115 protein-coding genes (2 of these 115 only partly in view) are annotated in these 108,579 nt (G+C 70.2%); 65 read left to right on the top strand and 50 right to left on the bottom strand.

Annotation, left to right across the window (positions count from 1 at the left end):
- Positions 1–240, top strand: partial view of a S41 family peptidase gene (locus AC0IZJ_RS19370; protein WP_471852948.1) — the 3' end only. It extends 1,401 nt beyond the left edge of the window; the window shows 240 of its 1,641 coding nt (coding positions 1,402–1,641); its start codon lies beyond the left edge, outside the window; it ends in the stop codon at positions 238–240.
- 61 nt (positions 241–301) lie between these two features.
- On the opposite strand, the gene AC0IZJ_RS19365 is transcribed toward AC0IZJ_RS19370, so the two are convergent.
- The 4 genes from AC0IZJ_RS19365 to AC0IZJ_RS19350 all read right to left on the bottom strand — a co-directional run bounded on the left by AC0IZJ_RS19365 (position 302) and on the right by AC0IZJ_RS19350 (position 4,271).
- The gene (locus AC0IZJ_RS19365) at positions 302–1,330 is read right to left on the bottom strand and encodes a Gfo/Idh/MocA family protein (protein WP_471852947.1); all 1,029 of its coding nucleotides are present in this window, start codon (positions 1,328–1,330) and stop codon (positions 302–304) included.
- A complete protein-coding gene (locus tag AC0IZJ_RS19360) occupies positions 1,320–2,471 on the bottom strand; it encodes an HPP family protein (RefSeq protein WP_471852945.1) in 1,152 nt (383 codons plus the stop codon). The genes AC0IZJ_RS19365 and AC0IZJ_RS19360 overlap by 11 nt, the downstream gene beginning before the upstream one ends.
- A gap of 104 nt (positions 2,472–2,575) precedes the next feature.
- Positions 2,576–3,124, bottom strand: a complete 549-nt coding sequence (locus tag AC0IZJ_RS19355; protein ID WP_457417941.1) for a hypothetical protein — start codon at positions 3,122–3,124, stop codon at positions 2,576–2,578.
- A 220-nt stretch (positions 3,125–3,344) separates the two neighbouring features.
- Positions 3,345–4,271, bottom strand: a complete 927-nt coding sequence (locus tag AC0IZJ_RS19350; RefSeq protein ID WP_471852944.1) for an AraC family transcriptional regulator — start codon at positions 4,269–4,271, stop codon at positions 3,345–3,347.
- Positions 4,272–4,366: 95 nt separating this feature from the next.
- Here AC0IZJ_RS19350 and AC0IZJ_RS19345 point away from each other — a divergent pair, with 95 nt between their 5' ends.
- Complete coding sequence (locus tag AC0IZJ_RS19345) at positions 4,367–5,428, top strand: phosphotriesterase family protein (RefSeq protein WP_471852942.1); 1,062 nt, start codon at positions 4,367–4,369, stop codon at positions 5,426–5,428.
- A gap of 9 nt (positions 5,429–5,437) precedes the next feature.
- Here the strand turns inward: AC0IZJ_RS19345 and AC0IZJ_RS19340 are convergent, their stop codons facing one another.
- Together AC0IZJ_RS19340 and proC are read right to left on the bottom strand one after the other, a co-directional pair.
- Positions 5,438–5,992, bottom strand: a complete 555-nt coding sequence (locus tag AC0IZJ_RS19340; RefSeq protein ID WP_471852940.1) for a chorismate--pyruvate lyase family protein — start codon at positions 5,990–5,992, stop codon at positions 5,438–5,440.
- A gap of 2 nt (positions 5,993–5,994) precedes the next feature.
- On the bottom strand, positions 5,995–6,807 hold the full coding sequence (gene proC / locus AC0IZJ_RS19335) for a pyrroline-5-carboxylate reductase (RefSeq protein WP_471852939.1): 813 nt from the start codon (positions 6,805–6,807) through the stop codon (positions 5,995–5,997).
- A 57-nt stretch (positions 6,808–6,864) separates the two neighbouring features.
- On the opposite strand from proC, the gene AC0IZJ_RS19330 reads away from it, so the two are divergent.
- The 4 genes from AC0IZJ_RS19330 to AC0IZJ_RS19315 all read left to right on the top strand — a co-directional run bounded on the left by AC0IZJ_RS19330 (position 6,865) and on the right by AC0IZJ_RS19315 (position 15,192).
- A complete protein-coding gene (locus AC0IZJ_RS19330; RefSeq protein WP_471852937.1) occupies positions 6,865–9,756 on the top strand; it encodes an AAA family ATPase in 2,892 nt (963 codons plus the stop codon).
- Between the two features lie 130 nt (positions 9,757–9,886).
- Positions 9,887–10,624: a hypothetical protein gene (locus AC0IZJ_RS19325; RefSeq protein WP_471852936.1), complete on the top strand. Its 738-nt coding sequence runs from the start codon at positions 9,887–9,889 to the stop codon at positions 10,622–10,624.
- A 2-nt stretch (positions 10,625–10,626) separates the two neighbouring features.
- A complete protein-coding gene (locus AC0IZJ_RS19320; protein WP_471852934.1) occupies positions 10,627–14,136 on the top strand; it encodes a beta strand repeat-containing protein in 3,510 nt (1,169 codons plus the stop codon).
- Between the two features lie 54 nt (positions 14,137–14,190).
- Positions 14,191–15,192, top strand: coding sequence for an alpha/beta hydrolase (locus AC0IZJ_RS19315; protein ID WP_471852933.1), 1,002 nt, complete (start codon positions 14,191–14,193; stop codon positions 15,190–15,192).
- A 263-nt stretch (positions 15,193–15,455) separates the two neighbouring features.
- Here the strand turns inward: AC0IZJ_RS19315 and AC0IZJ_RS19310 are convergent, their stop codons facing one another.
- Positions 15,456–17,309 carry an ABC transporter ATP-binding protein gene (locus AC0IZJ_RS19310; RefSeq protein ID WP_471852931.1) on the bottom strand — a complete coding sequence of 618 codons (1,854 nt, stop codon included), beginning with the start codon at positions 17,307–17,309 and terminating at the stop codon, positions 15,456–15,458.
- Positions 17,310–17,388: 79 nt separating this feature from the next.
- Here AC0IZJ_RS19310 and AC0IZJ_RS19305 point away from each other — a divergent pair, with 79 nt between their 5' ends.
- Positions 17,389–18,654 (top strand): amidohydrolase family protein, encoded by a 1,266-nt coding sequence (locus tag AC0IZJ_RS19305; RefSeq protein WP_471852929.1) that lies wholly within the window; start codon positions 17,389–17,391, stop codon positions 18,652–18,654.
- Positions 18,655–18,663: 9 nt separating this feature from the next.
- Here the strand turns inward: AC0IZJ_RS19305 and AC0IZJ_RS19300 are convergent, their stop codons facing one another.
- The 5 genes from AC0IZJ_RS19300 to AC0IZJ_RS19280 are packed head-to-tail and all read right to left on the bottom strand — an operon-like array spanning position 18,664 to position 22,616.
- Entirely contained in the window at positions 18,664–19,098 is a 435-nt protein-coding gene (locus AC0IZJ_RS19300; protein WP_471852927.1) for a hypothetical protein, read from the bottom strand.
- Positions 19,099–19,149: 51 nt separating this feature from the next.
- Positions 19,150–19,545, bottom strand: coding sequence for an MAPEG family protein (locus tag AC0IZJ_RS19295; RefSeq protein ID WP_471852926.1), 396 nt, complete (start codon positions 19,543–19,545; stop codon positions 19,150–19,152).
- Positions 19,546–19,591: 46 nt separating this feature from the next.
- Positions 19,592–19,867: a DUF2277 domain-containing protein gene (locus tag AC0IZJ_RS19290; protein WP_471853018.1), complete on the bottom strand. Its 276-nt coding sequence runs from the start codon at positions 19,865–19,867 to the stop codon at positions 19,592–19,594.
- 47 nt (positions 19,868–19,914) lie between these two features.
- A complete protein-coding gene (locus AC0IZJ_RS19285) occupies positions 19,915–22,392 on the bottom strand; it encodes an FG-GAP-like repeat-containing protein (protein WP_471852924.1) in 2,478 nt (825 codons plus the stop codon).
- 41 nt (positions 22,393–22,433) lie between these two features.
- On the bottom strand, positions 22,434–22,616 hold the full coding sequence (locus AC0IZJ_RS19280; protein WP_471852923.1) for an oxidoreductase-like domain-containing protein: 183 nt from the start codon (positions 22,614–22,616) through the stop codon (positions 22,434–22,436).
- Between the two features lie 25 nt (positions 22,617–22,641).
- On the opposite strand from AC0IZJ_RS19280, the gene AC0IZJ_RS19275 reads away from it, so the two are divergent.
- Positions 22,642–23,079: a hypothetical protein gene (locus AC0IZJ_RS19275; protein WP_471852922.1), complete on the top strand. Its 438-nt coding sequence runs from the start codon at positions 22,642–22,644 to the stop codon at positions 23,077–23,079.
- 6 nt (positions 23,080–23,085) lie between these two features.
- Here the strand turns inward: AC0IZJ_RS19275 and AC0IZJ_RS19270 are convergent, their stop codons facing one another.
- Positions 23,086–26,103: a glycoside hydrolase family 2 protein gene (locus AC0IZJ_RS19270; RefSeq protein ID WP_471852921.1), complete on the bottom strand. Its 3,018-nt coding sequence runs from the start codon at positions 26,101–26,103 to the stop codon at positions 23,086–23,088.
- Between the two features lie 153 nt (positions 26,104–26,256).
- Between AC0IZJ_RS19270 and AC0IZJ_RS19265 the strand changes: the two genes are divergently transcribed.
- Complete coding sequence (locus tag AC0IZJ_RS19265) at positions 26,257–27,951, top strand: GH39 family glycosyl hydrolase (protein ID WP_471852920.1); 1,695 nt, start codon at positions 26,257–26,259, stop codon at positions 27,949–27,951.
- Here the strand turns inward: AC0IZJ_RS19265 and AC0IZJ_RS19260 are convergent.
- Positions 27,941–28,315 (bottom strand): hypothetical protein, encoded by a 375-nt coding sequence (locus AC0IZJ_RS19260; protein WP_471852919.1) that lies wholly within the window; start codon positions 28,313–28,315, stop codon positions 27,941–27,943. The genes AC0IZJ_RS19265 and AC0IZJ_RS19260 overlap by 11 nt on opposite strands.
- Before the next feature lie 85 nt (positions 28,316–28,400).
- Here AC0IZJ_RS19260 and AC0IZJ_RS19255 point away from each other — a divergent pair, with 85 nt between their 5' ends.
- From AC0IZJ_RS19255 to AC0IZJ_RS19235, 5 genes are all read left to right on the top strand, one after another.
- The gene (locus AC0IZJ_RS19255) at positions 28,401–29,630 is read left to right on the top strand and encodes a helix-turn-helix domain-containing protein (RefSeq protein ID WP_471852918.1); all 1,230 of its coding nucleotides are present in this window, start codon (positions 28,401–28,403) and stop codon (positions 29,628–29,630) included.
- Between the two features lie 45 nt (positions 29,631–29,675).
- A complete protein-coding gene (locus tag AC0IZJ_RS19250) occupies positions 29,676–30,326 on the top strand; it encodes an NHL repeat-containing protein (protein WP_471852917.1) in 651 nt (216 codons plus the stop codon).
- A gap of 74 nt (positions 30,327–30,400) precedes the next feature.
- The gene (locus AC0IZJ_RS19245) at positions 30,401–31,147 is read left to right on the top strand and encodes a DUF899 domain-containing protein (protein WP_471852916.1); all 747 of its coding nucleotides are present in this window, start codon (positions 30,401–30,403) and stop codon (positions 31,145–31,147) included.
- A gap of 4 nt (positions 31,148–31,151) precedes the next feature.
- Entirely contained in the window at positions 31,152–31,688 is a 537-nt protein-coding gene (locus AC0IZJ_RS19240; RefSeq protein WP_471852914.1) for a hypothetical protein, read from the top strand.
- 43 nt (positions 31,689–31,731) lie between these two features.
- A complete protein-coding gene (locus AC0IZJ_RS19235; protein WP_471852913.1) occupies positions 31,732–32,382 on the top strand; it encodes a pyridoxamine 5'-phosphate oxidase family protein in 651 nt (216 codons plus the stop codon).
- A 15-nt stretch (positions 32,383–32,397) separates the two neighbouring features.
- On the opposite strand, the gene AC0IZJ_RS19230 is transcribed toward AC0IZJ_RS19235, so the two are convergent.
- A complete protein-coding gene (locus AC0IZJ_RS19230) occupies positions 32,398–35,952 on the bottom strand; it encodes an L-glutamate gamma-semialdehyde dehydrogenase (RefSeq protein WP_471852912.1) in 3,555 nt (1,184 codons plus the stop codon).
- Positions 35,953–36,039: 87 nt separating this feature from the next.
- On the opposite strand from AC0IZJ_RS19230, the gene AC0IZJ_RS19225 reads away from it, so the two are divergent.
- Both AC0IZJ_RS19225 and AC0IZJ_RS19220 read left to right on the top strand, forming a co-directional pair.
- Entirely contained in the window at positions 36,040–36,510 is a 471-nt protein-coding gene (locus AC0IZJ_RS19225) for an Lrp/AsnC ligand binding domain-containing protein (RefSeq protein ID WP_471852911.1), read from the top strand.
- 75 nt (positions 36,511–36,585) lie between these two features.
- Positions 36,586–37,263, top strand: coding sequence for a hypothetical protein (locus tag AC0IZJ_RS19220; RefSeq protein ID WP_471852909.1), 678 nt, complete (start codon positions 36,586–36,588; stop codon positions 37,261–37,263).
- A 3-nt stretch (positions 37,264–37,266) separates the two neighbouring features.
- On the opposite strand, the gene AC0IZJ_RS19215 is transcribed toward AC0IZJ_RS19220, so the two are convergent.
- Together AC0IZJ_RS19215 and AC0IZJ_RS19210 are read right to left on the bottom strand one after the other, a co-directional pair.
- A complete protein-coding gene (locus tag AC0IZJ_RS19215) occupies positions 37,267–37,860 on the bottom strand; it encodes a uracil-DNA glycosylase family protein (RefSeq protein ID WP_471852908.1) in 594 nt (197 codons plus the stop codon).
- A 5-nt stretch (positions 37,861–37,865) separates the two neighbouring features.
- Positions 37,866–38,561 (bottom strand): dienelactone hydrolase family protein, encoded by a 696-nt coding sequence (locus AC0IZJ_RS19210; protein ID WP_471852907.1) that lies wholly within the window; start codon positions 38,559–38,561, stop codon positions 37,866–37,868.
- A gap of 86 nt (positions 38,562–38,647) precedes the next feature.
- On the opposite strand from AC0IZJ_RS19210, the gene ribA reads away from it, so the two are divergent.
- A complete protein-coding gene (ribA, locus tag AC0IZJ_RS19205) occupies positions 38,648–39,256 on the top strand; it encodes a GTP cyclohydrolase II (protein ID WP_471852906.1) in 609 nt (202 codons plus the stop codon).
- A gap of 107 nt (positions 39,257–39,363) precedes the next feature.
- Here ribA and AC0IZJ_RS19200 read toward each other — a convergent pair whose 3' ends face one another.
- From AC0IZJ_RS19200 to AC0IZJ_RS19190, 3 genes are all read right to left on the bottom strand, one after another.
- Complete coding sequence (locus AC0IZJ_RS19200) at positions 39,364–39,564, bottom strand: hypothetical protein (protein ID WP_471852905.1); 201 nt, start codon at positions 39,562–39,564, stop codon at positions 39,364–39,366.
- A 196-nt stretch (positions 39,565–39,760) separates the two neighbouring features.
- On the bottom strand, positions 39,761–40,168 hold the full coding sequence (locus AC0IZJ_RS19195) for a VOC family protein (RefSeq protein ID WP_471852904.1): 408 nt from the start codon (positions 40,166–40,168) through the stop codon (positions 39,761–39,763).
- Positions 40,169–40,176: 8 nt separating this feature from the next.
- Positions 40,177–40,698, bottom strand: coding sequence for a DUF1697 domain-containing protein (locus AC0IZJ_RS19190; protein ID WP_471852903.1), 522 nt, complete (start codon positions 40,696–40,698; stop codon positions 40,177–40,179).
- A 238-nt stretch (positions 40,699–40,936) separates the two neighbouring features.
- On the opposite strand from AC0IZJ_RS19190, the gene AC0IZJ_RS19185 reads away from it, so the two are divergent.
- The 3 genes from AC0IZJ_RS19185 (at position 40,937) to AC0IZJ_RS19175 (ending at position 44,259) form a co-directional block, all read left to right on the top strand.
- On the top strand, positions 40,937–41,707 hold the full coding sequence (locus AC0IZJ_RS19185; protein ID WP_471852902.1) for a DUF1521 domain-containing protein: 771 nt from the start codon (positions 40,937–40,939) through the stop codon (positions 41,705–41,707).
- 330 nt (positions 41,708–42,037) lie between these two features.
- The gene (locus AC0IZJ_RS19180; protein ID WP_471852901.1) at positions 42,038–43,708 is read left to right on the top strand and encodes a LysM peptidoglycan-binding domain-containing protein; all 1,671 of its coding nucleotides are present in this window, start codon (positions 42,038–42,040) and stop codon (positions 43,706–43,708) included.
- 11 nt (positions 43,709–43,719) lie between these two features.
- Positions 43,720–44,259, top strand: a complete 540-nt coding sequence (locus AC0IZJ_RS19175; protein ID WP_471852900.1) for a hypothetical protein — start codon at positions 43,720–43,722, stop codon at positions 44,257–44,259.
- Between the two features lie 69 nt (positions 44,260–44,328).
- Here the strand turns inward: AC0IZJ_RS19175 and AC0IZJ_RS19170 are convergent, their stop codons facing one another.
- The 7 genes from AC0IZJ_RS19170 to AC0IZJ_RS19140 form a co-directional block, all read right to left on the bottom strand.
- Positions 44,329–45,027 carry a DUF6683 family protein gene (locus AC0IZJ_RS19170; RefSeq protein WP_471852899.1) on the bottom strand — a complete coding sequence of 233 codons (699 nt, stop codon included), beginning with the start codon at positions 45,025–45,027 and terminating at the stop codon, positions 44,329–44,331.
- A 113-nt stretch (positions 45,028–45,140) separates the two neighbouring features.
- Positions 45,141–46,226, bottom strand: a complete 1,086-nt coding sequence (locus AC0IZJ_RS19165) for a hypothetical protein (RefSeq protein WP_471852897.1) — start codon at positions 46,224–46,226, stop codon at positions 45,141–45,143.
- A 187-nt stretch (positions 46,227–46,413) separates the two neighbouring features.
- On the bottom strand, positions 46,414–47,112 hold the full coding sequence (locus AC0IZJ_RS19160; RefSeq protein ID WP_471852896.1) for a hypothetical protein: 699 nt from the start codon (positions 47,110–47,112) through the stop codon (positions 46,414–46,416).
- Positions 47,113–47,269: 157 nt separating this feature from the next.
- Entirely contained in the window at positions 47,270–47,962 is a 693-nt protein-coding gene (locus AC0IZJ_RS19155) for a DUF6683 family protein (protein WP_471852895.1), read from the bottom strand.
- Positions 47,959–48,597: a GNAT family N-acetyltransferase gene (locus tag AC0IZJ_RS19150; RefSeq protein ID WP_471852894.1), complete on the bottom strand. Its 639-nt coding sequence runs from the start codon at positions 48,595–48,597 to the stop codon at positions 47,959–47,961. Before AC0IZJ_RS19150 ends, AC0IZJ_RS19155 begins: the two co-directional genes overlap by 4 nt.
- Positions 48,594–48,902, bottom strand: a complete 309-nt coding sequence (locus tag AC0IZJ_RS19145; RefSeq protein ID WP_471852893.1) for a flagellar biosynthetic protein FliO — start codon at positions 48,900–48,902, stop codon at positions 48,594–48,596. Before AC0IZJ_RS19145 ends, AC0IZJ_RS19150 begins: the two co-directional genes overlap by 4 nt.
- Positions 48,903–48,904: 2 nt before the next feature.
- Positions 48,905–50,113 (bottom strand): EscU/YscU/HrcU family type III secretion system export apparatus switch protein, encoded by a 1,209-nt coding sequence (locus AC0IZJ_RS19140; RefSeq protein WP_471852892.1) that lies wholly within the window; start codon positions 50,111–50,113, stop codon positions 48,905–48,907.
- A gap of 314 nt (positions 50,114–50,427) precedes the next feature.
- On the opposite strand from AC0IZJ_RS19140, the gene AC0IZJ_RS19135 reads away from it, so the two are divergent.
- The 24 genes from AC0IZJ_RS19135 (at position 50,428) to AC0IZJ_RS19020 (ending at position 70,384) form a co-directional block, all read left to right on the top strand.
- On the top strand, positions 50,428–51,186 hold the full coding sequence (locus tag AC0IZJ_RS19135; protein WP_471852891.1) for a lytic transglycosylase domain-containing protein: 759 nt from the start codon (positions 50,428–50,430) through the stop codon (positions 51,184–51,186).
- A complete protein-coding gene (locus AC0IZJ_RS19130) occupies positions 51,183–53,177 on the top strand; it encodes an FHIPEP family type III secretion protein (RefSeq protein ID WP_471852889.1) in 1,995 nt (664 codons plus the stop codon). The genes AC0IZJ_RS19135 and AC0IZJ_RS19130 overlap by 4 nt, the downstream gene beginning before the upstream one ends.
- Positions 53,174–55,000 (top strand): type III secretion system outer membrane ring subunit SctC, encoded by a 1,827-nt coding sequence (sctC, locus tag AC0IZJ_RS19125; protein ID WP_471852888.1) that lies wholly within the window; start codon positions 53,174–53,176, stop codon positions 54,998–55,000. The genes AC0IZJ_RS19130 and sctC overlap by 4 nt, the downstream gene beginning before the upstream one ends.
- Positions 55,001–55,005: 5 nt before the next feature.
- Entirely contained in the window at positions 55,006–56,004 is a 999-nt protein-coding gene (locus AC0IZJ_RS19120; protein ID WP_471852887.1) for a SctD/MshK family protein, read from the top strand.
- 35 nt (positions 56,005–56,039) lie between these two features.
- The gene (locus AC0IZJ_RS19115; protein WP_471852886.1) at positions 56,040–56,333 is read left to right on the top strand and encodes a hypothetical protein; all 294 of its coding nucleotides are present in this window, start codon (positions 56,040–56,042) and stop codon (positions 56,331–56,333) included.
- Positions 56,333–56,734: a hypothetical protein gene (locus tag AC0IZJ_RS19110; protein ID WP_471852885.1), complete on the top strand. Its 402-nt coding sequence runs from the start codon at positions 56,333–56,335 to the stop codon at positions 56,732–56,734. The genes AC0IZJ_RS19115 and AC0IZJ_RS19110 overlap by 1 nt, the downstream gene beginning before the upstream one ends.
- On the top strand, positions 56,734–57,471 hold the full coding sequence (gene sctJ / locus AC0IZJ_RS19105) for a type III secretion system inner membrane ring lipoprotein SctJ (RefSeq protein WP_471852883.1): 738 nt from the start codon (positions 56,734–56,736) through the stop codon (positions 57,469–57,471). Before AC0IZJ_RS19110 ends, sctJ begins: the two co-directional genes overlap by 1 nt.
- On the top strand, positions 57,464–57,979 hold the full coding sequence (locus tag AC0IZJ_RS19100) for a hypothetical protein (RefSeq protein ID WP_471852882.1): 516 nt from the start codon (positions 57,464–57,466) through the stop codon (positions 57,977–57,979). Before sctJ ends, AC0IZJ_RS19100 begins: the two co-directional genes overlap by 8 nt.
- Complete coding sequence (locus AC0IZJ_RS19095; protein ID WP_471852881.1) at positions 57,976–58,614, top strand: FliH/SctL family protein; 639 nt, start codon at positions 57,976–57,978, stop codon at positions 58,612–58,614. The genes AC0IZJ_RS19100 and AC0IZJ_RS19095 overlap by 4 nt, the downstream gene beginning before the upstream one ends.
- On the top strand, positions 58,611–59,936 hold the full coding sequence (locus AC0IZJ_RS19090; RefSeq protein WP_471852880.1) for a FliI/YscN family ATPase: 1,326 nt from the start codon (positions 58,611–58,613) through the stop codon (positions 59,934–59,936). Before AC0IZJ_RS19095 ends, AC0IZJ_RS19090 begins: the two co-directional genes overlap by 4 nt.
- Positions 59,937–59,958: 22 nt before the next feature.
- Positions 59,959–60,435, top strand: a complete 477-nt coding sequence (locus tag AC0IZJ_RS19085) for a hypothetical protein (RefSeq protein ID WP_471852878.1) — start codon at positions 59,959–59,961, stop codon at positions 60,433–60,435.
- A 7-nt stretch (positions 60,436–60,442) separates the two neighbouring features.
- On the top strand, positions 60,443–60,991 hold the full coding sequence (locus tag AC0IZJ_RS19080; protein ID WP_471852877.1) for a hypothetical protein: 549 nt from the start codon (positions 60,443–60,445) through the stop codon (positions 60,989–60,991).
- Positions 60,988–61,893 carry a hypothetical protein gene (locus tag AC0IZJ_RS19075; protein ID WP_471852876.1) on the top strand — a complete coding sequence of 302 codons (906 nt, stop codon included), beginning with the start codon at positions 60,988–60,990 and terminating at the stop codon, positions 61,891–61,893. Before AC0IZJ_RS19080 ends, AC0IZJ_RS19075 begins: the two co-directional genes overlap by 4 nt.
- Positions 61,890–62,951, top strand: a complete 1,062-nt coding sequence (locus AC0IZJ_RS19070; RefSeq protein WP_471852875.1) for a sensor histidine kinase — start codon at positions 61,890–61,892, stop codon at positions 62,949–62,951. Before AC0IZJ_RS19075 ends, AC0IZJ_RS19070 begins: the two co-directional genes overlap by 4 nt.
- Positions 62,948–63,589, top strand: coding sequence for a response regulator transcription factor (locus AC0IZJ_RS19065; RefSeq protein ID WP_471852873.1), 642 nt, complete (start codon positions 62,948–62,950; stop codon positions 63,587–63,589). Before AC0IZJ_RS19070 ends, AC0IZJ_RS19065 begins: the two co-directional genes overlap by 4 nt.
- Positions 63,586–64,269 carry a hypothetical protein gene (locus AC0IZJ_RS19060; protein ID WP_471852872.1) on the top strand — a complete coding sequence of 228 codons (684 nt, stop codon included), beginning with the start codon at positions 63,586–63,588 and terminating at the stop codon, positions 64,267–64,269. Before AC0IZJ_RS19065 ends, AC0IZJ_RS19060 begins: the two co-directional genes overlap by 4 nt.
- A complete protein-coding gene (gene sctR / locus AC0IZJ_RS19055; RefSeq protein ID WP_471852871.1) occupies positions 64,269–64,928 on the top strand; it encodes a type III secretion system export apparatus subunit SctR in 660 nt (219 codons plus the stop codon). Before AC0IZJ_RS19060 ends, sctR begins: the two co-directional genes overlap by 1 nt.
- Complete coding sequence (gene sctS / locus AC0IZJ_RS19050) at positions 64,925–65,200, top strand: type III secretion system export apparatus subunit SctS (protein ID WP_471852870.1); 276 nt, start codon at positions 64,925–64,927, stop codon at positions 65,198–65,200. The genes sctR and sctS overlap by 4 nt, the downstream gene beginning before the upstream one ends.
- On the top strand, positions 65,200–65,985 hold the full coding sequence (sctT, locus tag AC0IZJ_RS19045; protein WP_471852869.1) for a type III secretion system export apparatus subunit SctT: 786 nt from the start codon (positions 65,200–65,202) through the stop codon (positions 65,983–65,985). Before sctS ends, sctT begins: the two co-directional genes overlap by 1 nt.
- Before the next feature lie 114 nt (positions 65,986–66,099).
- On the top strand, positions 66,100–67,824 hold the full coding sequence (locus AC0IZJ_RS19040; RefSeq protein WP_471852868.1) for a TIGR02594 family protein: 1,725 nt from the start codon (positions 66,100–66,102) through the stop codon (positions 67,822–67,824).
- Positions 67,825–67,910: 86 nt separating this feature from the next.
- Positions 67,911–68,684: a hypothetical protein gene (locus AC0IZJ_RS19035; protein ID WP_471852867.1), complete on the top strand. Its 774-nt coding sequence runs from the start codon at positions 67,911–67,913 to the stop codon at positions 68,682–68,684.
- 93 nt (positions 68,685–68,777) lie between these two features.
- The gene (locus AC0IZJ_RS19030; protein ID WP_471852865.1) at positions 68,778–69,002 is read left to right on the top strand and encodes a hypothetical protein; all 225 of its coding nucleotides are present in this window, start codon (positions 68,778–68,780) and stop codon (positions 69,000–69,002) included.
- A complete protein-coding gene (locus tag AC0IZJ_RS19025; RefSeq protein WP_471852863.1) occupies positions 68,995–69,600 on the top strand; it encodes a hypothetical protein in 606 nt (201 codons plus the stop codon). Before AC0IZJ_RS19030 ends, AC0IZJ_RS19025 begins: the two co-directional genes overlap by 8 nt.
- A gap of 220 nt (positions 69,601–69,820) precedes the next feature.
- On the top strand, positions 69,821–70,384 hold the full coding sequence (locus AC0IZJ_RS19020; RefSeq protein ID WP_471852862.1) for a hypothetical protein: 564 nt from the start codon (positions 69,821–69,823) through the stop codon (positions 70,382–70,384).
- 113 nt (positions 70,385–70,497) lie between these two features.
- Here AC0IZJ_RS19020 and AC0IZJ_RS19015 read toward each other — a convergent pair whose 3' ends face one another.
- The 5 genes from AC0IZJ_RS19015 to AC0IZJ_RS18995 form a co-directional block, all read right to left on the bottom strand.
- Positions 70,498–70,851 (bottom strand): cupin domain-containing protein, encoded by a 354-nt coding sequence (locus AC0IZJ_RS19015; RefSeq protein WP_471852860.1) that lies wholly within the window; start codon positions 70,849–70,851, stop codon positions 70,498–70,500.
- Complete coding sequence (locus tag AC0IZJ_RS19010; RefSeq protein WP_471852859.1) at positions 70,841–71,131, bottom strand: ASCH domain-containing protein; 291 nt, start codon at positions 71,129–71,131, stop codon at positions 70,841–70,843. The genes AC0IZJ_RS19015 and AC0IZJ_RS19010 overlap by 11 nt, the downstream gene beginning before the upstream one ends.
- 4 nt (positions 71,132–71,135) lie before the next feature.
- The gene (locus tag AC0IZJ_RS19005; RefSeq protein ID WP_471852857.1) at positions 71,136–71,504 is read right to left on the bottom strand and encodes a VOC family protein; all 369 of its coding nucleotides are present in this window, start codon (positions 71,502–71,504) and stop codon (positions 71,136–71,138) included.
- A 274-nt stretch (positions 71,505–71,778) separates the two neighbouring features.
- Positions 71,779–72,543 (bottom strand): helix-turn-helix domain-containing protein, encoded by a 765-nt coding sequence (locus AC0IZJ_RS19000; RefSeq protein ID WP_471852856.1) that lies wholly within the window; start codon positions 72,541–72,543, stop codon positions 71,779–71,781.
- Positions 72,540–72,920, bottom strand: a complete 381-nt coding sequence (locus AC0IZJ_RS18995; protein WP_471852855.1) for a phosphopantetheine adenylyltransferase — start codon at positions 72,918–72,920, stop codon at positions 72,540–72,542. The genes AC0IZJ_RS19000 and AC0IZJ_RS18995 overlap by 4 nt, the downstream gene beginning before the upstream one ends.
- A gap of 108 nt (positions 72,921–73,028) precedes the next feature.
- On the opposite strand from AC0IZJ_RS18995, the gene AC0IZJ_RS18990 reads away from it, so the two are divergent.
- Complete coding sequence (locus AC0IZJ_RS18990) at positions 73,029–73,343, top strand: DUF2834 domain-containing protein (protein WP_471852854.1); 315 nt, start codon at positions 73,029–73,031, stop codon at positions 73,341–73,343.
- Here the strand turns inward: AC0IZJ_RS18990 and AC0IZJ_RS18985 are convergent.
- The 7 genes from AC0IZJ_RS18985 to AC0IZJ_RS18955 all read right to left on the bottom strand — a co-directional run bounded on the left by AC0IZJ_RS18985 (position 73,335) and on the right by AC0IZJ_RS18955 (position 80,291).
- Complete coding sequence (locus tag AC0IZJ_RS18985; RefSeq protein WP_471852853.1) at positions 73,335–73,952, bottom strand: HD domain-containing protein; 618 nt, start codon at positions 73,950–73,952, stop codon at positions 73,335–73,337. The genes AC0IZJ_RS18990 and AC0IZJ_RS18985 overlap by 9 nt on opposite strands.
- Positions 73,949–74,314, bottom strand: coding sequence for a VOC family protein (locus tag AC0IZJ_RS18980; protein WP_471852852.1), 366 nt, complete (start codon positions 74,312–74,314; stop codon positions 73,949–73,951). The genes AC0IZJ_RS18985 and AC0IZJ_RS18980 overlap by 4 nt, the downstream gene beginning before the upstream one ends.
- A gap of 207 nt (positions 74,315–74,521) precedes the next feature.
- Entirely contained in the window at positions 74,522–76,126 is a 1,605-nt protein-coding gene (locus AC0IZJ_RS18975) for a hypothetical protein (RefSeq protein WP_471852851.1), read from the bottom strand.
- Positions 76,127–76,363: 237 nt separating this feature from the next.
- Positions 76,364–76,930 carry a nucleotidyltransferase family protein gene (locus AC0IZJ_RS18970; RefSeq protein ID WP_471852850.1) on the bottom strand — a complete coding sequence of 189 codons (567 nt, stop codon included), beginning with the start codon at positions 76,928–76,930 and terminating at the stop codon, positions 76,364–76,366.
- Positions 76,927–78,588 (bottom strand): long-chain-fatty-acid--CoA ligase, encoded by a 1,662-nt coding sequence (locus tag AC0IZJ_RS18965; protein ID WP_471852849.1) that lies wholly within the window; start codon positions 78,586–78,588, stop codon positions 76,927–76,929. The genes AC0IZJ_RS18970 and AC0IZJ_RS18965 overlap by 4 nt, the downstream gene beginning before the upstream one ends.
- 70 nt (positions 78,589–78,658) lie before the next feature.
- On the bottom strand, positions 78,659–79,531 hold the full coding sequence (locus tag AC0IZJ_RS18960; RefSeq protein WP_471852847.1) for a DMT family transporter: 873 nt from the start codon (positions 79,529–79,531) through the stop codon (positions 78,659–78,661).
- A gap of 7 nt (positions 79,532–79,538) precedes the next feature.
- Positions 79,539–80,291: a TetR/AcrR family transcriptional regulator gene (locus AC0IZJ_RS18955; protein WP_471852845.1), complete on the bottom strand. Its 753-nt coding sequence runs from the start codon at positions 80,289–80,291 to the stop codon at positions 79,539–79,541.
- Between the two features lie 126 nt (positions 80,292–80,417).
- On the opposite strand from AC0IZJ_RS18955, the gene AC0IZJ_RS18950 reads away from it, so the two are divergent.
- Positions 80,418–80,870: a nuclear transport factor 2 family protein gene (locus tag AC0IZJ_RS18950; RefSeq protein ID WP_471852843.1), complete on the top strand. Its 453-nt coding sequence runs from the start codon at positions 80,418–80,420 to the stop codon at positions 80,868–80,870.
- Here AC0IZJ_RS18950 and AC0IZJ_RS18945 read toward each other — a convergent pair.
- The 4 genes from AC0IZJ_RS18945 to AC0IZJ_RS18930 form a co-directional block, all read right to left on the bottom strand.
- Positions 80,834–81,064 carry a cysteine-rich CWC family protein gene (locus tag AC0IZJ_RS18945; protein ID WP_471852841.1) on the bottom strand — a complete coding sequence of 77 codons (231 nt, stop codon included), beginning with the start codon at positions 81,062–81,064 and terminating at the stop codon, positions 80,834–80,836. The two genes, AC0IZJ_RS18950 and AC0IZJ_RS18945, sit on opposite strands and share 37 nt — an antisense overlap.
- Positions 81,061–81,474 (bottom strand): DUF1801 domain-containing protein, encoded by a 414-nt coding sequence (locus AC0IZJ_RS18940; RefSeq protein WP_471852839.1) that lies wholly within the window; start codon positions 81,472–81,474, stop codon positions 81,061–81,063. Before AC0IZJ_RS18940 ends, AC0IZJ_RS18945 begins: the two co-directional genes overlap by 4 nt.
- 16 nt (positions 81,475–81,490) lie before the next feature.
- Positions 81,491–82,180 carry a hypothetical protein gene (locus tag AC0IZJ_RS18935; RefSeq protein WP_471852838.1) on the bottom strand — a complete coding sequence of 230 codons (690 nt, stop codon included), beginning with the start codon at positions 82,178–82,180 and terminating at the stop codon, positions 81,491–81,493.
- A 73-nt stretch (positions 82,181–82,253) separates the two neighbouring features.
- Complete coding sequence (locus AC0IZJ_RS18930) at positions 82,254–83,585, bottom strand: DUF4397 domain-containing protein (protein WP_471852837.1); 1,332 nt, start codon at positions 83,583–83,585, stop codon at positions 82,254–82,256.
- Positions 83,586–83,801: 216 nt separating this feature from the next.
- Between AC0IZJ_RS18930 and AC0IZJ_RS18925 the strand changes: the two genes are divergently transcribed.
- On the top strand, positions 83,802–85,865 hold the full coding sequence (locus AC0IZJ_RS18925) for an oxidoreductase (RefSeq protein ID WP_471852835.1): 2,064 nt from the start codon (positions 83,802–83,804) through the stop codon (positions 85,863–85,865).
- Between the two features lies 1 nt (position 85,866).
- Here AC0IZJ_RS18925 and AC0IZJ_RS18920 read toward each other — a convergent pair whose 3' ends face one another.
- The gene (locus tag AC0IZJ_RS18920) at positions 85,867–86,082 is read right to left on the bottom strand and encodes a hypothetical protein (protein ID WP_471852833.1); all 216 of its coding nucleotides are present in this window, start codon (positions 86,080–86,082) and stop codon (positions 85,867–85,869) included.
- A 409-nt stretch (positions 86,083–86,491) separates the two neighbouring features.
- Positions 86,492–87,172, bottom strand: a complete 681-nt coding sequence (locus AC0IZJ_RS18915) for a DNA alkylation repair protein (RefSeq protein WP_471852831.1) — start codon at positions 87,170–87,172, stop codon at positions 86,492–86,494.
- Positions 87,173–87,407: 235 nt separating this feature from the next.
- Between AC0IZJ_RS18915 and AC0IZJ_RS18910 the strand changes: the two genes are divergently transcribed.
- Positions 87,408–88,964: a thioredoxin family protein gene (locus tag AC0IZJ_RS18910; protein ID WP_471852829.1), complete on the top strand. Its 1,557-nt coding sequence runs from the start codon at positions 87,408–87,410 to the stop codon at positions 88,962–88,964.
- Between the two features lies 1 nt (position 88,965).
- Here AC0IZJ_RS18910 and AC0IZJ_RS18905 read toward each other — a convergent pair whose 3' ends face one another.
- Positions 88,966–89,172 carry a hypothetical protein gene (locus tag AC0IZJ_RS18905; protein WP_056269021.1) on the bottom strand — a complete coding sequence of 69 codons (207 nt, stop codon included), beginning with the start codon at positions 89,170–89,172 and terminating at the stop codon, positions 88,966–88,968.
- Between the two features lie 189 nt (positions 89,173–89,361).
- On the opposite strand from AC0IZJ_RS18905, the gene AC0IZJ_RS18900 reads away from it, so the two are divergent.
- From AC0IZJ_RS18900 to AC0IZJ_RS18885, 4 genes are read left to right on the top strand one after another with little or no spacing between them, the layout of a single operon-like run.
- Positions 89,362–90,813, top strand: a complete 1,452-nt coding sequence (locus AC0IZJ_RS18900; RefSeq protein WP_471852827.1) for an alpha/beta fold hydrolase — start codon at positions 89,362–89,364, stop codon at positions 90,811–90,813.
- Positions 90,810–91,592 carry an ABC transporter ATP-binding protein gene (locus AC0IZJ_RS18895; protein WP_471852825.1) on the top strand — a complete coding sequence of 261 codons (783 nt, stop codon included), beginning with the start codon at positions 90,810–90,812 and terminating at the stop codon, positions 91,590–91,592. The genes AC0IZJ_RS18900 and AC0IZJ_RS18895 overlap by 4 nt, the downstream gene beginning before the upstream one ends.
- Positions 91,589–92,767 (top strand): ABC transporter permease, encoded by a 1,179-nt coding sequence (locus AC0IZJ_RS18890; protein WP_471852823.1) that lies wholly within the window; start codon positions 91,589–91,591, stop codon positions 92,765–92,767. Before AC0IZJ_RS18895 ends, AC0IZJ_RS18890 begins: the two co-directional genes overlap by 4 nt.
- Positions 92,768–92,777: 10 nt before the next feature.
- A complete protein-coding gene (locus AC0IZJ_RS18885; protein ID WP_471852821.1) occupies positions 92,778–93,296 on the top strand; it encodes a hypothetical protein in 519 nt (172 codons plus the stop codon).
- Between the two features lie 8 nt (positions 93,297–93,304).
- On the opposite strand, the gene AC0IZJ_RS18880 is transcribed toward AC0IZJ_RS18885, so the two are convergent.
- Complete coding sequence (locus AC0IZJ_RS18880; RefSeq protein WP_471852819.1) at positions 93,305–93,802, bottom strand: hypothetical protein; 498 nt, start codon at positions 93,800–93,802, stop codon at positions 93,305–93,307.
- A 107-nt stretch (positions 93,803–93,909) separates the two neighbouring features.
- On the opposite strand from AC0IZJ_RS18880, the gene AC0IZJ_RS18875 reads away from it, so the two are divergent.
- Positions 93,910–94,128, top strand: a complete 219-nt coding sequence (locus AC0IZJ_RS18875) for a DUF2061 domain-containing protein (protein WP_471852817.1) — start codon at positions 93,910–93,912, stop codon at positions 94,126–94,128.
- Between the two features lie 15 nt (positions 94,129–94,143).
- Here the strand turns inward: AC0IZJ_RS18875 and AC0IZJ_RS18870 are convergent, their stop codons facing one another.
- From AC0IZJ_RS18870 to AC0IZJ_RS18860, 3 genes are all read right to left on the bottom strand, one after another.
- Positions 94,144–95,157, bottom strand: coding sequence for a thioredoxin family protein (locus AC0IZJ_RS18870; protein WP_471852815.1), 1,014 nt, complete (start codon positions 95,155–95,157; stop codon positions 94,144–94,146).
- Between the two features lie 184 nt (positions 95,158–95,341).
- Entirely contained in the window at positions 95,342–95,614 is a 273-nt protein-coding gene (locus AC0IZJ_RS18865; protein ID WP_471852813.1) for a YkgJ family cysteine cluster protein, read from the bottom strand.
- Positions 95,615–95,646: 32 nt separating this feature from the next.
- Positions 95,647–96,816, bottom strand: a complete 1,170-nt coding sequence (locus AC0IZJ_RS18860; RefSeq protein ID WP_471852811.1) for a M23 family metallopeptidase — start codon at positions 96,814–96,816, stop codon at positions 95,647–95,649.
- A gap of 225 nt (positions 96,817–97,041) precedes the next feature.
- Here AC0IZJ_RS18860 and mnmG point away from each other — a divergent pair, with 225 nt between their 5' ends.
- From mnmG to AC0IZJ_RS18800, 12 genes are all read left to right on the top strand, one after another.
- Positions 97,042–99,024, top strand: a complete 1,983-nt coding sequence (mnmG, locus tag AC0IZJ_RS18855) for a tRNA uridine-5-carboxymethylaminomethyl(34) synthesis enzyme MnmG (RefSeq protein ID WP_471852809.1) — start codon at positions 97,042–97,044, stop codon at positions 99,022–99,024.
- A complete protein-coding gene (rsmG, locus tag AC0IZJ_RS18850) occupies positions 99,021–99,647 on the top strand; it encodes a 16S rRNA (guanine(527)-N(7))-methyltransferase RsmG (protein WP_471852807.1) in 627 nt (208 codons plus the stop codon). The genes mnmG and rsmG overlap by 4 nt, the downstream gene beginning before the upstream one ends.
- Positions 99,648–99,723: 76 nt before the next feature.
- The gene (locus AC0IZJ_RS18845; protein ID WP_471852804.1) at positions 99,724–100,497 is read left to right on the top strand and encodes a ParA family protein; all 774 of its coding nucleotides are present in this window, start codon (positions 99,724–99,726) and stop codon (positions 100,495–100,497) included.
- Between the two features lie 18 nt (positions 100,498–100,515).
- On the top strand, positions 100,516–100,965 hold the full coding sequence (locus AC0IZJ_RS18840; RefSeq protein ID WP_471852802.1) for a hypothetical protein: 450 nt from the start codon (positions 100,516–100,518) through the stop codon (positions 100,963–100,965).
- Positions 100,958–101,506: a GNAT family N-acetyltransferase gene (locus AC0IZJ_RS18835; RefSeq protein WP_471852800.1), complete on the top strand. Its 549-nt coding sequence runs from the start codon at positions 100,958–100,960 to the stop codon at positions 101,504–101,506. The genes AC0IZJ_RS18840 and AC0IZJ_RS18835 overlap by 8 nt, the downstream gene beginning before the upstream one ends.
- A complete protein-coding gene (locus AC0IZJ_RS18830; protein WP_471852798.1) occupies positions 101,503–102,153 on the top strand; it encodes a hypothetical protein in 651 nt (216 codons plus the stop codon). The genes AC0IZJ_RS18835 and AC0IZJ_RS18830 overlap by 4 nt, the downstream gene beginning before the upstream one ends.
- The gene (locus AC0IZJ_RS18825; protein WP_471852796.1) at positions 102,150–102,905 is read left to right on the top strand and encodes a GNAT family N-acetyltransferase; all 756 of its coding nucleotides are present in this window, start codon (positions 102,150–102,152) and stop codon (positions 102,903–102,905) included. The genes AC0IZJ_RS18830 and AC0IZJ_RS18825 overlap by 4 nt, the downstream gene beginning before the upstream one ends.
- Positions 102,902–103,396 (top strand): GNAT family N-acetyltransferase, encoded by a 495-nt coding sequence (locus AC0IZJ_RS18820; RefSeq protein ID WP_471852794.1) that lies wholly within the window; start codon positions 102,902–102,904, stop codon positions 103,394–103,396. The genes AC0IZJ_RS18825 and AC0IZJ_RS18820 overlap by 4 nt, the downstream gene beginning before the upstream one ends.
- Before the next feature lie 42 nt (positions 103,397–103,438).
- Positions 103,439–104,131 (top strand): extensin-like domain-containing protein, encoded by a 693-nt coding sequence (locus tag AC0IZJ_RS18815; RefSeq protein WP_471852792.1) that lies wholly within the window; start codon positions 103,439–103,441, stop codon positions 104,129–104,131.
- A gap of 115 nt (positions 104,132–104,246) precedes the next feature.
- On the top strand, positions 104,247–105,269 hold the full coding sequence (locus AC0IZJ_RS18810; protein WP_471852790.1) for an OmpA family protein: 1,023 nt from the start codon (positions 104,247–104,249) through the stop codon (positions 105,267–105,269).
- Between the two features lie 50 nt (positions 105,270–105,319).
- Positions 105,320–106,387 carry a pirin family protein gene (locus AC0IZJ_RS18805; protein ID WP_471852788.1) on the top strand — a complete coding sequence of 356 codons (1,068 nt, stop codon included), beginning with the start codon at positions 105,320–105,322 and terminating at the stop codon, positions 106,385–106,387.
- A 64-nt stretch (positions 106,388–106,451) separates the two neighbouring features.
- Positions 106,452–108,579 carry the 5' portion of a beta-glucosidase gene (locus AC0IZJ_RS18800; protein WP_471852786.1) on the top strand. 110 nt of this gene lie beyond the right edge of the window, so the window shows 2,128 of its 2,238 coding nt (coding positions 1–2,128); the start codon lies at positions 106,452–106,454; the stop codon falls past the right edge of the window.

Here is a 108,579-nt window from a genome sequence, read left to right as displayed (position 1 = left end):
GCGGGCACACGCTTCGTCAAGGGCTGCAGCGTGGCCGACGACACCGGGCACGCCCTCGGCGACCCGGCCGAAGCCATGCTGGCGTCGGCCCTGGGCTACATCGATGGCGGCAGCTGCCCGGTGCTGCCGGGCGCCACGTCGAGCGTGCGCACGCAGCGTTCAGCCAGCGGCGAAGGCGCCGCCGCCCTGGTGCTCAAGCGCCACCCGGGCCGCAGCAACGCCATCTGGCTGCCGCGTTAACGAGCCCCTCGCCCAAGGCGGGCCGGCTTGGGAGCGGCCCGGCGCTCGGCCCGAAGAGGGCTCACTTCTTGTTCACGCCGCCCGGGAACTTCGCCCGGATGGCGTCGGTCCAGGCCAGCAGCCCCAGCGTCTCGCTGTGCGGCATGCGCGGGCTCTCCAGCAGGCCGGCGCGGATGCAGGTCTGCGCCTCGGCAATCTCGCCCTCGAAGCCGTTGATGACGTAGGGCGCCTCGATGCGCTGGGCCGGTTCCTTGCGCGTGACCAGCTCGACGGCCTCGGAGCCCCAGAAGTCCATCGGGAAGCGCAACCCCGCCTTCGTGCCGATGGCCTCGAAGGCATTGACCGACGAGGCGTCGAAGCCGCAGCGGAACTGCGATGTCACGCCGCCTGGGAAGTGGAACGTGGCCGTGACCGAGGCGTCGACGCCGGTGGCCGCGAGCGTGGCGGCCACGTCGATGGACAGCGGCTCGGGGCAGACGCCGTCGTTCATCTGCTGCAGCACCCAGCGCGTCACGGCCAGGTTGTAGATGCCGATGTCCCACAGCGAGCCGCCGGCCAGCGCCGGGTTCCAGCAGCGATGCGTCAGGTCGGCGGGGCCGGTGAAGCAGAAGCTCGACACCATGGCGCGCAGCTCGCCGATGGCGCCCTCGCGCAGCATGCGGCCGGCCACGTCGTAGGCCGGAAGGAAGCGCGTCCACATCGCCTCCATCAGGAACACGCCCCGCTCGTGCGCCAGATCGATCAGCTCCTGGCCTTCTTCCAGCGACGTGACCAGCGGCTTCTCGCACAGCACGGCCTTGCCCGCCAGCAGCGCGGCGCGGATGTATTCGCCGTGGTTGGAGTGGGGCGTGGCGATGTAGACGGCGTTCACGGTCGGGTCGGCCAGCAGGTCGGCCAGGTCGGTCGTCACGCGCGCCGGCTCGCCGCCCGCGCGCCACTGCTCGGCATAGGCCTGGCCCTTGGCCGCGTCGCGCGCGAATACGGCGCCCAGGCGCGCGCCCGGCACGGCGGCGAGGGCACCGGCAAAGCGGTTGGCGATGCCACCAGGGCCGATCACGCCCCAGTTGAATGTTTGATGGTCATGGGCCATGGCTGAGTGCCTTTACGAGGTCGGATTGCGTGAGGATGCCGACGAGCCTTGCCTGCTCGCCGACGATGGGAAGGTGGTGGTGGCCGGTGGCCGAGAACAGCGGCACCAGCTCGGCAATGGCCCGCTCGGCGCTGGCCACGCGCACTTGCCGCGTCATGATCTGGCCGACGACTTCGGGCTTGGTCGAGTGCGTGCTGGGCGAGGGCTTGAGCAGCGTCTGCAGCCGGCCGGCCAGGCCCTCGCGCTGCTCGCCTTCAGCCGCGCGCATGAAGTCGGCGCGCGTGACGATGCCGACGATGCGCTGCACGCGGTCCACCACCGGCAGCGCCTTGATGCGGTGCTGCTGCAGCAGCGACCACGCCTCGGCCAGCGGCGTGCCGAACTCGACGGTGATGACGGGTGTGGACATGATGTCCGCGCAGCGCAGGCCGCCGAGCCGTTTGCGGTAGCTCAGCAGCTCGGCTTCGTGCAGCAGGCCGGCGAGGTCGTCCCGCGGTACGTCCAGCACCTGGTTGTAGCGGGCCAGTACGGCGTCCAGTTCGGCATCGCCAAAGCGCGGCGGCGCCACCTGCGCGCCGGGCGCTGCCGCAGGCGCCGTCACGTTCTGCGCGTGCGGGTAGCGGCGGCCGGTCAGCGTGTTGTAGGCCATGCCGGCCAGCACCAGCAGCAGCGAGTTCAGCGCCACGGGCACGAAGGCGAATTGCCAGTCATGCGTGGCGGTCAGCACCATCAGCAGGCCGGCCGCGCCGCCCGGCGGGTGCAGGCAGCGCAGCAGGAACATCAGGGCGATGGACAGTGCCACGGCAATGGCCGCCGTCGGCAGCGCCGGCAGTGGCAACCAGTTCATGCAGGCGATGCCGACAAGCGCCGACACCGTGTTGCCGCCGACAACGGCCCAGGGCTGGGCCAGCGGGCTGGCCGGCACGCCGAAGACGAGCACCGCGCTGGCACCGATGGGTGCCACCAGCCAGGGCAGGCCGGCCGGCATCGCCGCCCGGCTCAACAGACCGGCGCACAGCAGGCCGAGGCATGCGCCGAGCACGACGCGCAGGCGCTCCTGCGCATTGACGGCCTGCGGCGCGGGCCGCAGCGCGTTCAGCAGGCTCAGCGCCCGAGCGGAAAAGGTGGCAGCAGGAAGCATGTTCGGCAGCGTCGCCCCGGGTGTTGGACCCGGGACGGGCGCCGATTGTGCGACCCGCAGCGGTACGCGGGGTTACGGCTGGTCGACAGCCGATCAGCAGGCTCTCAGGCCTTGCCGAGCAGCGCGCTCATCTCCACCTTCAGCACCAGGGCCTGGGCGCGGCGCTCCTTGGTCGCGGCGCGCTGGTAGGCGGTCTCGGCTTTCTCGCGCAGCGCGACGGCGCGTTCCAGCGCCTCCTGGTAGCGCTCGATGGTGTAGGTGTTCTCGGTGCCGATGTAGACGCTGCGCGCGAGCGGCGTTTCGCCGAAGCGGGGCAGGGTTACCGCGAAGCTGCAATCACGGACACGACTCCCCGCTCGCTGGCGAACGATGGGGCCGGAGATGCCCGACGGCAGGTCGCTCTGTTTCTTGCGGCTGGGCGTGCGACGCAGGCGCGAAGGCGCCGGCATCGTCGCGATGCGTTTGAGCAACTCCTTCGTGGCCAGGGCCAGTGCGCGCCGTGCGCCGCTGCCGTCCTGGCTATGGTCGGAATAGAGCTTGGTGCCGCCGTAGCGCAGCTGCCAGCCATGGGTGGAAAGATGGTCGATGCGTTGAATGCACTGCGGCACCAGAAAACGCTCGCCGGTAAAGATCGCCACGTCACGGGTCTTCATGTTTTTAGCCCCACAAGTTCTGCCCGCCTGCATGTCTGCGGCCGGTCGTCTAACGCCCCTCTGCTACGGCAGAGTTTATGAGCCTTGTCCGAGGCGCCGCTAATTTATGACTCCATGAAAACATTTCCATCGCCACAAAGTCAGCTGGCGGACAGCTAAACCCTCAACCCGGGGGGCGGGTGTCTATCTAGAGACAGTCGGCCCGCGATGCCCACAACGATCACGCGCCGTGCCGCATCGCCTGCTGTTCGCGATAACGCCTGGGCGAGCAGGACATGACACGTTTGAAAGCACTGCTGAAGGCGCTGTCGGAGTCGTAGCCCAGGCGTTCGGCGATGGAGGAGATGGTGGCATCCGCCTGGCGCAGTTCGCGGGCGGCGAGCAGCATGCGCCAGCGCAGCACGTACTCCAGCGGCCCTATGCCCATGGCCTGCTTGAAACGTTGGGCAAAGGTGGAACGCGACACCGAGGCGAAACCAGCCAGCGACTCGACGGTCCAGCGCCGCTGCGGATGGGCATGGATGGCCTGCACGGCCGGCCGGACCGTGGCATCCGCCTGTGCGCTCAGCCAGCCCGGCGACATCGGCGCCTCGGCGGCGAGATAGAGCCTGAGGAACTGCACCAGCATCATGTGGGCCAGGTTCTGGATCACCAGGGCCGTTCCGGCGCCGGGTTGCGACAACTCCTGACCCAGCAATTGCAGTGACCACTGCAGCACCTCGGCCTGCGGGGTGCTGCGCTCCAGCAAAGCCAGTGGTGGCAGGCCGGCCAGCAGCAGGCCCACGTCGTCGCTGAAATCGAAGCGCCCGCCGACCAGGAAGAACTCTTCGCCCGCGCCCAGCGTCAGCACGCCGTTGGCCGCCGTCGCGAACACGGCTGGCCCGTCGAGCGGGGTCACGTCGGGGTGGCTGGCCAGCGTGTAGGCATGCGGCCGGGTGATGAGATAGCTGTCTCCGGCCTGCACTTCGCGCCAGCCCTGCACGCCGTCGATGGACAGCCAGCATGAGCCCTGCAGCACCGCGTGGAACTTGAGGCCCGCGGGCGGCGGGAAGCGGACCGCCCATGCACCGCCCGCCCGCACCCCGGCAAAGAAGGAGTGCCGCGTGCTCAGCAACGAAAGCACTTGCGAGAGAGGGTCCAAGGGCACTCCGGACGATCGCGACAGGAAGCCGGACTCTAGGGTATTCAACCGATCGGGCTCGCTCCACAGAATCGAATCCATCACCTGATGGAGCCCGCTTGATGGACAGAAGACAAGCCTTGCAGACCCTGTTGGCCTCGTGCGGTATCGCGTCGGCGGGGTGCGCGCCAACCCGCGGCTCGTCGGCGGCCGACGGCCTGCGGGTCATGACCGTGAACGGCTGGATCAACGCCAGCGACCTGGGCGTGACCCTCACCCATGAACACCTGTTTGCCGACCTTCGGCCCGCCGCGGAGCAGGCCGCACAGCCGCTCACGGTCGACCTCGACGAAGCCGTGCAGCTGCTGCTGCCCCATCTCCAGCAGGTTGCGCGCCAGGGCTGCCGCAGCCTGGTGGAGTGCACCGCCACCAACCTCGGGCGCCATCCGCGCCTGATCCAGCGGCTGTCGCAGGCCAGCGGGTTGCACATGCTCACCGTCACCGGCGGCTACGCGGCGGCCGGCCGTCGTTTCGTGCCGCGGTACCTGGCCGAGCAGTCGGCCGGGCAGCTCGCCGCGCGTTGGACGCGTGAATGGACCACCGGCATCGACGGCACCGAGATCCGCCCCGGCCTGATCAAGATCGGCGTGGATGAAGGCCCGCTCGAAGGCCTGGAGCTGAAGCTGCTGCAGGCCGCGCTGCAGACGCACCGGGACACCGGCCTCACCATCGCCTGCCACATCGGCGCATGGACCGAGAAGCACACGGAAGCCGGCCGCTCGGCCATGCAGCAGCTCGGCGCGATCCGCCAGGCCGGCGTGAGCCCGTCGGCATGGATCTGGGTCCATGCGCAGCATGAAGGCGACCTGCAGCACCACGTGTCCATCGCGCGGCAGGGTGGCTGGATCTCGTTCGACGATTTCCGCGTCGAGCGGCTGGCGCGTTATGTGGAACTGCTGCAGACGATGCGCCGCGAAGGCCTGCTGCACCGCGTGCTGGTGTCGCAGGACGCCGGCTGGTACACCGCCGGGCAGCCGCGCGGCGGCACGATCGCGCCTTACGACCCGCTGTTCACCGTGCTGCTGCCGGCCTTGCGCGCGGCGGGCTTCGGCCAGGCCGACATCGACACCCTGCTGGTGAGCAACCCGGCGCAGGCCTTTGCCGTGCGCGTGCGCACCGCCTGACGCGCCCGCTCAACGGCCGCGTTTGCCCGTGCGCTTGCCGGGGTGCTTGCCCGCCAGCCCCGGCACGAACAGCTCCATCACCCGCAGCTGCGCGCCGCAGCGGCTGAACACCGAGTTGCGCGACCACAGCATCTGCGCCGGCATGGCCTGGCCCGTGGCGGCCTGCCACTGGCGCGCGGCATGGCGGCGCGTGTGACCGTTGCGCGAAAGGCGGCGCGGCTGCAGCTCGCTGCGGTGAATGCGGTCATCGTCGTAAAGCAGATGCGCCAGCGGCCGGGTGCCCAGGCCCTTGAGCGCCCGCCAGGGCCCGATGGTGGCGCGCTGGTGCACGGCCGAGCGGGCCCAGACCAGGGGCTCGCCGTCCACGCGCAGGATGACCTCGCGCACCACCGTCAGCCCGCGCGGCGGCAGGCCCAGCGCGGCGCGCTCCGGCGCGCGGAACGGCGCCACGCGCTGGCGCAGCAGCTGCACGCTGAAGCGCTCGCCGAGCCGGGCCAGGCGGCGGCTCAGCGAGCCCGGCGCCCGCAGCCAGTCGCGCAGGCTGTCGCGGGTGGCGATGCCCATGTTCAGCCGAACTCTTTGCCCAGTTCTGCCGCGCGCCGTTGCGCCGCCAGCACCGCACGGCGGATGGCGGCGTCGACGGCGTCGGCCTGCAGGGACGTGACGGCCGCGTAGGTTGTGCCGCCCTTGCTCGTCACGCGCTCGCGCAGCGTCGTCGGCGACTCGTCGGACGCCAAGCCAAGCGCAGCGGCACCGGCGCAGGTGGCCAGGGCCAGGCGCTGGCCCTGCTCGGCGGTCAGGCCCATGTCGACGGCGGCGGCCATCATGGCCTCGACGAAGAAAAAGAAATAGGCCGGGCCCGAGCCCGACAGCGCGGTCACGGCATCGAGGTCATCCTCGCGGTCCACCCACAGTGTCTGACCGGTCGGGGCGAGCAGTCGGTCGACGGCGGCGCGCTCATCGGCGGACACGGCCGGGCGCGCGTACAGGCCGGCGATGCCCTGGCCGATCAGGGCGGGCGTGTTGGGCATGGACCGCACGACGCGCTCGCTGCCCGAAGCGGCCACCAGCGAATCGGTGCGGATGCCGGCCATGACCGACAGCTGCAGCGCGCCACTCACCCAGGCCTTCAGAGGCGCGGCAGCCTCGGCGAAGAGCTGGGGCTTGACGGCCCAGACGACAGTGGCGGCGGACGCCAGGCTGGCGTCACCCGCTGCCAGCGGCTGCAGGCCGAAGTCGGCCGCGAGCTTGTCGCGCTGCGGAGCGTGGGGTTCGACGACCAGGATCTGCGCGGCGCTCATGCCGGCGCGCAACAGCCCGCCGATGACGGCGCTGGCCATGTTGCCGCCGCCGATGAAGGCAATCACTTCTGAACTCATGGGGCGCGAGTCTAGAGCCGCTCCCGGGCGGCGGCACTCGGCGACACTGCCGCCCCAATGCTCTGCCTGCTGAAGACCCCTGCCTGGGCGCCCGACGGCGAGCCGCCGCGCCTGCTGCCGCCGACCGTGCCCGGCGCGCTGATCGTCGTGCTCGGCGTGAGCGAGGCCGGGCTGCCGCGCGAGCGACTGGCCGCCCTCTTCTGGCCCGACGCCGCGCCCACCGACGCGCTTCATCACCTGCGCGTGAACCTGCACCGCGCCCGCACGCTGCTGCGCGGCTGGGGCGTCGACGACGGCTTGCAGGCCCAGGGCCAGAGCGTGCGGCTGACGCTGCCGACCGACCTGGCCCGGTGGCGGCCCAGCGCCGTCGATGGCCCGCCGCTGGACCCGGCCGACTGGCCGCAGGGCTGGCGCCTGGCCGGCTACGACGGCTTTGCGCAGTGGTGCGGCGACACCGCCCAGGCCCTGCACCGGCGCTGGCTGCGCGACAGCCGCGCGGCCGCCCCTGAGCCCTCGATTGCCCCGGCGCCCCCAGCACGCGATGCCGAACACCAGCGCCTGCGCCACAGCGCCGCATCCGCCCTGCTGCTGCTGGGCGAGGCCGGTGCCGGCAAGAGCACGCTGCTGGCCGCCGCCTTCCCGCATGCGCCCTGCCTGCGCGGGCTGGAGGGCCTGCACGGCATGCCCTATCGCCCGGTGCTTGAGGCTCTGCGGGCGCGCACGCCGGCGCTCCAGGCCGCGCTGGCCGACGCCGCCAGCCCGCTGCGCCCCTACCGGCTGGACCTGGCCCGCCTGCTGCCCGAGCTGGCGCCCGACGAGCCGCTGCCGCCGCTGGACGCGCTGACCGCTCAGGCCCGCCTGGTGGAGGCGCTGACGCGCGCCTTCGAGGCCCTCACGCCGGTGCTGCTGGTGGACGACCTGCAGTGGTGCGACACCGCCACCGTCGAGTGGCTGCTGCTGCTGGCCCACGGCGACCGCCTGCGCTGGCGGGCCGCCGCACGCGGCCACGAGATGGGTGCCGACATGCAGCAGATGCTGCAGCCGCTGCGCACCGGCGGCCGGCTGGAGACGCTGGACCTGGCCGCCCTGACGCGCGCCGACCTGCCCACCGTCTGCCGCGCCCGCTGGCCGGGTAACGACTTCGGCGACGAACAGCTGGACCGCCTGCACGCCCTCAGTGCCGGCAACCCGTTCGCCCTGGGCGAGCTGGTGGCGGCTGGCGCACCGGTCGCGCAGGGCAGCGACGCGCTGCCGCAGCGCGTGCGCCAGATGGTGCAACGCCGGCTGCAGGCGCTCGGCAGCCCCGCGCGCCAGGCCGTGGAGGCGGCGGCGGTGTTCGTGCAGGCCGTGCCCGAGGACGGGCTGCGCAGCCTGGTGGGCCTGCCCGAAGGCGACGCCACCTGGACGCAGTGCCGCGACGAGGCCCTGGCTGCGGGCATGCTGCGCGCGCAGGCGCCGGGCCTGGCCTGCTCGCACGACCTGATCCGCGAGGCCACGCTGGCCGGCCTGCCCGCCGCCCGCCGTGCGGCGCTGCACCGCCACGCCGCGCTGTGGCTGGCCCAGCAACCGGGGGCGGACGCAATGACCATCGCCGAGCACTGGCGCGCGGCCGGCGAGCCGCAGACCGCGCTGGCCTGGCGCCACCAGGGCGCCGAGCAGCTCAAGGCGCGCGGCCGCTTCGACGACGCGCGCAGCGTCTGGCAGGAGGTGGCCGACGAGTCGCTGGACGTGGCGCAAAGCCTGCGCGCGCGGCTGGAGCTGGCCGCCTGCGACCTGCTCGAAGACCTGGCTCGTGGCGAGGCCGCGCTGCTGGCCATCCAGGCCCAGCTGGACGGCGTGGCCGACCCCGACCAGCACCGCCTGATCGAAGGCCGGCTGCGCGCCGCGCTGGTGGACAACCGCGTCTTCGCCGGTGACCTGGGCCAGGCCATGCGCCATGCGACGCGGCTGCGCGAGCTGCTGCCCGCCCTGCCCGAGGGCGAGCGCATCCACGCCTACGAGGTGCTCATCGAGCTGGCCATGCGCGAGCCCGACATCCCCGCCGCCTGGGCGCTGCTGGCGCGGCTGCGCGAGGCCGCGCCCCGGCTGCCGACGCTGCTCAGCTTCGAGGGCCAGATCCACTGGTTCGGCGGCCAGGTGCGCGCGGCCTACGAGGCGCTGGCGCGGCTGCTGGAGCGCCACCCCGACTTCTGCCGCGGCATCACCATCGAGAACGACCTCGCCGTCATGCTGTACGCGCTGGGCGAGCTGGCACCCGCCGAGGACATGGCCCGGCGCAGCCTGCAGAGCTGGGCCGGCGTGGCCCACACCGAGACGCTGTCGCTGCTGGTGCTGGGCAGCGTGCTCACGTCGGCCGGCCGCCACGCCGAGGCCGAGGCCGCGCTTCAGCAGGCACTCGGGCTGGCTCAGGCCCAGTCCAGCGCCGGCTTCGAGGCCGAGGCCCGGCTGCGCCATGCGCGGCTGCTGCTGCAATGCGGCCAGGCCACCGAGGCGGCGCAGATGCTGGCCGCCGCCGCGCCGCTGCTGCGCGGCAGCCGCGAGCCGTTGCGGGTGTCGAACTGGGTGCTGGCCGTCGTGCTGACGGCTACTGCGCAGAAGCAGCAGCCGGCCGAGGGTGAACTGGACCGCCTGCGCGAGGTGGCCACGCGCAGCACGCACCCGCTGGTGCACGCGCGGCTGGCGCGTGTCGACGTGGCGCTGGCGCTGGCCGCCGGTGATGCAACGGGCGCCCTCGCGGCGGCCGAGCGCCAGGCCGAGGTGGCCCGCGCCGCCGGCCTGCAGGAATGGCTGGCCGAGGCCCGGCTGCTGGCCGTGGAGGCGCGCACGCTGGCCGGCGACGCACCCGCCGCGCTGCGCCCGCTGGTGTGCGAGGCCGAGGCGCTTGCGGCCCGCCTGGGCCTGGCCGTGCTGCACGGGCGCGCTGCCGCCTGGCTGGCCGCTCACGCATAGCCGCGCTGACCCCCGTCTGCGGGGGTGGCCGGGTGCCCGCAGGCCCCGCTTTGAGACGCCGCTGAGACGGCTGTGAGACGGGCGCCGGGCAGCATGGCCCTCCGTGTCGATACCCGCCAGCGAGCCCACCATGCCCATCCCGTTCCTTCGCCGAAGCCTAGCCGCCCTGGCTCTGCTGCTGGCCGCCCCGCTGGCATCGGCCGCGCTGGTCACCTACACCGTGCAGGGCAGCTTCACCGGCGCCGCCAGCGACGACGCCGCGCTGATCGCCGCCCTCAACCCGCTGTTGACCGGCCAGCCGCTGACGCTGACCGTGACGCTGGACACCGCCGTCGCCGGCAGCCCCCTGCCGGGCGGCGCGACGCTGTACCGCGCAGTCACCGCCTCGACGGCCCAATTCGCCGGCTTCGACAGCACGAGCGGCAGTTGCCCCAGCGTGTCGGAACTCATCTGCACGGTGCAGGTGCAGGACGGCCAGACGGCCCTGGTAGACCCGGACCGCTTCAGCATCTTCCCGGCCATTGCGCACTCCGACGCGCTTGACGCTGCGGCCGGGCTGGGCCGGCACCTGGACCTGCAGTTCATGCTGTTCTTCACCGACTTCTCGGCGCTCGCGCTGACCGATGACAGCCTGGGTCTGGATCTCTCGGCCATCAACCCAGCCTTGATGGCCGGGCAACTTGGCGTGTTCGCAAGCAACGGCCAGGCCTTCGACCGCGCCAGCTTTGCGTTCCGCGTCAGTCGCATCAGCACTGGCGGCACCGACGACGTCCAGGCCTTGCCCGAACCCGGCAGCCTGGCCCTCGCACTGCTCGCACTCACCGGCCTGGGCGGCCTGCGCCGCTCCACCGCCGCACACCGGAACTGACCATGACCCACCGCCACCTTGCCCTGCGCGCCCTCCCTGCGGCGCTCGCCCTGATCGGCCTTTTCCCCGCCCCCGGCGGCGCGGCCGTGCACCCATGGACCGGCGCGGCCAGCGCCAACTGGAGCGATGCCGCCAACTGGGTCGGCGGCCTGCCGCCGGCTGGCAACGACACCGAGCTGGTGCTGGACAGCGCAGCGCGGCCCATCAGCTTCAACGACATTGCCGGTGGCTTCACGCTGCACGGCCTGACGCTGGGGCCGAGCGCGCTCGCCCCCACGCTCAGCGGCCAGGCGCTGCGCTTCCAGGGCGACGGCGCCTTCCTGCGCCTGCAGTCCGACGGCGGGCACGGCCGGGTGCAGACCAACCTGGTGCTGGACAGCACCCTCCACGTCGACGGCGGCCCCAGCCTGACCAGCCAGCTCTTCCTGCAAGGCGGCATCAGCGGCGGTGGCGGCCTGAACGTGTTGAGTGGCCGCACCGTGCTCAGCGGCGCCAACAGCTACACCGGCACGACCACCGTGGCCAGCGGCGCGACGCTGGGTGCCGGCGGCAGCAGCCTGGGCGCCCACACGGCAGTGCAGGTGGCCGCAGGCGGCGAGCTGCAGCTGGTGGGCGCCGGCGGCAACAGCGCCAATGCGTCACGTGTCAGCGCGCCGGTGCAGCTCGCGGGCCTGCTGTCCAGCAGCGCGAAGAAGGTGCTCAACTTCCTGGGGCAGCCGGTGGCCGGCGCCAGCGTCGACGGGCCCGTCACGCTGACGGCCGATGCCCGCATGCTGGCCCTCGGCGCCACAGGCGGCGGGGTGCAGGCCAGCGAGCTGATCGTCAGCGGCGCGGTGCAGCGCGCCGGCCATGCGCTGACGCTCCAGACCGCCGGCAGCAACAACGCGCTGCGCATCAGCGGCGCGATCACCGGCAACGGCGAGCTGCTGCTCAAGCCGACCGGCGGCCAGGTCGGCGTGGCCAGCGTCGCCGGCGACGGCGCCGTGCGTGCGACAGGCGCGGGCGGCTCGGTGAGCCTGGGCACGGTCAGCGGCGACGGCGCCTTCGAGGTGGCCTTCGACGAGGGCAGCTTCGGCGACGTCACGAGCACCGGCGCGATCAGCGGCGCGCGCCCGGTGCGAGTCAGCGGCGGCACCCTGAACCTGGGCAGCCTCGCGCACAGCTTTGTCGGCACCGTGCAGATGGTGGGCAACGGCAACGTCACGGCCGCGCACGAGAGCCACCTCGGCGCCGCCGCCAACACGCTTCGCTTCGACCAGGGCGGTGGCCTCGAGCTCACCGGCAGCGCCTCGCTCAGCCGCGCCGTTCTCACCACTGGCGGCATGGCGAGCGTGATCGTCGAAGGCAACACGACCGGGACGATCAGCTCCGTCATCACCGGCAGCGGCGGCATCGCCTTCGACAACTTCGGCGTGCGCAGCGCGCTGACGATGACCGGCAGCAACAGCTTTGAGGGCGGCCTGGGCATCGGCGCCGGCATCCTGATGCTGTTTGCCAACGACGCCAACCTCGGCGCGGCCGGGGGCAGCATCACGCTGGGCGGCATCCTGTCGCTGCCGGGCAGCTTCACGCTGGATAGGCCGCTGGAGGTGCGCAGCCCCACCGCCAGCGTCAGCGCGGCCTCGGCGGGCACGCACCGCCTCACCGGCCCCATCACCGGCAGCGGCACGCTGAACCTGGGCGGCAACGGCGCGACCACCGTCTTCGTGCTGGCCGGCAACGCCACGCACAGCGGCGGCGTGAAGCTGGCGAGCGCGACGCTGGCACTGGACAGCGACACCCGCCTGGGCGCCGCCACCGGCGTGCTGGACATCGGCCGCGCCAACGGCCTGAACAACCTGCCCGGCACGCTGCGCGCCACGGCCGAACTGGCCATCGCCGCCACGCGCAGCACGAGCTTCCGCAACATGACGGTGGACACGAACGGCTTCGACGTCGTCTTCAACCAGCCCATCAACGGCCTGGGCATGACCAAGGCCGGCGCCGGCACCTGGACACTGAACACCGCCAACAGCAACGGCAGCGGCGACAACCTCGTCAATGTGTTGCAGGGCACGCTGGCCCTGGGCGTGGACGAGGCGCTGGGCCAGCGCAGCCTGGTGGAGGTGGCCGCCGGTGCGAAGCTGGCCCTGGGCGGCCATGTGCTCACCCTCACCACGCTGAACAGCGAGGCCGGCAGCGTGGTGGACCTGGGCACGGGCGGCACGTTGCGCCCGCTGTTCGGCACGGTGGGCGGCACGCTGCAAGGCCAGGGCAGCCTCGCCATCGGCCGCGCGGGCTTCTCGGCCGGCAGCGTCACGCTGGCCGGCGCCAACAGTTTCAGCGGCAGCGTGGCAGTGACGCACGGCAGCCAGCTCACCGTGGCCCACGTGCAGGCGCTGGGCGCGGCCGGCAACCTGCTGACGCTGGACAACGGCACGCTGGCCACCAGCTCGGCACTGGCCGGGCCGCTGGTCATCAGCGACGCGATGAACGTGCAGATCGGCGCGGGCGGCGCGGGCTTTCATGCGCAGGGCCAGTCCATCGTCATCGAACGCCAGCTGACCGGCAGTGCACCGCTGCGCATCCAGGGCGGTAGCCTGCCCGGCGACGGCAGCGCCACTCCCGTCGACGTGCGCCTGGCCCACCGCAGCAACAGCTTCACCGGCGACCTGCAACTCGGCGACCCGCAGGGCTTTGGCAGCGCGGTGGTGGGCATCACGGCCGACGGCTCGCTGGGTGCGGCCGGCAACAAGCTCGTCCTCGGCAAGCGCCATTTCGACGGCGAGACCACGCGCTCGGCCGAGGGCGGCCTGCGTGCCTGGGATTCACTGACGCTGGCCGCCAGCCGCAGCGTGCTGCTGGACGGCATCTCGGGCGAACGCGCCGGCTTCATCGACACCAACGGCCACACCGTCGTCGTCCAGGGCGCCATTGGCGAACTGAGGTCGGGGCTCGGGCTGCTCAAGACCGGCGCCGGCACGCTGGTGCTGAACGGCGTGCAGGGCTACAGCGGCGACACGCTCGTCGATGCCGGCACGCTGGGCGGCCATGGCGAGGTGCAGCGGCTGGCCATGCAGGCCGCCACGCTGGCGCCGGGCGAAAGCGCGGGCCTGTTCGGCGTGCGCGAGAACCTGAGCTTCAGCAGCGGCGCGCTGCTGGACATGGAGCTGGGCGGCCTGGCGCGCGGCAGCGGCTACGACGCGCTGGACGTGGGCGGCAGCGTGGACCTCGGCGGCGACACCGTGCTGCGCCTGAGCTTCATCGGCGGATTCACCGCACTAGCGGGCCAGCAGTTCCAGCTCATCAATGCCGGTGGCGGCCTGTTCGGCGACTTTGCCAACGTCGCCGACGGCGGGCGGCTGCTGATGGCCGACGGCACCGGCAGCTTCGTCGTGCACTACGGCAGCGGCCAGGGCCTGGTGCTGAGCGACTTCAGCACAGCGGCCGTGCCCGAGCCGGGCAGCTGGGCGCTGCTGCTGGCGGGCGCCGGGCTGCTGGCCTGGCGGCGTCGACAGCTGCGCACCGATTAAGGCCGCGCCAGTCGCTACACAAAGCAGCGACATGGCGCGGTTAACGTCGCGGCCATGACGCCTCATCGCCTCGACCGTCGCACGCTACTGCTCTGCGCCCTCGCCCTGGCCGGCTGTGCCGGTGGCCCGCCCGCGCCCAAGCCCTGGGCCGAGACGGCCACGCGCGAGCTGGGCCTGTCGCTCGCCAGCTTCGAGGCACTGGGCCGGCGCGTGACCGTCACCCGCAGCGCCAGCGCGCCGGCGGCGACACCGGTCGTCGTCTACCTGCCCGGGCTGGGCCAGGGCAGCCAGGTCGGCGACAGCGGGCAGCGCTGGGCCGCGGCCTGGGCCCAGGCAGGCTACACGGTGCTGGCCGTCCAGCCGCTGGAGGCCGATGCGGCGGCCTGGCGGTCGGAGCTGTCGCGCACCGGCGAGTTCCGCGAGCTGGGCCTGCTGCACTACGGCGACGCACTGCGCGCCGACCGCCTGGCCGCGCTGCGCCGCCTGCTGCCGGCCCTGCGCGCAGCGCAACCGGCGCTGGACTGGGGCCGCGCCGCACTGGCCGGCTACGAGACCGGCGCGCAAACCGCGCTGGACGCACGCGGCGACGCCGGCTGGCAGGCCGTCATCGCCATCAGCCCGCCGGCCATGCAGGCGCCGAGCGCAGGTGCGGCGACGCTGCTCATCACCAGCGACGTCGACCAGGATCCGCTCGGCCTTGTGAGGCGCCCCGCCGAGCGGCGCCAGGCCTTCGACGCACTGGCCCCGGGCAGCGGCTGGTTGCTCAACCTGGGCGGCGTGCCGCATGCGGCGCTGGCCGGCACGCTGGCGCCCCAGGGCTGGCATGAGCAGGATCAGCACCGCCATCAGGCCGGCGGCGGCATGGTCGGCCGCGAGCGCGGCAGCGGCGGCCCGCAAGGCCCGGCTGGCGGTGGCGGGCGCGGGCCACGCAGTGGCAGCGCGACGGAGGCCGCGCAGATCGACGTGGGCGAGGGATTTCGCCTGAGCCGCGCCTTCCTGGATGCGCAATTGCGCGGCGCGGCGATGCCGGCCAGCGCGATGCTCAGCGCGCGTTAGGGCCTGTTAACACTACGGGAGCAGGCCGCGTTGTGGCCAGAAAGCCCGCGAGCAAGGCGCAAAGCGGAGCCGGGTTGTACACCCGGCGAGCATTTGCAACGCCGCGCGCGGGCTTTCTGGCCACAACCCGAAGGGAAGGTCCTCCGCCAGGGGCCACTCGGCGTTGCACCGCTTGCTCGCATATCAATGCGAGCGGCGCGCTGCGCCTTGATTGGCCCCTGGCGGAGGGCCTTCGCGACCTGTTCCCGTAGTGTTAACAGGCCCTAGTCTTCCAGCCCCAGGAAGCCGCCGCTCTGGTGCGACCAGAGCCGCGCATAGATGCCGTTCATGGCCAGCAGCTCGGCATGCGTGCCCTGCTCGACGACGCGGCCGGCGTCCATGACGATGAGGCGGTCCAGTGCCGCGATGGTCGACAGCCGGTGGGCGATGGCCACCACCGTCTTGCCTTCCATGAGCGTGTAGAGCGACTGCTGGATGGCGGCCTCGACTTCGCTGTCGAGCGCGCTGGTGGCTTCATCCAGCAGCAGGATGGGCGCGTCCTTCAGCATCACGCGGGCGATGGCGATGCGCTGGCGCTGGCCGCCCGACAGCTTCACGCCGCGCTCGCCCACAAACGCCTCGAAGCCGCTGCGGCCCTTGGGGTCGGACAGCGTGCCGATGAACTCATCGGCATGGGCGCGCTCGGCAGCACGCTGCATGTCCTCCACGCTCGCGTCGGGGCGGCCGTAGAGGATGTTCTCGGCCACCGAGCGGTGCAGCAGCGAGGTGTCCTGCGTGACCATGCCGATGTGGCGGCGCAGCGAGTCCTGCGTCACTTTGGCAATGTCCTGGCCGTCGATGAGGATGCGGCCGCCATCCGGTGCCAGGTCGTACAGGCGCAGCAGCAGGTTCACCAGCGTGCTCTTGCCCGCGCCGCTGCGGCCGACCAGGCCGATCTTCTCGCCGGGCCTGATGGTCAGGTCGAGGTCTTCCACGACCACCTTGCCATTCGGATAGGCAAAGCGCATCTTCTCGAAGCGCACCTCGCCACGCGGCACGGTCAGCTCGGTCGCGTCGCTAGCATCCGCAATCGACTGCGGCTTGGACAGCGTGGCCAGGCCGTCCTGCACGGTGCCGATGTGCTCGAACAGCGAGGCCATTTCCCACATCACCCAGTGCGAGATGCCGTTCAGCCGCATGCCCATGGCCGTGGCCGCTGCGACCGCGCCCACGCCGATGGCGCTCACGCCCCAGAGGTACAGCGACAGCAGTGCCGTGCTGCCCACGAGCAGCGCCGACAGGATGGCGTTGACGACCTCGAAGCCGGTGACCAGGCGCATCTGGCCGTAGGCGGTGGTCATGAAGTCCTGCATCGCCGACTTGGCATAGCTGGCCTCGCGCCGGCCGTGCGCGAACAGCTTGACGGTGGCGATGTTGGTGTACGCGTCGGTGATGCGGCCCGTCATCAGGCTGCGCGCGTCGGCCTGCGCCTGGGCGATCTTGCCCAGGCGCGGCACGAAGAAGCGCAGCGCGACGATGTAGAGCGCCAGCCACACGGCGAACGGCGCCATCAGCCAGGCATCGAAGCTCGCGACGATGGCGACCATGGTGCCGAAGTAGACGGCCACGTAGACCAGGATGTCGACGACGATGAGCCAGGTGTCGCGCACCGCGAGCGCCGTCTGCATGACCTTGGTGGCGATGCGGCCGGCGAACTCGTCACCGAAGAAGGCCAGGCTTTGCGACAGCATGCGGCGGTGGAAGATCCAGCGCATGCGCATCGGGAAGTTGCCGAACACGCCCTGGTACTTCATCAGCGCCTGCACGGCCGCCAGCACCACGCTGACGCCCAGCACGCCGAGCAGCATCAGCACCACCGGCTGCGGCTTGGCCCACAGATCCGCCGGCTTCATGCCGGACAGCCAGTCGACGAGCGAGGCCATCAAGCTGAACAGCAACGCCTCGGCCGCGGCGATGCCGGCCGTGAACAACATGACCACGACCAGGTGCTTGCGCACGCCATCGGCGCAGCGCCACAGGAAGGGGAAGAACTTCGTCGGCGGCGCGGTGCTGGCGGGTTCGGGATAGGGGTCGACGAGGCGCTCGAAGCGCGTGGCTAACTGTTGGAAAAGCGACATCCGGCTAGTGTCGCCGGACAGCGGTGTCCGGGGCAGTCATCAGCGGCATGCGGCGGCGTCCTTTGATACGCTGCCTCGCATGCCACCGAACTGCCTGCCCCTCGCACGATTCGCCGCCGGCCTGCTGTGTAGCGGGATGGTCGTCGCCACGGTCCACGCCGCCGAACCCGTCCGTGCGCTTCGCGGGGTGACGGTGTATGCCTCTCCCGACGCACCACCCATCGCCGATGGCGTGGTGCTTGTGCGGGACGGCCGCATCGTCGGCATCGGCACGGGCGACGCCGCTTCGGCAGGCGTGCCGCCGCTGGCGCCGGCCTGCGACGGTGGCGTGCTCATGGCCGGCTTTCAGAACAGCCACGTGCACCTCAACGGCGCTGCATTTGCGAACGCCGGCGCCGCCAAGGCTGGCGCGCTGGAAGACGGGCTGACGGCCTTGCTGACGCGCTATGGATTCACCACTGCCTTTGACATCGCGTCCGACCGCGACAACACGCTGGCCCTGCGCGCCCGCGTGAACCGCGGCGAGTTGAAGGGGCCGCGCCTGCTGACGGCGGGCCTGCCGCTGTTTCCGCCAAAGGGGCTGCCGGTCTACCTGGATCACTTCGATGCGGCCTTCCTCGCCAAGCTGCCACAGCCCGCCTCGGTGGCCGCCGCGCTGGCGACCGTGGGGCAGAACCTCGATGCCGGCGCCGAGGCCACCAAGCTCTTCCTGGTGACGCCGCAGCGCAACCGGCCGCCCGCGCGCATGGCCGCCGACATCGCTGCGGCGGCTGCGGCGCAAACCCACCGCCGCGGGCACCTGGTGTTCGCTCACCCGACCGACCTCGACGGCATGCGGGCGGCCTTGCGCGCGGGGGTGGACATCCTGGCGCATCCCCCGCTGGGCGTGCCCGGTCCCTGGCCTGCGGAGTTGATGGATGCGTTGCGCACCGCGGGGGTCCACATGGTGCCGACCCTGAAGCTGTTGAGATATGAGCTGGCCAAGGAGCAGGTGCCGCCGCCGCAGGCCGAGCCCGTGCTGCAGGACACCGTGCGCGAGCTCGGCCGCTTTGCCGCTGCGGGCGGCAAGCTGCTCTTCGGCACGGACGTGGACTACATGGAGGACAGAGATCCCACCGACGAATACGAGCTGCTCGCACAGGCGGGCCTGCGGCCGATGCAGATCCTCGCGTCCCTGACCACCACGCCGGCCGAACGCTGGAACGAAGCCTCGCGGCGCGGGCGGCTCATGCCGGGCATGGAGGCCGATATCGTGGTGCTGAACGGCGACCCGGCGCAGTCGGTCAGGCACTTTGCCAACGTGAAGTGCACGCTGCGCGGCGGTCGGGTGATCTTCAGCCGCTGAAGCGCGGGTCTACTGGCCCTGCTGGCTCGCCGCAGACGCCGGCGGCGCGGGCGGCACCGGCACCACGACGCCCGGTGACAGCGAGATCTCGTCCACCAGCGTGACGCCCGTGACGAAATAGCGCGTCTCACCGAAGCAGGAGCCCGGCAGGCCGACCTTCTCTTCGTAGTGCAGGTTCACGCGCCGGCCCATGACCTTGTTGATGGCCTGGGCCGTGGCCTCGTCGTGCACGGTGAAATAGAACTTCTCGACGCTGGCCGTACCGGGCAGCGACACCAGCGCCTGCTCGCCCTCCCAGGTCTTGCAGACCCAGCCCTTGCGCGAGAACTTCTGCACCCAGCCAGCGCGCTCGCCATCGGAGTAGCTCCAGCGCCAGGCGAACGCGAACCAGGCGGCGACGAGCAGCAGCAGGGCGACGAAGGACAGGGCAATCTTCAGGCGCATGGCGGTCCTGGGGAGCGAGGGCGCGGCGATTGTGCGTCAGGGCGCGCGGCTTCAGACCATGCCGGCAACCATCAAGCCCAGCCCGACGATGCTGACCGCCCACACGCCCGTGCGCACGAAGGGGATGCCGGCCAGGTAGACCGGCAGGTAGACGACGCGCGCCCACAGGAAGACCTGCGCGCCCAGCAGCACGCGCTCGCCGGTGGCGCCGGCGGCCTGGGCGGCCAGGGCCAGCACGGCGAAGAACACCAGGTTCTCAAAGCTGTTGGCCGCCGCGCGCTCGGCACGCGCAGCGAATGGCGTGGCCTCGGGCAGGTTGCCCCGGTTGCCGAAGGCGAGCATCAGGCCCTTGGGCGTCCAGGCCCGCGCACGAATGAGGCTGGCGGCGATGACCATCCCCCAGGTGAGCAGGGTCATGCAGAGGACGAGGGACAGCAGCTTGGGCATGGTGACTCCTGGGAGTGGCCGCGTCGGGTCGACGCGGCGCGGATCATCAGCCCTGACTGCCGAAACGCGCCTGGGAGCGAACCCGCGCCTTCTCGGCCTCGACGTCGCGGTTCTTGGGTTCGGCCGTCGTCACCAGCGACGCGATCAACGTGCGCGCCTCGTCGGCGATGGCCGCCACCGCATGATCGAAGGCCGCGGCGTTGGCTTGCGACGGCACGTTGAAGCCACTGAGCTTGCGCACGAATTGCAGTGCGGCGTCGCGGATCTCGACCTCTGTGGCGGGAGGCTCGAAGTTGAAGAGGGTGCGGATGTTGCGGCACATGGTGGCGGGCATCGAAGTCGAGTCGCCTGCCATCCTAGGCCGCCCGGCTAGCGCTGCCGCAACAGCCGTCCGAGGCCCAGACCCGTGGGCTGGGCAAGCCCCGCAGCGGCGGGTGCCGGCACCGCGCGCTGCGCCATCCAGAAGCCGCCGCAGAGGATGTCCGGCCGGCCGTCGCCATCCAGATCGCCGACGGCGACGACATCGGCAAACGAATCGGCGGGCGTGGGAATCGGGAAGGTGATGCCGGCACCGAGCGTGCCGTCGCTGCGTTGCAGCGACACCATGACCACGTAGTTCGACGCGGACGACACCGCATCCAGGCGGCCATCACCGTCGATGTCGACGAGCAGCACGCGGCTCACATCGGTCGCCGCGGCCAGGAGGCTGCCCTCCGAAAGCTGGCGGTTCGCGTCCTGGAGCATCACCGTCAGCGAGGAACTGCGGGCCAATGAAGCGACGAGGTCGTTGCGGCCATCGCCGTTGACGTCGCCGATCGCGACGCCGGTCACCATCTCCAATGGCGAAACCATTCGGTATTGCGGCGGCGTGAAGTTGCCGTCGGCGCGCTGCAGGGCGAAGCCGATCTGCCGACCGGTCTGGGCCCAGCCCCCCACCGCGGCGATGTCGGGCCGCCCGTCGCCATCCAGATCGCCGACGGCCAGGCTGCCGAGCCCGCCGCTGTGCAGCGTCACCGGCCGAGGGTCGTTGAACCGCCCGTCCGGGGCTTGCAGCCAGACCTGCACTTCATCACCGTCGTACGGCCGACTCACCAGATCGGGCCGGCCATCGCCGTTCATGTCCACCACACGCACGACCCGGCTCGAAGCCGTCGCGATGACCTGGCTGACGGCATGGGTGCCGCCCGGCTGGCGGCGCAGGATCTGGATCGCGCCGCTGCCGGTGCCGGCGACGATGGCCGCCCGGCCCTGGCCGTCGAGGTCGACCACCGATAGGCTGGTGATGTCGACGCCGGAGGGCGCCGTCGCATAAGTCTGCGAGCGCCCCAGGGTGCCGCCGGGCTCCCCGAAGAAGACCTGCAGCGTCGGGTTGACCCCGAACAACACGTTGGCCTCCAGGGCCAGCACGGCGTCGTTGCGGCCATCGCCGTCCACGTCGCCGATGGCGGCGGCAGTCACGCGGGCCAAGGTCAGCGTCTTCGAGGCGCCGAAGCGGCCGGGGTCGGTGTAGAAGTCCCATCCCGTCGACGTGACGCTGTTCCCCAGCTGATCGCGCAGCCCGTAGATGTTCACGCGGTAGCGCGAGCCTCGTGCCAGGGGCTCCTTGGGCGTGAGTGTCACGGTGCGGCCGGAGACGCTGAAGTCGACTTGAACACCCCCCAGATCGACCTTGTCCGGCGTCAGCCAGTTCATGTCGGTGTCGTCATCCACGGTGAAGACGATCTTCGTGTCGACCGGCACGTCGCGCGCATCCGCCAGGGGCTGGACGGGCCTGGGCGTTGGGGCGGTCGCATCGAAGGTGAACTGCCAGCTGACCTCGGCCGCCAGCGGGTTGCCCGCCACATCGCGATTGACCGTGCCGAGGCGCGCGGTGTAGGTGCCGCTGGTCATCGGCGACGTGGGAAGGAAGGCCACCACCTTGCCATCCCATTGCCACACCGCTCGGCCGGGGACGGCCTTGCCGTCGGATCCGATCACCTGGAGCGCCTCGCCGCCAGGCGACGTGTCCATGGCTTCGCTGAAGTAGGCCGTTACGTTGGTGCAGCAGGCGCCTATCGCGGCGCCTGGGCGGGGGTGTTGGTCGACAACCGCCGGGGCGCCGCTTTCGCTGCGCTGTGCGTCGACACGCCAGCTGACGAGGCTGGACTCGCGGCTGACGGCGGGCAGTGAACCGTCACGCGTGGTGACGCTGCTGCGCACCCGGCCGATGTCGGGCGCATACCAGTCGTCCGACGTGATGACGACCGTGCTCGTCGTGCCGTAACGCGACAGCTGGGTCGTCCGCGTGGACGTCGTCTGCACATGGGCAACGCCGCTGTAGCTCGTGCCGCCGATGGTGAGGGATTCGAATCCCACGAGGGTCGCTTCGATGCGCACCGTCACCGGGTCGGGCAGCGCGTCGTCGTCCACCCACACGCCGTTCGATATGGTCTTGTCGGCCACCACCCAACGGTTGCCGGCCACGAGCGGCAGCTTCAACATGAGCAGCGGCCCCACGGCGGCGCTGACCACGTCGGCGGCAGGGCCGGGGAGCAGGCTCACGCCGCTCGACGTCTGCTGGTACAGCTCCTCCGACCGGCCATGGCTGTCGAGAGTCTGCAGGACCGTGGCCACTCCCGACGCGGCCGACTGCGTGCCGGTGATCAGCACGAGGGTCGTGTCGTCCGCACCCGCGCGATAAGCCCAGCGGTCGCCGACGTTCAGCGGGAAGTAGTTGGGCTCACGGGGCGCGGCCGGAGCGGGGCCGGGACCAGCGTCTGGCGAACTGCTGCCGCCACCGCCGCCGCCACCGCACGCCGCAACCAGCGCAGCCACGCACAAGGCCATGCCGCGGCGACAGGCCCTCAAGACCGTCGATCCCATATGTTCTTTGCCTCCCTCAGGAAGCGCTATTTTGGGCCGGGTGTCTCCGCATGCCGCTCGCGCCACGCACGCAATGCGCGGCGGTAGTCGTCCATGGCCATGTCGTGCAGATCGAAGATGCAGGGGTCGCAGCCATTGCCGCAGCAGGCGTCCAGGTCGGGCTGGTGCGGCGGCTGGGGCATGGGGTCGGGATCGGGTACTTCGGTCATCGGCGCTGATTTTGAAGCAGCGAAGATGGCGAGCCCGCTTGCGCTGGAGATGCCCGTGTTCGCCATCAAGGCCGAGATTGCCGACCCGCTGGCCGAGAGCTTCGACTTCCACGCGCAGAAGACGATGTACGGCGGCCGGCGCATCGCCGTGGGCGATGTGATCTACCTGTTCGCCAGTGAGAACGAGGGCGGCGCGGGGTTGGTGGCGCGCGGGGTCGTCACGGCGGCCGCAGCCGTGCCCAGGCTGCCCGGCGTGGAGCGGCAGACGCCGCGCGTCAGCATCACGGTGAGGCGCACGGCGCTCGCGCAACGCCGCCTCGGCCGGGCGGAACTGAAGCCCTTTGCGGACTGGCAGGACGGCCGCCCCGAGACCGAGCTGAACTTCAAGTTCTACCGCCAGGCGACGAACAAAATCGTCGGGCTGTCGGAGGAGACTGCAGCCTTCCTGAGCGACTTCTTCTGACGCGGTTCAGTAGTCGAACACCAGCCGGCCGCCGTAGCGTCCCTTCGCCACCGCCGGCTCACCGGCCGGGCCGGTCAGCTCGGCGGCCTGGAACTTGGCGCCCATGGCGGGAATGGCCTGCATGAAGCCGAGGTCGGCATGCGGGAACTCCACGGTCGTGGTGGGGAAGTCCTCGCGTTTGAAGCCCAGTTGCAGGAAGGGCGCGCCGCTGCTGTGGACGGTCAGCGCACCGAGCTTGAGCCAGCGCGGGTCGGCGAAGTAGCCGGGTTGTGCCAGGTCATGCACGCCCAGCAGCGGGCCGCGCAGGCGGTTCTGCCAGACGGGCGCGGGGCCGCGCACGAGGGCGCGCACGGCCGGGGCGTCACCGGCTGTCCGGTCGAAGGAGATGCCGTGATGCAGCATGGTGCCGTCCAGGCTGTAGGCGTAGTCCAGCGTCAGCCGGCCGTCGGCGCCCAGCGTCCAACGCGCGGTGTCGAGACCGCCGGCGTGGCGCGTCTCCAGCCAGGCCTGGGTGGCGCTGCTGCCAGTCTGCAACGCGACGGCGCCGCCTTCCGGCGGGGCGAAGCGCGCCGGCTCGAAGCTGAGCTGCACGCTCTTCACTGTGGGCCGCTGGCGTACGCCTTCGAGGCCGCTGATGCGCAGCGCCTTCACGGGCTGCGGCGGGAAGCTGTAGGTCTGGCCATCGCCGACGACACGGCCGCCGTCGAACACCGTCGTCCAGCGGCGGCCATCGGACGACACCTCCAGCTTGAAGCGCGCCCAGCCATCGGCGACGACGAGGCCCAGGTCGATGCGCGCGCCATTGGCCAGCGCGGGCGCGGGCAGCTCGTAGACGCCGTCGCCCGAGGCCACAGGGTCCAGGCGCTGCGGCTCGGTCTTGTCTTTCGGGCGGGCCAGCACGAGGCGGGGGCCATTGCTCAGCGGCAGCGGCGCGCCCGCGCGGCTCAAGGTCAGCAGCAAGCCCGTGGCCGCGTCGAAGCGGGCGGAAACATCGCCGGCGGTCAGCTCGACGGCGGCGTCAGTGATGCGCACAGTGGGCGCGCCCTCCCGGCGTTGCACCGGCGGCGTTGGCCGCGCGGCCGTCGGCCAGACCCAGCTCAGCAGCGCCTCGTCGCCGCGCATCGCGGTCAGGCGCAGCGCATCCGCCTGTTGCCAGCCCTGGGGCAACGGCAGCTTCAGCGTGCCGGCCGATTGCGCTTCCACGGCTGGGCCGGGCAGCGTGCCGTGGGCCAGCACGGTGGGCTCGGTGCCGGGCGCATCGGGCGCGGCAAAGCGCAGCCATTCCCAGCGAAAGCTCAGCGTCGTCAGCGCGCTGAAGTCGTACTGGTTGCTCACGCGCAGTCGGCCGTCGAAGCGCGCATCCAGGCGCGGCGCATCCACCTGCACCGGCGACCAGATGTCGCGCACCGTGAACCAGCTCGGCTCCTTCTCGTGATGCGGCCCCACCAGCCCGTCCGGCGCATAGGCGGCGTAGAGGTCGATGCGCCCGCCCTGGTCGACGCGCTTCACGCCCTCGTCGGCCAGGTTCCACAGGAAGCCGCCGGCGCCGCGCGGCGAGGCGCGCATGGCCTGCCAGTAGTCGTCCAAGCCGGAGCCGGCGCCGCCATCGAAGAGGCCGTGCAGGAACTCTGTGGGCATGACCGGCATGGGGCCGGCCAGGCGCTTGAGCAGGTCGGGGTAGCGCGGGTAGTGCTTGGTGTCGATGCCACCGAAGGGCGCCCAGGGATGCAGCACGGGGCGGGCACGCGGGTCGTGCAGCGCGAACTCGCCGTCCAGCTCGGTGTTCCAGCCGCCCTCGTTGCCGTTGGCCCAGAACAGGATGCTGGGATGGTTGACGTCGCGCGCCACCAGTTCGCGCACCAGCTTGCGGCCGTTCTCGGTGTCGTGGGCCTTCTGCCAGCCGGTCAGCTCGTTGATGACGTACAGGCCCAGCTCGTCGGCCGCCTCCAGGAAGGCCTTGTCGGGCGCGTAGTGGGCCACGCGCATGGCGTTCATGTTCATGGACTTGATCAGCCGCGCGTCTTCATAGGCCTGGGCGCGGCTCAGCGCGCGGCCGGTCTCGGGGCGGAAGCTGTGGCGGTTGACGCCCTTGAGCAGGATGCGCCGGCCGTTCAGGAACAGGCCATCGGCGCGGACCTGCAGCGTGCGAAAGCCGAAGCGCTCGCGCACCTGGTGCACGGGCTGCTGGCCGGCGTAGAGCGTCAGGTCCAGGAAGTAGAGCGAGGGCGTCTCGGCCGTCCACAGCGACGGCTTGGCGATGCGGGTGCTCAGGCTGACGCGGCCCGCGCCACCGGCGGGCACGGCCACCTCGAAGGGCGCGCCGACCGCCTGTCCGGCCAGCGTGGCGACCTGGCCCACCACGCGTGTGACGGTCTTGCTGCCGCGCAGGCTCACGTCGGCGCGCAGCTCGCCGCTGGCCTCGGCCGCGATGGCCACCTGGGCGATGGACTCGGCCGGCGACGCCTCAAGCCACACCGGGCGGTGGATGCCGCTGAAGGCCCAGTAGTCGCCGTGGCGCTCGGCGATGTCGGTGGCGGTGTTGGCCGAGGCCTCGCTGACGTCCACCTCAAGCTCGTTGCTCTCGCCGGCCGGCTTGAGCCAGCGCGTGATGTCGTGGCTGAAGCGGTTGAAGCCGCCCTGGTGGACGGGGCCGACCTGCTGGCCATTGAGCCTGACCGTCGTGTCGGTCATCACGCCGTCAAAGACGATGCGCACATGGCGGCCCTGCCAGGCGGCCGGCACGGTGAAGCGGTGGCGGTAGACGCCGCGGTCCGCCGCGCGCGGGCCCTTGTCGTAGCCGTACTGGTAGTGGCCAAAGCCCTGCAGCTGCCAGTTGGACGGCACAGGGATGCGCGCGGCCTCGCCGGCCCGCATGCCGCCGCTGATGGTGAAGTCCCAGGGCACGGCGTCGTCCGGGCCGCTGCCCGACAGCATCTGCACCTCGGTGGACGGTGGCACCGCCGCCGCTACACCAACGCCCAGCGCCAACAGCCATGCCAGTGCAAGGCAACGCAACCCGTTCATCGACACCCCTCGTTTGCCGGGCCGCAGGATAGGGCGCATCCATCGGCCGGAGCTTGCGGCGGCGCTCATCCTGTTGACTGAATGACAGGCGGGCACGCAGCGCAGGAAGGGCCGTTCCTAAACTCCGGCGGCCTCCTGCTGACCCTCTACGCCATGACGCTCAAGCTCCGCGCTCTCGCCAGCACCCTCGCTCTCGTCATGGCCGGCCTGATCGCCACGGCCACGCTGGCGCAGACGACCGCACCCCTTCCGGTCCGTATCGACGTGGACGCCGGCCGCACGGTGGGCGAGCTCAAGCCCATCTGGCGCTTCTTCGGCGCCGACGAGCCCAACGTCGCGACGATGAAGGACGGCCGCAAGCTAATGAAGCGGCTGGGCGACCTGAAGCCGGGCAGCGTCTACTTCCGCACCCACAACCTGCTGAACACCGGCGACGGCACGCCGGCCTTCAAGTGGGGCAGCACCAATGCCTACACCGAGGACGCGCAAGGCCGGCCCATCTACGACTGGACGGTCGTCGACCGCATCCTCGACAGCTACCTCGAACGCGGCGTGCGGCCCTATCTGCAAATAGGCTTCATGCCGCAGGCCCTGTCCAGCGCCAAGCCGGGCACGCCCTACCAGCACAGCTGGCGCCCGGGCTTTGCCTACGAGTTGATCGCCGGTGGCTGGAACGCCCCGCCCAAGGACTACGCCAAGTGGGGCGAGCTGGTCTACCAATGGACCAAGCACTGCGTGGAACGCTACGGCCGCGACGAGGTGCTGACCTGGTACTTCCAGGTCTGGAATGAACCCAATGGCCCAGCCTACTGGACCGGCACGCAGGAAGAGTTCAACAAGCTGCACGACTACGCGATTGCCGCCGTGCGCCGCGGCCTGCCGCAGGCCCGCGTGGGCGGGCCCGATGTGGCCGGGTCGGGCGGCGCCTTCATGGATGCCTTCCTGAAGCACATCGTCAGCGGCACCAACCACGCGACGGGCGAGGTGGGCACGCCGACCGACTTCCTGGCCTTTCACGCCAAGGGCAGCCCGCGCTTTGTCGATGGGCGGGTGCGCATGGGCATGGCAGCGCAACTGAACGGGGTCGCCAACGGCTTCAAGAAGATCGCCGCGGTGCCCGAGCTGAAGGCCAAGCCCATCGTCATCGGCGAGAACGACCCCGAAGGCTGCGCCGCCTGCCCCGGCCCGCAGAACGCCTATCGCAACGGCACGATGTACTCCAGCTACACGGCGGCCAGCTACAAGCGCATCTGGCAGCTGGCCGAGCGCCACCAGGTGAACCTGGACGGCGCGCTGACCTGGGCCTTCACGTTTGAAGACCAGCCCTGGTTCGCCGGCTACCGCCAGCTCGCCACCAACGGCGTGGACCTGCCAGTGCTGCAGGTCTTCCGCATGTACGCGGCATTAGGGCCGACGCAGGTGCAGGCCAGCAGCGATGCCGAAGTGCCGCTGGACGATCTGCTCGCCAACGGCGTGCGCGGCCGCCCGGACGTCGGCGTGCTGGCCACGCGCACGCCCGATGGCAAGGTCGCCGTGATGTCCTGGCACTATCACGACGACGATGCCGACGGCCCGGACGCGGCGGTCACCTTGCAGCTGTCGGGCCTGGGCACGCAAGCCACCCGCTCGGTGACGCAGCAGCGCGTCGACAAGACGCATGCGAACGCCTTCACCGCCTGGCAGGCGATGGGCTCGCCTCAGGCGCCCGACGCCAAGCAATACGCGCAGCTGGAGGCCGCCTCGGTGATGGCGCCAGCCAAACTGCCGGCGCTGGCGGTGGCCAATGGCAGCGCCGCGCTGAGCTTCACGTTGCCGCGCCAGGGCGTGACGTTGATCGTCATCGAGTAGGCGCTGACAACCGCTGGCGCAGGACCGCCGCACGGGCTTCCAGCGTCAACAACTCGCGCCCGTACTCCTCGTCCTTGATCGCTGCGATGCGCGCGTGGATGTCGCGCAGTTCGTTCAACGGCGCCGACGCCAGCTGGGCATCGGCCGGCAGCCGCTCGGCCCATTCGAGCAGCAGCTTGGTGATGACACCGAGCTGGTCGCCGTAGCTCGCCACGTCGAAGGCCTTGGCCTCGATGCGGCGATTGCCGGACCCGGGCTTGATGCCGGCAAAGAACAGGTCGAGGCTGGGCTCGATGTCCTGCGCCACGTCGCCGCTGAAAGGCAGGCGCAGCTGCGGTGCCCAGAACCAGAAGATTGGAAACATCGTTCGACTCCCTGCACGCCGGAACAGCGGGCGTGTGGGGGGCATGGTGAACGAGGCTTGTGTCGGCGACAAGTTAGCCTTGGGGATGGACTCGCTGATCTCCGCCGCCGCAAGAGCCCTCGCCGCCGGCGACGCGCTGCAGGCGCTCAAGCGCGTGGCGCTGCGTGACGACCCGCCGGCGCTGGCGCTGCGTGGCATTGCGATGGCGCAGCTGGGCGAGCTGGCGCGGGCGCGTGAGCTGCTGCGCCACGCGGCACGCGGCTTCGGCAGGCAGGAGGCCGCGGCACGGGCGCGCTGCGTGGTGGCCGAGGCCGAGGTGGCGCTGGCCATGCGCGATTTCAGTGAGCCGCCCCGCGCGCTGGCCGCCGCGATGGCCACGCTGGACGCGCGTGGCGACCGGGCCAATGCCTTGCAGGCACGGCTGATCGCGGCGCGGCGTTGCCTGTTGCTCGGGCGGCTGGACGAGGCGGCGGCGCTGCTGGCCGTTGTCGACACGCAAGGCCTGCCTGCGCTGCCGGCCGCCGTAGCCGCGCTGGCCCAGGCCGAACTGGCGCTGCGCTCGCTGCGTGTGGCCGGCGCACAGGCTGCACTGGACCGCGCCGAGGCGGCGGCCCGGGCGGCCGGCATCCCGGCGCTCTTGGCCGAGGCCGCGCAGGCCCGTGCGGTGCTGGATCAACCCGCCGCGCGGCGCGTCAGCGGCGGCGACGCCCAGTCGCTGCGCCTGCATGAGGTGGCCGCGCTGCTGGACTCGGGCGCGCTGGTGGTCGACGCCTGTCGCCACGCGCTGCGCGCCGGCGACACGCGCCTACCGCTGGCCAGCCGCCCCGTCCTGTTCACGCTGCTGCGCACGCTGGCCGAGGCCTGGCCCGGCGACGCTGGCCGCGACAAGCTGATCGCCCGCGCCTTCCGGCTGCGCGAGGCCGACGAGACGCACCGCGCACGGCTGCGCGTCGAAATCGGCCGGCTGCGTGTGCTGGTGGCGGGCCTTGCCGACATCGAGGCCACGCCACGCGGTTTCGCGCTGCGCCCGCTGGAGCAACGCGCCGTGGCCGTGCTGGCGCCGCCCGTCGACGGCGACCAGGGCGAGCTGGTGGCGCTGCTGGCCGACGGCGCGGCCTGGTCCACCTCGGCGCTGGCCTTGGCCCTGGGTGCCAGCCAGCGCACGGTGCAGCGGGCGCTGGCCGAGCTGGAGGCGGCCGGCCGCGTGCGCGCCATCGGCCAGACGCGCTCGCGCCGCTGGCTGGCGCCGCCTTTGATGGGTTCCGCCGGTTTCACGACGATCTTGTTACTCCCCGCTGCGCTGCCGCTTGCGTAGATTCCGGCCATGCGCTGAACACGGCGCGCCAACCCGGAGCCCGCGATGACCACCAAGACCCACCCCGCCGAGATCGTCCGCGAGTACGGCCCCTTTGCCGACGTGAAGAACATCGGCGGCGTGACGCACGACGGCGAATCCGTCTGGATGGCCACCGGCGCGGCCCTGGTCGCCTTCGACCCCGCCAGTGGCGAGCCACGCCGGCGCATCCCGCGCGCCGCCGACGCCGGCACCGCCTTCGACGGCCGCTACCTGTACCAGATCGCCGAGAAGCGCATCGACAAGATCGACCCGACCAGCGGCGCCGTCGTCGCCTCCATCCCCGCGCCAGGCGAGGGCGGCGACTCGGGCCTGGCCTGGGCCGAGGGCAGCCTGTGGGTCGGCCAGCACCGCAGCCGCCAGATCCACCAGATCGACCCCGAGACCGGCGCCATCCGCCGCACCATCGCCTCCGACCGCTTCGTGACCGGCGTGACCTGGGTCGACGGCGAGCTGTGGCACGGCACCTGGGAAGACGACGCCAGCGACATCCGCCGCATCGACCCCGCCAGCGGCGCGGTGCTGGAGCAGTTGCAGATGCCGGCCGGCGCCAATGTCAGTGGCCTCGAATCCGACGGCGCCGACCTGTTCTACGCCGGCGGCGGCGGCACCGGAAAAGTAAGAGCCGTGCGCCGCCCCAAGCGCGCCGCCGCCTGATTTCCCCCTGACGCGACGACCACCCGGCCCCGGGTGGAGCCGCCGCATGACTTTCCTCAACCAAGGAGCAACCGATGACCCCCCACCCCGTTGTGACACGAGACCGCTGGATCGCCGACCGCAAGCACCTGCTCGCCCAGGAGAAGGACCTCACCCAGCGCCGCGACCGCCTCGCCGCCGAACGCCGCGCGCTGCCGTGGGTCAAGCTGGACACCGACTACGTGTTCGACACGGTCGACGGCCCGCGCCGCTTGGGTGAGCTCTTCCAGGGACGCCGCCAGCTGCTGGTGCAGCACTTCATGTTCGGCCCCGGCTGGGAGCAGGGCTGCAAGCACTGTTCCTTCATGGCCGACCACCTCGACGGCGCGGCTGCGCACCTGGCCCACCGCGACATCACGCTGCTGGCCGTGTCCCGCGCACCGCTGGTCGATCTGCTGGCCTTCAAGGCGCGCATGGGCTGGCAGTTCCCGTGGGCGTCGTCCAACGGCAACGACTTCAACCGCGACTTCAACGTCAGCTTCGCGCCCGAGGACCGCGTTGATGGCGAGGTCTATTACAACTTCCACATGACGGCCTTTCCGCAGACGGAAGCGCCGGGCATCAGCGTCTTCTACAGGGACGACGCGGGCGAGGTCTTCCACACGTACTCGACATTCGGGCGCGGCGTGGAAGTGATGATGGGCACCTACAACCTCGTCGACCTGACGCCCAAGGGCCGCGACGAAGCGGGGCTGGCGTACACGATGGCGTGGGTGCGGCACCACGACCGGTACGAGGACGTGCCCACTGCGGCCGCCTGCTGCGGCAGCGCGAAGGCCTGAGGCCATGATCGCCAGCCTCTGGCCCTGGCTCGCCGTGGCTGGCGCCGGCGCGCTGCATGGGCTCAACCCCTGCACCGGCTGGGCGCTGGCGGCGGCCTGCGGTGTGCGGGCCCACGACAGCCGGCATGCGTTGCGGGCGCTGGCGCCGCTGGCCCTTGGGCACGCGGCATCCGTCGGGGCCGTGGCGGCGCTGGTGGTGCTCGGCTTGGCCATGGACCAGCTGCCCTGGCTCGCCGGCGCGGGCCTGCTGGGCGCGGCGCTTCTGTTGCTGCGGCACCGCGCGCCACGGCGACAGACCGGGCTCGCGCTGTGGTCGTTCGGCATGGCCACGGCCCACGGCAGCGGGCTGATGCTGGTGCCCGCACTCATTCCGTTATGCCTGAGCGCGTCGCCGGCCCGGGACATCACGGCGTCGGGCTCGCTGCTGCTGGCGGTGGCGGCCGTCTGCGTTCACATGGTGGCGATGCTGGCCACGACCGCCGTCATGACTTGCGCGTCCGTCCGCGGGCTGGCGGCGATGCGAGGTCGGCCGATCAAGTGACGGCACGACTCCACAATGTCTGACCCCTGAACCGGTACGACCGATGACAACACCGCCCTCGCACCGCCTGACCGACCACATCGTCCAGACCGAGGCGCAGTTGCGAGCCCTCATCGGCGAGCCCGCCGTGCTGGCGCGCGCCAAGATCACGGACCGGTTGAACGCCGCGACGCGCGTGTTCATCGAGCGGTCGCCATTTATCTGCCTGGCTACGAGCGATGCCGCCGGGCGCTGCGACCTCAGCCCACGCGGCGACCCGGCCGGCTTCGTGCGCATCCTGGACGATCGCACGCTGCTGATGCCGGAGCGCCCGGGCAACCGGCTGGCGGACTCGATGCGCAACGTGCTGGTCAACCCGCACGTCGGCTTGCTCTTCATCATCCCGGGCGCGACGGACACCTTTCGGGTGAACGGCCGCGCCACGCTCACGACGGATGCCGACCTGCTCACTCCCTGCGCGCTGGAGGGCAGGACGCCGGTGCTGGGTTTCCTCGTCGACATCGAAGAGGCCTACACCCAATGTTCGAAAGCCTTTTTGCGCTCGCAGCTCTGGGACCCGGCGCGCTTCGTGCCCGCGTCGGCGCTGCCCACGGGCGGCGAGGTGCACCGCGCCATCCAGGGGGAGGCGTTCGATGCCGAGCGCTATGACGCCGAACGCGCGCAGCGTTATCAACGCCGCGAAGGTTTCTATTGAGCGTCGCTCGGCCGCTCAATGCCCGCCCGCCAGCAACGCCGCATTCCCCCCGGCCGCCGCCGTGTTGACCGTCAGCGTCTGTTCCGCCGCGAAGCGGTAGAGCCGGCGCACGTGGCCGGCCGCAGTGACCAGCGGCAGGATGGCGCCGGCTCGTGCAGCAAGTGCCTGTGCCAGCGCATGGGCCGCGGCGGCGTCCGAGGACGCGAGTGCCACGCCGGCGAGTTGCGGTGCGGCCAACAGGCCGGGCAACGCCGAGTCCGGCAGCAACGTCAGCGCGTTGGCGGGCAGGCCGGCGCGCAGCAGCGCCTGGCGGGCGCGTTCGTCGTCGCAGAGCCAGATCGCGCTGTTGCCGGCCAGCAGCGCGCTGACGACGGCCGCCAGGCCCGCATCGCCACGGCCCAGCACGGCGAAGACGCCGCGGGCGTGGTGGCGCAGCGTGTTGCTCTCGCCCGTGGGGCCGGGCAGCACGACATCGGCGAACTGCGTTTGCGCCGCCGTGAAGAGGCTGCGCAGCGCGAAGGCGGTGGGCGCTTCGAGCGTGTCGGCGGCGCGGCGCAGCGTGGCGATGCGCTCGGCCAGCGGCGTGTCGCGCCAGTGGGCGTCGGCGGCCACGGCGAGGGCATCGCCCGTGCCTTGCAGCACCAGCGGCGGCGCGGGCGCGTCGACCTGGGGTTCGGCGCAGAAGCGGTGCAGGTAGTCGGGGCCGCCGGCCTTGGGTCCCGTGCCGGACAGGCCCTCGCCGCCGAACGGCTGCACGCCCACCACCGCGCCGATGATGTTGCGGTTGACGTAGACGTTGCCAATGCGCGCCGCGTCAGCCAGGCGCTGGGCACGGCTGTCGATGCGGGTCTGGATGCCGAGCGTGAGGCCGTAGCCCAGCGCGTTGATCTCGTCGATGACCTCGTCCACCGAGCCGTCGAAGCGCACGACGTGCAGCACCGGGCCGAAGATCTCTTCGCCGAGGTGGGCGATGCGTTCCAGCTCGAACGCGACGGGGCGGATCTGGCGCGGCATGGGCTCCGTGACCGGCGCCTCGGCGATGAGCTTGGCCTCGCGCTTGAGGCGCTCGACGTGACGGCTGATGCCGGTGTGCGCTTCGTCATCGATGACGGGGCCGACGTCGGTGGCGAGGTTGGCGGGCTGGCCGACATGCAGCTGTTGCAGCGCGCCCTTGAGCATCTCGATGACGCCGTCGGCGATGCTGGACTGCACACACAGCAGGCGCAGCGCCGAGCAGCGCTGGCCGGCGGAGCGGAAGGCGCTCTGCACGACGGCGTCGATGACTTGCTCCGGCAGAGCAGTCGAGTCGACGACCATCGCGTTGAGGCCGCCCGTTTCGGCGATCAGCGGGATCGGTGAGTTCGGCTTGGCCGCCAGCGCCTTGTTGATGATCTGCGCCACCGCCGTGGAGCCGGTGAAGCAGACGCCCGCCGTGTGCGCATGGGCCACGAGGCCGGCGCCGACGGTGTCGCCCGGGCCGTGCAGCAGCACCAGCGCATCGGCCGGCACGCCGGCCTGATGCAGCAGCTCGACGAACTTCAATGCCACGTAGGGCGTCTGCTCCGCCGGCTTGGCGGCGACGGCATTGCCGGCCACCAGCGCAGCAACGACCTGGCCCGCAAAGATGGCCAGCGGGAAGTTCCACGGGCTGATGCAGACGAAGACACCGCGGCCTTGCATGAGCGCCGGCTCCGCTTCCGCCTGGTCAGCGTAGTAACGCAGGAAGTCCACGGCTTCGCGCACTTCGGCGACGCAGTCGGCCTGCGTCTTGAAGGCCTCCTTGACGAGCAGGGCGCAGAACTCGGCGAGGCGGGCGTCCAGGTCGTTGGCGGCGCGGCGAAGGATGCCGGCGCGGGCGGAGACCGAGCGTGCGTTCCAGGCGGCGAAGCCGGCGTGCAGGCGCTGCATGGCGGCGTCGACTTCAGCCGCCGTGGCCTCAGGCACGGCGCGCACAGCGGCGTTGGCCAGCGCGTCCTTCAGCGGCCGGCGCTGAGCCGGTGCGGTCAGGTCGGCACCGGTGGAGTTGGCGCGCCCCTGGCCTTGCCCGTCGAGGTAGAGCGCCGGCGGCAGCGGCAGCGCGCTGGTGTCCCGCACGTCGAGCAGCGGCGAGCCGAGCAGCTCGGGCACCTGCACGCTGGGGTCGGCCAGCTGGTGCACGAAAGAGGAATTGGCCCCGTTTTCGAGCAGGCGACGCACGAGGTAGGCGAGCAGGTCGCAGTGTTCGCCGACCGGGGCATAGACGCGGCAAGGGATCGACCCGTCCTTCAGCACCTCACGATAGACGCCTTCACCCATGCCGTGCAGGCGCTGCATCTCGAAGGCGGCGCCGGTGGCACGGGCCATCTGCACGATGGCGGCGATGGTGCCGGCGTTGTGCGTGGCGAACTGCGGGTAGATGACGTCGGCATGCTGGATCAGCGCGCGGGCGCAGGCCAGGTAGCTCACGTCGGTGTGCTGCTTGTGCGTGAACACGGGGTAGTGCGTCAGTCCCAGCTCCTGGGCGCGCTTGATCTCGCCGTCCCAGTAGGCGCCCTTCACCAGCCGCACCATGAAGCGCAGGCCGTGCTTGCGGGCGATGGCCGCGACCTCGTCGACGACGGCGAGCGCCCGGCTCTGGTAGGCCTGCACGGCCAGGCCGAAGCCTCGCCACTGCGGGTAGAGCATGGCGATGCGCGCGGCCAGCGTGTCCAGCACGTCCAGCGACAGCTCCAGGCGGTCGACCTCCTCGGCGTCGATGGTCAGGTTGATGTTGGCGCTGGCGGCCAGCTCGATCAGCTCCCACACGCGCGGCAGCAGCTCGGCGAACACGCGGTCGCGTTGCAGCACCTCGTAGCGGCTGAACAGGGCGCTGAGCTTGATGGAGATGCCGTCCGAAGCTTCGGGGCCGTCCGCCCGTTGACCCGCTGCAATGGCCTTGATGGCGCCGATGTAGGCCGCCTGATAGCGGCGGGCGTCGTTTTCGGTACGGGCACCTTCGCCGAGCATGTCGTAGCTGAAGCGCAGGTTCTTCTGTGCCTTGCGGGCATCGTCGGCCTCGTCCATCGCCTCGCGGATGTTGCGGCCCAACACGAACTGCCGGCCCAGCAGCTGGATGGCGCGCACGGTGGCGGCCACGACGGTCTGCGCGCCGAGGCGCTTGAACAGCCCGCCGTCGTCCTCGGCGCCCGGCAAAAAGCGCTTGGACATGGAGATGGCCGACGCCGACAGCGCCGCCAGCATCTTGTGCGGGCTGCCTTCTGACGCGCCATCGAAGTCCGCGCGGCCGAGCTGGTCGGCAGTCAATGCGATGGCGGTGGGTGCATCGGGCACGCGCAGCAGCGCCTCGGCCAGGCGCATCAGTGCCAGGCCCTCGGCGCTGGTGATGGGGTACTCGCGCAGCAGCGATTCCATCGCCCAGAACGGCGCGGGATTGCGCCGCACCTGCTCCACCCAGGGCGCCGCCATGGCGATGACGCCAGGCCAGTCCAGCGCCGAGCCCACACGTTCGGCCAGTGCCTGCACCACGGCGGCCTCCGCCCGGTAGGGGTCCGGCAGGCGCGGCTGTTCGGGCGGGGCGGTGAAGGTGGGCATGGCTAACTCCTGGTGAGATCAGCAATGTATTCAGAGCAGTCTTGAATTAAATTCCAAGGATTGCCAGAGCGGCCGACGAAAATCCAGATGAGCGACGAACCCAGGTTGGACAAGACCGACTCCCGCATCTTGCGCGCCTTGCAGGCCGACGGGCGCATTTCCAACCTCAAGCTGGCCGAGGAAGTGCACCTGTCGCCCACCGCCGTGCTGGAGCGCGTGAAGCGACTCACGCGCGACGGCTACATCCTGGGCTACGAAGCGCGGCTGAACCCGGCCAAGCTGGGCGCGGCCATGCTCGTGTTCATCGAGATCCACCTGGACCGCACGGTGCAGGACGTGATGGACACCTTCAAGGCCGCCGTCCAGGCCCGCCCCGAGATCCTGGAATGCCACCTGGTGGCCGGCGGTTTCGACTACCTGCTGAAGACCCGCGTGCGCGACATGCCGGCCTACCGCGAGTTCATCGGCAGCGTGATCTGGACGTTGCCGGGCGTGCGCGAGACGCGGACGTATGCGGTCATGGAAGAAGTGAAGGCGACGAATGCACTGGCGTTCTGAGGGCCACCTTGCCTGCTCGCGTTCTAGGCGCCCACCGGGCCCGTCGCTACCATCGCCTCCCGGGAGGACTGGCCGATGAACCAGCTACCGATCGAGGCGGCGCGGGAGCTGCGCCTGCGACTGAGAGACGCTCATTTCACGACCTTCAACACGCTGAACACCATCTTCACGGGCGGGCTGGTCGCCTTCCTGCTGCGCCGGGTGCTGGAGATGCCGGAAGCTCAGCGGCCATGGCTGCTCGTGATCGCGAGCCTGCTGACGTTGATTGCGTGCTGGAGCGGGCTGTTCCGCATGCTGGCGCTCGTGCGCTTTCCTTCGCGCATGTCGGACGCCCTGCTGTCCTTCGGCGCCGGGGCCGCCGTCTACGTGATGGTCTACCTGCTGGACGCCGGGCCGCAGGTCTGGTTGCGCTCGTCCGCGGTCGTCGCGTTCTTTGGTGGCGTGGGCACCTTGAACATGCTGCGCGGCGCGCGCAACGACCCCTTCAACGATGACGTGCTGCCACTGATCGAACGCGACCTCCGCCTCGCCGCCTGGGCGCGGCTGGGGTTGGCGCCACTGACGCTGCTGCTGGCCTACAGCGGGCTGCCGGACCTGGTGCTGAGCGCCACGGCGGTTGCGGGCGCCGTGCTGGCACTGGTCGTGGACGATGTCGTGTGGGGGCGTTCCGTGGCCCTCACGTCGCGGGCCGACGTGCTGGCTAGCGAGCGCGAGGCCTTGCGGCAGGCCATCCTGGCGGGGGAGCGGCGCTAGGGGTCAGGCCCGGCGGCCGGCAAGCGCCTCCGCCACGGCCTCACGCAGCGCCGGCAGCACCTCCGCCTCGAACCAGGGCCGCTTGCGCAGCCAGCGCTGGTTGCGCGGGCTGGGGTGGGGCAGCGGCAGCAGGCCCTTGGCAAGGCCATCGCGCCAGCCGGCCACCAGCGCATCGACCGACGCCTTGCTCTGCAGATGCCAGCCCAGCGCGTGCTGACCGATGGCCAGGGTCAGCGTCACGTTGGGCAGCGCGTCCAGCAGGCGTCGCCGCCACAGCGGCGCGCATTCCGGCCGCGGCGGCAGGTCGCCACCGGCGCCTGTGCCCGGGAAGCACATGCCCATGGGCAGGATGGCAAAGCAGCGCGGGTCGTAGAAAGTCTCGCGGGACACGCCCAGCCAGTGGCGCAGGCGGTCGCCGCTGATGTCATCGAACGGCCGGCCCTTGGCGTGGGTGATGCGGCCCGGCGCCTGGCTGGCGATCAGGATGGGCGCGCGCCGGTCCAGCTGGAAGATGGGTCGCGCGCCCAGTGGCAGGGCCGGCTCGCAATGCGTGCAGGCGCGCAGCTCGGGGAGCAGCCGCTGCAGCGCCGTGGCCATGCCTGTCAGCCCAGGTGCTGCCCGAAGAAGCGCATCGCCCGGTCCCAGGCCTGCTGCGCCCAGGCCGCGTCGTACTGCGTCTTGGCGATGCGGCCCGGCCCCTGCGCCTCCTCGTTGGCAAAGGCGTGGTGGGCCAGGTAGCGGTGGCCTTCGTAGCGCACGCCGACTTCGGCGAACTTGGCTTCCAGCGCGTCCACGCCGCTGATCGCGAAGAACTCGTCCTGTGTGGCCCAGTGGGCCTGCAGCGGGATGTTGATCTTGCTGGCGTCCACATATTCCAGCGGCGGCATGCCGTACCAGACGACGGCTGCGTCGGCCTCCGGCACCAGCGTCGACGCCAGCACGGCGAGCGCGCCGCCCATGCAGTAGCCGGTGATGCCCACCTTGCCGCTGCCGAGCTGCAGGCCCTTCAGGTAGCTCACCGCACCACGCAGGTCCTGGGAGGCGGCATCGCCGAAGTCCAGGCCCGTCATCAGGTGGTGGGCCTCCTCGGCCTCGACGGTGCTCTTGCCCCGGTACAGGTCCGGCACCAGGGCCGTGAAGCCGGCCAGCGCGAAGCGGTCGGCCACGCCGCGGATCTGGTCGTTCAGGCCCCACCATTCCTGGATGACGACGACGGCACCGAGCGGCTGGGCCGCCTCGGCCAGGTAGCCGGACACGGACGCGCCATCCGGGCGCTTGAATTCGATGTTGCGGGCCATGGGCACTCCTGGAAAGACGGTGGAGGCAAAAGCCTAACCTGCGCGACACCGGGTTTTCCCCTCGGCGGCGAGAATGCGCGCTGACCATGAAGATAGAACGCATCGTTTCCACCCGCCTGCCGACGCCCCATGGCGAGTTCGCCATCCACGGCTTTCGCGAGAGCGACAGCGGGCAGGAGCACGTCGTGCTGAGCATGGGCGACCTCGCCGGCCAGCCTGGCGACGAGCCGCCGCTGGTGCGCGTGCATTCGGAATGCGTGACCGGCGAGGTCTTCGGCTCGCTGCGCTGCGACTGCCGGCCGCAGCTGGAAAGCGCCATGGCGCGCATCGCCTCGCAGGGCCGCGGCGCCATCGTCTATATGCGTGGTCACGAGGGCCGCGGCATCGGCCTGGTGCAGAAGCTGCGCGCCTATGCCGAGCAGGACGCCGGTGCCGACACCATCCAGGCCAACACCCAACTGGGCCTGCCCATCGACGCGCGCCGCTACGACGCCGCCGCCTGCATGCTGCGCGCCCTGGGCGTGCACCGCATCCGCCTGCTGACCAACAACCCGCTGAAAGTGGCGGCGCTGGGCGAGTTCGGCATCGAGGTGGTGGAGCGCGAGTCGTCTCTCACGGCGCCCGGCCCGGAGAACGAACGCTATCTGCGCACCAAGCGCGACCAGATGGGTCACCTGGCCGACTGGTTCGATTGAATCTGGGTTCGACGTGGACACGCCATGTCCGGTCGCCCAACACAGACATGGCGTGTGGTTGCTGCTCAGCGCCAGCGCATCGCGCTAAGCGCTGATGACCCGGCGCATCAGCGGTTCTTGGAACCCTGCTGCTGGCCCGACTTGCCGCCCTGCTGCTGGGCTGACCCACCGCCCTGCTGGGGCGTATCCCGGCCGGAGCCGGACTGGTTTTGCTGGCCAGCGTTCTGATCGCGGTTCTGGCCGCCTTGCTGGATGTTCTGACCGCTCTGCGGCTGCTGCTTGTCGCTGGATTGGCGCTGATTGGACATTGCTTCTTCCTTACATCGAGAACGGGCGACACACCGTGCGCCGCCCTATCCAGCACCTTAGGCGGCCCGCGGCTGATCGTTGTAGGAACAGGCGCCGCACCGGCCGCGAAATCGCAAGCCGAGGCGCCGAGTTTGTGCCGTCAGGTTTTGGCCTGCTGCGAAACGCATCGGATGCAACCGGGCGTTCCAGGCTCGCTCATTTCACTGCCTCGGGCTGGCGTGCATAGCTCTTCGTCAGCGCCTCCCACGCATGGCCATCGGGCTCGCGCCAGTAGACGATGCGCCCGCCGCCGTAGGTGTTGACCTGGAAATCGTCCGGCCCGATGGGCGTGCTGCGCCAGGCGATGCCGAGTGTTTTCAGCCGCGCCAGCAGCGCGTCGAATTCGGTGTCGCTGACGCGAAACGCGTAGTGCTGCAGCGGCACCTCGGCACCCGACGCCACCTCGTCGAAGTCCACCGTCAGATCGCCCGACACATAGACGGCGCTGAACGGCCCCACCGCCGCCTGCGCGGACCAGGGCACATCGAGGATGGCAGCCAGCCGCTCGGCGGCGGCGCGGCGGTCGCGGGCGGGGATGAGCAGGTGGTCGAGCACGGCGAGCATGGCGTCTCCTAGGCCTGTGCGCACTTGGCGACGGTGTCCCAGGTGCGGGTGGTGATGTCCTTGCCGAAGGTTCTTTCCAGCAAGTGCATGAAGGCGGCGCCCTTCTCGTTGGGCACGTAGGCGCACAGCACCTCGCCGCCGATGCGCTTGAGGATGCAGGCGTCGTGCGCGGCCACCGGCAGCGCCACCTCCGCCACTGCGCCGGGGCTGCGCAGAAAGGTCACGACGCGCTTGGCTGCGGGCGGCAGGTCGAACTCGGCAAAGGGGTCGGCCTGGATCAGCTGCTGCAGATGGGCACTGGGCCGCACCAGCGTCACGAAGCTGCGGCCCAGCCCGTCCTTCATGGCCTTCTCCACGCGCTTCTGCAACACCGGGCCCGGCAAGGTACGCGCCACCGTGAAGGCCACGTTGCCGCTGCTCAGCAGCGTCTTCACGTCGGCCAGGCCGCCGGCCTCCAGGCTGCGCTTGAGGTCGGGCATGCTGCAGTTCATCGGGCTCACGCCTCGGAGCAGGGCGACGTATCGGGGCATGGTCAAGAAGTGGGGTGCAGGGGCCGCAACGATAGCGCTGTGGGCGCGTCGGCCAAAGCCAGAGCTTGCGGCGGCGCCCAGGGTCTTGCGGCAGCAAGCGGGAGCGAGCGGCCGCAGCCCTCTGCGGCGGACCCTAGCTGCGGCTGCCCCGAATTGCGGGCGGCCGCAGCTGGCGGGCCCGGGCCGTTGCGCGTGCAATGGCTGCGCGACTGAAAAGGCATCTCAGAGGAGCAACCCCATGACCACCATCCAGGCGACAAGCACCGCCTCGTTCAACCCGACGGCTGCAGCCGTCGACGCATCCAACCCCACCAACGCCAGCACGCACATGAGCGGTGGCAAGGCGGTCTTCGAGAACGACAACTACCGCATCACCGCGGGTGACGACAACAACGTCAACATCTTCAACAAGAAGACCGGCGAGACGACCAACATCTGGGGCGACCCGCACGTCAATATCGACGGCAAGCACGCCTTCGACTTCTGGGGCACCACGACCTTTGCGCTGGAAGACGGCACGAAGGTGACCATCGAGACGGTGGACGCCGGCAACAACATGACGCTGGCCAGCAAGGTCAACATCACCAACGGCGATTACGGCGTGCAGATCAGCGGTGTGGACACCACCAAGGTCGGCGACTTGAAGATCAACGAGGCCAAGGGCTACGGCGAAGTGCTGGACTGGACGCACGACGACGGCAACGTCCTGCAGGAGAACCCTGCCGGCGCCGGCTACCTGGGCGTGGACGCGAACGGCAACATCAAGAAGGTCGACCAGAACTACATCAACAAGACCGACCTGAAGCTGAACCCGGGCGTGGACGCGTCCACGCAGGCGCGTGTCGGCGAGTTCGCTCGCGACCTGATCAACATGTTCAGCAACCTGTTGTCGGTGTCGTTCAGCGGCGCCTTCCTGAGTGCGCTGGCCTCGGCCGGCAACAACGACCGCGAGCCGCAGACGCGCGACGCCCACCGCTTCTCGCTGACGGTGGTGCGCTTCGAGTTCTGACCTTCCGGCACACGCCGGCCACCGGCCGGCGGCGTCGATCAGGTAACAGGCACGGTCCCACCCGACCGGCCTTGATGGGCGGCCCAAGAGGCCGCCCATCTCATTCCTGGCGAGCCGATGTCGAACCTGATCCGGCACGGCCGCCCACCTAACTGAACTTCTGGGCGCGCACGACGGCCGATGCCATCGCCGGGCGGCATTGCGACTTCTGACTGCGGGCGACCCCAGCTGCGGCTGCCCCGAATTGCGGCCAGCCGCAGCTGGCGCGAAAGAGCCGCTGCGCTTGCAATGGGACCTGCGACCGAATGACCCTTGAAACAGGAGCGCTTCATGCCCCAAGCCCTGGAAGCCGCCGGTTGGCGGCCAAGCACGCCACCGCCACCCGCATCCGACACCGTCTACGCCCAGCGTGGCGACCGCCTTGCCGACGTCGCGCAGCGCTACGGCGTTGGCGAGAGCGCGTTGCGCGAGGCCAACCCCACGCTGGCGCAAGCCCAGTCCCTGCCTGCCGGCCAGCCGGTCGTGTTGCCTGCAGCGTCCGAGTCGACGCGCCTGGATCCGGCCGTCGCCGGCGTGGCCGCCGCAGGTGGCCGTGAAGGCCTGGTGCGGTCGCTGCAGACCAAGGCCTACGAGGCCGGCCGACTGGCGCCGCAGCAGGCATTCGACGGCAACGTGCTGCGCGCGACGAAGACGGACTACGAGGCCGGTGCACTGAACCACAACTACGGTGGCCCGGGGCGCAGCAACGCGCGCGGGCAGGGCATGATCTACACGGCGCCCGACGCCGCCGGCCTGCTGCGCGAGAACGCGGTCTACGCCAAGCCGGGCGAGCATCCGCTGAAGGAAAAGAGCGTCGTCGAGATGCGCTACACCGCGACGCCGGATGCGCAGGGCAAGGGTGGTGTGGCCGACATGGCCGAGGGCGCTCGCCTGGCAAAGCTGCCGGAGGCGGCGCTGGTGCAGCCCAAGGGCGGCGACAAACCCGGCTGGCTGCACCAGCTGACCGGCGAGCACCCTTACACGCTGCCGCAACAGGCCGGCAAGGGCGCGTCAGACAACGGCGCCAGCGGCTTGCGCGCACCCGCAGCCGTCGGCGGTGACCAGATCGACATCGTCACCCGCAACACAAAGCCCAGCCAGGTCACGCCGCTGTCCGTCACACGCCACGGGGTGGACGGAGCGGTGGTGTCCCGCAGCCCTGCGGCCGGCGTCATCGATGCGATGCCTGCCGACGCACGCACCTACCAGGACGGCCCGCTGGACAAGCGTCCGGGGGTGCGCCCGGCCGTGGTGAGGGCGACCGACGGCACGCGCTCCTTCGCGACGGCCGATGCCAAGGGCCGGCCGCTAGCGGCGGCCAACGAAGGCCTCGAAGGCCGCGGCACGACCCAGCTGGACCGGGCACGCCAGGCGCTGACCGGCGCACGTGATGGCTATCCGCGCGCGCCCTCCACGCGCTATGGCGCCGTCGGCGGCGCTGCGGCCTCGCTGGTCGACGCGGGCGTGCGTGCCGCCAGGGGCGAGCAGGTGAACGCCGGGCAGGTGGCGCAGGAAGCCGCCCAGAGCGCCGTCGTGGGCGGCGCCGCCGCCAAGGGCTTCGACGTGCTGGCGCGGCACACCAGTGTCATCAAGGCGGGTGGCGCGGTCGGCGCCATCGTGCAGGCCGGCGTGAGTGGCTACACCAATGTGCAGGCCTACCGTGCCGGCGAGATCAGCGGCTCGCGCGCCGTGGCCAACACGGTGGTGGACACCGGCACCGCTTTGGCCGCTGGCGCCGCCGGCGCCGGCGTGGGTGCCCTGGTGGGCTCGGTTGTGCCGGTGGCCGGCACCGCCGTGGGCGCCGTGGTGGGCTTTGGCGTGGGCGTCGGCGTGCACTACGCCATCGGCGCCGTCGACAAGGCCGTCGGCTTCACCAGCACGCTCAAGGACGGGCTGACCTCCGGCCTGGACAGCGTCAGCAGCGGCGCCAGCAAGGCCTGGAACGCCATCAAGCTTTGGTAAGGTCGGCGGCCATGGCCGCCCTTGATCTGCAGACCTTGCCGCCGGGCTTGCAAGCCGCGCTGGCGCGAGCCTGGCCCGGTTGCCCCGAGGCCCAGCGCCGCGCGGTGCTGGCGCCGCATCGGCTGGGGGGGGCGCCGGTGTGGCCCCGCAACCTGTGGCCCTGGCAGCCGCACAAGCATTGGTGGCGGCCAGGGACTGCGCGGGAGTGCCGGGAGGGCGAGGCGCTGTTCTTCGCCGCGCATGTGAGCGACGTGCTCGGGGCGCCTTACGCGCCGCGCCTGTTCGATCCCGCGCAGCCCTTCTTCGAGACGCCGTGGACGCGCGCCGAGGTGCTGCTGCGCAGCCCCGTGCCCGATGCCTTCAGCGACGCGGATTTCTGGGCCATCACGCAGCTGCTGTGCGGCGGTGATGTGGCTGCGGCGACGCGCACGGCGCAGGGCTGGGCCGATGGCATGCGGGCGGAGGGCGCGCTGCACGGTGCGCGTCGCGACCGCTGGGTGAGCGACGCGCTGCGGCGGCTGGAGATGTCCGCCAAGGGCGACTATCTGTGAGTCTGGCGCCGGCCGCCAACCTGGCGGATGCAAACGGGCTCGGCCCGCTTGCGCAACGCAGCTAACGAATCAACGCAGCTGCATGCCCTGCGGCGTGAAGCGCACGGTGTCGGCCGCGCTGCCCAGGATGACGCGCAGGTTCTCGCGTGCGGAATGCTTCAGGTTGGCCACCACATTGGCGGGCTGCTGCGGGATGGTCTTGATGGCCACCGCCATGAACGTGCCCAGCATGGCGCACTGCTCGTACAGGCGACGGCGGTCCACCGGCGTCAGCTGGCTCAGGCGGTCCTGGACGGCGGCGCTGGACCGCAGCTGGTTGCCGGCCGCCGTCACCGACGCATCGCTGAGCTCGGTGCCCGTCATCACCATGTAGTTGCCAGCCACGACGGCGGCCATCGCGCCGGCCAGGTCCTCCTGCGGCCAGCCGAGCTGACGCTCGATCTGCTGGTAGACCGGCATCAGCTGCGTGTACACCTTCTCGAGCTGCGTCCGCTGCGCGGCCGGGGCGGCCTGCGCCAGCTCGGTCGCGCTGCGCGCCACTTGCGGCGTGCCCAGCGGCGCCGGCGGCCTGGCGCTCTGCGGCGCGTCGGGCCGCGTCGCGTCGATCATCGCCTCCTGGTTCAGGAAGGTATTGCTGATGAAGTTGGACGTCGGCGCCGCATAGGTCTGGGCGAACTGGATGATGGGGTAGTCCGCCCGTGCCACCGGCGTCGCCAGGGCGGCCATCGCGGCCAGCGGAACCGTCAAGCGGGTCAGGAGATTTTTCATCACGGAATCAGGTCAATCGTGGGTGACAGGGGCATCGCCGGGCCTTGCATGTTGGTGCGCCGCGGGGGTGCCAACAATCCCTTGTTCATACGCGCAAGGCCAGCGACCAGGCGTTACGGCACCCACTTGAATCTGGCGCATGAACTCACCCACTGCGCTTCGCCCGCCGTCGGTGCCTGCACCCTGACCGCCAGATCGGTGCGCAGCGTGCTGCGGCTGATCCGTTGCGTGGCGGCCTGGGCCGGCACGACATAGAGCGGGCTGATGTCGCAGCCTGTCGTACCGACGATCTTGGAGCCGCTGAATTCGCCGGGCCAGACCGGGGCGCTGGTGGAAGCACTGACAAACAGACCGAACGCCAGCCAGTTGCCGTCAGGCGACCAAGTCGGGCTGCCGAAGTTGTGTGGGATGGGGTCGGCGGCGTCTTCGACCTCGGTGATCTTCTTCAGCTCGCTGCCATCCAGCCTGGCGATGTACACGTGGGTGTCCACCGTCGCCGTGTTGCCGGCGCGCGGCTGCAACCAGGTGAAGGCGATGCGGCTGCCATCGGGGCTGACGGCGAGTTCGGACTGACCCACCAGGTCGTCGCTGCCGGTCGAGTCGTTCGCGGGCACGTTCAATGTCGCCAGCAGTTCGGCGTTGGACGCGCTGGGCGACGACGCATAGAGCTTGCGCCCGACGAGATAGATGTAGCGGCCGTCCGGCAGCCAGGCCTGGGGGTCGCCGACCACGCTGGCGCCATCCAGCAGCGAGCCGCGCTTGACGACCGTCAGGGTCGCCGCATCCAGCACGGTCAACCGGCGCTCGAAGCTGGGGAAGCCGTCTTCGATCTGCGCGAGGAAGTACTTGCGGTCCGGGCTCAGACGCAGGTCATAGGCGCCCAGGCCGCTGGACAGCGCGGCTTCCGAGCCCACCGGCTGCAGCGTCGAGCCGTCGAACTTCTGTAGCGGATAGCTGGTGTTGGTGTCACGGTTCCAGCGCAGCAGCACGCTGCCGTCGGCGCTCACCGACCAGTTGTCGCTGTCGACCGTGGCGCCGCTGGTGTGCGGCAGGTCCTTGCGCTGGCCGGTCTTCAGGTCGAGCAGCACGGCCTGCGCACCGCGCGGTGAGTTCATCAGCAACCGACCGGGCAGCGTGGTTTGCTGATAGGTGCTGAAGGTGGCGCCAGGGGGCGGCGTAACGGGCGTGGGCGTGGGCACGGGCGCGGGTGTGCCTGTTGGCGGCGCCACGGCTGCGTCGCCACCACCACCTCCTCCCCCGCACGCGCCAAGAAGCACAACCAATGCGAGGGAAAGATGCCTGAGTACCACCATGACCGGTTCCTACTTTGAAAAGACAAAAGCCCAGGGCGCGGCAAGGCACCCTGGGCACGAGAGAAGCAGTCGATTACTGCTTGCGGGCGACGCTGGACATCGCTTCGCCGATGGCCTTGATGGCCGTCGACATCGTGGTTTGCATCAGCTGGAATTCCTGCGACGTGGCTTGGAATTCGGCATTCAAGGATTGCATTTCCTTGGCAGCCTTCTGCTGTGCGTCGCTGCCGCCGCCGGTCTTGGTTTCGGTCATGCGCTTGGACAGGTCCACCAGCTTGGCGGCACGGTCGCCCATCGCGGCGCCCATCGCCTTGGCGATGGCGATCAACCAGCTTTCGGCACCGGCCTTGCTGTCACCGCCCTTGCCTTCGGCCTTCATCTGCTTGCTGACTTCGGCCACGATCTGCTTGGCCGAATCCTGGATGAACTGTTGCATCCAGTCGCCAGCGACTTCCTTCGCGTGGCCGGCGGCTTCCGGCGTGACGCCCTGCTGGCTGTTGCTCAGCAGTTGCTGCACGGCTTCGTCGATCTTGGCCTTGACTTCGCTGGCCAGGAACTTGGGCATGCCATGTTCCTTCTGCAGCGTGTCGACGGCCTGCTTGGTGGCGTCGCCGACGGCTTGTTGCAGCATGCCGCCGATGGCCTGGCCGATCATGGCGCCGATGGGGCCGCCGAAGATGCCACCGACGATGCCGCCGACGGCACCGAGGATGCCACCTGCGCCGCCGCCACCGCCAACGCCGCCCAGAACGCTGCTAACTGCTGATCCCATGGTTATCTCCAAAAAGGTTTGCTTGCGCGGCAAACATGCCGCAGTGATTGATGGAAAGTCCAGGCATTGCATTCGGTGGCGACTGAAAAAAACACCGAACCCGCTGCGTGTCTCGTCGCCAAGGTTTCATCAAACTCTGCGGCTCTGACGGGTGTCATTACACGGGGCCGCGCCCGGGCTGCCTATCTGCGGCTGCTCCTAATTCGGCGTGCCGCGCGCTAGGGTTGGCCGTAGTTGCGACGTCGAGGTGGCGCAGTGCGGCACCCATTACGGTCAGGTCCAGCCCCAGCTGCTCACGCAGGGTCGTGCGTGCCATCCACATGGCCGAGGCCTGCTGGGCCTTGCCCTGCCGGCTGGCCTGCACGGTCCATTCGCCCAGGGCAACCGTCAGCACCGCAAAGCGCTCGAAAGCGTCCTGCCGTTGCGCCAGCGGGGCGTCGTCCCACGGCAGCTCGTCGATGACCCAGGCCTTCAGCCATTGCGTCACGGCCTGCCAGCGGTGTTGGTTGAAGGGCTCCCGGTCCAGCGCCTGGCGGCATGCGCCCAGATAGGCCGCCAGCGCTGCGCCGAGGTCGTCTTCGGGGGCGTTCGCCGCGAGCTGCTTGCGGTAGTGCTGCAGGCAATTGGCAAGCAGCCCGGGCTGCGCGGCACTGCCCAGCATCTGGCCGAGCGGACCGGCCGCACCGGACGGCTCGTCGGGCCGCTGCGGCAGCCGCCAACGCGTGGCGCCGCCGTCCTCGCCGCCGTCGGACAGCGGTGCGTGCGCGAGGCGAGATTGCGCCAGCGCCTGCTCGATGCGGCGCCCCAGGGCGGCCTGCCAGGGGTTGGGGGAAGCGGTGGTCGTGTTCATGCGGGTTGGAGGGAGGGTTGCCGGTCGGCATGGCGCTGGCGGCGCAGGCGTTCCCGGTGGTTGAGAGAGCGGACGAGCGACCAGGTCGCCGCGTCCAGCGCGTGGTGGTCGGACGGCTGGCCTTCGTAGGGCGCGCGGCCCTGCGGCGTGAAGCCCAGCGCGCGCAGGCAGGCGGCGGCGCTGCGGTTTTCAGGGTGGCAGATGCCCCACACGGCGCGCAGCCGCAGCCGCTCGAACGCATGGCGAAGCAGCACCTCACCACCGGCGAGGCTCAGGCCATTGCCCCAGTGCTCGGGCAACAGGCGGCTGCCGAGCTCGGCGTCGCCGTCCCGCACGCCGAGCCGGGCAGTGCCAGGGCTTGCCTGCAACGGCATCAGGCTGAACCAGCCGGCGAACCGAGCGCCGCCGGGCTGGGGCACGTCGCAACGCCAGATGCCCAGGCCCGGATGGCGGCGGTAGAAGTCGCCAAGGCAGGACGCGAAGGTCTGCGCCCATCGCGCGTCGTGCAACGGCTGCGCATCGGGCAACAGCGCGCGCACGCGGGCATCGGCATGCAGGCGCTGGATGTCGGGTGCGTCGCCGGCAACGAACTCGCGCAGCAGCACGCGCTCATCACGGTGCGAGAAGGCGGTCATGCGTCGCCCCGCGGCGTGGTGCCCTGCGTACCGGCGGCGCCGGGCAGTGGCCAGCGCGCCAGAAGGCTGATGCCGCCGGCCGTGACGCCCAGCATCCAGCGCTCGCCCGCATGGTCCAGCAGCACGACGCGTTCGCGCGCGCCCAGTGGCAGCGCCCGCACGAAGCGCAGCGCCTCGCCGGCATCGGGCAAGCCACTGCCGCGGTCCTGCAGGCGCCGCCAGCCCTTGATGAGCACCCAGGCCAGCAGCAGGACGAAGGCCAGCGCGAGCACCGTGCTGGCGAGGTTAAGCATCAGGTCTTGCATGGTCAGGCCGCAGCGGTGCGTGCGTCGATGTCGGGGTGGCGCGTCAGGTCCTCGCCTGGCGCAGGCCGCAGGCGTGGCGGCTCGTGCGGCACTTCGTGGCGGCGGTGCGGGTCGGCGCGCGCCGACTCCCACTTCAGCTGCTCGCGCACGCTCTCGGCCCAGACGATGACCTCGGCCAGCACGTCGAAGAGGTCGGGCGGCACCACCTCGCCTTCCTCGCAGCGCGCCAGCAGCTCGCGCGCCAGCGGCACGTTGCGCACGATGGGCACGCCGGCGTCTTCGGCCGCCTCGCGCATTGCGCGGGCGACATGGTCCTCGCCCTTGGCGCTGACGGTGGGCACCGGGCAGCGGCCGGACTCGAAGTCAATGGCGATAGCCACGTGCGTGGGGTTCACCACCAGCGCGTTGGCGCCGCGCGCCGCAGCCGACTGGTTGCGCTGGCTCCATTCGGCGTGGGCCTGCTTGCGCTGCTGCTTCAGCAGCGGGTCGCCCTCGCTTTCCTTCATCTCCTGCTTGATGTCGCGCATGCTCATGCGCAGCTTCTTCGTGAAGCGGTGCCGGGTCCACAGCGTGTCCAGAAAGGCGACGCCGGCGAACACGCCGACCGTCCAGGCCAGCACCTTCACGGTGGCCTCCCAGACCATTGCGCCGAAATGCTGCACCGGCCGGTCGCCGCCGCTGGCCAGCCGCATCACGTCGGGAAGCAGTGCCACGGCCACGGCCCAGCCGATGGCCAGGAGCAGCGCGGTCTTCAGGATGCCCTTGAGAAGCTCGACCAGGTTGTCCAGCGAGAACATGCGCTTGAGCCCGTCCGCCGGGTTCAGGTGCTCCATCTTTGGCGCGACCTTCTCGAACGCCATCACCGGGCCCGCCTGCAGGTATTCCATGAACGTGCCAAGGACCGCGACGGGGATGACCAGCAGCCCGACCAGCAGCACCGCCAGCTCCACGCTCTGCCAGCCCAGCAGCGCCGCCACATGGGCAAAGCCTTCCTGGCGCCAGCCCGTGCCGATGCGCGTCAGCAGGGCGTCCGACAGCGCCGCCATGCGCTCGACGCCCAAGCCCAGGCACAGGGCGCCCATCACCAGCCAGGCGAGCAGGCCGGCCGTGCTGGTCAGCTCCTTGCCCTTGGCAACGTCGCCCTTCTTGCGGGCATCCTGAAGGCGCTTGTGGGTGGGTTCTTCGGTCTTGTCGCCGCTGTCGTCGGCCATGGTTCCCTAACACCTATTTCTAGGGGGTGCAAACGGGGTTTGTGAAAACTTGTTTACAGCTCCGTGAACAGCCCTACTTCTAGGGGTGCCATCCACCATGCCGTTAGCAGGTGGGTTCGGGAGCTGCGGGGCCGAACGATGCCCGGTCTGGAACAGGCTCGGCGCACCAAATGTTTCGACGCGTAAACGTGGGGGTAGGGCATCTACATAAAGAAGCAATTCCTACTGGTCAGTCAGTTACTTCTGCTTTCAAGAGTCAACCTGCCCTGGCGGCTTGCCCGCATAGTCCGGCCCGTTCAGAGGGGGAACGCCAAGTGCTCAGGTTTCAACGGCTTTGCCAGGTCATCGCGATGGGTGCGTTAGCAGCCTTGGGCGCGGCCGCGCAGGCCGGCACCGGCTGCCGCAACGTTTCGGCGGAGTCGCTGCTGGACGAAGCTTCATCGGCCGGCGCTGGCGGCTTCGTTCTGACGCAGCGTCTGTGTGCCACCACGCTGGTCCGCAGCCGCTCGGCCACCGCGCCGCTGCCGGGCGACGCGCCCGCAGCCGCAGCCGCAGCGGCAGAGGTCGCCATCGCGGCACCGGTGGCGCTGCCGCGCGCGGTGCCGGTCACGCCCTTGCCGCTGTCGACGAAGGACGCCGCCGGCCAGGCCCGCATACGGGCGCTGGCCCCGCTGATGGCGGACGTGGCGCAGCGTCACGACATCGACCCGCTGCTGCTGCACGCAGTCGCCCACATCGAGTCACGCCATCAGAGTCATGCCGTCTCGGCCGCCGGTGCACGCGGGCTGATGCAGGTCATGCCGGCCACCGGCCGCGGCCTGGGCGTGGCGGATGCCGAGCGCCAGCTGCTGCTGCCGCAGACCAACCTGGAGGCGTCGGCCAGGTATCTGAAGCGGCTGCAGGCCCGGTTTGGCAACGACCTGCGCCTGGTGCTGGCGGCCTACAACGCCGGCGAAGGGGCCGTGGAACGCCACGGCCGCCGCGTGCCGCCGTTCGCCGAGACGCAGGCCTATGTGCGCGACGTGCTGGCCGTCTACGCCGAGCTGCGCCGGAGCCTGGGAGGCATGGCATGAGCACGCTCAAACGCGCGGGCAGTACCGAAGGCCTGTCGGGCTATTTCGCCGCGGCCGACCTGCCGCGCGAAGGCCTGATCGCCCGCTTCAGCGACCTGTTCCTGGTCGTCGGCATCGTCGCCATCGTGGCGCTGATGGTGCTGCCGCTGCCGCTGTGGCTCATCGACATGCTGGTGGCCGTCAACATCGCATCGGGCCTCGTGCTGCTGCTGATCGCCGTCTACGTCACCGGGCCGCTGGAGTTCTCGGTGTTCCCCAGCGTGCTGCTGATGACGACGCTGTTCCGGCTCGCGCTGTCCATCGCCACGACGCGGTTGATCCTGCTGCACGCCGATGGCGGCCACATCATTGCCACGTTCGGCAAGATGGTCGCCGGCGGCAACCTCGTCGTCGGCCTGGTGGTGTTCCTCATCATCACGGTGGTGCAGTTCATCGTCATCGCCAAGGGCGCCGAGCGCGTTGCCGAGGTGGCGGCGCGTTTCTCACTGGATGCGATGCCCGGCAAGCAGCTGTCCATCGACTCCGACCTGCGCTCGGGCCTCATCGACAAGGACGAGGCCAAGCGCCGCCGCCGCACGCTGGAGATGGAGAGCAAGCTGCACGGCAGCCTCGACGGCGCGATGAAGTTCGTGAAGGGGGATGCCATCGCCGGCATCGTCATCATCCTCATCAACCTGCTGGGCGGACTGGCCATCGGCGTGCTGCAGCAGGACCTGAGCATGGGCGACGCCGTGCACCGCTACTCCATCCTGACCATCGGCGAAGGCATGGTGGCGCAGATCCCGGCGCTGCTGGGCGCCATGGCTGCGGGCCTGCTGGTCACGCGCACCAACGACGACGAGCACGACCGCCACCTGGGCGACGCCATCCGCAAGCAGCTGGGCGCCAAGCCGCGCGTGCACCTGATGGCGGCCGGCATCTGCCTGATGCTGAGCCTCGTGCCGGGCTTCCCGCCGCTGGTGTTCGGCCTGTTGGCGCTGGCCTTCGGCGCGGCCGGTGTGATGCTCAGCGGCTGGGGCCGGGACTGGCTGAACCAGCGCCTGCCGCAGCGCCAGAACGCACGCACCGAGCCCGCCGCATTGAAGACGGCCCAACCGCGCGTGCGCCCGTCGGTGCCGCTGCTGCTGGAGCTGCCGCAGCCGCTGCTGGCCGACGGCGGCGTGGCCGCCACGCGCGCCATCGAGCGCATGCTGGATGAGCTGCAGCTGGAGCAGGGCCTGCCGCTGCCGCGCCTGGCGCTGCACGGGCGCGTGGGCCGCGACGGCTGGCGGCTGCTGGCCCACGAGGTGCCGCTGGCCGACGGTGCGGTGACGACCGACGCAAACGCGCTTGCCGAGCAGGTGCGCCAGGCGCTGCGCCGCAACGCATCGCTGTTCATCGGCATCCAGGAGACCAGCGAACTGCTCACGCGGGCGCAGGCCGAGCTGGCCGATGTCGTCAAGGAAGTGCTGCGCGCCCTGCCGGTGCAGAAGGTCACCGAGGTGCTCCGGCGGCTGGTGTCCGAGGAGGTTTCCATCCGCAACCTGCGCGACATCCTCGAAGCGCTGGCCGACGCCAGCCAGCGCGAGAAGGATGTGCAGGCGCTGACGGAGATGACGCGCATCGCGCTGCGTCGCCAGACCCACCACCGCATCTGCACCGGCGGCGAGCTGCAGGCGCTGCTGCTGTCGCCGGAGCTGGAGGCGTTGCTGCGCCAGAGCCTGCATGTCAACGGCGGCGTGGCCCAGATGGCCATCGCGCCCGAGCAGGCCCAGCTGCTGACCGCCGAGCTGCGCGCCCGCATTGCCGAGCTGCAGCCGCAGGCCATCGTCTGCGCCATCGATCTGCGCTGGCACCTGCGCAAGCTCATCGAGGCCGACTGCTTCGACACCCCCGTGCTGTCCTTCCACGAACTGCTGCCGACGCTGCGGCTCACGCCGCTGTACCACCTGCCCCCGCCGGGCCACACCAGCCTCGACGCGCCTCCCCAGGCCGCCCTGCTCGCCGCATGACCTCCACTCTCCGATTTGCGGCAGCCGCCACGCTGCTGCTGGCCCAAGCCATGCCCTCGCGGGCTGCACCGCTGCCCGACGGCCTGCATCCGCTCAAGGTCGAGGCGCGTGACCAGCCGATCGAACAGTTCCTGCAAAGCCTGTTCTCCGGCAGCGACATCCCGGTCGTCGTCAGCGGCGTGCAGGGCCAGGTCAACGGCCGCTTCGAGGGCTCGCCCCCGAAGCTGCTGCGCGACGTCAGCCGCGCCTACAACCTGCTCAGCTACTACGACGGCGGCGTGATCTACATCGTGCCGGCCAGCGACACGCAGACGCGCACCTGGCTGCTCACACCCGCCGCAGCGGCGCAGGTGCAGCGGGCCGCGCAGGCGCTGCAGTTGCCCGACGCACGCAACACGCTGAAGTTCGGCGACGACGGCGCGCTGCTGGCGGTGGGGGCCAAGCGTTTCGTGCAGCAGGTGGATGAACTGGTCCGCCAGGTGCGCCCCACGACGGCCGCCGTGGCCATGAGCAGCTGGACGCCCCCGCGTGAACAGCAGCCGCTGCCGGACTACCGCATCTTCTACCTGCGCTACGCGTGGGCGCAGGACGTGCCGATGAGCTTCGGTGGCCAGCAGACCACGCTGCCCGGCGTGGCCAGCATCCTGCGCTCGCTGGCCGGCCAGCCGCAGCGGCAGCACGTGGCCCAGGCCAGCGACCCCACCCGCGCGCAGGGCAGCCAGCGCCTGCGCGGCGCCGCGCGGCGCGGGCCTGGCGGCACGACCACGCTGGGACTTGTGGACGAGGCCGCGCCCGGCGTGCGCGGCACCGAGACGCTGGTGGCTGCGCTCAGCCAGGCCGGCTATGCCGCGCCAGCGCAGCAGGAGGCCGCCGAGCCGCCGCCCAACGACTTCAGCCCGCGCATCGAGGCCGACCCCCGCCTGAACGCCGTCATCGTGCGCGACCTGCCCGAGCGGCTGGAGCGTTATGCCGCCCTCATCAAGTCGCTCGACGTCGAGCCGCAGTCGCTCGAGATCGAGGCCACCATCATCGACATCAACACCGACCGCATGCGCGAGCTCGGCATCAACTGGCGCTACAACCACGGCCTGTCCAGCCTGATGTTCGGCAACGGCACGGCCAGCGACAACCGCCTGAACGGCCAGGTGGACCCGACGCCCGCGGCCAAGGGTGGCGTCATCTCCGCCGTCATCGGCGACCGCTACCCCTTCGTGGCGCGCATCGCCGCCCTGCAGAGCGACGGCGCGGCCAAGGTCGTCAGCAGCCCGCAGGTCGTCACGCTCTCCAACGTCGAGGCGGTGTTCGACAACAGCTCGACCTACTACGTGCGCGTCGCCGGCCGCGAGGAGGTGGACCTCTTCAACGTCACGGCAGGCACGCGGCTGCGCGTCACGCCGCATGTGTTCCGGGACGACAAGGACGGCGACGGGGTGCCGCGCATCAAGCTGCTGGTGCAGATCGAGGACGGCGGCCTCACCGGCCAGAGCGTGGACCAGCTGCCCATCGTCGAGCGCTCCGGCATCAACACCCAGGCGCTGATCTCTGAGGGCGAAAGCCTGCTCATCGGCGGCATGGTGCGCGACAGCTCCACGGCCGGCGTCGACAAGGTGCCGCTGCTGGGCGACATCCCGCTGCTGGGCAACCTGTTCCGCACGCAGCGCAAGGGCGGCCAGCGCATCGAGCGCATGTTCCTCATCACGCCGCGGCTGGCCAGCAGCAAGGCAGCTGCCGACGTGATGGAGAAGGCCCGCCAGCCACTGCCCAGCCCCTCCGCCCCAAGCGCTCAGGTCGCGCCCGCCGCCGTCGTCGCCGTCCAGGAGTGACCGCCATGCCCATGCCGCACAAGCCCCTTGCCGCCGCGCTGGAACTGCGCGTGCTGGCCGGCCGCCAGGTCGGCGCGCGCGCGTGGCTGGACACCGGGGAGGCGCTGGTCCTGTGCGCCTACAACACGGCCAACCAGGGCGACACGCAGTTCGCCGACATCCTGCTGTTCAGCCATGTGGACTTCCAGGCGCGCCTGGTGCCCGCCGCACCGGGCCGCGTGGGCCTGCAGCTGGTTTCCGGCGTCGCCACGCTGGCCGACCGGCCGCTCGTGCCAGGCAGCGAGGTGCACGCCTGGGCGCCGGGCCAGCCCCTGAAGCTGGGTGACAACCTCGTCGCCTACGGCCCGGCCGACCAGGAGGAATGGCCCGAGCCCGTCATGCACGACGGCCCCGAGCTGCTGGCCGGCCCGCGTGCCGCAGCCCGCACACCCGCGGCCGTGCGCCACCACCCGGCCGCCGAGGGCGCGCTGGCCGCGCTGGGCATCTTCATGCTGGTGGGCAGCCTCTATGTGGCCACGCAAGGCCTGACGCTGCGCGAGGCCGGCCGAGCCATCGCGGCCGCCATCCCGGTGCCCGCGCCTGCCGCCGTGGCGGCGGCCGATCCTTCGGCCAGCGTCGTCGACCTGTTCCGCCTGCACGGCATCAAGGCGCAGGCCAGCTGGTCGACCGACGGCGAGCTGGTGGTGCACACGCAGGAGCGCGACACCGCACGGCTGCAGGCCGCCGCCGGCGCTGCACGGCGGGACATTGCCCGCCTGCCCGCGCTGCGGCTGGACAACCAGCCACCCGCACCGGCCGCCACCGCGCCCGTCGCGGCGCCGGACGACCCCGCCAAGCGCCTCGTCGCCGTTGTCGACAACGCCGACAGCCCCTACTTCGTCACCGCCGACGGCAGCCGCTACTTCAGCGGCGCGCTGCTGCCGAGCGGCCACCGTGTCGTGCAGATCGCCGAGCGCGCCGTCATCGTCGAGCGCGACGGCCAGCGCACGCGGCTGGTGCTCTGAACCCGCTTCCCCCCACCCTCCCACAAGGAGTTTCCATGTCCAACGCACTTCTCACCACCCTCGCCACCGCCCCCACCAACAGCACCGGCGGCGCCAAGACCGGCGGCTCCTGGTTCGAAGCCATGGCCGACGCCTGGGGCCAGGCCCTGGACAAGCAGGCCGGCGATATCGAGACCAAATCCGCCGCCGTCGGCGCGGGCGGCGACAAGCCGGCCGACATCACCGAGCTGACCGCCATGTCGCTCAAGATGAGCTTCCTGGCCAGCAGCTCGCACACCGCCGTGTCCACGGTGGGCTCCGCGCTCGAAACCATGGCTCGCAAGCAGTGATGACGCCCGGCCTCGCCATCGCAGCCCCGGTGCAGGACGTTCAGCTGGGCGCCGGCGCCTCGCTGTCCGGCCTGCAGCTGCTGGGCGGGCCGGCGCCGGACGCCGCCGGCTTCGAGCGCGCGCTGGCAGGCGCCATGCAGCGCATGGACGCGCACGCCAGCGAGGCGCCCGCGCAGGCCATGCAACGCCTGGTGCAACCGCTGGAGCACATCAACGCCGAGGCCGCGTCGCTGGGCCGCGACGCCCGCGTGGCGGCCGCCTCGGGCCAGACGCTGACACCCGGCGAACTGGTCAACCTGACCGTGCGCTGCCAGGAGTTCATGTTCCATTGCCAGCTGACCTCGAACATCGCGAACCGCACGTCCGAAGGTCTGCAGCAACTTTTCAGGCAGCAATCCTGATGAAGCGCAGCCTGCCCGCACTCGCCCTGGCGCTGTTGCTCAGCGCCTGCGGCGACCAGACCCTCTACGCCAAGCTCGACGAGCGCCAGGCCAACGACATGGTCTCGGCGTTGCGGCTGGCCGGCGTGCCGGCACAAAAGCGCGCCAAGGAAGACGGCTTCGAGGTGCAGACCGCCGAGGACGACTTCGCCCGCGCCGTGCAGATCCTGAAGGCGCAGGGCCTGCCGCGCGAGGACTTCGACAGCCTCGGCAAGGTCTTCAAGCGCGAGGGGTTCGTCTCCACGCCCGTGGAGGAGCGCGCCCGCCTCATGCACGCGCTGTCGCAGGAGCTCTCGCACACGCTGACCAGCATCGACGGCGTGCTGCAGGCGCGCGTGACGCTGGTGGTGCCCGAGCGCCATCCGCTGTCCGACAAGGTCCAGCCTTCGTCGGCCTCCGTGATGATCAAGCACCGCGCCGGCTTCAACGTCGAGGCGCTGCTGCCCAAGGTGCGCGCGCTGGTGGTCAACAGCGTCGAAGGCCTGCCCTACGAGAGCGTGTCGGTCGTCGCTTTCGCCGCCGAGCCGACGCCGGTGGCCACGCCAGCGCCCGAGCACCAGCCCACCGCCGTGCTGGCGCTGGCCATCGCGCTGGGCGCCGCCAGCCTCGGCACGGCCGGCTGGCTGGCCTGGCGCCGCCGCCGGGCTGCCGGCCTGCCCACCGCGCAGCCCGCACTGCAGGGAGCGGCTGATGACTGACCGGCACCTGCGCGCCCGCGTGGCCCGTTGCCTGCTTGCCGACGCACCCGTGGAGGCGCGCTCGCTGACCTGGGCGCAGCTCGACGCCGCGCCCGGCTGGCTGGCACTGGAGCGCGCCGAGCTGCTGGTGCTGGCCCTGCGCTGCGGCTCGGTGCTGGCTGCGCCGGCGCTGCGGTTGTGGATCTCGGGGCCGCTGCGCGAGCTGGCGCGCTCGGCGCTGGGCGCGCCGTGGTGGCGCGCGTTGCGCGACGCACCCGACTGGCCGACATTGCCCGATGGATTGCCCGCCAGCCTGGCCGGCTGGCCCGAGGTCACGACGCCGCAGAGCCTGGTTCAACAGTTCACCGAGGCCGGTGCCGCCGTGCTGCTGGCCGGCCTGCCGCATGGGGCGCTGCGCCATGCCACCAGCCGCCGGCTGGGGCCGGTGGCCGCCTGGGTGATGCCGCAAGCCACGGCGCTGGCCGTGCTGCGCGAAACCCTGGCCCTGCACGACCGGGTGGCCACATGAACCACAGCTTCCTGCTCTGGCACCGCGACCCGCAGGCCCGCGCGGGCATTGCGTCGGACCGCCGCGTGCTGCGTGCCGCCGAGGTGCCGGCGCTGCAACAGGCGCAGCAGCTGCTGGCGTCGCTCCATGAGCTGCTGGCCCAGGAGCAGGCACGCGTGGATGCCGCCTGCGAGCAGGCCCGCGCGGACGGCCTCGCACAAGGGCTGGTGCAGGCCGAGGTGCAGTCGCGCGCGCTGGTGGCCGACGAGATCGCACGCCTGGCCTGCCTGCATGAGCAGCATCGCGCGCGGCTGCAGCAGGATGTGGCGGGCCTGGCGCTGGAGGTGTTCCAGAAGCTGCTGGGCGAGCTGCCCGCCCAGGAGCGCGTGGCGCGGCTGGCGGCGCAGGCCGCGCGCGAGCTGCTGCCCGCGCGCACCTGGCGGCTGCACGTGCACCCGAGCCAGCTCGCCGGGCTGCGCGCCGCGCTGCAGGCGGTGGACCCTGCCGACCAGGCCGGCCTCGCCGCCACCGAACTGCTGGCCGACGCCGACCTGGCCGAGACCGACTGCCGGCTGACCACCGAGTTCGGCACCGCCGACGCCGGTCTGCAGACGCAGCTGCAGCGCCTGGTGCGGATGTGGAGCGAGCAGCCGTGACATCCGCCCTGCACGCCACCGACCACCTGCGCCGCAGCCTGCAGCGCGTGCGCACCGTCGCCACGCTCGGCCGCGTCGTGCAGGCCGGCGGCACGCTGATGCGCGCGACCGGCGTGCAGGCGCGCGTGGGCCAGAGCTGCCGCGTGTTCGACGCGCAGCGGCCGCACGAGCCGGGCCTGCTGGCCGAGGTCATCGGCTTCCAGGGCCACGAGGCGGTGCTGGCCCCGTTGGGTTCGCTGCAGGGCCTGCCGGTGGGCGCCGCCGTCGAGGTGCTGCACGAGGTCGCGCAGCTGCCCAGCGGGCGCGGCCTGCTGGGCCGTGTCATCGACGCCTTCGGCCAGCCGCTGGACGGCGGCCCGGCACTGGACGCGCTGCCGCGCGTGCCGCTGTACCGCGACGCACCGCCGCCGCTGCAGCGCCGCCCCGTGCACGAACCGCTGGTGTGCGGCGTGCGGGCCATCGATGCGCTGCTGACCGTCGGCGAGGGCCAGCGCGTGGGCATCTTCGCGATGGCCGGCGGGGGCAAGTCGACGCTGCTGGGCATGCTGGCGCGCAGCACACGCGCCGAGGTCAACGTCATCGGCCTCATCGGCGAGCGCGGCCGCGAGGTGCGCGAATTCCTGGAGGACAGCCTGGGCGCCGAGGGCCTGGCGCGCTCGGTCGTCGTCGTGTCCACGTCCGACCGGCCGGCGCTTGAACGCGTCCGCGCGGCCCATGCGGCCACGGCCATTGCCGAGGGCTTTCGTGCGCAGGGCGCGCGCGTCGTGCTGATGATGGATTCGGTCACGCGCTTTGCGCGCGGCCTGCGCGAGCTGGGCCTGGCGGCGCACGAGCCGGCCGTGCGCCGCGGCTACCCGCCCTCGGTGTTTGCCGAGCTGCCCCGGCTGTTCGAGCGCGCCGGCAACGATGCGCACGGCAGCATCACCGCGTTCTACACGGTGCTCGCCGAAGACGAGGAAGGCAGCGACCCGGTGGCCGAGGAAGTGCGCTCCATCCTTGACGGCCACCTGGTGCTGTCGCGCGCCCTTGCGCAGGCGCAGCACTACCCGGCCATCGACGTGCTGGCCAGCGCCAGCCGCGTGTTCACGCGCGTGACCACTCCCGAGCAGCAGCAAGACGCCGCCCACCTGCGCGCGCTGATGGCGCGACACAAGGAGGTCGAGTTCCTGCTGCGCGTGGGCGAGTACCAGGCCGGCAGCGACCCGCTGACCGACCGGGCCATCGAGCGGATGCCGCAGATCAAGGCCTTGCTGCAGCAGGGCTCGCACGAGCCCAGTGACTGGGACGGCTGCCTGCAGCACCTGCGGGAGATCGTGGCATGAGCGCCGCGCGCAGGGGACTGCCATGACCGCAACCTTGCCTGACGCCGACGCGCGCCAGTGGCTGCGGCTGCGCCAGCTGCGCGTGCAGCGCGCCCGCCAGGCGCTGGCCCGCGCCATGGCTGCGGAGCGCGAGGCGCGCGCCGTCGTCGAGGCCTGCGAGGCCCGCATCGAGCAGGGTCTTGTGCGCCTGGACGGGCTGGCACGGCACTGGGGCGGCTCAGGCAGCGCCGACATGCCGCGCTGGAACGCCCAGCTGCAGGCCCACCGCGACGTGCTGGCGGAGCGGCTGGAGCGCGACGAGTACGCATTGCTGGATGACCAGGAGAGCCTGGGACGGGCGCAGACCGAGGTGGCCCGCTGCCGCGCCGAACTGGCCCGCGCCCAGGCCCGTGAGGCCGCTGTCGACGCCACCATCCTGGACCAGCGCCGCCTGCGGCTGCAGGCCCGCGAGCAGCACGCCGAGCTCGAGGCCGAAGACGCCTTCCGCAGCTTGCAATGACGCCGCCATGATGCTGTCCATCTTCTCCGCATCCCTGGGCGCGCTGTTGCGCCAGGCCCGGCCCGGCGCCGCGCCCGACACGCCGCCGGCCGAGGCGACGCTCGCCGAGCATGACTGGCGCAGCGTCTACCAGCGGGCGCACGCGCCGGAGCCGGCTGCCGCCGAGCCGCAGCCCGGGCTCGCGCCGCTGCTGCCCGCCGTGGGCGCGCCGCCGCGCCTGCCCGAGCCCGAGACGCCGTTTGCCGCGCCGCTGGCCACGCCGACGGTGCAGCGCGTGCAGGCGCTGCTGGCGCAGGACCCGGCCGCGCCGCCGCGCGTCTGGCGGGTCGAGCTGCCGGCTGCCGGGCCCGCCTGGCAGCTGCGCGTCGAGCAGGCGCAGCCGCAGGCGCCGCTGCTGCTGGAGCTGCGCGTGCCGGCCGTGCTGCAGCCGCAGGCGCGGCGCCAGCTGGCCGACCTCGACAAGCGTTTGCGCGACAACGGCCACGATGTACTGGGCTCGCGCCTGCAGGGCCAGCCGCTGACGAGAGCCTGGCGCGTGGACGAGGTGCAGCCATGAGCGGCATCACCGGCGTGCAGGCGGTCAACCCCGCCGAGACCTGGCTGGCCTGGCTGCAGGCCGCTGCCGCCAACGAGGCAGAAGCCCCATCGGTCGTCGAGACGCCGGGAAGCTCGCACGAGCTGCCGCAGTCGGGTGTGCCGCTGGCCGGCCCCGCCAACGCAGCCCGCGAGACGGGCGCGGCGCTGCCGCCGTCGCTGCTGGCGGCGCCTGTCGATGCGCATGCGTCGGTGCTGCCGCTGGCGCCCGCGTTGTTGACGCCGCTGGCACTGCAGAACGGCCCCGAGCTGCGCTGGCGCGCGCAGGATGCCGCGGCCTGGCGTGCGCTTTTCGACGCCGTCGGCGAAGCCGAGCCTGAGGAGCCCGAGGAGCCATCGGCCGAGGCCGGCGACCTTGCCGCCGAACCGGCCGAGGACATGCCTGCCTGGGCGCACGCATTGCTGGCACGGCTGCGCGAGGCCGCCGCGGCGCCCGCCTCTGCCGCGGCGCTGCGCCCGGCGCTGCAGGCCTGGCGCGCGGGCCTGCCGGTGCTGCTGGCCAGCCCGGCCGGCCTGGCCAGCCTGCAGCCGGGCCGCGACGGCAGCTGGTGCTGGCGACGCTGGCCGGCGCGCTGGCGCAATGCCCGCCCGGCCACCGGCGAGCGCTGGTGGGCCGTGCGCCTGGGCCTGGCCACGCAGGGCCGCCCACGCACGCTGCGCGAGCTGGCTGGCGCATTGCGGCTGGCGCCAGGCCAGGTGAGCTGCGAACTGCGGCTGGACGGCACCGCCCCCGGCATCGCGCAATGGGCCGAGGTGCTGGTGCAGGCGCCGGCCAGTGCCGGCCTGCGGGCGCTGCTGAGCGCACGGCCGTCGATGACCTGGCTGCTGTGCAACCAGGCCCTATGGCCCTGGGAGGGCGCATGAACCGATTCGATACCGACCTGCTGCACGCGCTGGGCGACCTCAACGAGGCGCTGGCCGTGCTGGATGGCGAGTTCCTCGTCGCGCTGAACGCGCCCATGCAGGCGCTGCTGCCCGCAGACCCCGGCGGGCTGGCAGCCGACTGGGCGCAGGCCCTGCCGGGCCTGGCCAGTGCGCTGGCCGCGCCGCAGGGCCAGCGCAGCCGCTGCGGCCTCAGCGGCGAGTACCTGGCGCAGCGCGTGGCAGTGGATGCCCGCCACGTGCTGCTGCGCCTGGTGGACGACCGCGAGCGCCTGCATCACCTGCAACGCCAGCTCGATGACCGCGAGGGCCTGCTGTTCACGTCGCGCTCGCTGACCGTCAGCGAGATGGGCAGCGTGCTGGCCCACGAGCTGAACCAGCCGATCGGCGCGACGGCCAACCTGCTGCGCGGCCTCAAGCTGCGCGTGGCGCGCCGCCATCCCGACAGCACCGACGAACTGGCGGCGCTGGACAAGGCCGTCGCGCAGGTCAGCTACGCCAGCCAGATCATCGGCCGCGTGCGCGAGTACACGCAGTCACGCCAGCCCAAGGCCGAGCGGCTGGACCTGGTGACGCTGGTGCACCAGAGCCTGGCCTTGCTGGACTGGGACCTGCAGCGCGAGGCCGTGCGGCTTGCGCTGCGCCTGCCCGATGCGGCCGTGCCCGTGCAGGGCGATGGCGTGATGCTGCAGCAGGTGCTCATCAACCTGCTGCGCAACGCGCTGGATGCACTGCGGCTGGACCGGCCGGACGACCCGCTGATCGACATCGAGCTGCGCGTGGAGGCCGGCCGCGCCGAGCTGCGCGTGGGCGACAACGGCCCCGGCATCACACCGCAGACCGAGGCGCGCCTGTTCCTGCCCTTCAGCTCCACCAAGCCCAACGGCATGGGCCTGGGCCTGTCCATCTGCCGCTCGCTGATCGAGATGCACCAGGGGCGCCTGTGGTTCACGCGGCGGGACAGCGGCGGCTGCTGCTTTCACTTCGCGCTGCCGGTGCTGGCGGCGGCGAATCAACCCATCTTGGAGAAGACCGCATGACACCTCGGCAGATCTACGTGGTGGACGACAACCACGAATTCCGTGACTCGCTGCGCTTCTGGCTCGAAGGCTTCGGCTGCCAGGTGCGCGACTGGGGCGACCCGCGCGACGCGCTGCAATCGCTGGCCCGCGTCGCCGTGGGCACGACATGGCCGGAGTCCACCTGCCTGATGCTGGACGTGCGCATGCCCGAGCTGTCGGGGCTGGACCTGCACGACGCACTGCGCGAGCGCGGCATCCACCTGCCCGTCATCTACATGAGCGGCCATGCCGATGTGCCGCTGGCCGTGGCCGCGATGCAAAAGCGCGGCGCCGTGTCGCTGCTGGAGAAGCCGCTGGACGACGCGGCGCTCAGCGCGGCGCTGGATCGCGCGTTCGCGCCCACCGACGTGGACCTGGGCGACGACGCCGATGTGGAAGGCTCGCGCGAGGAGTTCGAGCGCCGGCTGCAGCTGCTGTCGCCGCGCGAACGCCAGGTGCTGTCGCTGGTGGTCAAGGGGCTGATGAACAAGCACATCGCCGACGAGATCAAGCTGTCGCTGAAGAGCGTGGAGCTGTACCGCTCGCGTGGCATGCGCAAGATGAAGTGCCGCGCGGTGACCGAGCTGACCCGCATGATGGTCAGCCGCCGCGCATGAGCTCCGTTCCGCAGGCCTTTGCCCGCGCGGCCAGCTGGCAGTTCAGCAGCGGGCCGGCGCGGCTCGGCATCCGCGCCAACGGCTTTGCGTCCGGCGAGCTGCCGCCCTGCGCGGCCGAGGCGGCGGTCGTCCTGGACATGGCCGGCGAGCTGCTGGATGCACTGGCCGCGGCCGGCCTCGCAGCGGGGGCGCCCTGGCAATGGCTGGAGGCCGAGGGCGACGAGCCGCCCGGCATGGCGCAGGCCCGCTGGCAGGGTGCCGAGGCCGAGGCCAGGCTCGCGCTGCCGTGGGCGGCGCTGCGCGCGCTGCCCGCGGCGCCTGATGTGCCGGGCCTGCTGTGGGAACCCGCGCCGGCAGAGTGCGTGCTGGCGCAATGGTGGCTGGGCGACGAGGACCTGGCCGCGCTGGAACCTGGCGGCCTGCTGCTGCTGGAGGCGCCCGCGGCGCCGCGCCCGCGCGCACGTGCCGAGGCCGCCGCCGACACCGAGCTGCCCTGGCAGCTGGTGGCGCGCTGGGAACAGCCACTGCCCGTGGACCTCGTGCTGGGCTGGCGCGGCCCGGCGCCAGTGGCGCCAACCGTGTGCCAGCTCATCCACACCGCGCGGCCCGAGGTGGTGCGCGCCCGTGGGCGCCTGCTGCCCTGGGGCAGCGGCGAAGCCTTGCGAATCGAATCCGTCTGATGGACCTCAGTACTTTCACACCGGCCTCGGCCCTCATCACCGTCGTCCTGCTGGCGCTGGCGCCGTTCGTGGCGGTCATGGTCACGTCGTTCACGAAGCTGGTGGTCGTGCTCAGCCTGCTGCGCAACGCGATGGGCCTGCAGCAGGTGCCACCCAACGTCGTCATGAACGGCCTGGCGCTGATCCTCAGCGTCTACGTGATGTACCCGGTGGGCCTGCAGATGCAGGAGCGGCTGGCCGAGATGCCCACCACCGCCAAGGCCTCCACCAGCCAGCTCGTCGCTGCGGCCGACACGGCCAAGGAGCCGCTGCGCGACTTCCTCATCAAGCACAGCCGGCCGCTGGAGCGCGCCTTCTTCCTGAAGACGGCTCAGCGCAGCCTGAAGCCCGAGCAGGCCAGGGAGCTGACGGAGCGCGACTTCCTCGTCATCGTGCCGGCGTTCACGGTCAGCGAGCTGACCGTGGCATTCGAGATCGGCTTCCTGATCTTCCTGCCCTTCCTCGTCATCGACCTCGTCATCTCCAACATCCTCATGGCCATGGGCATGCAGATGCTGTCGCCCACCACCGTGTCGCTGCCGTTCAAGCTGCTGCTGTTCGTGCTGATCGACGGCTGGGTCAAGCTGACGCATGGCCTCGTGCTGACCTACCAGACATGAACAGCGAAGTCATCCAGCTCACCCAGCAGGCCCTGTGGCTGGTGCTGCTGCTGTCGGCGCCGCCCATCCTGGTCGCGGCCATCGTCGGCCTGCTGATCGCCTTCATCCAGGCGGCCACGCAACTGCAGGAGCAGACGGTGCAGTACGTGGCCAAGTTCTTCGCCATCGTCGTCACCCTCTTCATCACCGCCTCGCTGCTGGGCGGCAGCCTGTACCGGCTGGGCGACAAGGTGTTCACCGAGTTCCCGGGCCTCGTCAGGATCAACCGCTGATGCTGGAGTTCTGGGTCGGCCACCCGACCGACGCCGCGCTGATGCTCGGCCTGTGCACGATGCGCGTGGCGGTGGCGCTGCTGCTGGTGCCACTGTTCACGCAGGACCTCATCCCCGCGCTGATCCGCAACGCGATGTTCCTGGCGCTGGGCCTGCTGGGCCTGCTGGTGCAGGACGTCAGGCCGATGACGCTGGGCGGCTGGCAATGGGCCCAGCTGTACGGCCGCGAGGCCATGCTGGGCGCGGGGCTGGGGTTTCTGTACGCCGGCATGATGTGGTCGTTCGAGATGGCCGGACAGCTCATCGACAACAAGGTGGGCGCCACGCAGGCGCAGGTGATGGACCCGCTGTCGGGCCACCAGACCTCGTTGACCGGCGCCTTCCTGGCGCGCCTGGCGAGCTGGGTGTTCATGGCCTCGGGCGGCTTCCTGCTGTTCGCCGCGACGCTGCTGGACAGCTTCGCGCTGTGGCCGCTGCACGGCAGCTGGTCGCTGTTGCCCGCCGGGCGCCTCGCCTTCGAGGCCGAGTTCGGCCGCATGCTGCGGCTGGCGCTGATGCTGGCCGCGCCGTCGCTGGTGTTGCTGTACCTGGTGGATGGCGTGCTGGGTCTCGTCAACCGCTACGCGCAGCAGCTCAATGTGTTCAGCCTGTCCATGTCCCTCAAGGGCGTCGTGGGCCATCTGGTGTTGTTGCTGCAGTTGGGCAGTTTGGTGGCCCTGCTGAACGAGGACCTGCTGGCCCGCCCCGGCGTCGTGCGCGACGTGCTGCAGCGGGTGTTCGGCTGAATATTGCGGCCGACCCTAGCGCGGCGCGCCGGTGTACGTCCTGAAATAGCAGCGCCCGCAATTGCCCGGCCGCCGCCACTGGCCTGAAATGGCGGCACAGCAGCGAGGCATGCCATGACCACCGTTTCCAGAACCGCGTCGGCCCCATCCACATCGAGCGACCCTTCGCCGGCCGCCGGCCGCAGCCATGAGGTCCGGCACGGCGACACGCTGCACCGGATTGCCGCCGAGCACGGCGTGTCGCTGCATGCGCTGCTGGCCGCCAACCCGCAGGTGCGCAATCCCGATGTGATCTACCCCGGCACGCGGCTGCAGCTGCCCGATGCCCAGCGTGCCGTCGTGAAACCCGGCGACACGCTGCATGCCATTGCCCGCGACCACGGCGTGTCGTTGCAGGCGCTGCAGGCGGCAAACCCGCAGCTGCGCGATCCCGATCTGATCCACGCCGGCGACGTGCTGAACCTGCCGCCGCTGGGCGAGGTCACCGACTCGCTCCCGCTCGCCTCCGCCGGCCCGCTGCGCGGCGTGCTGAACCTGCTGTCGCCTGTCTTCATGCTCGACCCGGCCTATCGCGCGAACGTGGCGAATCGCGACACCTTCAACGGCACGGTGGCGTCCAACGGTGCGCTGGAGCGGCACAACGTCCTCGGCGCCGACCCTGCCGACTTGCGCGACGCGACGATGCGCCAGCTCGCCGAGCCCGGCCTGGTGCGCGCCGACGGCAACCGGACTGCCCCAACGTTGGACCTGCGCCACTTCACCGACCCCACGCTGGGCTCCAACGCAGCCGCCGCCATCGTCATCGGCAATGCCGAGGGCACGCGCCGCCCCGACGGCGGCTTCACACGGGCCTACGGCGGCCACACCGACCCTGGCAACGCGGCGCACAACCGCGGCTCGTTCTCCTACCAGCATGCCGCCAGCAGCCCCGCTGACGCCGACCGCCGCCAGCTCGCCACGCTGCAGGGCCGCCTGCCCACCTACGAGGCCGCCGCCCGACGCGCCGGCCTGGAGCCCGGCAACGCACGGCTGGCCTCGGCCTACCTGGACCTCTACAACCAGTCGCCCAGCGCGGCCCAGCGCTTCCTGAACCAGCTCGGCACGCTGCGCGGCCAGCCGATCGACGCCGCCCACCTCACGCAGCTGCGCGTGAACAGCTATGTCGACGCGTCGACCGGTGAGCGCTTCCGCCTCGCCAGCGGCGGCCAGGCGGGCAGCGGCTTCGCCACCATCGCGCGCAACCAGCTGGGCCGCACGCCCACTGAGGCCGAGGTGCAGGCCGTCATCCGCGCCGACCAGCAGCGACGCACGAATGCCGTCGAGACGGCGCTGACCCGCCAGGGCCTGCTGACCACGACGCCGGCCACCGCGACCGCGCCAGCTGCGGCCGGCGCACCTCGCTGGCTGGGCATTGCGCGCGGCGAGCTGGGCACGAACGAGGTGCGCGGCCGGCAGGACAACGCCCGCGTCGTCGAGTATCACCAGGCCACCACGCTGCGGGCGCGTAACGACGAGACATCGTGGTGCTCGTCCTTCGTCAACTGGACGATGCAGCAGGCCGGCGTGCAGGGCACGCGCAGCGCCGCCGCGCGCAGCTGGCTGGGCTGGGGCCAGGCCGTGCCGCGCGATGCCGCGCATGTGCGGCCGGGCGACGTCATCGTCTTCCCGCGCGGCAACAATCCGGCGCAGGGCCATGTCGCCATCATCGAGTCCGTGCAGGCGAACGGCCGCGTGACGGTCATCGGCGGCAACCAGAGCACCATGCCGGGCGGCCCCGATGGCGTGACGCGGTCCAGCCGCCAGCTGTCGGACGCCATCGGCGTGCGCCGCGCGCCTTGACGCCCAAGCCGGCGACAGGGCCGCACGGTGGTGGCCCGGATACTGCGGCGATGGCCCGCAGACTGAACTCCCTGCCAACCCACTGCTTGACTGCCGCACTGCTGGCGGCCAGCGGCTGCGTGCATGCACAGGTCGGCGCCGGCGCGCCGCCGACGCAGCTGGTGTGCCGCCCCAACGAGCAGCTCACCGCCAGCATCAGCCATGGCGCCGACGGCGCGCCGGTGGGCGCGGGCGTGTACGTCACGTCCGGCACGCACGAGTGCGACGTGCAGACGCAAGGTGCCGCCAGCGCGCTGCCCGACGGTTCGTGGCGCTTCGAGTGGACCGACAGCATCCATGGCGGCAGCCGCCTGCGCGCCACCGTGCGGCGTGCCGCCGGCGGCTACACCCTGGCGCTGGAGCCGGCGCGCTGCGGCACCCTGGTGTTGCCGGCAGCCATCGCCGTGTCGACCCAGGGCAAGGGCTGCCAATCCCGTGTGGACCGCGACCACGCCTTCGTGCTGTTCTGGCGCCAGCTGCGCGAGGCCGTCGCCCAACGCGACGGCGCGCTGCTGCAACGGCTGTCGCAGCCGCAGCTGCTGTTCTCCGAAGGCCCCGATTACCTGAAGGCGCCGGCGTCCATCATGCGCAACGCGGCCCCGTGCATGCCCGATGTGCCGACGACCGATGGCCGCACCGACCTGGGCCAGCTGCTGAAGGCCACCGACACGCCGCAGCTGGACATGCCGCCGCTGTCCCGCGTCGGCGAAGCACGCGTCAGCGCCGGCAACGCCTTCACCGCGCAATGGACGGCACAGGGCTGGCGGCTTGAATCGTTCAACGCATCACGCGACGTCTTCGCCAAGTGCAAGGCCGGGTGAGGGCGACCCGCGAATTAGGGGCAGCCGTAATCGCCTTGGCGCGCGGGCTTGGATAAGCTGGCTCCCAACTTCCACCCACCGCCCCCCTCGGCCATGATCGGCGCCCCCCTGCCACCCACTGCCTCGCTGTTCTCCGTGGCGTCCCTGCGCCCGCTGGGCGCACCGGCCGCCCCGGCGCGCGCGGGGGGCGAACCGGCCTGGATGGAGGGGCTGGGCGCCAGCGGCGGCGTCACGCTGCGTGCCGACGTGGCGCCCGACCAGCAGCGCCTGAGCGTGCAGCAGCACGCCGAACGCGTGCTGTCGGCTCTCGTTGCCTGAGCTGCTGGCCCAGCCGCGCTGGGCCGATGCGGCCCAGGCGCTGATTGGCGGCTGCCTGGACCTGGGCCCGCGCCAGGAAGGCGCAGTTGCGCTGATGGAAACCGTCTGCCGGGGCCTGGGCGACCAGCTCTATCCGGCCTTCCTGCGCGTGCTGGCCGAGGTCAACCAGCGCGGCGAATACGCCGCCCGCGCCGCCGTCGCGCAGACGCTGATGCAGTCGCTCAGCCAGGGCCGCCTGCCAAGCGGCTCCCGCGCGGCCTGGGGTGCGCACCAGCCCGGCGCGCAGCGCCGCAGCCTCGGCCCCATCGAGTACCTGTGCCTGGCCACCTGGCCGCGGCGTGGCGAGACCGAGCTGGCGCCGGGTCAGTTCCAGACGCTGGCCGGCGCGGTGCTGGAGCTCATGGACTGCGACGCCGACGCCCGCCGGCTGTACGCCGACCACCTGTGCGCCGTGGCCGATGACCCGCTGGACGGCACCATGCCCCGCGAAGCAAGGGCCGCGCTGCGCGCACTGGCGCAGCGCTGGCGCAGCCACCCCGACGCCGGCCAGGCCTGCGCGGCTTTCATGGACTGCCTGCTGCGCGCCCAGCCCGCGTGAAGCGTCCGCCACGCGCGTGCGCCTTGACGACGTTGCAGTCGCCGTCCAGCGCGCGGTAAGAGCGGCTGGCAGGACCGGCCGAGCGCAGGGGTCGCAAAGCGCTTGCGAGACGGGACTGATACCCCTGTTCGGCGCGCGCGCGGCGATGCATCATGCGCCGGCGCGTTCTGCTAATGCCAAAACTGTTCGCACACCTCGTCTCGAGGGAGAAAGGCCCCCCATGCCCAAGCCGCTCTATCTCCATCCGTTCCTGGACCCGAACCACTACATCGGCATGTTAGGCAAGACGATTGGCGTGCAGTCGTCCAAGCTGTCATTGCACTTCGTCGCGCCGACCTTCGGCTCTGCGCGGTTCAGGTACCTGGGTGAAATGGGCAGGAACTCCGTCGACTTGGCCAACTACGCCAACGCTACGGACCGGATCTACGTCATGGGCCATTGCTCTCCTGGCGACATTGAACTGACGACGGAATCATGGGGAAACGACGGCATGAGAACTGGCGATGAGTCCTGCTCCTACGAGGAGCTTCACGCCCTCTTCCTGCGGCACGGCCTGCCCCGCACGTCCAGTGTGGTCATCCGCATTCACGCCTGCTACAGCGCCCGCAGCGATGCGGCCGGCGCCGACAACAGCTTCGCCCATCGGTTGAAGAACTCCATGAAGAAACAGTTTCCCAACGTCACGATCCAGGGGTACGACTCTTCCGTCGGGATGTATCTGGGGTATCGCTGGGGGAAGTACCCCCTGGGTTCGGCCAACAAGCACCGCGTCACGATCCCCTAGCCGATATGCGGCGACTCAAGTCAGGATTCAGCCCGAAACCGTCGCTCGCTTGGGGGTAGGGAACCCAGTGTCAAACAGGCGGCTCTACAGCGCCTACGGCTGCAGGTTTGCTACTAGCGCGGCGCGCGAAATTCGAGCTTGGGTCCGGGCGACAGCGTGACCATCTCTGCCGGGGCAAGGACGTGCACCTTGTGCCAGACCCCACGCGGCACGATCAAGCCCTGGCCAGGGCCGACCTCGAACGTCTGCACTTCGTCGAGTTCCAGCGTCACGGCAATGCGGCCGGCAACGACATAGAGGATCTCGTCCCCGTCGGGGTGCATTTCGCCGCCGTGCGGAGCGTCCCCCGCCATAAAGACCGGCGTGAAGGTGAAGCCGGCGAAGCCGTGAAACGGGCTGGCGTTGCTGCCTCGGCTTACCGATAGGTCAGCGCCCAAGTGCAGGCAATCGTTGGCGTCAAAGCGCATGGTCAGAGCCTTCATAGCGGAAGCGGACGAAGTAGAGTTTTTGCCCGGTGCCGTGTTTGGCCGTCTGCATCAGGTCGGCCAGGTTGCGGAAGCCGGACTCGCGCGCGAGGGAATCCGAGATATCGCTCCACTCGATCTGTCGAAGGGATGTGACGACGATGTATCCACCCTCCATCGGATAGCGGCCGTCCACCTTGACTCGCGGCATCTGCCAGACGCGAATGCTGGTCGTGATGTCGCCCCGTCTGACGCCCTCGCGCAGCTTCTTGGTGAACTGCATTGCCTCAGCTGCCGATCCGCGCGGAGACGTTCCACACATGGTGGCCGGGGTCCATGATGCGACCGACGCGGTCGCCCCAGAACTGGTCTGCTGCGGGTATCAAAACTTGGGCCCCCGCCGCGACAGCCCTGCTGATCAGCGCATCCACATCGTCGCAATACAGGTAGTTGACGACAGGCGAACTGCCGTCTGACTCTGGTGGCCGGCTGCCGAGGTGAGGTGAATCGTCATGCACCATGAAGAGAGCGCCATGGAAAGACAGGGTGGCGTGGATGACGCGGCCGTCGGTGCCCGCGCGTCGGGACAGCTCCGTGGCGTCGAATGCCGCCTTGTAGAACTCGATCTGCTGTGCGGCGTCGAGGCAGACGAGCATGGGAACGATCATTCGAAGGGTCATATGCAATGGTTCCCCACTTCGGTGAGAAGCGAGTTCAAGGTTCAATGAGGGAGCCGCTGCCCTGATGCTAGTAGCGAGTCGGTTGCATCTGGCCGGGCTAGACAACGGCGCGGCCGGGTATGGGCGGCTAGAACACGCCGTTCCATTTGCTTGACTCTGATTTCACCAAACACCCAAGACGCGCTAGCCCGGCTTTGACGCAGAGTTCTGTTGTTTGACCCCGAGTTCCCTGGACCTGCACTTCGCCAAGTCAATCCGCCTCCGCCAGCGCCCGCCGCGTCACCTCATCCGTCGGGAACAGGTGCTCCACCTTCAGCGACGCCAGCGTGATGTCCAGCGGCGTGCCGAAGCTGGTGATGGTGGAGAAGAAACTCAGCACGCGCCCGTCCGCAGAACGCAGGCGGAAGGCCAGCACGGGCAGCTGGCTGCTGGTCTCGGCAGTGGTCCAGGGTTGCAGCGTCGGGCGCAGCTCGGCGAGCAGCGCGCGCAGGCGCGGCAGGTGCTCGGCCTCGCGGCTGGCGCGGGCCCACATCTCGTTGCACAGCCAGGCCTCGTCCACGCACATCGTGCGCAGGCCGCCCGGAGCGAAGACGGCGCGCAGCAGGTTCAGCGGCTGGCTCAGCATCTCGTCGGCCGGCAGGCCTAACACCGCCATCAGCCGGGCCAGGCCGGCGTTGGCCATGACGACGTTGTAGTCGCCGTCCAGCACCAGCGCGGGCGCCGCGCCGTTGGCGTGGATGAGCTGCTCCAGCGCCGCGCGCACCGGTGCCATCTCTGGCGCGTCCAGCGTGCGCTCGGCGTGGGCGGGCGCGTAGCCGGCGGCGAGCAGGGCCTGGTTGCGTTCCTCCAGCGAGGCGCCCAGCGCGTCGAGCAGGGCGATCAGCGTCTCGCGGCCCGCGCGTGAGCGGCCGGTCTCGATGCAGCTGAGGTGGCGTTGCGAAACGCCGGTGCGCAGCGACAGCTCCAGCTGGCTGACGCGGCGGCGCTTGCGCAGGGCGGCGAAGGTGGCGGTCATGGCATGGCAGGGCGCAGGAGGTGGACGATGCCGGCGGCGAGCAGCAGTATCAGCGCCGCCAGGTCGAGCTTGACGACGGTGGCCAGCGCCGCGTTGAGCGGACCGCCCAGCATCGCCAGCACGAGGAAGGCCACCACGCTGACACCGCCCGCCACGAGGCCCAGCCCGTGCAGGGCCGGCCTGCATGCAGCCCAGGCCAGCAGCGCGGCGAGCAGGCCGAAGAGCACGGCGCGGTGGCGCAGCAGCAGTTGCAGGTTGGCGTCGTGCGCATCGACGCCATAGAGCGCCGCCAGGCGCTCTGCGCCGAGGACACCGGCCAGGGGCAGCGCATGCAGCAGCGCGACAAGGGCGAGCACGGTGGGAACGATGAACCTCATGACCTGCACCTTAGGACTGCCCGGTCAGCTTGGCGATGACCTCGGAGGTCATTGCGACGGTGCGCGACGCTGCCGACGATGGCACCACCCCAACCCAAGGAGATCACCATGCGACCCATTCTCTTCATCGTCCTCGCCGCTTTCGGCGCCTACTCGCTTTACGTAATGTGGGAGCTGGGCTACGTCGGCCTCTGGCAAGCCTGCATGGCCAACATCGGCACTTGGCAGCTGCTGCTGGACTTCATCATCCTGTCCTTCATCACGCTGGGCTTCATCGTGCGCGACGCGCGGCAGACGGGCCGCACGGTCTGGCCGTTCGCGGTGCTGACCGTTGCCGCCGGGTCGTTCGGGCCACTGCTGTACCTGCTGCTCGCGCCGTCGGGACGCACGGCGTTCAACGCGCCATCGACCGCCTCAGCCTAGGCCGGCGACGGCGGTTTGCAGATTGGCGCGCGCGGCGGTCTCGAAGCGCGCGCGCAGGGTCGGCGTGCCGTACAGAACCGGCCGCGCGAGGAAGCCCGCCAGGATGGCCCCGCGCTTTTCGCTGAACACGGCCGGCGGCACATGCGCGTACTCGGCGCGGATCTGCGCCTCGTATTCGGCAAAGCGCGCCGGTGTGGCGCCGAGGATGGCGAGGTCGATGTCGATGAGCAGCTGCTCATCGGCCGTGGCCGGCGCAGCGCTGTGGCGCGTGGCCAGCACCAGGGCTTCCACACGGTCGGCAGCGTCGGCAGCGGCGCCGGCATCCAGCACCGCGTCGCGCGCCCGGTCGGCACTGCGGACCTCGTTGTCATGCCGGCGCACGTCGTAGATCGCGTCGTGGAACCACAACGCGATCTCGACTTCGGCGGGCTGCTGCGCCAGGTGGCGGAACTCGTCGAACAGGGCCAGGCACTCGGCCAGGTGCTGCTGCGAGTGATAAGCCCGGTGCGGCTCGGCATAACGAGCCAGCAGCTCGGCGTGCAATGAGTCGCTCGGGGCGGCGCCAAGTGCCCGCCACGCGGCGCGCCAGCTGACGAGATCGAGGCTCATGCCGTCGGCTGCCCGAACATCATGCGATGCCCGTCGAGGGTGCGGATGCCGAACTCCCGCATGCCCCAGGGCTCGTCGCGCAACGGCTTGATGAACTCGACGCCACGGGCCTGCCATTCGGCGTGCAGCGCGTCGATGGCATCGACCTGCACGTAGGCGAAGTAGCTATGGTCGCCCAGCAGCGCAGGTGCGAGTGCGTCGGGGCATTCGCCGGCCATGATGACGCAGGCATCACGCTCCAGCCAGCACCAGCCCGGGTCGCCCATGTCGTGGACGCTGAAGCCCAGCACGTCGCGATACCAGGCAGCGGACCGCGCCAAGTCAGGCACGGCGATGACGTAGCGGGGGTGGGTCAGTGGCATGTGGGCATGTTAGGCATGCCGGAGCGATGCGAGGTGCGCGGTCGTTGGGGAGCCTCTGAGGTGGCGGCTTGAGGCTGGCGGCAGCCGTTCACGTGGGGGCCGACCGCTGACAGCTTTTCACCCAAAGCCGACATGGATGACGCCTAAGTTAGACCGCCAGAAAGCAGACGTTCAAACCTGTCTATGCGTTCGGCGGCGTCGTCGGCGTCAAGGTCTGGCGACTAGCTTGAATTCGCCCTGGTCCGGGTCGTCTCGCTTGTAAAAATCATCTAGGTCCAGCACACAACGTCGGATTGACCGGAAATCGGTCTTTGGAACTTCATCGGAAAAGTCTTGGGTGCCTTGGCCAAGATCAAGCAGGCCCTTCGGCGCACCCTTGGTGTTGATGAGATCAACGTAACAGCCGTAGTCGATGCCGTAGACGTGATATCGGACTCCTGGTGTGTCCTGCGCAGACATCCCCTTGCGAAGCACATGCAAAACGCGCTCGTCGTAGAGGTAGTCAATCAACTTGTCTTTTAGGCCTGCTTCAAGCAGAAACGCTTTGGTCTGGCGCTCTTTAATCACCTTGTCGATGATCCAAGTAAGCAGCTGCTTCGCCTGATCGTTGGCGCTGACGTTGGGGTCCTTTGAGCCTTGATAGTGGCGCAATGCTGCACCTCTCGCATCGCTGACCGAAATGGCCTCGCCCTTCGCGCGCTGTGCCGCATACGTCAGCAGATACATGGCATCGCGAGGGACACCTTCAGCGGCCCGGACGATTTCTTCAAAGGCATTTGCTTGCGTGAAGCCCATCGAGATGAGCTGCGCCTCATCCTTGGGAGGGGCTTCGCCCTCCTGTGTCATCACGTCCTGGACGTGGCGCAAGACAAGTTTCTTGAAGAAGGCGACCGACTGCTGAGCGTCGTTGTCGAACACCATGTATTCATCAAGGGTCACCGCGGCTGCCACGTCGGCGCCAAGCTCAAGCCCCAAGTTGCCCGTAACCGAGTTAGGCACAAGGAAGCGGCTGCGTTGCTCAATGGCGGCGAGCTTCACAGAGATGCCCGGTGTAGGCAGGACGGCGCGGCGAAGCAAGTCAGCAAGATACGGCTGCAGGTCTAAGGGGATCTCGCTCCATTCATCGATCAGCAACCACAGCCTTTTTTTGGGAAGCGTGGCCACAAGTTTGCGAAAGGCCGCGCCAACGTTTCCGAAACTTACCCGCGCGACCTCGGTGCCCTGCTGGACAAACTTTGTGCTTGCGGCGTTCTTGGTGGTCTGACCTGCTGTGGCCTCTGCGCCGAGGCTCGGAGCTTTGAGCGATAGCGTGGCCTGAAGTTTTGCCTGCGCTGTCTCTCCTGCCTCTTCAAGAGTGGTCGCTTCAAACGTTGTGGTGCCGACAACTCGGACATCTTTGATGACATCTGCCAGTTGATCTAGCAGCGGCCCGGTGGCGCTGAGGTCTGCGGCGTCATGATCCACAACCTGCTCGAATATTGCGCCGTGGATCGCGCCGAGGACTTCTAGAAGGAGGCGCGTGCCACGCTGCACGATTGACGTTGCGCTGTCGCCATAGATGCCATTGCTTGAGCCAATCGTCCGGAGGTCCAACTGAATAGCCATTTCGCCCGCAGCACGGCGTGACTGGCGGATGTGCGTCAGCAGATGGGTCTTCCCCGTACCCCGGCGGCCAAAGACAATTTGATGGTCAACGGAGGTCAGCACCGAGACGGCCGACCCGAACTCAACGAAGGTGCGTTCCAACACCGCGTCATCTTGACGATCGGCACGAAGCACGAACTTGAGGAAGGCGTGATTTAGGGGGGACATCCACTCTCCCGAGGCGCGACGCTGTATCCGCACAGCATAGCGACGCTTCGTTGGCGCCGAGGGCCTGACCGCGCTCGGCGTTCAACTTTGTGACCCAAGGTTTAACTGGCTAAATGGTTGACCCAAGCCCAGGTGAGGGAATCACCGGCTGACAGGCCAAATCAAAGGCGGCTTCAGGCTGATCTCGGTCGTTCGCCTTCTGCGCCCGAAAGACGACTCCCGCTGCAAAGCCGCCCCTCAGGCGACCTCGACCACCACCCGTGGCCAGCGCTCGGTGTAACGCTTGCTCTCGCAACGCCCGCGGTAGGTCTGTTCGCTGACGCGCACCGGGTTGCGGCGGATGCGCATGCCGAGCAGGTCGGTGAGGCCGTGGGGTGCGATGACGTGCAGCACCTCATCGTCGTCGAGCCAGACGCCCACCGCCGTCGCCGGCTCGGGCCAGCTGGCGATGGCCTCGTCCAGCGAGTGCAGCGGCTCGACGGCATGGCCGAAATGACGCTCGAACCACAGATGCACGCCGGCCTGGTTGGTCACCTCCCAGGGCAGGCCCGGGCAGCGCTCGGCGAGGCGGCTTTGCAGCGCCGCATCATGCGCGGGCCTGAGGTCCTGCCCGCAGAAGTAGGCGAGGTCCACATCGGCCAGCTCGGAGCGCGGCTGGTCGTGCAAAGCGTCCCAGACGAGGTTGCGCAGCGCGCCGGCGCCTATGCACCACTGCGCCAGGCCCAGCTCTCGGCCGGCACGCAACGCAGCCATGAACCACGGCGCCTCGCGCACCAGCGCCGTGAGCCGCGCGGCGTCGCTCACTGGGCGCGCTCCTTGTCCTGCAGTGCCCGCCACATCACCTTGCCGGCGCCGCTCTTGGGCAGGCTGTCGACGAACTGGATGCGGGCCGGCACCTTGTAGGCGGCCATGTTGGCGCGGCACCAGTCGCGCAGCTGCTCTTCGGTGAGCGACTCGTGCCCCGCACGCCTGACGACGACGGCCTTGACGGTCTCGCCGCGGTAGGCGTCGGGCGCGGAGACGATGCAGGCCTCGGCGATGCCGGGGTGGGCGTGCATGAGGTTTTCCACCTCGGCCGGCCAGACCTTGAAGCCGCTCGCGTTGATCATGCGCTTCAAGCGGTCGGTCATGAAGAAGTAGCCGTCGGCGTCGACATAGCCGATGTCGCCGGTGCGGAAGAAGCGCTTGCCCTCGAACTCGATGAAGGCGGCACGCGTGGCTTCCGGCTGGCGCCAGTAACCGTCGAACACCATGGGGCCGTGGACGATGATTTCGCCGGCCTCGCCCACGGGCAGTTCGCGCAGCGTGTCGGCGTCCACCACGCGGGCGTCGCAGCTGATGTAGGGCACGCCCAGGCATTGCTGCTTGGGCGCGTCGTGCGGGTTGCTGTGGCTGGGCGCGGCGGTCTCCGTCAGGCCGTAGCCCTCGGCATAGCGCAGGCCCCAGCGCTGCCAGAGGCGCTCGGCAATGGCCTGCGGCATGCCCGCGCCGCCGCCGCCGATGTAGATCAGGCTGCCGAGGTCGAAGCTGTCCACCTGCGGGCTGGCCAGCAGATCGATGACCATGGTGGGGATGTTGGTCCAACGCGTGACGCGGTGCTCCTTGATGAGGCGCGCGGCGTATTCGCGCTGCCAGCGCGGCATCAGCACGAGGGCCGCGCCACCCATCAGCGCGCCGTGCATGATGACCACCATGCCGGTGATGTGGAACATGGGCACGACGCCCAGCACCACGTCCTCCTGGCTGCCGTTGGCCCACAGCGCGCCGGCGAAGACGTTGTGCTGCAGGCTGCGGTGCAAGTGCATGCAGCCCTTGGGGTTGCCGGTGGTGCCGCTGGTGTAGGGCAGCAGGGCGAGGTCGTCGGCGCCGACATCGAGTGCCGGCGGCGCGGCGGTGCAGGCCAGCGCATCGGCCCAGGCGGTGGCGCCGTCGGGCAGGGCGATGTCGGCGTTGAGCCAATCGGCCCAGCCTGGGGGAAGACCGTCGCCATCGGTGCGACCGCCGGGCAGCACCTCGGCCAGGCGCGTGACGAGCAGGTCCTTGGCAGCCATGCCGGCGTGCAGCCATTCGGCGCTGAGGTCGGCACTGGTGATGGCCAGCACGCCGCCGCTGTCGTCGATAAGGTGCCTCAGCTCCGCCGCCTTGTTCATCGGGTTGACCGGCACGACGACGGCGTTGGCGCTGAGGACGGCGTAATGGGCGATGACGAGCTGCGGGCAGTTCTGCAGGCCCACCAGCACGCGGTCGCCCTTCTTCACGCCGCGTTGGGCCAGCCAGGCGGCCAGGCGTTCGACCTGCGCGGCCAGCTCGGCGTAGGTCGTCGTGTGGCCCAGGAAGACCAGCGCCGGCCGTTGCGGAAAGCGGCGAGCGCTGACGAGCAGGTTGTCGGGCAGGGCGGTGGCCGGCGTGGTGATTGCGTGCGGCACGCGGGCGGGCCAGAACTGGTGGTGGGCTCGGGTCATACGTGCACCCTTCGCGCTACGCGCTGTCCCGCCAAGCGGGAATGAGCCCTTTCGGGCGGCCGTGCAGGGCTCATGCGGAGGTCTCCGGTCTGTTGGCCACCACCAGATAGACGCCCAGCAGCGTCACACCCATGCCGGCAATGGCTTGTGCGCCGAGTGTGTCGCCGAACAGCAGCCACGCCATCACCGAGGTGACAGAGGGCACCAGATACATGGTGCTCGTGACGGCCGTGACGCGGCCGTGGCGCAGCATGTGGAACATCAGGCTGATGCCGCCGGCCGTCAGCACGAGGATGCTCCAGGCCATGGCGACGAGCACATGCGCGTTCCACTCGATGCGCATGGGCTCGAACGCCCAGGCCAGCGGCAGCGTGACGGCCAGCGAGGCCATGAACTGCACCACCTGGCCGGTGCGCAGGTCGAAGTGCGGCACGAAGCGCTTCTGGTACAGCGTGCCGGCGGTGATGCCGAGCAGGGCCATCAGGCACAGCAACAGCGGCGGGCCGAAGCCCGCGCCGAGGCTGAGCTTGTGCCAAATGACGAGCACGACGCCGGCCAGGCCGAGCGCCACGCCCAGCCACTGGCGGGGCGCGACGCGCTCGCCGATCAGCGGCGCTGCTGCGGCCACCAGCACCGGCTGCAGGTTGACGACAAGGGCCGCCGTGCCGGCCGGCAGGCCCTGGCGGATGGCGACCCAGACGCCCGCAAGGTACAGCGCCTGGATGCCGATGCCGGCAATGGCCAGATGCAGCATCTGCCTCCGCGACGGCCACTGCGCCCGCGCGGCGAAGGCCAGGCCGAGCATCAGCACGACCACGCCGGCATAGCGCCAGCTGAGAAAGGTCAGCGGGTCGGCATACGGCGCCGCCAGCTTGGCGGCGAGGTAGCCGGTCGCCCAGATGAAGATGAACAGGGGCGGGGCGATGCGGTCGAGCAGGGACATGAGGCCATCATGCCAACAGACGGGCGCTCATGAGCCGAACCAGCTCGGCCGGCTCGGGCAGGGGGCCGTGCAGGGGCAGGCCGGCGAACGCCGCGTCCAGGCTCAGATGCGACAGGCCATGGGCCAGGCTCCAGCCGGTCAGTGCGATCAGGGGGCCAGCGGCAGCGTCGAAGCGGGTGGCGGCGCCGAGCAGCACGCGGAAGGACGCTTCGGCGGCACGGTCCAGGCCCGGGTGCTGGTGGCGCGAGGCCAGTACCGGGCCGAACATCAGCCGAAAGCGTGCCGGGCGGCGGCGCGCGAAGTCGACGTAGGCCGAGGCGATGGCCAGCAGCTGCTCACGCGCATCGGCCGGATGGGCCTCGACAGCGGCCTGCATGGCTGCGCCCAGCTGCTGGAAGCTGCGCTCGGCCAGCGCGGTGAGCAGCTCGGGCAGGCCGGCGAAGTGGTGGTAGGGCGCCGCATGCGACACACCGGCGCCGCGCGCCACATCGCGCAGGCTCAGGTTTGAGGCGCCGCGCTGGGCCAGCAGCGCCTCGGCCGCGTCGAGCAGGGTTTCGCGCAGATCGCCATGGTGGTAGCTGCCCGCCGGCTTGGCGCGCGGGCGCGGGGCGCGTTCGACCGCCGGCTTGGCAGCGGGTGCAGCCGCAGGTTTGGCCGCAGGTTTGGCCGCAGTGGCAGCAGACTTGGTGGGCGCTGCGACCGGGCGCGCGCCAGCCCTTGGCCTGGCGGCGCCGGTCGCTGCGGTCCGCGGGGCGGGCATGGTCTTTCCGGGCAGAGCGGCCTTGGGCATGCGGCGCATCTTGCCACGCGCAAGATCGAGGCGGATACTGCGCCCTATCTTGACATTGTCAAGATCAGTCCGAGCCGCAAGGCCAAAGGAGACGCCATGTATCACGCCATCGTCGAACGCAAGCTGCGGGCGGCCTTTGCCGAGCTCAACATGGGGCGCTACGACGGCATCCCGGCGCAGTTCGCCGCTGCGCATCGGCACCGCATGGTGGGCGCGCATGCGCTGGGCGGCGAACGCCACGACCTGACTGCGACGACGCGCTGGTACGGCCGGCTGCAGCGCCTGCTACCCGGGCTGCGCTTCGAGCTGGATGGCGTCTGGGTCAGCGGCTGGCCCTGGCGCACGCGGGCCGTCGTCAGCTGGCGCGATGCCTTCCAGCTGCCAGGCGGTGCAGAGGGCAGCAATGTGGGCATGCACGAGTTCGAGCTGCGCTGGGGCCGCGTCCACTCACTGACGGTGCATTGCGACACGGCGCGGCTGGTGGGCTATCTGGCCGAGGTGGCCGCAGCCGGTCAGCCCGAGGCGCTGGCCGAGCCGATCACGGGTTGATGCGAGGGCTGCGCGTCGACGAACTCGCGCAGGCAGCGCAGGCACAGGCAGGCGCCGGGGTAGCGCTCGGCCAATTCGGCGCGCAGCGCATCGTTCAGGCGGATGCCAAAGCAGGCGCAGTGGCCGGCATTGGCGCCGCACTCGAAGCCGCCGCCGCAGCGCGGGCAGGTGGCGGCCAGCAGCTCGCCGCTCATGCGCGCACCTCGCGCAGCGCCGCTTCGCAGAGCTGGCCCAGCACGTCGGCGTTCACGTCGGACAGGCGCTTGATGTAAACGCATCCCTTGCCCTCGCGGTGCCGGCCCAGCTGGGCGAGCAGGGCGCTGCGGGTGGCACCGGTGGCGTTCACGTAGAGGCTGATGTCGCCCTTGCCACCGGCACCGCTGGCGAAGCCGATCTCGAAGATGTCGCCCTCGCGGCCGCTGTCGTAGACGTAATGGTGGTGGCCGAAACCGACCATGCGGCCCCACATGACGGGCGGGTGGCCGCTGACGCGCTGCATCAGCGTGGCCAGCGCGCGGCAGTCGGCCGCGCGTGCCTCGGGCTGGGCGGCAAGGTAGGCCTCGACGTCGGCGGCGGTCGGGACGGTCTTGTTGGCTGCGGCCATGGCGGGCGGCTCCGGTTCAGAGCGGTGATTGTGGATCGTCGTCCGGCGGCAGCAGCGGTGTCGCGCGGGCCAGGGCCATCCAGGTGGGGAAGTCGGGCTTGCAGGCGCGTCGGGGCGCGGGCCGGGCCAGCTCGAGGTGGGTCGCGTGGCCGATCAGCACGCCGTAGTCGAGCGGGATCTCCTCGGCCTGGGCAATGCCGGCCTTGATCACGAACCAGCACTGACCGCACAGCGCCCGGTAGGCAGCGGACTTGGCTGGCCGACGCAGCTCGCCGAGCAGGTCGGCGCGGCTGACCTTGATCTCGTGGATGGCGGGCTCGAGGTAGTCCTCGACCGTGCTGTGGCGGATGGAATAGACGTCCGGCATGGCGTTGACCCAGAGCGTCTTGCCGTCGTCCTGGGGCAGACCGGCGCGCAAGGCCAAGCCGCGCCAGGCGATGCGGCCGGCGCGCTGCATCTCTGTGGCGACGCGCTCGACGAGCAGTTCGTGGGCATCCCTCGCCGCTCGGTTTCGGGTCAGCGAGTCGGCGATCAGCCTCACGCCCAGGTCGGTCACGCGCAGGCGTTCGCGGCCATCGGGCTCAAGCAGGCGCTCGACCCAGCCAGCGGCGAGGAGCTCGATCTCGACGAGGTCCTGGCAGGGCCAGCCGGCGCTGCGCCAGAGCTGGCGCAGGCGCTGCAGTTGAAAGCGCGTGGGCGAGGGCATGACACATTCTTGCCGCCCCAAAGACAAAGCCCCCGGGCCGGGGGCACGGGGGCTTTGCGAAGGGGCGGTGCGCTTACGGGCGCTCGCGCTTGGGCAGGGCGGTCAGGCCGGCGATGGGCGACGTCGTCGTGATGCCCGACGTCGTCGGCACGGCAAAGAAGGTCCAGACGCTGTTCGCGGGGAAGACAAGTGCCGGGTTGGTGTAGGCCGTGCCGGCCGGCACGGTCAGGTCCACCTGGACGCCCGTTGTCGACGAAGACGTCGTGCTGAACGTGGAGGCACTGCCAGCCGCGATGTTGGACGCGACGGAACCAAAGGCAACGTTCAAGCCGGCGCCCGAAGTCGGCAGCGCGTTGACGAGACGGACCTTGACGTCACCGTTGACGGTGGGTAGGCGGTTGTCGTCGTCCAGCACGGTCAGCTGCGGGTTGGCCGGATCGCCCCAGACGAGCAGCGTGGTGTCCTTGCCGGCGACGAGCGGCGGCAGCGGCGTCGTGAACGTCTTGGCGACGTTGTCGATGGCGAACGTGATCGTGGTGGCGCTCGACGCGGTGGCCGACGTGGTGACGTAGTCGCTGATCAGCGGGCTGATCGCGCTGGTGAACATCTGCTGGTCATTGACCTTGGAGGTCACCTTGCCGCCACCGCTGAGCGCGGCAACGGTGCGCACGCGGCTTTGCGTCGTGGCGAAGTTCTTGGCGGCACCCTTCTGGACCAGGGTGATGCCGTTGACCAGCACGCCGCCTTCGGTTGCCGTCAGGATCAGCGTGTTCACGCTGGCCGAGTCGAGCGTGACGGAGGGGATGTCCAGGCGCAGGTCGTTGCGCTTGTTGTAGCCGGTCACGCGCACACGGAAGCTGCCCGAATTGATCTTGATGTAGCCGCTGCCCGAACCGCCATTGAGGTTGGTGGCCAGCGCGGTGGCGGTGTCGAGGGGATCGGCTGCGCCCGTGACGTACACGTCCAGCGCGCCAGCGTCGGGAGCGAGGTTCAGAACCAGCAGCTTGGCGCTGTTGGCGGCCGGCGCTTCTTCCGACTCCTGCAGCAGCGTCGTGCGAATGGCACCGGCGAAGCCGTAGCTGATGTAGGTGTAGTTCGACCCTTCGGTCAGCGTCGGCGTTGTGGCCGAGATGCTGGTGCCCACCGGATTCGCGGTCACCTTGGTGGCGGTGGCGTTGGTGTCCACGCCGCCGTACTCGCCCACGCTGGCGTAGGCCACGCTGGTGTTGATCTTCTTGTCGTTGACCTCGAGGTCAAGCGAGTTGTAAGAGCGCGTCGCATTCAGCAGGCGCACCTGGGTGCTGCCGCCGCCATCGCCGCCACCGCCGCCGCAGGCGGTCAGGAATGCAGTGGCCGACAAGCTCAGCGTCAAAGCCAACCGCGTGGCCCAAGGGGTGAATCGCATCGAGAACTCTCCGAAAAAACCAGAACGCCGGGCCTTGTGAACAAAGGTGCGGCCAGAACGCAGACCGGCGATTAGAACCCAAGCCGGCCATGTCCCCATTGCCGCTGTCTAGCAGCGGGTGAAGAACTGTTGCTGCCCAGCGGCTGCCGGTCCGTTGAAAGGGGCGCGCGTCACTGAGGAGATTCCTCCAATTCCGGACGGCCTGCGCTGGGTAGCATGGGCCGGATGAACTATCCCAACCTTCTCGCGCCGCTGGACCTGGGCTTCACGACGCTGAAGAACCGCGTGCTGATGGGCAGCATGCACACGGGCCTGGAGGACGGGCGGAAGCACTTCGAACGCATGGCGGTGTTCTTCGCCGAGCGGGCGCGGGGCGAGGTGGGGCTGATCGTGACGGGCGGCTTCGCGCCCAACATCGAGGGCTGGGCCAAGCCGTTCGCCGGCACGCTGGCAACGAGCGGCGCGGCGCGGCGGCACAAGCTCATCACGGATGCCGTGCATGCCGAGGGCGGCAAGATCGCGCTGCAGATCCTGCACACGGGCCGCTATGGCTATTCGCCGCTGTGCGTGGCGCCGTCCCGAATCCAGAGCCCGATCACGCCGTTCACGCCGCGCGAGTTGTCGGCGCGCGGCATCGAGCGGCAGATCCGTGCCTTCATCCGCTGCGCGAAGCTGGCCCGCGAGGCCGGCTACGACGGCGTGGAGGTCATGGGCTCGGAGGGTTATTTCATCAACCAGTTCCTCGTCACGCACACCAACCAGCGCGAGGACGGCTGGGGCGGGTCCTACGAGAACCGCATGCGCCTGCCGCTGGAGATCCTGGCCCGCATGCGCGAGGCGGTGGGGCCGGACTTCATCATCATCTACCGCCTGTCGATGCTGGACCTCATCCCGAACGGCAGCTCATGGGAAGAGGTTGCCGAGCTGGCGCGGCGCGTGGCCAGGGGCGGCGCCACCCTCATCAACACCGGCATCGGCTGGCACGAGGCGCGCATCCCGACCATCGCCACCAGCGTGCCACGTGCGGGCTTCGCGTGGGTGACCGCAAAGCTTCGGGCCAAGCTGCGCGAGGAGGGCATCACGACGCCGCTGATCACCAGCAACCGCATCAACACGCCGGAGGTGGCCGAAGGCGTGCTGGCGGATGGCTCGGCCGACATGGTGTCGATGGCGCGACCCTTCCTGGCGGACGCGGAGTTCGTCAGGAAGGCACGCCAGGGCCGGGCGGACGAAATCAACACCTGCATCGCCTGCAACCAGGCCTGCCTGGACCACACCTTCGCGCAGAAGATCTCCACCTGCCTCGTCAACCCGCGGGCGGCCTATGAGCAGGAGATCGTCGTGCGGCCGATCGCGGTCGACGGGAAGAAGCGCATCGCCGTCGTTGGCGCCGGGCCGGCGGGTCTCGCCGCCGCGACGACGCTGGCCGAGCGCGGCCATGCGGTGACGCTGTTCGACGGCGCGGCCGAGATCGGCGGCCAGTTCAACATGGCCAGGCGCATCCCCGGCAAGGAGGAGTTCAGCGAGACGCTGCGCTATTTCCGCCGCCGCATCGAGGTCACCGGCGTGGAGTTGCGGTTGAACTGCCGTGTGGATGCGGGCGCGCTGAAGGGCTTCGACGAGGTGCTGCTGGCCACCGGCGTCAGCCCGCGCGACCCGAAGATCAAGGGCCAGGACGAGGGCGCGGCGCGCGGCCAGGTGCTGAGCTACATCGACGTGCTGAAGCATGAGAAGCCGGTCGGCGGGCGCGTGGCCATCGTCGGCGCGGGCGGCATCGGCTTCGACGTGGCGGAGTACCTGCTGGAAGCCGGCCACTCGCTGACGCTTGACCCCGCCGCCTGGCGCCGCCACTGGGGCGTGGGCGACCCCGAGCAGGTGCGCGCCGGGCTGCTGCGGCCGGCGCCGGAAGCGCCCGCGCGCCAGATCACGCTGCTGCAACGCAAGGCCGGCAAGCCGGGCGCGGGCCTGGGCAAGACGACCGGCTGGATCCACCGCGCGGCGCTGAAGATGAAGAACGTCGACATGCTGGCGAGCGTCAACTACGAGCAGATCACGGCCGAGGGGCTGTGGGTCAGCTATGGCGAAAAGCGGGCGGATGCGCAGTTGATCGAGGCTGACACCATCGTGCTGTGCGCCGGGCAGGAGCCACTGCGCGAACTCGAGGCACCGCTGCGGGCGGCGGGCATCAACGTGCACCTGATCGGCGGCGCGCTGGAGGCTGGGGAGCTGGATGCGAAGCGAGCCATCCTGCAGGGGACGACGCTGGCCTGCCGGCTGTAGGTCAGTTCAGGAAGTACTTGCACAGCTGGTAGAGCATGTCGTCGGCCTGCTCGGTGATCTCCATGCCCGAGGCGAGGTCGAAACTGGAGTCATACCAGCCGCAGGCTTCGGGCTTGGTCTCGGTTTCAGCGTCCGGCGCCGCGACGCACGACGGCACGGTCATGGCGACAGCCGGCTTGGCGAGGGACCTGGGTTGCGAGACGTTGAAGAGTTGCATGGCGGGCTCCGGTTTGAGGGCTTGGACGTCTTGAAGAACGCACACCCTCAGCATCGGCGGCCGGCCTTTCGGGGGACATCACCCAGAGGGTGGGACGACGGGGGAGGCGGCGCCGGCACTTCCCCCCGACTCCCCCTAAAGGGGGATATGAAAATGGGTCAGGTTCTATTTATGCCCCGCTACGCCGCCGTCCGGGCCTGTCGTTGGAGCTGAAGCCGGCGGTGCGCAGCTGCTCCGCCGGCCGGCCGTTTTCGAACGGGACCCCATTGACGAGGTCTTTTCGCTGAACCTGCTGTCCAGCGTGGAGCGCGTGATGGCGCAGAACCGGCATGCACCGCGAACCACGCCGCTGAACGGCGGCCCGGCCCCGCCTGCGACGCCTGCAGCAGATCGACGGGCCGGGCTGGGACTACGACAAGATCCGCTGAGCCAGCTCCCGGCGCGCGTCGGTACCTATCCAGCGCGCCGACTTCTCTTTGCGTTCACAAAGCCGCTCCGCCACAGTAAGCGCAGGCTCACATAGCGACGGGCTGCGTTTGCCAATCTGGCGGAGCGCCCAGTTCACGGCCTTCTTGACGAAGTTGCGCTCGTCGCCGGCCGCCGCTTCGATCAGCGGCAGGCGGGCGAGGAAGTCGGCGTCCGGCCGCTGCTTCTGGTGCACTGCCGCCACGGCCAGCAGCGCGAATCCGGCGCGCTTCTCGAACTCGGGCTCGCGCACCGCCCAGCGCGGGATGGCGTCCCAGGCCAGCGGGCTTTTCACAAAGGCATTCAGGCAGGCTTGGTCGCAGACGTCCCAGGCGCACATGCCGGCCACCCAGCGGTCCATTTGCGCCACGGTCAGCCTGGCCGGCTCGGCCACCATGCCGGCCAGGATTTGCGCATCCGGGATGCCGGTGTCCCACAGCGCCAGCGCCAGCGCGTGGTCGCGCCTGAACTCGCGGGCCAGCGAGCGCAGCGTCGGCACGGCCAAGCCGAGGCGACCCTCGCCGGTCAGGCCGAAACGAGCCATGGCGTCGAGCGCGTCGGGCCGCGCGTGCCCGTGCAGCGCCGCAAGGGCATCGTCTAGGCGAGATGAGCGCGGGTCCGACATGCGCCGATTCTGCGGGGTCAGCGCAGGTCGATCAGCAGCTCTGCGGTCTGGTGGTTGCCCGGTGGAGGGTCAGCCGCAGCGGCAGGCCATCAGCCGGCACAGACGTGGCGGTGAGCCGCATCGCCACGGTTCGTAGCGCTACTGAGCGCACAAGCTTGTGCGGCAAACGCAGATGCCGCGCTGCCGCAGGCGCCGCACAATGGCAGCCTCGACACAATCGAACCCAGCAGGCCCGATGAAGCACACCCTCTGTTTCGCCGCCCTGGTGACCGCGCTCCTGATCTCTGCGGCGCCCCTCAGCCATGCGAGCTCCGGCCCCGGCGTGACCTGGCAGGCCGCTGCGGCCGATGCCGACATCGATCGCGCCTTCACCCAGGCGCTAGCCGAAAAGAAGCCCGTGCTGCTGTATTGGGGCGCCAAGTGGTGCCCGCCCTGCAACCAGCTCAAGGCAACGCTGTTCAACCGCGCGGACTTCATCGAGCAGAGCAAGGCCTTCGTGGCCGTGGGCATAGACGGCGACGGCCCCGGCGCGCAGAAGCTGGGCACACGCTTCAAGGTGCGCGGCTATCCGACGCTGATCCTGTTCAGCCCGGCCGGCAACGAGATCACCCGCCTGCCCGGCGAGGCGGATGCGGCCCAGGTCATGAAGGTCTTGCAGCTCGGCATGTCCAGCGGCCGGCCGGTCAAGGCCGTGCTGGCCGATGCCAGGGCGGGCAAGCGGCTCTCGGCCAACGAATGGCGGCTGCTGGGCTTCTACGGCTGGGAGACCGACGAGCAGCAACTGCTGCCGGTGGCCGAACGCCCGGCCACGCTGACGCAGCTCGCCAAGGCCAGCGAAGGGGTGGACGCCGAGACGGCGACGCGCCTGTGGCTGAAGTCCATCGGCGCCCTGGCTGAAGGCAAGGCCACCGACCCGGCCCAGCTGCCGCGCCTGCGCGGTGTGCTGGCAGACGCAGCCAAGAGCCGTGCCCAGATGGATGTGCTGAGCAACGAGGCACCCGACCTGGTGCGCGCCGTCGCGCCAGGCGCCGGCGACACGCGCTCCCAGCTCGTCGCCGAGTTCGACGCCGCGTTGAAGCGCCTCAACGAAGACACGACGCTGTCCCGCGCCGACCGCCTGAATGCGCTGCAGGCGCGCATCGAGCTGGCGCGGCTGGACACGGCCCGGGAAGAGCCGCATCCGACGACGATTCCCGCCGCGCTGATGACCGAGGCACGCGACCAGGCGGCCAGGGCGAACCGCGAAATCACCGACGGCTACGAGCGCCAGGCCGTCATCACACAGGCCGCCTACCTGCTGGGGCGCGCGGGCCTGTGGAAGGACAGCGACGAGCTGCTGAAGGCGGCGCTGGCGCGCAGCCACTCGCCCTACTACCTGATGAGTCAGCTCGGCGGCAACGCGAAAAAGCAGGGCCGCAAGGCGGACGCGCTGCGCTGGTACGAGGAGGCCTTCAACAAGAGCGAGGGCCCGGCCACGCGCCTGCAGTGGGGCTCTAACTACTTCGCCGCATTGATCGAGCTGAGCCCGGAAGACGCGCCGCGCATCGAGAAGGCCGCGGCCCAGCTGTTTGCCGAGGCGGCCAAGGACCCCGGCGCCTTCTACGAGCGCAGCGCGCGCTCGCTGAAGAAGGTCGCCACGCTGCTGGCCGACTGGAACAAGACGCCTGCCCAGGTGGCAGCCGTGGGCCGGCTCAAGGCCCAGCTCGATGGCGTCTGCGGCAAGCTGGACGGCAGCGATGCCAAGGCGAAGACGGCCTGTCAGGGGCTGATGAAGCCCGTCAACAAGGCCTGATCTAAACCCCGTCCGACAGCAGCGGTTCGCGCCGCAGGTCGGCGTCCACATCCATCAGCACGCTGGCCAGCTCCAGCGTGCGCCACAGCCCTTCCGGCATGGCCATGATGGCCTCGGGGGTGCGCGCCTGGCTGACCCAGGCGCCGATCTCTGCATGCTGCTCATGCGTCAGCAGGCAACGGTCACGCATCTCGTCGAGTGTCTGCACGCTCAGCCTTTCATCGCGGCGGGGCCGCTGGTGGGAGGTTGGGAGAAGCTGGCGCTATTGCACCATAGGCCGCCGTTCAGCACGCGCCTGAGGCCATTCAGACGCGCCATGCCGCCGGCCAGACTTCTCACAGCGGCGGCGCACGCGGCGGCCCGGATACTCGCGGCCATCCGGTCCCTGGAGCCCTGCATGCCCTTTCCCGCCCGGCGCGCCCTCGCGCTTGCCGCCGCCCTGTTCGCCGCCACGGCCCAAGCCGCATCGCCGCTGAAGCCCTGCCGCATCGACGGCATCCCCAACGAGCTGCAATGCGGCAGCCTGCAACGCCCGCTGGACCCGGCGCGGCCGGACGGCGTGAAGGTCGACATCCACTACCTCGTCGTGCCGGCGATGGCACGCAACAAGCAGCCCGACGCCGTGCTGATGCTGGCCGGCGGCCCCGGGCAGAGTGCCATCGACGTGGCCGCGCGCGTGCTGCCGCGCCTCTCGCGGCTGAACAACCGCCGCGATCTCGTCTTCATCGACCAGCGCGGCACCGGCAAGTCCGCACCGCTGGACTGCCCCGACGAAACCAAGCTGCCCATCACCGAGCAGCTCGACACCGCCGCGCAGATGCGGCGCCTAGACGCCTGCCGCGCCACGCTCGAGAAGTTGCCGTACGGGGACCTGCGCTTCTTCACGACGACCATCGCGATGCAGGACATGGACGCCGTGCGCGAGGCGCTGGCCGTGCCGCAGTGGAACCTCGTCGGCGGCAGCTACGGCACGCGCGCCGCGCTGGAGTACCTGCGCCAGTTCCCGGCCAAGGTGCGCCGCACCGTCATCGATGGCGTCGCGCCGCCGGACATGGTGCTGCCCGCCAGCTTCTCGCCCGACACGCAGGCGGCGCTGGACAAGCTCATCGCCGCCCACGCCAAGACCCACCCCGAGCTGCGCGCCGACTGGCAAAAGCTGCTCGCCTCGCTGCCCCGCCAGGTGACGGTGGCCCAGCCGCTGACCGGCCAGCCCGAGCGCTTCACCGTCGACCGCGAGCTGCTGCTGCGCGCCGTGCGGCCGCCGCTCTATCAGCCGGCCCTGGCCGCCGCGCTGCCCGCCGCCATCCATGCGGCGGCAAGCGAGGGCCGCTTTGAAGGCCTGTTCGGCCTGACGACCGCCTTCAACGGCGGCAAGGGCATGAAGCTCGCCGCGGGCATGCACTTTTCGGTCATCTGCGCCGAGGACGTGCCCCGCCTCGCCAATGCCACCGACAAGCCGGGCGAGGACTACCGGACCGTCGATGCCGACATGTACGCCCGCGTCTGCAAGACCTGGCCCCGTGGCGACGTGCCGGCCGGCTTCTACACGCTGCCGCCCGCGCCCAGTCCCGTGCTGGTCATGAGCGGCGGCGCCGACCCCGCCACGCCGGCCCGCCACGGCGAGCGCGTCGCCAAGGCGCTGGGCGTGGGCCACCCGGAGCGGGTGCAGCACCTCGTCGTGCCCGAGGCGGGCCATGGCGTCATGGCCGTGGGCTGCGTGCGCGACGTGCTGTTCCGCTTCATCGACGCGAAGACGGATGCCGCCGCGCTGCCGCAGGACGCGGCCTGCGCGACGCGCATCCCACGCCCACCCGCCTTCCAGCCCGTGCAAACAGGGGCCGCCAAATGATCGAGATCCAGGACGTTCACAAGCAGTTCACCACCCGCACCGGCGCCGGGCTGTTCAAGCGCGGCAGCAAGCGCGTGGTCCATGCCGTGCAGGGCGTCACCGTCACCGCCGCCAACGGCCGCATCACCGGCCTGCTGGGCGCCAACGGCGCAGGCAAGACGACGACGCTGCGCATGCTGGCGGGCCTGTTGGCGCCGGACAGTGGCCACATCGCCTGCGACGGCATCGTCGTGAAGGACGCGCCCTTGAAAGCGCTGGCCCGCATGGGCATCCTCGGCGACGCCCACGGCCTTTACCCGCGGCTGAGTGCGCGGGAGAACATTGCCTACTTCGGCCGCCTGCAGGGCATGGCGCTGGACGCCGCCAACGCGCGCGCCGAGGAGCTGGCGCGGCTGCTGGAGATGCAGTCCATCCTGGACCGCCGCGCCGAGGGCTTCAGCCAGGGCGAGCGCATGAAGACGGCGCTGGCCCGCGCCCTGGTGCACGACCCCGCCAACATCGTGCTGGACGAGCCCACCAACGGCCTGGATGTGCTGGCCACCCGCGCACTGCGCGAGGCGCTGCGCTGGCTGCGCAGCCCCGAGGGTGGGGGCAAATGCATCGTCTTCTCCACGCACATCATGCAGGAGGTGGAGCAGCTCTGCGACGAGGTCGTCATCGTCTCCCACGGCCGCAGCGTGGCGCACGGCAACGTGCCGGCGCTGCTCGAATTGGCCGGAGAACAACGCTTCGAGGACGCCTTCGTGAAACTCGCATTCCCTGAGGAGGTCGCGGCATGAAGCACGCGTGGATCGTCTTTACGAAAGAACTCGCGGACGCGCTGCGCGACCGCCGCACGCTGCTGCGCATCCTCGTCCCCGCGCTGCTGATGGGGCCGCTGCTGCTGATGGCACTGTCGGGGCTGATCGCGTCGTTCGAGGAGCGCGCCGAGAAGCGCGAGGTGGCGGTCTACGGCGCGGACAACGGCCCCACGCTGGTGAACTACCTGCAGCGCCAGAGCTACACCATCCTCTCGATCAAGGGTGAAGAGCTCCGGGAGGGCTACGAGAAGGGCCTGCGCGCGGGCAAGATGGCGGCGCCGCTGCTGGTGATCCCGGCGGACTTCGAGGCCAAGCTGCTGGCGGGCGAGGCGCCTGTCGTCGAGGTGATGAGCGACAGCGCCAACCAGCGCGCCCAGGCCGGCGTGGGCGGCGTCAAGGGCCTGCTGTACGGCTTCAACCAGGAGCGCGCGTCGTTGAACCTGGCGATGCGCGGCGTGTCCATCGAACTGCTCAAGCCCATCGACATCGAGGAGCGCGACCTGGCCAGCATGCAGGCCCGCGCCGCGCGGCTCAGCAGCATCATCCCGATGTTCATCATCATGGCCGTGCTCTACGGCGCGCTGACCGCCGCGCTGGACAGCACGGCCGGCGAACGCGAGCGCGGCTCGCTGGAGCCGCTGCTGATGAACCCCGCGCCGCACGGGGCCATCGTCGTCGGCAAGTGGGGCGCCGTCGCGCTGCTGGGCATGGCCGTGGCGCTGCTGTCGAGCTTGAGCTTCGTGCCCGCGCAGTGGCTGCTGAAGAGTGACAGCCTCCAGGCGATGTTCCAGTTCGGCATGCCGGAGGTGCTGGCCTTCTGGCTGCTGCAGATCCCGCTGGCGGCCGGCCTGTCAGCCATGCTGATGGCGCTGGCCATCCGCTCCAAGACCTTCAAGGAGGCGCAGGCCGGCAGCACGCTGATCGTCACCGCCATCAGCCTGGCGCCGATGGTCACGCTTCTGAACCCGGGCGGCGACGCGGCCTGGTACGTGTGGGTGCCGGGCCTGGCGCAGAACACGCTGATGCTGGCCGTGCTCAAGGGCGAGACGCTGCGCTGGGGCCAGGTCTTGCCCGGCGTCGTCGTCGGCTTTGCGCTGACGGCGGTGGCGCTGTTCTATGTGGCGCGGTCGATGCGGGCAGCGGTGGCACGTTAATCTGCTGCGCATGAAACACATCGTCATCGCGGCGGCCACGACAGCGCTGGCGCTCGCCGGCTGCACCAGCTTCAAGAGCTTCAGCGCCTTGGAGCCCGCCACGCCGGCCGATTACACCGGCCCCACGGCCAACGTCGCGGACGAGGTCGTCGTGGTCAGCGTCCAGCGGCTGCACGTCTTCGAGATCACGCAGGTCGACGGCCGGCGCCTGGCCAGCAGCAGCATGGCCTCCACACGGGCCGGCCAGGGCAGCGGCATGACACTGACGCCGGTGGCGCTGACCAACGAACTGCCGCTTCGCGCGGCGCAGCTGCGCCTCCAGGCAGCGACGCAGTACGCCTCGCCCATGCTCGCCATGTCGAACGCGAGCTGCCGCACATTCGGCGAGGTGCGCTTCACGCCCGCTGAAGGCAAGCGCTACCTCGTCAACGGGCAGATCGCCGAAAACGTCTGCGAGGTCTGGATTGAGGACCTCGAGACCCGGCAGCCGGTGACCGAGAAGATCAGCGGTCCGGGCACCGGGCGCTGAACCAGGCGTTACGCCAGGCGGCGTGCGGCCGCCTTGAGCAGCGCCCGGGAGTACCAGCGGTGAAAACCCAGCAGCGCATGGAAGACGCGGCCCATGCGCGCGCCCTCGCCGGCCTTGTGTTGGCGCGGCACGACGGCCGAGCCGAACCACAGCGTCGTGGAGCCGCCTTCACCCGTCTGGGCCTTGAACCAGGACCGCGTGGCGCCACTGTCCTCGTGCATCAGCAGCTCGTCGCCCACGCGCGCCTGGACGGTCCAGACGGCGATGCGCTGGCCCTCGCCAAGGGCCACGGCCCGCGCCATCGCATCGCTGGAAGGCTTGCCGAACAGCGCCAGCAGCGCACGCTCGACCTTGAAGAGGCGCGTCGTGTAGAAGGCCTCGACGAACTCGGCCAGGCTGACGGTGCGCGGGAACCGCAGCGTATAGGCGTCGGCAAAGGCGCCGCGCTCTGCAGCGAGCCGGGCCAGCAGGCTGTCGGGCGGCGGTGGCGTGGCGGTGGGCGTCATGGCGACGGAGCGTAGACGGCAATCGACGGGATAGCCGCAAGCGATTGGCCGGCGGCGATGAGAATCATTAGCATTTTGCTATTCGATCTCGCCAAACCATAGCCACCATGACCAAGACCGTCAGCTTCGGCATCCTCCACCTCGGTACCTCGTTCACGGTGACCTATGCGCTGACCGGCAGCATGGCGGTGGCCGGTGCCGTCACGTTCGTCGAGCCGCTGGCCAACACGGTGCTGCACTACTTCTTCGACAAGTACTGGGACCACCCGCGCGCCGAGGCCTGGCGGGCGCGTTGGCGCCCGACCCGGGCGCTGTCTCAGCCCTGACGCCGACGCCGCTGCTCAGCGCAGGCCGTCCAGCAACGACCGGCGCAGCGTGGCCTCATCGGCGTGGCCGTTCTGGCGACGCATGAGCTGGCCGTCCTTGAAGGTGAAGTACGCCGGGATGCCCTGCACGCCGTACTGCGTGACGAACTCGCTGTTGCTGACCGTCGTCCACGGCTGGAAGGCCACCCGTGCGAAGGCCCAGCCCTTGGGCGCCTCACGCTCGGCGAGGGCGTGGAAGGCGGGATTGGACGGCACGCAGTAGGTGCAGTTGCGATCGAACGAGGTGAGCTGCAGCACCACCCAGCCCTTGCTCTCGCGCAACCAGGCGCTCAGCTCGGCCGGCTGCACGTCCTTGATGTGGGCGCTCGGCGTGGGTGTGGACGCGGAGGCTGCCACCGCGGGCCGTGGCTGCCGGCCCACGGGCGGCGGCAATGGCGCATCAGCGGCCGGCGCGCGCAGGCGCTCGACGTAGGCCAGCAGCGGTGCGCGGTCCAGCGCGGGCGCGCTGACCGTCTTGACGGTGGACACATAGGCGCCCTGCCCCGTGCCCACGCGCACGGCGACGATGGCATCGGCCCGGTGGCCGATTAGATAGGTACCGCGGTCGCCATAGGCCGAGTAGGACAGCTTCCGGGCAAGGTCCAGCTCATGGTGCCAGTAGACGGAGGCGTCGTTCGGGCCGCCCGGCGCCTTGCAGGGGAAGTCGCAGATGGTGACGAGCTCGAAGCCCTGCTCCTTCAGCTGACCGGCGTAGTGGCGGGCGATGAGCAGCGGGCTGTCGTCGGGCTGGTGCTTGTACTGCTGCATGGACACCGTGCCCTCATAGGGGAGGCGATGGCGGCTGCTGTTTCTGCCTTGCATGCGCTCGGGCGGGCTGATCGGCAGCGCGCCGGCCTCCAGCGGGTTGTCATAACGGCCCAGCGCCTTGGCGCTCGGGTAGGGGCGCAGTTCTTCCACAGCAGCGTTTGCGGCGGCCACGCAGGCCAGCAGCGCTGCTGCAACTAACAGCTTTCTCGATCGGACAGACATGGTTCTCCCTGAATGACATTTGCACCCGCGCCTGCGCGCGGCGCCGCAGTCTAGGAGGCCGCCAAAGGGACGCCGGAGGTCAAGTCGTTACGAGCTGTTCGGCGCGCCGGGCGCAGCGGAGCGCTGGATAACGAGAGATCCTGTCCATCGACATCGCGTCCCGGCCACAGCCGTAAGGTCTCCACTACGACGAGACAGGTTGAGCCGGGGCGGTCTCGCGCTCCATCCAGCCCAGCCAGCGCAGCGCCTGCTCGCGGCTGTCGCCACACATGATCTCGCTGGGCTGAAGCGAGCCGCAGACCGCCGGCCGCTCGGGCCGGCCGAAGATCATGCAGCGCAGCTCATCGTCCAGCTGCAGGCAGCGCACGCCGGCCGGCTTGCCATGCGGGTGGCCGGGGATGGGCGAGCTGATCGACGGGGCGATGCAGCAGGCGGCGCAGTGGGGGCGGCATTCCATGGGCAGCCGCGATTCTGCGCCCCGGCCCGGGATCACTTCGTGACGACGATGTCGCCGGTCTGCAGATCGCGCAACTGGTCCACATAAGGCAGCTCGATGTTGTCGAAGCTCACGGGCACACCGGCACAGCGCAGCGCGTCGGGCCGGTCGCAGACATGGAAGTGAAGGTGCGGCTCGGTGGAGTTGCCGCTGCTGCCCAGTTGGCCGATGACCTGCCCGGCGCGCACCGCCTCGCCAACCTTGACGCGCACGCTGGCCGTCTTGAGGTGGGCATACACGGTGGACTCGCCTTGGGCGTGTTCGATCAGCACGTAGTTGCCGATGATGGCGTCGCCTCCCTGCGCCATGCGCTTGTCCTGCTGCTCGCCGACGCGCTTCAGGTAGGCGGCCTGCTCCTCACCGGGGCGGCGGAGGTCATCCGCCGATTCAGGCGCGTCCTGGCGCGCGACGCGCACGATGCCGTCGGCCGCCGCCAGCACGGGGGCACCGTAGGCGAAGTGGTCGGAGAGCTTGCTGCCCTGGCCGCGATAGCTCAGCCCGCCCTCGCCGATGCGCGCAATGTCCAGCGCGAATTCCTGCGGCACCACCCAGCGGTGATGCGAATGCGGCGACGGGCCAGCGCCGATGAACCAGGTGCCCGCGAGCGGAAATCGGTACTTGTTCTTCGCGCCAGCCAGGATGGGCAGCGAGGCGACGGCGCTGACCGCCTGCTGGCCGGCGTCATGGCCCGCGACCTGAACGGTGACGGCTGGCCGCTTGCCGCGATAGCTCAGGAACTGCTGCACCAGCATCAGCATTTCGCCGGGCGCCAGCGTCGCCGAGGACGCGAAGACCGGCTTGGGGCCCAGCAGCGCAGCCCCGCCGAACTGGAAATCGAGCTGGGTGATCATGCCGGCGTCGTTCATCTGCTTGCCGCGCGCGGCGCTCTTGGCCAGGTCCGCAGCTTCCAGCAGCCGGGAGTCGGTCGGCGTGCCGGGGCCCTTCACGGCCAGTGTCACCGAGTCCAGCGTGACGGGCGTGCTGCCGCCGTTGCTGATGGCGATGTTCTGCACCAGCACACCCTGGACCCCACGCACCGAATCGATGGCGTAGGCATGAACGCCCTGCGCCGGATAGAAGCGTACGGACAGCGCTTGCGACCAGGCCGGCAGGCTGCCGGATGCGGCCAGGCAGGCGGACAAAAACACGAAGCGACGAAGCATGGGGGGTCCTTTCAAGACAGCGGCGCATTGTGGGCAGCAGCGACCTGTACCGCCCGCGCGGCGCGACCAACGGCACATCCCCGGGCTTCAAGCGTCCGGATTGCGCTGCATTGCGGCGCGACCGCCGTGCGCCAAGGCCGTACGGGGTGACTTATCCACAGCCACTCCTTAAAATTCGCGGTTCGCCTGAGCGCTCGCGCAGGCACCGTTCTTTCCAGGATCGAGATGCTCTACCCCAAGGAATTCGATGTCATCGTCGTCGGTGGCGGCCATGCCGGCACCGAGGCCGCGCTCGCCGCCGCCCGCATGGGCGCGCAGACGCTGCTGCTGACCCACAACATCGAGACCCTGGGCCAGATGAGCTGCAACCCCAGCATCGGCGGCATCGGCAAGGGCCACCTCGTCAAGGAGGTCGACGCCCTGGGCGGGGCGATGGCGCTCGCCACCGACGAAGCCGGCATCCAGTTCCGCATCCTGAACGGCAGCAAGGGCCCGGCCGTGCGCGCCACCCGCGCCCAGGCCGACCGCATCCTCTACAAGGCCGCCATCCGCCGCCGGCTGGAAAACCAGCCCAACCTGATGCTGTTCCAGCAGGCAGTGGACGACCTGATGGTGGAGGGCGACCGCGTCGTCGGCGCCGTCACGCAGGCCGGCATCCAGTTCCGCGCCCGCGCCGTCGTGCTGACGGCAGGCACTTTCCTGGACGGCCGCATCCATGTCGGCCTGCAGAACTACGCCGCCGGCCGCGCGGGCGATCCGCCGGCCGTGTCGCTGTCGGCTCGGCTCAAGGAGCTGAAGCTGCCGCAGGGTCGGCTCAAGACCGGCACGCCGCCGCGCCTGGATGGCCGGACCATCGACTTCTCGAAGTGCGAGGCGCAGCCGGGCGACGGCGCGCCCTCGGCAGACGGCACGCCTCCACCCCACCCCGTGCCGGTGTTCAGCTTCATGGGCAACAAGGCCATGCACCCGCAGCAGGTGCCCTGCTGGATCACGCACACCAACCTGCGCACGCACGAGATCATCCGCAGCGGCTTTGACCGCAGCCCGATGTTCACCGGCGTCATCGAAGGCGTGGGCCCGCGCTACTGCCCCAGCATCGAGGACAAGGTCAACCGATTTGCCGACAAGGACTCGCACCAGATCTTCCTGGAGCCCGAAGGCCTGACGACGCACGAGTTCTACCCGAACGGCATCTCCACCTCCCTGCCCTTCGACATCCAGCTCGCCGCCGTGCGCAGCATCCCGGGCCTGGAGAACGCCGACATCCTGCGCCCCGGCTACGCCATCGAGTACGACTACTTCGACCCGCGCGGGCTGAAGGCGTCCTTCGAGACCAAGGTCATCCAGGGCCTGTTCTTCGCCGGCCAGATCAACGGCACCACTGGCTACGAGGAAGCTGCAGCCCAAGGCCTGTTCGCCGGTCTGAATGCTGCGCTGCAGGTGCGGGGCGACGGCGCATGGACGCCGGCGCGCGACCAGGCCTACCTGGGCGTGCTCGTGGACGACCTCATCACCAAGGGCGTGACCGAGCCCTACCGCATGTTCACCAGCCGAGCAGAGTTCCGCCTGCAACTGCGCGAGGACAACGCCGACGCCCGCCTGACGGAGACCGGCCGCCAGCTGGGCCTGGTGGACGACGAGCGCTGGAGCGCCTTCAATCGCAAGCGCGATGCTGTTTCACGTGAAACAGAGAAGCTGAAGACAACTTGGGTTCACCCCGGCATCTTCCCGGCGGCGGACGCCGAGCGCTTGGTTGGCAAGGCGCTGGAGCGTGAATACACGCTGGTCGAACTGCTGCGCCGGCCGGGTGTCGTGTTTGACACCGTCGCCGAAGTCGCTTCGATCGCGCGGCCGGAGGCTGGCGTTTCACGTGAAACATTGACTGCCGAATTGGGCCAGGAGCTGGCCGACCTCGTCGCCGAACAGGTTGAGATCAGCACCAAGTACGCCGGCTACATCAACAAGCAGGTGGACGACGTCGCCCGCGCTGCCCACTTCGAGCACCTGAAGCTGCCCGACGACCTGGACTACGGCCTCGTCCACGCCCTCTCCTTCGAGGCGCGTCAGAAGCTGAACAAGCACCGCCCCGAGACGCTGGGCCAGGCGTCGCGCATCTCCGGCATCACGCCGGCGGCGGTCTCGCTGCTGCTTGTGCATTTGAAGAAGGGCAAGTTCAAGGGGTTCGCGGCCGAGGCGGAAGCTGCATGAAGGACACGTTAGCAAGCGCGGCCCTCGAACTTGGCCTGGATCTCAGCGACACCCAACTTGACCAGTTGCTCGCCTACCTGGCCCTGCTCCAGAAGTGGAACAAGGTCTACAACCTGACCGCCGTGCGCGACCCCGCGCAGATGCTGAGCCACCACCTGGTCGACAGCCTGTCCGTCATCACGCCGCTGAAGCGCAATGGCGCACCGAACAGGCTCATGGATGTCGGCGCCGGTGGCGGCCTGCCAGGCGTGGTCATCGCCATCTGCTGCCCGGGCACCGATGTCAGATGCGTGGATGCCGTCGCCAAGAAGGCGACCTTCATCCAGCAGGTAGCGGCCGAGCTGAAGCTACCGAACCTGCGTGGCGTCCACAGCCGGGTGGAGCAACTGAGCACCGAGCCCTTCGGCGTCATCACGTCCCGCGCCTTTGCCTCGCTGGTCGACTTCACGGGCCTGACCCGCCAGCACCTCAGAGAAGGTGCCGTCTGGATGGCCATGAAGGGCCAGCACCCGGCCGAGGAGATCGCCGCGCTGCCGGCCGACGTGGAGGTGTTTCACGTGGAACAACTGACCGTCCCCGGCCTGGACGTCCAGCGCTGCATCATCTGGATGAAGCCCCGCTGAGGCACTTCACGGGTCGCGCCCGAGAGGCGGCCCGTCCTCTCGCCGGTACGATGCTGGCAGTCGAGAACTAGAACCCATGGCCAAGATTTTCTGCATCGCCAACCAGAAGGGCGGCGTCGGCAAGACCACCACCACCGTCAACCTCGCCGCCGGCTTGGCACAGATCGGCCAGCGCGTCCTGGTCGTCGACCTGGACCCCCAGGGCAACGCAACCATGGGCTCCGGCATTGACAAGCGCAAGCTGGAGCTGACGGTCTACGACGTGCTGCTGGAGTCCGCCACGCTGCCCGAGGCCAGGACGCGAGCCGACAAGGCCGGCTACGACGTACTCGGCGCCAACCGCGAGCTGGCCGGTGCAGAGGTCGACCTGGTCGCGCTGGAGCGCCGCGAGGCCCGGCTCAAGGCCGCGCTGGCCGACGCCGGCCCGGACTACGACTTCATCCTCATCGACTGCCCGCCGTCGCTGTCCATGCTGACGCTGAACGGCCTGTGCTGCGCTCACGGCGTCATCGTGCCGATGCAGTGCGAGTACTTCGCGCTGGAGGGCCTGACCGACCTCGTCAACACCATCAAGCAGATCCACGCCAACCTGAACCCGGACCTGCAGATCATCGGCCTGCTGCGCGTCATGTTCGACCCGCGCATCACGCTGCAGCAGCAGGTCAGCGACCAGCTCAAGACTCACTTCGGCAACAAGGTGTTCGACACCGTCATCCCTCGCAATGTGCGGCTCGCCGAGGCGCCCAGCTACGGGCTGCCGGGGGTCGTGTTCGACCCCAGCTCCAAGGGAGCCGTGGCGTTTGTCGAGTTCGCCAAGGAGATGGTGGCTCGCATCGAGACGATGCGATAGGCATCCGCGACTCTTGCCATGTCAGACGCCCTGCTCCGTTACGTTCCCGTTGACCCAGATCATGTGCCGAGCGCCGATCAAGCAACGCGGGCGAAGCAACTACTTTCCGGCTGGCTACCTATGGCCAGCGACGTTGTCAGTCATACCAAGGCGCGAGTCGTTTTTGTGGATGCCGGCGGAAATTGGGCCGGCGCGCATTGCCAGTCATGTGGGGCCGATGCCGAGGACTGGTGGAGCGACGCCATGGAGGCTGCTGCCGACGGCGGCTTTGAGAACCTGCGGGTCATAGCAGCATGCTGTGGCGCTGACGTTTCATTGAATGGGCTGAAGTACGGCTGGCCGGTCGCGTTCGGCCGATTCTTCCTGGAGGCTGTCAATCCGAACGTCGCCGGGATTTCCGAACAAGCTCTGAAACAGCTGGGTGACGCCATAGGCGCGCCTGTGCGGCAGATTCAAGTGCATGTCTAAGGCCTCCAGCGCCACGCTGCGCCCGATGACCCTGGCCGACGCCGACGCCGTCGCTCTACTCCACGCCACCAGCTGGCGCAGCGCCTACGGCGGTATGTTGACCGACGACTTCCTCGACAACCATGTCGTCGCCGACCGCCAATCCGTCTGGCGCGAACGCCTGCTGAGCCCGGCCACCGCGCCAGGTTTTGGCGTCGTGGCCGAAGATGCCACGGGCGACATGATCGGCTTCGCCTATGTGCTGTTGCACCACGATCCGGTCTGGGGCACGCTGGTCGACAACCTGCACGTCCACCCAGAGCACAAGGGCGGCGGCATTGGCCGGCGGCTGCTTCAGGCCGTGGCGACCCAGCTCGGTCCGCAGCACACGCAACCTCTCTTCCTCTGGGTGCTGGACGGCAATGAGCCCGCCAAGCGCTTCTACGCCCGCATGGGCGCCGAGTTCGCCGAGCAGGGCATGACCGATGGACTCGGCGGCGCGACTCTTGCGGAGTGGCGTTGCGTGTGGCGCCAGCCCACGTTGCTGCTGCAACTGCCATGAGCAGGTCTCTGCACGCCCTTGCCGCACTGCTGCTGACGCTGGCTGCCAGCGCTGCTTGCGGCGCAGACGCCAACCTGTTCGCCTTTGTCGGTCAGAAGATCAGCGTCGAAGCGTTCGAACCGCAAGGCTGCGGCGCCAAACCAGACCCACCCCTCGAACAGGTTTGCATCGTCATGGACGCCGCTTTCCATGCGGAATACCGCGTGCTGAAAGCGGTCTACGGCCAGTACGACGGACCGATCATCCGTTTCGACGCGTTCGACCACTATGGCCGGCCGCGCTTCGCCCGGTACGACCAGGTGCTGCTGTTCGTATCCAAGGCCAGTGACGGCCGGTGGATCCACCAGAAGTACCAATACTTTCCCGTCCATGAAACCGTCAACGGCGCCTTGGTGGGGTGCGGGTCGGCCGACCGTTTCGAGCCACCAGCCCGGCGCGGCCCAAGCACAGCCCAGCCTGTCGCGCTCAAACGACCCGTTGTCGAACCGCTGCGGGACATGACACCCGAGCAGATCGCCGAGTGGTTCCCTGCCACGGACTGGCAGATCACACCGGAAGGCGCCATCTGCCTGCGCGGCACGCCGCTGGCGGAGTTGTTCGAAGCAAAGAAGCGCGGCGTCCTCAAGGCCCGCGGCGTTTTCGAGTGAACCCGCTACTCGATCTGCTGGCGTTGCGCGCCGAACTCGCCGGCCTGGACGCCAGCGCGCCGCCGCAGCAAGCCGACATCGACGGCTGGCTGATCCGCCTGTCGCCGGGCAAGGCCAAGCGCTCGCGCTGCATCAATGCGCTGCGCGAGGGCAGCTTGCCGCTGGACGACCTGCTGGCCCGCTGCCAGCAGGCCTATGACGCCGCCGGCCTGCCGTTGGCCGTGCGCGTGACGCCCTGGAGCCAGCCTGCCGACCTGGACGCGCGCCTGGCTGCCAAGGGTTGGAATGCCTTCGATGCGGCCGATGTGATGGTGCTGGGCTCCCTGACTCCTGAGCCCGCACCAGTCGCCCTCCAGGCCCTCGACGCCAACGCCTACGCCGCCCTCGTCGGCACGCTGCGAGGCTCGTCCGAGAGGGCAATAGCCGCCCACGCCGAGCGCATTGCTAACGCCCCAGTCACCTACCAGGGCTTCGCGCTCAACGACGCCACGGGCGTACTGCTCGCCTGCGGCCAGATGGTCGTGGACGGCGACATCGTCGGCCTCTACGACATCGCCTCGGCCGTGCAGCGCCAGGGCCACGCGGACCGCCTGTGCCGCGCGCTGCTGGCCCTCGCCCACGCCCAGGGCGCCCGCAAGGCCTATCTTCAGGTGGGCAGCGACAACGAGGTCGCCAAGCGCCTGTACACGCGCATGGGCTTCGTCTTCGCCTACCGCTACCACTACCGCAGCCCCGAACAAGAGTTGGTGTGAAGCTCCGCCGCCTCGAACCCACAGACCTGCCCGCCTTCCAGGCCTACCGCAACGACCCCGACGTGGGCCGCTGGCAGGGTTGGGTGCCCAAGTCCGACGCCCAGGCGCTGGCCTTTCTGAACGAGATGGCGGCCGCGCCGCTCTTCCAGCCGGGCCAGTGGACGCAGCTCGGCATTGCCGACGAGCTGACCGGCCAACTGCTCGGTGACCTGGGCGTCTACGTCAGCGCCGATGGCCGCGAGGCCGAGTTCGGCTTCACGCTGGCCCGGGCCGCGCAAGGTCAGGGCATTGCCAGCGCCGCCGTGTGCGAGGCCGTTGCCCTGGTGTTCGACGAAACGCCGGTCGCGTGCATCCACGCCCAGACCGACGCGCGCAACATCGCCTGCATTCGACTACTGGAGCGCCTCGGTGTGCCGCTCGTCCAGCAGATCGACACGGAGTTCCGCGGCGAACCCTGCGTCGAATTCCGGTACGAACTGGCTCGCCGCTAGGCGCCAAACGCCCCGAGGCGCGCGGATTGCCAGGAGGCCCGCATGAAGTTTTTCGGGCTCGGACTGCTCCTCGCCGTGGCGATGGCCGCACTTGGCTGGCAGCAAGGCTGGTGGCGCCTGCCTGACCGCCACAACCCGTTCGCGCCGCTGGTGGTTCAAGACCCGCCCAACTGGCTCACCGGCTTCAAGCTCACGCGCGCGCAGCGCGACCCGCCGCGCTGCGCGCAACTCGTCCGGGCGCTGCCCTGGCGCGCCGAGCCGCTGCCCGACCGGCGCACCGGCGAAGGCTGCGGCTTCACCGATGCATGGCGCGTTTCTGGCATGGGCAACGTCGACGTCGACGCGTTCTCGCTGTCCTGCCCATCGGTGCTGGCACTGGCCATGTGGCAACAGCACACGCTGGCCGACGCGGCGCAGCGCCATCTCGGCGAGCCGGTGCGCCGGCTTCAGCACGTGGGCAGCTACGCCTGCCGCAATGTCTACGGGCGCGAAGGCGCCCAGCGCAGCCGCCATGCCACGGCGGAAGCCCTCGACGTCACCGGCTTCGTGCTGAGAAGCGGCCGTCGCGTGGGCGTCCAGCGCGACTGGGACGATGGCAGCGCCGAGGGCGCTTTCCTGCGTGAGGCGCACGGCGGCGCCTGCCGCTGGTTCCACGGCGTCCTGGGACCTGACTACAACGCCGCGCATCGTGACCACTTCCACCTCGAAACCGGCGGTTGGCGAACCTGCCGTTGAAGACGCGACCCCGTGTGGGCCTGCGCTGCCTCCCACGTTTGCAGGCCCACCCCAGGGCAGCGAGTTGCGCGAGCTGGGTCAACATGCCGCCCAACCCCACGACCCTGTCCTGCCCATGCAACTGAAGACCTTGGCCGCCGCCTTCGTCGCCGCGTCACTGCAGTCCACCGCGCTGGCGGCCGACAAACCCGTCGTCGACCTGCCCGGCGCCGCGGACCATCCCCTCATCAAGCGCTTCGCCGGCTCCTGGCTCGCCGGCCAAAGCGTCTCCAACTGGGATGCCGCCGTGCTGCCCGCCAGCGCCGAAATGGCCAAGGGCGACAACCGCCAGTTCAAGGACCCGCTCAATCTGGAAGGCAGGGTCACGCGCACCCTCTACATCGCGCCGCGCGGCAAGGCGTCGCTGGAGGTGTGGCGCAACTACGAGCAGGCGCTGAACGCCGCCGGCTTCAAGAAGCGCTTCTCGTGCGAAAGCAAGTGCGCCGACCTCTACTTCGCCTGGTGGAAAGCGAGCGAGCCCAACAAGGGCATGACCTGGGCCAAGGGCGACGTCGAGACGCCCACCGGCAGCCGCTACGGCCTGACCTCGGCCCTGTCTCCCGAAGACGGCCGCATGCTCGTCGGCACGCTGGGCAAGCCCGGCCATGAAGCCCATGTGCTGCTCTACAACTCGCTGGCCGCCAACGCGACGACGGGCCTCGTCGCCACCTATCTGCAAATCGTCGAGCCCAAGGCCATGGAGACCGGCCAGGTCACCGTGGACCCGGCTGCGTTGCAGGCCGGCCTGGCGGCGGAAGGCCGCGTCACACTGACGGGCCTGTTCTTCGACACCGGCAAGACCGAGCTCAAGCCCGAGTCCAAGGCCCAGCTCGAAGCCATGGCCGAGCTGCTGAAAAGCCAGCCCGCGCTGAAGGCCTGGATCGTCGGCCACACGGACAACGTCGGCGGCTTCGACGCCAACGAGAAGCTCAGCCTGGCCCGTGCCCAGGCCGTCGTCGCGGCACTGGTGGCGGCGCCGTACAAGGTGGATGCGAAGCGGGTCGTGCCCAAGGGGCTGGCGTCGCTGGCGCCAGTGGCCGGCAATGGCGACGACGCCGGCCGGGCGCGGAACCGGCGCGTGGAGCTGGTGGCGCAGTAGCGAGACCTCGCCGCCTGCAAGGGCAGCCGACTCGCGTTAGGGTGCGAAACATGCTGCCCTCTTCCGTCATCGCCATCACGCCGCTGGGCTTCCCCTGGGAGACTCTCGACCCCTTCCTGTTCTGCGTCCACCACGACGACGCCTACCCGCGCGGCAACGGCCGCTACGGGCCGGACGCGGCGCTGCTGGCCGGCCGGCAGATCGGCTCGGACTTTTCGCGCAAGGACGGCTGGAGCATGTACCACGGCCAGCAGGTGCCCGGCTTTCCCGCCCACCCGCACCGCGGCTTCGAGACGGTGACCATCGTGCGCCAGGGCCGCGTCGACCACGCCGACTCGCTCGGCGCCGGTGCGCGCTTCGGCGGTGGCGACGTGCAGTGGCTGACCGCCGGCAAGGGCATCGTCCACGCGGAGATGTTCCCGCTGCTGCACATCGACCGGCCCAACCCGCTGGAGCTGTTCCAGATCTGGCTCAACCTGCCGGCCGACAGCAAGATGGTGGAGCCGCACTTCACGATGTTCTGGTCGCAGGACATCCCGCAGCACCGCTTCGTCGACGCGGAGGGGCGCGGCACCGAGGTCGTCTGCATGGCCGGTGCCCTGCCCGTGCCGGGAGGCATCGCCCAGCCGCTCGCGCCGCCACCGGACTCCTGGGCCTCGCGCCTGCATTCGGACGTCGCCATCTGGACGCTCAAGCTCGAACCTGGCGCGCAGTGGACGCTACCCGCGGCGGCCGGCGACAGCACACGCCGCAAGCTCTACTTCTTTGCCGGCACGCGCCTCAGCGTCGACGGCCGGGCGGTGGACGTGAAGTCCGCCATCGAGCTGCGGGCGGGCGCCGCCGTCACCCTGGTCAACGGCGCGGAACCCGCCGAGCTGCTGATGCTGCAAGGCCGCCCGATCGGCGAGCCGGTTGCCCAGTACGGCCCCTTCGTCATGAACACCGAGCAGGAGCTGCGGCAGGCGTTCGAGGACTACCGGCGCACCGAGTTCGGCGGCTGGCCCTGGCCCGATGCCGCGCCTGTCCACGGCGACGACGGCGGGCGCTTTGCGCGGCATGTGGATGGCCGCACCGAGCGGCATGCGGCGCAAGAGCAGACGGCGCCGCCAGCGCTGTAGAGTCCGCCCCGCCTTCTCAGCTATTGAAAGCGCTGCCACGCCTCGTGGTGGCGCGCCTGTCGCCATGAAATCAATGCACGCTTCCCTGTTGGCCACGGCTGTGGCAATGGCGCTCAGCACCGCAGCGGCGCCGCTGCTCGCCGCCGACGCCCAGCCCTGGCTGGACAAGGCCAGGACGTCCACGCAGCGCACCGAACTGCTGCTCAAGGCCATGACGCTGGAAGAGAAGCTGTTGCTGCTGTTCGGCTATGCGTCCGGCGACCAGCTCGCGCAGGTGGACAGCACCATCATCCCCGGCGTCAACGCCAAGGAAGTCGCCGCCAAGGTCATCCCCGGCTCGGCCGGCTACATCCCCGGCATCCCGCGTCTCGGCATCCCGGCCCAGTACCAGGCCGACGCCTCCATCGGCGTGCGCAACCCCTATCTGGAACGCACCTCCCTGCCCTCGTCCCTGGCCACCGCCGCCAGCTGGGACCCGCGCGTGACCGAGGCGGGCGGCAAGATGATTGGCCTGGAGGCGCGGCTATCGGGCTTCAACGTCATGCTCGCGGGCGGTGTCAACCTGGCCCGCGAGGCCCAGAACGGCCGCAACTTCGAATACACGGGTGAAGACCCGCTGCTGGCCGCCGAGACGGGCGCCGGGCTGATCCGCGGCGTGCAGGCCAACCACATCATCTCGACCGTCAAGCACTACCTGATCAACGCGCAGGAGACCGGCCGCACGCTGGTGAGCGCGCAGATCTCGGAGCCCGCACTGCGCATGAGCGACGCGTTAGCTTTTGAGCTCGCCATCGAGAAAAGCAGCCCCGGCTCGGTGATGTGCTCGTACAACCGCATCAACGATGTCTACGCCTGCCAGAACGCCTTCTGGCAGAACAAGGTGCTCAAGGGCGACTGGGCCTACAAGGGCTATGTCATGTCCGACTGGGGCGCCGTGCACTCGACGGTGCAGGACGCCAATGGCGGGCTGGACCAGCAGTCTGGCTTTCCCTTCGACAAGGTGCCCTACTTCGCCAAGCCGCTGCGTGACGCCGTCGACGACGGCTCCGTGACGCTGGCCCGCATCGACGACATGGCCCGGCGCATCCTGTGGGCGATGTTCGACAAGGGCGTGGTCGATCACCCGCTCAAGACCGGACCCATCGACTACGCCGCCCACGCGCTGGTTTCGCAGGCGGCGGCTGAGCAGTCGCTGGTGCTGCTGAAGAACGAAGCCGCCGTGCTGCCACTGGCGGCGCCCAAGCGCGTGGCCATCATCGGCAGCTACGCCGACAAGGCCGTGCTCGCGGGCGGCGGCTCCGCCGTCGTCACGCCCATCGGCGGCAACGCCGTGCCGGGCCTCGGCCCCGGCGGCTGGCTCACCCAGGTGTGGCAGCCGTCATCGCCGATGAAGGCCTTGCAGAAGCAGCTGCCCGCCACGCAGTTCGCCTTCGATGCCGGTACCAACGTCGACGCCGCAGCCAAGGCAGCCGCCGCGGCCGATGTCGCCATCGTCTTCGTCCACCAGTGGACGGCCGAGTCGCTCGATGCGCCGTCGCTCAACCTGGACGGCAACCAGGACGCCATCGTCAGCGCCGTCGCCAAGGCCAACCCGAACACGGTCGTCGTCGTCGAGAGCGGCGGCGCGGTCCTGATGCCCTGGCAAAAGGACGTGAAGGGCATCCTGGCGGCCTTCTACCCGGGTGCCAATGGCGGCGAGGCCATCGCACGCATCCTCACCGGCGAGGTCAACCCGTCGGGCCGCCTGCCTCTCACCTTCCCCGCCAGCACGGACCAACTCGTCCGCCCCAAGATCGGCGGCAAGTCGGAAGGCCCGCTGTTCACGGTCCGCTACACCGAGGGCGCGGCGGTCGGCTACAAGTGGTTCGACCTGCATGGTCACAAGCCCCTGTACGCGTTTGGGCATGGCCTGTCGTACACGAGCTTCGAGCTGAGCGGCCTCAAGGCAGACCAGAAGGCCAACGCGCCCGTGACGGTCAAGTTCGCCATCAAGAACACCGGCAACCGCGAAGGCGCCTCAGTGGGCCAGGTCTACGTCCGCGCGCCGCAAAGCGCCAAGTGGGAAGCGCCCCGGCGCTTGGTCGGCTTCGGCAAGCTGGCGTTGAAGCCAGGCCAGACCGCCACGAGCGCGGTCACGGTCGACCCGCGGCTGCTGGCCACCTTCGATGAGTCGACCGGCGACTGGGTCATCG

The sequence above is a fragment of the Roseateles sp. AC306 genome, from assembly GCF_979253795.1.
The sequence above is the reverse complement of the archived record's forward strand: the minus strand, read 5'-3'. Positions and strand labels throughout refer to the sequence as shown.

Bases quoted from the DNA above. Each gene is read 5' to 3' on its own strand.
- AC0IZJ_RS19365 (WP_471852947.1), bottom strand. From the start codon at position 1,330: ATGGCCCATGACCATCAAACATTCAACTGGGGCGTGATCGGCCCTGGT.
- AC0IZJ_RS19360 (WP_471852945.1), bottom strand. From the start codon at position 2,471: ATGCTTCCTGCTGCCACCTTTTCCGCTCGGGCGCTGAGCCTGCTGAAC.
- AC0IZJ_RS19355 (WP_457417941.1), bottom strand. From the start codon at position 3,124: ATGAAGACCCGTGACGTGGCGATCTTTACCGGCGAGCGTTTTCTGGTG.
- AC0IZJ_RS19345 (WP_471852942.1), top strand. From the start codon at position 4,367: ATGGACAGAAGACAAGCCTTGCAGACCCTGTTGGCCTCGTGCGGTATC.
- AC0IZJ_RS19340 (WP_471852940.1), bottom strand. From the start codon at position 5,992: ATGGGCATCGCCACCCGCGACAGCCTGCGCGACTGGCTGCGGGCGCCG.
- proC (WP_471852939.1), bottom strand. From the start codon at position 6,807: ATGAGTTCAGAAGTGATTGCCTTCATCGGCGGCGGCAACATGGCCAGC.
- AC0IZJ_RS19330 (WP_471852937.1), top strand. From the start codon at position 6,865: ATGCTCTGCCTGCTGAAGACCCCTGCCTGGGCGCCCGACGGCGAGCCG.
- AC0IZJ_RS19325 (WP_471852936.1), top strand. From the start codon at position 9,887: ATGCCCATCCCGTTCCTTCGCCGAAGCCTAGCCGCCCTGGCTCTGCTG.
- AC0IZJ_RS19320 (WP_471852934.1), top strand. From the start codon at position 10,627: ATGACCCACCGCCACCTTGCCCTGCGCGCCCTCCCTGCGGCGCTCGCC.
- AC0IZJ_RS19315 (WP_471852933.1), top strand. From the start codon at position 14,191: ATGACGCCTCATCGCCTCGACCGTCGCACGCTACTGCTCTGCGCCCTC.
- AC0IZJ_RS19310 (WP_471852931.1), bottom strand. From the start codon at position 17,309: ATGTCGCTTTTCCAACAGTTAGCCACGCGCTTCGAGCGCCTCGTCGAC.
- AC0IZJ_RS19305 (WP_471852929.1), top strand. From the start codon at position 17,389: ATGCCACCGAACTGCCTGCCCCTCGCACGATTCGCCGCCGGCCTGCTG.
- AC0IZJ_RS19300 (WP_471852927.1), bottom strand. From the start codon at position 19,098: ATGCGCCTGAAGATTGCCCTGTCCTTCGTCGCCCTGCTGCTGCTCGTC.
- AC0IZJ_RS19295 (WP_471852926.1), bottom strand. From the start codon at position 19,545: ATGCCCAAGCTGCTGTCCCTCGTCCTCTGCATGACCCTGCTCACCTGG.
- AC0IZJ_RS19290 (WP_471853018.1), bottom strand. From the start codon at position 19,867: ATGTGCCGCAACATCCGCACCCTCTTCAACTTCGAGCCTCCCGCCACA.
- AC0IZJ_RS19280 (WP_471852923.1), bottom strand. From the start codon at position 22,616: ATGACCGAAGTACCCGATCCCGACCCCATGCCCCAGCCGCCGCACCAG.
- AC0IZJ_RS19275 (WP_471852922.1), top strand. From the start codon at position 22,642: ATGGCGAGCCCGCTTGCGCTGGAGATGCCCGTGTTCGCCATCAAGGCC.
- AC0IZJ_RS19270 (WP_471852921.1), bottom strand. From the start codon at position 26,103: ATGAACGGGTTGCGTTGCCTTGCACTGGCATGGCTGTTGGCGCTGGGC.
- AC0IZJ_RS19265 (WP_471852920.1), top strand. From the start codon at position 26,257: ATGACGCTCAAGCTCCGCGCTCTCGCCAGCACCCTCGCTCTCGTCATG.
- AC0IZJ_RS19260 (WP_471852919.1), bottom strand. From the start codon at position 28,315: ATGTTTCCAATCTTCTGGTTCTGGGCACCGCAGCTGCGCCTGCCTTTC.
- AC0IZJ_RS19255 (WP_471852918.1), top strand. From the start codon at position 28,401: ATGGACTCGCTGATCTCCGCCGCCGCAAGAGCCCTCGCCGCCGGCGAC.
- AC0IZJ_RS19250 (WP_471852917.1), top strand. From the start codon at position 29,676: ATGACCACCAAGACCCACCCCGCCGAGATCGTCCGCGAGTACGGCCCC.
- AC0IZJ_RS19245 (WP_471852916.1), top strand. From the start codon at position 30,401: ATGACCCCCCACCCCGTTGTGACACGAGACCGCTGGATCGCCGACCGC.
- AC0IZJ_RS19240 (WP_471852914.1), top strand. From the start codon at position 31,152: ATGATCGCCAGCCTCTGGCCCTGGCTCGCCGTGGCTGGCGCCGGCGCG.
- AC0IZJ_RS19235 (WP_471852913.1), top strand. From the start codon at position 31,732: ATGACAACACCGCCCTCGCACCGCCTGACCGACCACATCGTCCAGACC.
- AC0IZJ_RS19230 (WP_471852912.1), bottom strand. From the start codon at position 35,952: ATGCCCACCTTCACCGCCCCGCCCGAACAGCCGCGCCTGCCGGACCCC.
- AC0IZJ_RS19225 (WP_471852911.1), top strand. From the start codon at position 36,040: ATGAGCGACGAACCCAGGTTGGACAAGACCGACTCCCGCATCTTGCGC.
- AC0IZJ_RS19220 (WP_471852909.1), top strand. From the start codon at position 36,586: ATGAACCAGCTACCGATCGAGGCGGCGCGGGAGCTGCGCCTGCGACTG.
- AC0IZJ_RS19215 (WP_471852908.1), bottom strand. From the start codon at position 37,860: ATGGCCACGGCGCTGCAGCGGCTGCTCCCCGAGCTGCGCGCCTGCACG.
- AC0IZJ_RS19210 (WP_471852907.1), bottom strand. From the start codon at position 38,561: ATGGCCCGCAACATCGAATTCAAGCGCCCGGATGGCGCGTCCGTGTCC.
- ribA (WP_471852906.1), top strand. From the start codon at position 38,648: ATGAAGATAGAACGCATCGTTTCCACCCGCCTGCCGACGCCCCATGGC.
- AC0IZJ_RS19200 (WP_471852905.1), bottom strand. From the start codon at position 39,564: ATGTCCAATCAGCGCCAATCCAGCGACAAGCAGCAGCCGCAGAGCGGT.
- AC0IZJ_RS19195 (WP_471852904.1), bottom strand. From the start codon at position 40,168: ATGCTCGCCGTGCTCGACCACCTGCTCATCCCCGCCCGCGACCGCCGC.
- AC0IZJ_RS19190 (WP_471852903.1), bottom strand. From the start codon at position 40,698: ATGCCCCGATACGTCGCCCTGCTCCGAGGCGTGAGCCCGATGAACTGC.
- AC0IZJ_RS19185 (WP_471852902.1), top strand. From the start codon at position 40,937: ATGACCACCATCCAGGCGACAAGCACCGCCTCGTTCAACCCGACGGCT.
- AC0IZJ_RS19180 (WP_471852901.1), top strand. From the start codon at position 42,038: ATGCCCCAAGCCCTGGAAGCCGCCGGTTGGCGGCCAAGCACGCCACCG.
- AC0IZJ_RS19175 (WP_471852900.1), top strand. From the start codon at position 43,720: ATGGCCGCCCTTGATCTGCAGACCTTGCCGCCGGGCTTGCAAGCCGCG.
- AC0IZJ_RS19170 (WP_471852899.1), bottom strand. From the start codon at position 45,027: ATGAAAAATCTCCTGACCCGCTTGACGGTTCCGCTGGCCGCGATGGCC.
- AC0IZJ_RS19160 (WP_471852896.1), bottom strand. From the start codon at position 47,112: ATGGGATCAGCAGTTAGCAGCGTTCTGGGCGGCGTTGGCGGTGGCGGC.
- AC0IZJ_RS19155 (WP_471852895.1), bottom strand. From the start codon at position 47,962: ATGAACACGACCACCGCTTCCCCCAACCCCTGGCAGGCCGCCCTGGGG.
- AC0IZJ_RS19150 (WP_471852894.1), bottom strand. From the start codon at position 48,597: ATGACCGCCTTCTCGCACCGTGATGAGCGCGTGCTGCTGCGCGAGTTC.
- AC0IZJ_RS19145 (WP_471852893.1), bottom strand. From the start codon at position 48,902: ATGCAAGACCTGATGCTTAACCTCGCCAGCACGGTGCTCGCGCTGGCC.
- AC0IZJ_RS19140 (WP_471852892.1), bottom strand. From the start codon at position 50,113: ATGGCCGACGACAGCGGCGACAAGACCGAAGAACCCACCCACAAGCGC.
- AC0IZJ_RS19130 (WP_471852889.1), top strand. From the start codon at position 51,183: ATGAGCACGCTCAAACGCGCGGGCAGTACCGAAGGCCTGTCGGGCTAT.
- sctC (WP_471852888.1), top strand. From the start codon at position 53,174: ATGACCTCCACTCTCCGATTTGCGGCAGCCGCCACGCTGCTGCTGGCC.
- AC0IZJ_RS19120 (WP_471852887.1), top strand. From the start codon at position 55,006: ATGCCCATGCCGCACAAGCCCCTTGCCGCCGCGCTGGAACTGCGCGTG.
- AC0IZJ_RS19115 (WP_471852886.1), top strand. From the start codon at position 56,040: ATGTCCAACGCACTTCTCACCACCCTCGCCACCGCCCCCACCAACAGC.
- AC0IZJ_RS19110 (WP_471852885.1), top strand. From the start codon at position 56,333: ATGACGCCCGGCCTCGCCATCGCAGCCCCGGTGCAGGACGTTCAGCTG.
- sctJ (WP_471852883.1), top strand. From the start codon at position 56,734: ATGAAGCGCAGCCTGCCCGCACTCGCCCTGGCGCTGTTGCTCAGCGCC.
- AC0IZJ_RS19100 (WP_471852882.1), top strand. From the start codon at position 57,464: ATGACTGACCGGCACCTGCGCGCCCGCGTGGCCCGTTGCCTGCTTGCC.
- AC0IZJ_RS19095 (WP_471852881.1), top strand. From the start codon at position 57,976: ATGAACCACAGCTTCCTGCTCTGGCACCGCGACCCGCAGGCCCGCGCG.
- AC0IZJ_RS19085 (WP_471852878.1), top strand. From the start codon at position 59,959: ATGACCGCAACCTTGCCTGACGCCGACGCGCGCCAGTGGCTGCGGCTG.
- AC0IZJ_RS19080 (WP_471852877.1), top strand. From the start codon at position 60,443: ATGATGCTGTCCATCTTCTCCGCATCCCTGGGCGCGCTGTTGCGCCAG.
- AC0IZJ_RS19075 (WP_471852876.1), top strand. From the start codon at position 60,988: ATGAGCGGCATCACCGGCGTGCAGGCGGTCAACCCCGCCGAGACCTGG.
- AC0IZJ_RS19070 (WP_471852875.1), top strand. From the start codon at position 61,890: ATGAACCGATTCGATACCGACCTGCTGCACGCGCTGGGCGACCTCAAC.
- AC0IZJ_RS19065 (WP_471852873.1), top strand. From the start codon at position 62,948: ATGACACCTCGGCAGATCTACGTGGTGGACGACAACCACGAATTCCGT.
- AC0IZJ_RS19060 (WP_471852872.1), top strand. From the start codon at position 63,586: ATGAGCTCCGTTCCGCAGGCCTTTGCCCGCGCGGCCAGCTGGCAGTTC.
- sctR (WP_471852871.1), top strand. From the start codon at position 64,269: ATGGACCTCAGTACTTTCACACCGGCCTCGGCCCTCATCACCGTCGTC.
- sctS (WP_471852870.1), top strand. From the start codon at position 64,925: ATGAACAGCGAAGTCATCCAGCTCACCCAGCAGGCCCTGTGGCTGGTG.
- sctT (WP_471852869.1), top strand. From the start codon at position 65,200: ATGCTGGAGTTCTGGGTCGGCCACCCGACCGACGCCGCGCTGATGCTC.
- AC0IZJ_RS19040 (WP_471852868.1), top strand. From the start codon at position 66,100: ATGACCACCGTTTCCAGAACCGCGTCGGCCCCATCCACATCGAGCGAC.
- AC0IZJ_RS19030 (WP_471852865.1), top strand. From the start codon at position 68,778: ATGATCGGCGCCCCCCTGCCACCCACTGCCTCGCTGTTCTCCGTGGCG.
- AC0IZJ_RS19020 (WP_471852862.1), top strand. From the start codon at position 69,821: ATGCCCAAGCCGCTCTATCTCCATCCGTTCCTGGACCCGAACCACTAC.
- AC0IZJ_RS19015 (WP_471852860.1), bottom strand. From the start codon at position 70,851: ATGCGCTTTGACGCCAACGATTGCCTGCACTTGGGCGCTGACCTATCG.
- AC0IZJ_RS19010 (WP_471852859.1), bottom strand. From the start codon at position 71,131: ATGCAGTTCACCAAGAAGCTGCGCGAGGGCGTCAGACGGGGCGACATC.
- AC0IZJ_RS19005 (WP_471852857.1), bottom strand. From the start codon at position 71,504: ATGCTCGTCTGCCTCGACGCCGCACAGCAGATCGAGTTCTACAAGGCG.
- AC0IZJ_RS19000 (WP_471852856.1), bottom strand. From the start codon at position 72,543: ATGACCGCCACCTTCGCCGCCCTGCGCAAGCGCCGCCGCGTCAGCCAG.
- AC0IZJ_RS18995 (WP_471852855.1), bottom strand. From the start codon at position 72,920: ATGAGGTTCATCGTTCCCACCGTGCTCGCCCTTGTCGCGCTGCTGCAT.
- AC0IZJ_RS18990 (WP_471852854.1), top strand. From the start codon at position 73,029: ATGCGACCCATTCTCTTCATCGTCCTCGCCGCTTTCGGCGCCTACTCG.
- AC0IZJ_RS18985 (WP_471852853.1), bottom strand. From the start codon at position 73,952: ATGAGCCTCGATCTCGTCAGCTGGCGCGCCGCGTGGCGGGCACTTGGC.
- AC0IZJ_RS18980 (WP_471852852.1), bottom strand. From the start codon at position 74,314: ATGCCACTGACCCACCCCCGCTACGTCATCGCCGTGCCTGACTTGGCG.
- AC0IZJ_RS18975 (WP_471852851.1), bottom strand. From the start codon at position 76,126: ATGTCCCCCCTAAATCACGCCTTCCTCAAGTTCGTGCTTCGTGCCGAT.
- AC0IZJ_RS18965 (WP_471852849.1), bottom strand. From the start codon at position 78,588: ATGACCCGAGCCCACCACCAGTTCTGGCCCGCCCGCGTGCCGCACGCA.
- AC0IZJ_RS18960 (WP_471852847.1), bottom strand. From the start codon at position 79,531: ATGTCCCTGCTCGACCGCATCGCCCCGCCCCTGTTCATCTTCATCTGG.
- AC0IZJ_RS18955 (WP_471852845.1), bottom strand. From the start codon at position 80,291: ATGCCCGCCCCGCGGACCGCAGCGACCGGCGCCGCCAGGCCAAGGGCT.
- AC0IZJ_RS18950 (WP_471852843.1), top strand. From the start codon at position 80,418: ATGTATCACGCCATCGTCGAACGCAAGCTGCGGGCGGCCTTTGCCGAG.
- AC0IZJ_RS18945 (WP_471852841.1), bottom strand. From the start codon at position 81,064: ATGAGCGGCGAGCTGCTGGCCGCCACCTGCCCGCGCTGCGGCGGCGGC.
- AC0IZJ_RS18940 (WP_471852839.1), bottom strand. From the start codon at position 81,474: ATGGCCGCAGCCAACAAGACCGTCCCGACCGCCGCCGACGTCGAGGCC.
- AC0IZJ_RS18935 (WP_471852838.1), bottom strand. From the start codon at position 82,180: ATGCCCTCGCCCACGCGCTTTCAACTGCAGCGCCTGCGCCAGCTCTGG.
- AC0IZJ_RS18930 (WP_471852837.1), bottom strand. From the start codon at position 83,585: ATGCGATTCACCCCTTGGGCCACGCGGTTGGCTTTGACGCTGAGCTTG.
- AC0IZJ_RS18925 (WP_471852835.1), top strand. From the start codon at position 83,802: ATGGGCCGGATGAACTATCCCAACCTTCTCGCGCCGCTGGACCTGGGC.
- AC0IZJ_RS18920 (WP_471852833.1), bottom strand. From the start codon at position 86,082: ATGCAACTCTTCAACGTCTCGCAACCCAGGTCCCTCGCCAAGCCGGCT.
- AC0IZJ_RS18915 (WP_471852831.1), bottom strand. From the start codon at position 87,172: ATGTCGGACCCGCGCTCATCTCGCCTAGACGATGCCCTTGCGGCGCTG.
- AC0IZJ_RS18910 (WP_471852829.1), top strand. From the start codon at position 87,408: ATGAAGCACACCCTCTGTTTCGCCGCCCTGGTGACCGCGCTCCTGATC.
- AC0IZJ_RS18900 (WP_471852827.1), top strand. From the start codon at position 89,362: ATGCCCTTTCCCGCCCGGCGCGCCCTCGCGCTTGCCGCCGCCCTGTTC.
- AC0IZJ_RS18895 (WP_471852825.1), top strand. From the start codon at position 90,810: ATGATCGAGATCCAGGACGTTCACAAGCAGTTCACCACCCGCACCGGC.
- AC0IZJ_RS18890 (WP_471852823.1), top strand. From the start codon at position 91,589: ATGAAGCACGCGTGGATCGTCTTTACGAAAGAACTCGCGGACGCGCTG.
- AC0IZJ_RS18885 (WP_471852821.1), top strand. From the start codon at position 92,778: ATGAAACACATCGTCATCGCGGCGGCCACGACAGCGCTGGCGCTCGCC.
- AC0IZJ_RS18880 (WP_471852819.1), bottom strand. From the start codon at position 93,802: ATGACGCCCACCGCCACGCCACCGCCGCCCGACAGCCTGCTGGCCCGG.
- AC0IZJ_RS18875 (WP_471852817.1), top strand. From the start codon at position 93,910: ATGACCAAGACCGTCAGCTTCGGCATCCTCCACCTCGGTACCTCGTTC.
- AC0IZJ_RS18870 (WP_471852815.1), bottom strand. From the start codon at position 95,157: ATGTCTGTCCGATCGAGAAAGCTGTTAGTTGCAGCAGCGCTGCTGGCC.
- AC0IZJ_RS18865 (WP_471852813.1), bottom strand. From the start codon at position 95,614: ATGGAATGCCGCCCCCACTGCGCCGCCTGCTGCATCGCCCCGTCGATC.
- AC0IZJ_RS18860 (WP_471852811.1), bottom strand. From the start codon at position 96,816: ATGCTTCGTCGCTTCGTGTTTTTGTCCGCCTGCCTGGCCGCATCCGGC.
- mnmG (WP_471852809.1), top strand. From the start codon at position 97,042: ATGCTCTACCCCAAGGAATTCGATGTCATCGTCGTCGGTGGCGGCCAT.
- rsmG (WP_471852807.1), top strand. From the start codon at position 99,021: ATGAAGGACACGTTAGCAAGCGCGGCCCTCGAACTTGGCCTGGATCTC.
- AC0IZJ_RS18845 (WP_471852804.1), top strand. From the start codon at position 99,724: ATGGCCAAGATTTTCTGCATCGCCAACCAGAAGGGCGGCGTCGGCAAG.
- AC0IZJ_RS18840 (WP_471852802.1), top strand. From the start codon at position 100,516: ATGTCAGACGCCCTGCTCCGTTACGTTCCCGTTGACCCAGATCATGTG.
- AC0IZJ_RS18835 (WP_471852800.1), top strand. From the start codon at position 100,958: ATGTCTAAGGCCTCCAGCGCCACGCTGCGCCCGATGACCCTGGCCGAC.
- AC0IZJ_RS18830 (WP_471852798.1), top strand. From the start codon at position 101,503: ATGAGCAGGTCTCTGCACGCCCTTGCCGCACTGCTGCTGACGCTGGCT.
- AC0IZJ_RS18815 (WP_471852792.1), top strand. From the start codon at position 103,439: ATGAAGTTTTTCGGGCTCGGACTGCTCCTCGCCGTGGCGATGGCCGCA.
- AC0IZJ_RS18810 (WP_471852790.1), top strand. From the start codon at position 104,247: ATGCAACTGAAGACCTTGGCCGCCGCCTTCGTCGCCGCGTCACTGCAG.
- AC0IZJ_RS18805 (WP_471852788.1), top strand. From the start codon at position 105,320: ATGCTGCCCTCTTCCGTCATCGCCATCACGCCGCTGGGCTTCCCCTGG.